The organism is Serratia sp. PGPR-27 (assembly GCF_022678525.1).
Lineage (GTDB): Bacteria > Pseudomonadota > Gammaproteobacteria > Enterobacterales > Enterobacteriaceae > Serratia > Serratia nematodiphila.
In genome coordinates this window covers 1-111,521 of record NZ_JALBYS010000008.1, presented here as the reverse complement: position 1 = coordinate 111,521, position 111,521 = coordinate 1, and the positions used below count along the sequence as shown (strand labels likewise).

At 57.9% G+C, this 111,521-nt stretch carries 115 protein-coding genes, 5 tRNA genes and 2 pseudogenes (1 of these 122 running past the window's edge); 58 read left to right on the top strand and 64 right to left on the bottom strand.

The annotated features are described in order from the left end of the window. The 12 genes from holB to yceD form a co-directional block, all read right to left on the bottom strand. Positions 1 to 575 carry the 5' portion of a DNA polymerase III subunit delta' gene (holB, locus tag MMS95_RS06910; protein ID WP_156865494.1) on the bottom strand. 433 nt of this gene lie to the left of the window's left edge, so the window shows 575 of its 1,008 coding nt (coding positions 1-575); its start codon is at positions 573 to 575; its stop codon lies off the left edge, out of view. Next, a complete protein-coding gene (tmk, locus tag MMS95_RS06905) occupies positions 575 to 1,213 on the bottom strand; it encodes a dTMP kinase (protein ID WP_033633352.1) in 639 nt (212 codons plus the stop codon). Before tmk ends, holB begins: the two co-directional genes overlap by 1 nt. Then, on the bottom strand, positions 1,203 to 2,228 hold the full coding sequence (mltG, locus tag MMS95_RS06900) for an endolytic transglycosylase MltG (RefSeq protein ID WP_103085690.1): 1,026 nt from the start codon (positions 2,226 to 2,228) through the stop codon (positions 1,203 to 1,205). Before mltG ends, tmk begins: the two co-directional genes overlap by 11 nt. A 13-nt stretch (positions 2,229 to 2,241) precedes the next feature. Continuing rightward, positions 2,242 to 3,039, bottom strand: a complete 798-nt coding sequence (pabC, locus tag MMS95_RS06895) for an aminodeoxychorismate lyase (RefSeq protein WP_033633354.1) — start codon at positions 3,037 to 3,039, stop codon at positions 2,242 to 2,244. A gap of 144 nt (positions 3,040 to 3,183) precedes the next feature. After that, a complete protein-coding gene (gene fabF / locus MMS95_RS06890) occupies positions 3,184 to 4,425 on the bottom strand; it encodes a beta-ketoacyl-ACP synthase II (protein WP_004928734.1) in 1,242 nt (413 codons plus the stop codon). 82 nt (positions 4,426 to 4,507) lie between these two features. After that, positions 4,508 to 4,744 (bottom strand): acyl carrier protein, encoded by a 237-nt coding sequence (gene acpP, locus MMS95_RS06885; RefSeq protein ID WP_004719003.1) that lies wholly within the window; start codon positions 4,742 to 4,744, stop codon positions 4,508 to 4,510. 154 nt (positions 4,745 to 4,898) lie between these two features. Then, complete coding sequence (fabG, locus tag MMS95_RS06880; RefSeq protein ID WP_004928729.1) at positions 4,899 to 5,633, bottom strand: 3-oxoacyl-ACP reductase FabG; 735 nt, start codon at positions 5,631 to 5,633, stop codon at positions 4,899 to 4,901. Positions 5,634 to 5,644: 11 nt separating this feature from the next. Then, on the bottom strand, positions 5,645 to 6,574 hold the full coding sequence (fabD, locus tag MMS95_RS06875) for an ACP S-malonyltransferase (protein ID WP_048322887.1): 930 nt from the start codon (positions 6,572 to 6,574) through the stop codon (positions 5,645 to 5,647). A gap of 18 nt (positions 6,575 to 6,592) precedes the next feature. Beyond that, positions 6,593 to 7,546: a beta-ketoacyl-ACP synthase III gene (locus MMS95_RS06870; RefSeq protein WP_028128023.1), complete on the bottom strand. Its 954-nt coding sequence runs from the start codon at positions 7,544 to 7,546 to the stop codon at positions 6,593 to 6,595. A 6-nt stretch (positions 7,547 to 7,552) separates the two neighbouring features. Beyond that, positions 7,553 to 8,587 carry a phosphate acyltransferase PlsX gene (gene plsX, locus MMS95_RS06865; protein ID WP_004928717.1) on the bottom strand — a complete coding sequence of 345 codons (1,035 nt, stop codon included), beginning with the start codon at positions 8,585 to 8,587 and terminating at the stop codon, positions 7,553 to 7,555. An 11-nt stretch (positions 8,588 to 8,598) separates the two neighbouring features. Then, a complete protein-coding gene (gene rpmF / locus MMS95_RS06860) occupies positions 8,599 to 8,766 on the bottom strand; it encodes a 50S ribosomal protein L32 (protein ID WP_004927778.1) in 168 nt (55 codons plus the stop codon). Between the two features lie 16 nt (positions 8,767 to 8,782). Continuing rightward, a complete protein-coding gene (gene yceD, locus MMS95_RS06855) occupies positions 8,783 to 9,304 on the bottom strand; it encodes a 23S rRNA accumulation protein YceD (RefSeq protein WP_004927780.1) in 522 nt (173 codons plus the stop codon). Between the two features lie 141 nt (positions 9,305 to 9,445). Here yceD and MMS95_RS06850 point away from each other — a divergent pair, with 141 nt between their 5' ends. Further along, positions 9,446 to 10,027: a nucleoside triphosphate pyrophosphatase gene (locus tag MMS95_RS06850; protein WP_004927784.1), complete on the top strand. Its 582-nt coding sequence runs from the start codon at positions 9,446 to 9,448 to the stop codon at positions 10,025 to 10,027. A 6-nt stretch (positions 10,028 to 10,033) separates the two neighbouring features. Here the strand turns inward: MMS95_RS06850 and rluC are convergent, their stop codons facing one another. Then, the gene (gene rluC / locus MMS95_RS06845) at positions 10,034 to 10,993 is read right to left on the bottom strand and encodes a 23S rRNA pseudouridine(955/2504/2580) synthase RluC (protein WP_156865493.1); all 960 of its coding nucleotides are present in this window, start codon (positions 10,991 to 10,993) and stop codon (positions 10,034 to 10,036) included. 552 nt (positions 10,994 to 11,545) lie between these two features. Between rluC and rne the strand changes: the two genes are divergently transcribed. Continuing rightward, the gene (gene rne / locus MMS95_RS06840) at positions 11,546 to 14,878 is read left to right on the top strand and encodes a ribonuclease E (RefSeq protein ID WP_156865492.1); all 3,333 of its coding nucleotides are present in this window, start codon (positions 11,546 to 11,548) and stop codon (positions 14,876 to 14,878) included. 60 nt (positions 14,879 to 14,938) lie between these two features. Here rne and MMS95_RS06835 read toward each other — a convergent pair whose 3' ends face one another. After that, positions 14,939 to 15,226, bottom strand: a complete 288-nt coding sequence (locus MMS95_RS06835) for a putative quinol monooxygenase (protein WP_015377446.1) — start codon at positions 15,224 to 15,226, stop codon at positions 14,939 to 14,941. Between the two features lie 213 nt (positions 15,227 to 15,439). On the opposite strand from MMS95_RS06835, the gene pyrC reads away from it, so the two are divergent. From pyrC to MMS95_RS06795, 8 genes are all read left to right on the top strand, one after another. Then, positions 15,440 to 16,486 carry a dihydroorotase gene (gene pyrC / locus MMS95_RS06830; RefSeq protein ID WP_004927803.1) on the top strand — a complete coding sequence of 349 codons (1,047 nt, stop codon included), beginning with the start codon at positions 15,440 to 15,442 and terminating at the stop codon, positions 16,484 to 16,486. Between the two features lie 75 nt (positions 16,487 to 16,561). Beyond that, positions 16,562 to 16,801: a DNA damage-inducible protein I gene (gene dinI, locus MMS95_RS06825; protein ID WP_015377444.1), complete on the top strand. Its 240-nt coding sequence runs from the start codon at positions 16,562 to 16,564 to the stop codon at positions 16,799 to 16,801. Between the two features lie 130 nt (positions 16,802 to 16,931). Then, a complete protein-coding gene (locus tag MMS95_RS06820) occupies positions 16,932 to 17,210 on the top strand; it encodes a hypothetical protein (protein WP_004927809.1) in 279 nt (92 codons plus the stop codon). 201 nt (positions 17,211 to 17,411) lie between these two features. Beyond that, entirely contained in the window at positions 17,412 to 17,666 is a 255-nt protein-coding gene (bssS, locus tag MMS95_RS06815) for a biofilm formation regulator BssS (protein ID WP_004927812.1), read from the top strand. 139 nt (positions 17,667 to 17,805) lie between these two features. Continuing rightward, a complete protein-coding gene (solA, locus tag MMS95_RS06810) occupies positions 17,806 to 18,921 on the top strand; it encodes an N-methyl-L-tryptophan oxidase (RefSeq protein ID WP_085058616.1) in 1,116 nt (371 codons plus the stop codon). A gap of 216 nt (positions 18,922 to 19,137) precedes the next feature. Then, entirely contained in the window at positions 19,138 to 19,764 is a 627-nt protein-coding gene (locus MMS95_RS06805) for a LuxR C-terminal-related transcriptional regulator (RefSeq protein WP_015377442.1), read from the top strand. 122 nt (positions 19,765 to 19,886) lie between these two features. Continuing rightward, positions 19,887 to 20,003: a DUF2770 family protein gene (locus tag MMS95_RS06800; protein ID WP_004927822.1), complete on the top strand. Its 117-nt coding sequence runs from the start codon at positions 19,887 to 19,889 to the stop codon at positions 20,001 to 20,003. Between the two features lie 3 nt (positions 20,004 to 20,006). Further along, the gene (locus MMS95_RS06795; protein ID WP_172574628.1) at positions 20,007 to 21,026 is read left to right on the top strand and encodes a zinc-dependent alcohol dehydrogenase family protein; all 1,020 of its coding nucleotides are present in this window, start codon (positions 20,007 to 20,009) and stop codon (positions 21,024 to 21,026) included. Between the two features lie 805 nt (positions 21,027 to 21,831). Here MMS95_RS06795 and MMS95_RS06790 read toward each other — a convergent pair. Together MMS95_RS06790 and MMS95_RS06785 are read right to left on the bottom strand one after the other, a co-directional pair. Beyond that, positions 21,832 to 22,095, bottom strand: coding sequence for a hypothetical protein (locus MMS95_RS06790; RefSeq protein WP_172574626.1), 264 nt, complete (start codon positions 22,093 to 22,095; stop codon positions 21,832 to 21,834). Then, the gene (locus tag MMS95_RS06785; RefSeq protein ID WP_172574625.1) at positions 22,079 to 22,606 is read right to left on the bottom strand and encodes a DUF2778 domain-containing protein; all 528 of its coding nucleotides are present in this window, start codon (positions 22,604 to 22,606) and stop codon (positions 22,079 to 22,081) included. Before MMS95_RS06785 ends, MMS95_RS06790 begins: the two co-directional genes overlap by 17 nt. Before the next feature lie 170 nt (positions 22,607 to 22,776). Here MMS95_RS06785 and MMS95_RS06780 point away from each other — a divergent pair, with 170 nt between their 5' ends. Then, positions 22,777 to 23,382 (top strand): hypothetical protein, encoded by a 606-nt coding sequence (locus MMS95_RS06780; RefSeq protein ID WP_172574624.1) that lies wholly within the window; start codon positions 22,777 to 22,779, stop codon positions 23,380 to 23,382. Between the two features lie 4 nt (positions 23,383 to 23,386). Next, a complete protein-coding gene (locus tag MMS95_RS06775) occupies positions 23,387 to 24,247 on the top strand; it encodes a hypothetical protein (RefSeq protein ID WP_242141507.1) in 861 nt (286 codons plus the stop codon). A 5-nt stretch (positions 24,248 to 24,252) separates the two neighbouring features. Here the strand turns inward: MMS95_RS06775 and MMS95_RS06770 are convergent, their stop codons facing one another. The 4 genes from MMS95_RS06770 to MMS95_RS06755 form a co-directional block, all read right to left on the bottom strand. Next, the gene (locus tag MMS95_RS06770) at positions 24,253 to 24,981 is read right to left on the bottom strand and encodes an HNH endonuclease (RefSeq protein WP_172574622.1); all 729 of its coding nucleotides are present in this window, start codon (positions 24,979 to 24,981) and stop codon (positions 24,253 to 24,255) included. Beyond that, the gene (locus MMS95_RS06765; protein WP_172574621.1) at positions 24,978 to 25,289 is read right to left on the bottom strand and encodes a hypothetical protein; all 312 of its coding nucleotides are present in this window, start codon (positions 25,287 to 25,289) and stop codon (positions 24,978 to 24,980) included. Before MMS95_RS06765 ends, MMS95_RS06770 begins: the two co-directional genes overlap by 4 nt. 25 nt (positions 25,290 to 25,314) lie before the next feature. After that, a complete protein-coding gene (locus MMS95_RS06760; protein ID WP_172574620.1) occupies positions 25,315 to 26,031 on the bottom strand; it encodes a hypothetical protein in 717 nt (238 codons plus the stop codon). A gap of 866 nt (positions 26,032 to 26,897) precedes the next feature. Continuing rightward, entirely contained in the window at positions 26,898 to 27,956 is a 1,059-nt protein-coding gene (locus MMS95_RS06755; protein WP_021504908.1) for an AI-2E family transporter, read from the bottom strand. A 442-nt stretch (positions 27,957 to 28,398) separates the two neighbouring features. Between MMS95_RS06755 and MMS95_RS06750 the strand changes: the two genes are divergently transcribed. Together MMS95_RS06750 and MMS95_RS06745 are read left to right on the top strand one after the other, a co-directional pair. Further along, on the top strand, positions 28,399 to 28,953 hold the full coding sequence (locus MMS95_RS06750) for a cytochrome b (protein ID WP_004927830.1): 555 nt from the start codon (positions 28,399 to 28,401) through the stop codon (positions 28,951 to 28,953). A 23-nt stretch (positions 28,954 to 28,976) separates the two neighbouring features. After that, the gene (locus tag MMS95_RS06745; protein ID WP_015377429.1) at positions 28,977 to 29,555 is read left to right on the top strand and encodes a YceI family protein; all 579 of its coding nucleotides are present in this window, start codon (positions 28,977 to 28,979) and stop codon (positions 29,553 to 29,555) included. A 43-nt stretch (positions 29,556 to 29,598) separates the two neighbouring features. On the opposite strand, the gene MMS95_RS06740 is transcribed toward MMS95_RS06745, so the two are convergent. Together MMS95_RS06740 and MMS95_RS06735 are read right to left on the bottom strand one after the other, a co-directional pair. Then, complete coding sequence (locus MMS95_RS06740; protein WP_015377428.1) at positions 29,599 to 30,666, bottom strand: rhodanese-related sulfurtransferase; 1,068 nt, start codon at positions 30,664 to 30,666, stop codon at positions 29,599 to 29,601. Positions 30,667 to 30,784: 118 nt separating this feature from the next. Next, on the bottom strand, positions 30,785 to 30,943 hold the full coding sequence (locus tag MMS95_RS06735) for a hypothetical protein (RefSeq protein WP_015377427.1): 159 nt from the start codon (positions 30,941 to 30,943) through the stop codon (positions 30,785 to 30,787). A gap of 261 nt (positions 30,944 to 31,204) precedes the next feature. On the opposite strand from MMS95_RS06735, the gene MMS95_RS06730 reads away from it, so the two are divergent. The 4 genes from MMS95_RS06730 (at position 31,205) to MMS95_RS06715 (ending at position 35,978) form a co-directional block, all read left to right on the top strand. Further along, positions 31,205 to 32,125, top strand: a complete 921-nt coding sequence (locus tag MMS95_RS06730; RefSeq protein ID WP_015377426.1) for a Kdo(2)-lipid IV(A) acyltransferase — start codon at positions 31,205 to 31,207, stop codon at positions 32,123 to 32,125. A 101-nt stretch (positions 32,126 to 32,226) separates the two neighbouring features. Then, positions 32,227 to 32,511, top strand: coding sequence for a YciI family protein (locus tag MMS95_RS06725; RefSeq protein ID WP_004927842.1), 285 nt, complete (start codon positions 32,227 to 32,229; stop codon positions 32,509 to 32,511). A 199-nt stretch (positions 32,512 to 32,710) separates the two neighbouring features. Next, positions 32,711 to 33,949, top strand: coding sequence for a multidrug efflux MFS transporter MdtG (gene mdtG / locus MMS95_RS06720; RefSeq protein ID WP_004927846.1), 1,239 nt, complete (start codon positions 32,711 to 32,713; stop codon positions 33,947 to 33,949). A gap of 475 nt (positions 33,950 to 34,424) precedes the next feature. Further along, positions 34,425 to 35,978, top strand: coding sequence for a peptide MFS transporter (locus tag MMS95_RS06715; protein ID WP_099982624.1), 1,554 nt, complete (start codon positions 34,425 to 34,427; stop codon positions 35,976 to 35,978). Between the two features lie 49 nt (positions 35,979 to 36,027). Here MMS95_RS06715 and MMS95_RS06710 read toward each other — a convergent pair whose 3' ends face one another. From MMS95_RS06710 to MMS95_RS06695, 4 genes are read right to left on the bottom strand one after another with little or no spacing between them, the layout of a single operon-like run. Continuing rightward, positions 36,028 to 36,426, bottom strand: a complete 399-nt coding sequence (locus MMS95_RS06710) for a VOC family protein (RefSeq protein WP_021504903.1) — start codon at positions 36,424 to 36,426, stop codon at positions 36,028 to 36,030. Then, positions 36,417 to 36,845 (bottom strand): YeeE/YedE family protein, encoded by a 429-nt coding sequence (locus tag MMS95_RS06705; RefSeq protein WP_242141506.1) that lies wholly within the window; start codon positions 36,843 to 36,845, stop codon positions 36,417 to 36,419. Before MMS95_RS06705 ends, MMS95_RS06710 begins: the two co-directional genes overlap by 10 nt. Before the next feature lie 2 nt (positions 36,846 to 36,847). Then, positions 36,848 to 37,282 (bottom strand): hypothetical protein, encoded by a 435-nt coding sequence (locus MMS95_RS06700; RefSeq protein WP_099982626.1) that lies wholly within the window; start codon positions 37,280 to 37,282, stop codon positions 36,848 to 36,850. Beyond that, positions 37,272 to 37,589, bottom strand: coding sequence for a metalloregulator ArsR/SmtB family transcription factor (locus MMS95_RS06695; protein WP_242141505.1), 318 nt, complete (start codon positions 37,587 to 37,589; stop codon positions 37,272 to 37,274). Before MMS95_RS06695 ends, MMS95_RS06700 begins: the two co-directional genes overlap by 11 nt. A 135-nt stretch (positions 37,590 to 37,724) precedes the next feature. Here MMS95_RS06695 and MMS95_RS06690 point away from each other — a divergent pair, with 135 nt between their 5' ends. Beyond that, the gene (locus MMS95_RS06690; RefSeq protein WP_048322861.1) at positions 37,725 to 38,525 is read left to right on the top strand and encodes a helix-turn-helix transcriptional regulator; all 801 of its coding nucleotides are present in this window, start codon (positions 37,725 to 37,727) and stop codon (positions 38,523 to 38,525) included. Here the strand turns inward: MMS95_RS06690 and leuA are convergent. Beyond that, complete coding sequence (gene leuA, locus MMS95_RS06685) at positions 38,476 to 40,164, bottom strand: 2-isopropylmalate synthase (protein WP_033633371.1); 1,689 nt, start codon at positions 40,162 to 40,164, stop codon at positions 38,476 to 38,478. The two genes, MMS95_RS06690 and leuA, sit on opposite strands and share 50 nt — an antisense overlap. A 210-nt stretch (positions 40,165 to 40,374) precedes the next feature. Between leuA and MMS95_RS06680 the strand changes: the two genes are divergently transcribed. Both MMS95_RS06680 and MMS95_RS06675 read left to right on the top strand, forming a co-directional pair. Then, positions 40,375 to 40,752: a MysB family protein gene (locus MMS95_RS06680; protein WP_004927872.1), complete on the top strand. Its 378-nt coding sequence runs from the start codon at positions 40,375 to 40,377 to the stop codon at positions 40,750 to 40,752. A 33-nt stretch (positions 40,753 to 40,785) separates the two neighbouring features. Then, the gene (locus MMS95_RS06675; RefSeq protein ID WP_048322853.1) at positions 40,786 to 41,331 is read left to right on the top strand and encodes a GNAT family N-acetyltransferase; all 546 of its coding nucleotides are present in this window, start codon (positions 40,786 to 40,788) and stop codon (positions 41,329 to 41,331) included. Between the two features lie 6 nt (positions 41,332 to 41,337). Here the strand turns inward: MMS95_RS06675 and MMS95_RS06670 are convergent, their stop codons facing one another. From MMS95_RS06670 to mdoG, 3 genes are all read right to left on the bottom strand, one after another. Further along, positions 41,338 to 41,583 (bottom strand): YceK/YidQ family lipoprotein, encoded by a 246-nt coding sequence (locus MMS95_RS06670; protein ID WP_033633374.1) that lies wholly within the window; start codon positions 41,581 to 41,583, stop codon positions 41,338 to 41,340. Between the two features lie 163 nt (positions 41,584 to 41,746). Beyond that, positions 41,747 to 44,305, bottom strand: coding sequence for a glucans biosynthesis glucosyltransferase MdoH (gene mdoH / locus MMS95_RS06665; protein WP_016928223.1), 2,559 nt, complete (start codon positions 44,303 to 44,305; stop codon positions 41,747 to 41,749). Beyond that, complete coding sequence (gene mdoG / locus MMS95_RS06660) at positions 44,298 to 45,866, bottom strand: glucans biosynthesis protein MdoG (protein ID WP_004927882.1); 1,569 nt, start codon at positions 45,864 to 45,866, stop codon at positions 44,298 to 44,300. The genes mdoH and mdoG overlap by 8 nt, the downstream gene beginning before the upstream one ends. 259 nt (positions 45,867 to 46,125) lie before the next feature. Here mdoG and mdoC point away from each other — a divergent pair, with 259 nt between their 5' ends. From mdoC to MMS95_RS24230, 4 genes are all read left to right on the top strand, one after another. Next, entirely contained in the window at positions 46,126 to 47,256 is a 1,131-nt protein-coding gene (gene mdoC / locus MMS95_RS06655; protein ID WP_242141504.1) for a glucans biosynthesis protein MdoC, read from the top strand. A gap of 292 nt (positions 47,257 to 47,548) precedes the next feature. Next, positions 47,549 to 47,773, top strand: coding sequence for a hypothetical protein (locus tag MMS95_RS06650; RefSeq protein WP_242141503.1), 225 nt, complete (start codon positions 47,549 to 47,551; stop codon positions 47,771 to 47,773). Between the two features lie 283 nt (positions 47,774 to 48,056). Beyond that, a complete protein-coding gene (locus tag MMS95_RS06645) occupies positions 48,057 to 49,778 on the top strand; it encodes a potassium/proton antiporter (RefSeq protein ID WP_015377414.1) in 1,722 nt (573 codons plus the stop codon). Between the two features lie 240 nt (positions 49,779 to 50,018). After that, the gene (locus MMS95_RS24230; protein ID WP_016928228.1) at positions 50,019 to 50,147 is read left to right on the top strand and encodes a hypothetical protein; all 129 of its coding nucleotides are present in this window, start codon (positions 50,019 to 50,021) and stop codon (positions 50,145 to 50,147) included. 62 nt (positions 50,148 to 50,209) lie between these two features. Here MMS95_RS24230 and MMS95_RS24225 read toward each other — a convergent pair whose 3' ends face one another. The 5 genes from MMS95_RS24225 to cho form a co-directional block, all read right to left on the bottom strand. Beyond that, on the bottom strand, positions 50,210 to 50,341 hold the full coding sequence (locus tag MMS95_RS24225) for a hypothetical protein (RefSeq protein ID WP_015377413.1): 132 nt from the start codon (positions 50,339 to 50,341) through the stop codon (positions 50,210 to 50,212). A 69-nt stretch (positions 50,342 to 50,410) separates the two neighbouring features. Next, the gene (locus MMS95_RS06640; RefSeq protein ID WP_016928229.1) at positions 50,411 to 50,914 is read right to left on the bottom strand and encodes a YlaC family protein; all 504 of its coding nucleotides are present in this window, start codon (positions 50,912 to 50,914) and stop codon (positions 50,411 to 50,413) included. Between the two features lie 123 nt (positions 50,915 to 51,037). After that, positions 51,038 to 51,337, bottom strand: coding sequence for a sigma-S stabilization anti-adapter protein IraP (locus MMS95_RS06635; protein WP_016928230.1), 300 nt, complete (start codon positions 51,335 to 51,337; stop codon positions 51,038 to 51,040). A 185-nt stretch (positions 51,338 to 51,522) separates the two neighbouring features. Next, positions 51,523 to 51,619, bottom strand: a tRNA-OTHER gene (locus tag MMS95_RS06630). Between the two features lie 112 nt (positions 51,620 to 51,731). After that, a complete protein-coding gene (gene cho, locus MMS95_RS06625; RefSeq protein ID WP_033633378.1) occupies positions 51,732 to 52,580 on the bottom strand; it encodes an excinuclease Cho in 849 nt (282 codons plus the stop codon). Positions 52,581 to 52,796: 216 nt separating this feature from the next. On the opposite strand from cho, the gene MMS95_RS06620 reads away from it, so the two are divergent. From MMS95_RS06620 to MMS95_RS06595, 6 genes and pseudogenes are all read left to right on the top strand, one after another. Continuing rightward, entirely contained in the window at positions 52,797 to 54,002 is a 1,206-nt protein-coding gene (locus MMS95_RS06620) for an efflux RND transporter periplasmic adaptor subunit (protein ID WP_156865486.1), read from the top strand. After that, positions 53,999 to 55,936 (top strand): annotated as a pseudogene (locus tag MMS95_RS06615) (MacB family efflux pump subunit). The gene MMS95_RS06620 and the pseudogene MMS95_RS06615 overlap by 4 nt, the downstream one beginning before the upstream one ends. Positions 55,937 to 55,939: 3 nt before the next feature. Continuing rightward, positions 55,940 to 57,307 carry a TolC family protein gene (locus tag MMS95_RS06610; protein ID WP_242141502.1) on the top strand — a complete coding sequence of 456 codons (1,368 nt, stop codon included), beginning with the start codon at positions 55,940 to 55,942 and terminating at the stop codon, positions 57,305 to 57,307. Between the two features lie 414 nt (positions 57,308 to 57,721). After that, complete coding sequence (gene proP / locus MMS95_RS06605) at positions 57,722 to 59,224, top strand: glycine betaine/L-proline transporter ProP (RefSeq protein ID WP_015377406.1); 1,503 nt, start codon at positions 57,722 to 57,724, stop codon at positions 59,222 to 59,224. Between the two features lie 135 nt (positions 59,225 to 59,359). Beyond that, positions 59,360 to 59,497 (top strand): hypothetical protein, encoded by a 138-nt coding sequence (locus tag MMS95_RS06600; RefSeq protein ID WP_162138956.1) that lies wholly within the window; start codon positions 59,360 to 59,362, stop codon positions 59,495 to 59,497. Between the two features lie 96 nt (positions 59,498 to 59,593). Then, positions 59,594 to 59,863 (top strand): hypothetical protein, encoded by a 270-nt coding sequence (locus MMS95_RS06595; protein WP_004927920.1) that lies wholly within the window; start codon positions 59,594 to 59,596, stop codon positions 59,861 to 59,863. A gap of 57 nt (positions 59,864 to 59,920) precedes the next feature. Here MMS95_RS06595 and MMS95_RS06590 read toward each other — a convergent pair whose 3' ends face one another. The 3 genes from MMS95_RS06590 to MMS95_RS06580 all read right to left on the bottom strand — a co-directional run bounded on the left by MMS95_RS06590 (position 59,921) and on the right by MMS95_RS06580 (position 61,313). Beyond that, the gene (locus MMS95_RS06590) at positions 59,921 to 60,472 is read right to left on the bottom strand and encodes a hypothetical protein (RefSeq protein ID WP_004927924.1); all 552 of its coding nucleotides are present in this window, start codon (positions 60,470 to 60,472) and stop codon (positions 59,921 to 59,923) included. After that, positions 60,438 to 60,719, bottom strand: a complete 282-nt coding sequence (locus tag MMS95_RS06585) for a hypothetical protein (protein WP_033633385.1) — start codon at positions 60,717 to 60,719, stop codon at positions 60,438 to 60,440. The genes MMS95_RS06590 and MMS95_RS06585 overlap by 35 nt, the downstream gene beginning before the upstream one ends. Before the next feature lie 141 nt (positions 60,720 to 60,860). Then, complete coding sequence (locus MMS95_RS06580; protein ID WP_004927931.1) at positions 60,861 to 61,313, bottom strand: PaaI family thioesterase; 453 nt, start codon at positions 61,311 to 61,313, stop codon at positions 60,861 to 60,863. A gap of 237 nt (positions 61,314 to 61,550) precedes the next feature. Here MMS95_RS06580 and MMS95_RS06575 point away from each other — a divergent pair, with 237 nt between their 5' ends. Continuing rightward, on the top strand, positions 61,551 to 62,891 hold the full coding sequence (locus tag MMS95_RS06575; protein ID WP_004927934.1) for an anaerobic C4-dicarboxylate transporter: 1,341 nt from the start codon (positions 61,551 to 61,553) through the stop codon (positions 62,889 to 62,891). A 178-nt stretch (positions 62,892 to 63,069) separates the two neighbouring features. Here MMS95_RS06575 and MMS95_RS06570 read toward each other — a convergent pair. From MMS95_RS06570 to uvrY, 6 genes are all read right to left on the bottom strand, one after another. Beyond that, positions 63,070 to 63,155: transfer RNA gene (locus MMS95_RS06570), tRNA-Leu, on the bottom strand. Positions 63,156 to 63,165: 10 nt separating this feature from the next. Further along, positions 63,166 to 63,239: transfer RNA gene (locus tag MMS95_RS06565), tRNA-Cys, on the bottom strand. Positions 63,240 to 63,952: 713 nt separating this feature from the next. Continuing rightward, positions 63,953 to 64,028, bottom strand: a tRNA-Gly gene (locus tag MMS95_RS06560). 144 nt (positions 64,029 to 64,172) lie between these two features. Next, positions 64,173 to 64,721 (bottom strand): CDP-diacylglycerol--glycerol-3-phosphate 3-phosphatidyltransferase, encoded by a 549-nt coding sequence (gene pgsA, locus MMS95_RS06555; protein WP_004927937.1) that lies wholly within the window; start codon positions 64,719 to 64,721, stop codon positions 64,173 to 64,175. Positions 64,722 to 64,779: 58 nt separating this feature from the next. Then, positions 64,780 to 66,612: an excinuclease ABC subunit UvrC gene (gene uvrC / locus MMS95_RS06550; protein WP_015377403.1), complete on the bottom strand. Its 1,833-nt coding sequence runs from the start codon at positions 66,610 to 66,612 to the stop codon at positions 64,780 to 64,782. Beyond that, positions 66,605 to 67,261 carry a UvrY/SirA/GacA family response regulator transcription factor gene (gene uvrY, locus MMS95_RS06545; protein WP_004927947.1) on the bottom strand — a complete coding sequence of 219 codons (657 nt, stop codon included), beginning with the start codon at positions 67,259 to 67,261 and terminating at the stop codon, positions 66,605 to 66,607. The genes uvrC and uvrY overlap by 8 nt, the downstream gene beginning before the upstream one ends. 704 nt (positions 67,262 to 67,965) lie before the next feature. Here uvrY and MMS95_RS06540 point away from each other — a divergent pair. After that, positions 67,966 to 68,190, top strand: a complete 225-nt coding sequence (locus tag MMS95_RS06540) for a DUF2594 family protein (protein WP_004927950.1) — start codon at positions 67,966 to 67,968, stop codon at positions 68,188 to 68,190. Between the two features lie 123 nt (positions 68,191 to 68,313). Beyond that, the gene (locus MMS95_RS06535; protein ID WP_004927953.1) at positions 68,314 to 68,655 is read left to right on the top strand and encodes a GlpM family protein; all 342 of its coding nucleotides are present in this window, start codon (positions 68,314 to 68,316) and stop codon (positions 68,653 to 68,655) included. Between the two features lie 17 nt (positions 68,656 to 68,672). Here the strand turns inward: MMS95_RS06535 and MMS95_RS06530 are convergent, their stop codons facing one another. Continuing rightward, complete coding sequence (locus tag MMS95_RS06530; protein WP_028128013.1) at positions 68,673 to 69,104, bottom strand: hypothetical protein; 432 nt, start codon at positions 69,102 to 69,104, stop codon at positions 68,673 to 68,675. Positions 69,105 to 69,275: 171 nt separating this feature from the next. Continuing rightward, positions 69,276 to 69,590, bottom strand: coding sequence for a hypothetical protein (locus tag MMS95_RS06525; RefSeq protein WP_033633390.1), 315 nt, complete (start codon positions 69,588 to 69,590; stop codon positions 69,276 to 69,278). A 544-nt stretch (positions 69,591 to 70,134) separates the two neighbouring features. On the opposite strand from MMS95_RS06525, the gene MMS95_RS06520 reads away from it, so the two are divergent. Then, positions 70,135 to 70,494, top strand: coding sequence for a hypothetical protein (locus MMS95_RS06520; protein WP_004927961.1), 360 nt, complete (start codon positions 70,135 to 70,137; stop codon positions 70,492 to 70,494). A gap of 40 nt (positions 70,495 to 70,534) precedes the next feature. On the opposite strand, the gene MMS95_RS06515 is transcribed toward MMS95_RS06520, so the two are convergent. From MMS95_RS06515 to MMS95_RS06500, 4 genes are read right to left on the bottom strand one after another with little or no spacing between them, the layout of a single operon-like run. After that, the gene (locus MMS95_RS06515; RefSeq protein WP_242141501.1) at positions 70,535 to 71,803 is read right to left on the bottom strand and encodes an FAD-dependent oxidoreductase; all 1,269 of its coding nucleotides are present in this window, start codon (positions 71,801 to 71,803) and stop codon (positions 70,535 to 70,537) included. Continuing rightward, a complete protein-coding gene (locus tag MMS95_RS06510; RefSeq protein WP_075684801.1) occupies positions 71,796 to 72,056 on the bottom strand; it encodes a (2Fe-2S)-binding protein in 261 nt (86 codons plus the stop codon). The genes MMS95_RS06515 and MMS95_RS06510 overlap by 8 nt, the downstream gene beginning before the upstream one ends. Further along, the gene (locus tag MMS95_RS06505) at positions 72,053 to 73,177 is read right to left on the bottom strand and encodes an FAD-dependent oxidoreductase (RefSeq protein ID WP_085336364.1); all 1,125 of its coding nucleotides are present in this window, start codon (positions 73,175 to 73,177) and stop codon (positions 72,053 to 72,055) included. Before MMS95_RS06505 ends, MMS95_RS06510 begins: the two co-directional genes overlap by 4 nt. Then, positions 73,177 to 74,124, bottom strand: coding sequence for a 4-hydroxyproline epimerase (locus MMS95_RS06500; protein ID WP_015377398.1), 948 nt, complete (start codon positions 74,122 to 74,124; stop codon positions 73,177 to 73,179). The genes MMS95_RS06505 and MMS95_RS06500 overlap by 1 nt, the downstream gene beginning before the upstream one ends. A 389-nt stretch (positions 74,125 to 74,513) precedes the next feature. Here MMS95_RS06500 and MMS95_RS06495 point away from each other — a divergent pair, with 389 nt between their 5' ends. Then, the gene (locus tag MMS95_RS06495) at positions 74,514 to 75,368 is read left to right on the top strand and encodes an AraC family transcriptional regulator (RefSeq protein WP_031300114.1); all 855 of its coding nucleotides are present in this window, start codon (positions 74,514 to 74,516) and stop codon (positions 75,366 to 75,368) included. Positions 75,369 to 75,399: 31 nt separating this feature from the next. Here the strand turns inward: MMS95_RS06495 and MMS95_RS06490 are convergent, their stop codons facing one another. After that, the gene (locus tag MMS95_RS06490) at positions 75,400 to 75,546 is read right to left on the bottom strand and encodes a hypothetical protein (protein ID WP_154612852.1); all 147 of its coding nucleotides are present in this window, start codon (positions 75,544 to 75,546) and stop codon (positions 75,400 to 75,402) included. Between the two features lie 29 nt (positions 75,547 to 75,575). Here MMS95_RS06490 and MMS95_RS06485 point away from each other — a divergent pair, with 29 nt between their 5' ends. From MMS95_RS06485 to MMS95_RS06470, 4 genes are read left to right on the top strand one after another with little or no spacing between them, the layout of a single operon-like run. Then, the gene (locus MMS95_RS06485) at positions 75,576 to 76,496 is read left to right on the top strand and encodes a dihydrodipicolinate synthase family protein (RefSeq protein ID WP_015377396.1); all 921 of its coding nucleotides are present in this window, start codon (positions 75,576 to 75,578) and stop codon (positions 76,494 to 76,496) included. A gap of 54 nt (positions 76,497 to 76,550) precedes the next feature. Next, on the top strand, positions 76,551 to 78,167 hold the full coding sequence (locus MMS95_RS06480; protein ID WP_242141512.1) for an aldehyde dehydrogenase (NADP(+)): 1,617 nt from the start codon (positions 76,551 to 76,553) through the stop codon (positions 78,165 to 78,167). Between the two features lie 44 nt (positions 78,168 to 78,211). Next, a complete protein-coding gene (locus tag MMS95_RS06475) occupies positions 78,212 to 79,777 on the top strand; it encodes an APC family permease (RefSeq protein WP_015377394.1) in 1,566 nt (521 codons plus the stop codon). A gap of 19 nt (positions 79,778 to 79,796) precedes the next feature. Beyond that, a complete protein-coding gene (locus tag MMS95_RS06470; protein WP_242141500.1) occupies positions 79,797 to 80,810 on the top strand; it encodes an Ldh family oxidoreductase in 1,014 nt (337 codons plus the stop codon). Positions 80,811 to 80,855: 45 nt separating this feature from the next. Here the strand turns inward: MMS95_RS06470 and MMS95_RS06465 are convergent, their stop codons facing one another. The 3 genes from MMS95_RS06465 to MMS95_RS06455 all read right to left on the bottom strand — a co-directional run bounded on the left by MMS95_RS06465 (position 80,856) and on the right by MMS95_RS06455 (position 83,039). After that, the gene (locus MMS95_RS06465) at positions 80,856 to 81,536 is read right to left on the bottom strand and encodes a hypothetical protein (protein WP_004927990.1); all 681 of its coding nucleotides are present in this window, start codon (positions 81,534 to 81,536) and stop codon (positions 80,856 to 80,858) included. Positions 81,537 to 81,713: 177 nt separating this feature from the next. After that, positions 81,714 to 82,142, bottom strand: a complete 429-nt coding sequence (locus MMS95_RS06460; protein ID WP_004927993.1) for a universal stress protein — start codon at positions 82,140 to 82,142, stop codon at positions 81,714 to 81,716. A gap of 180 nt (positions 82,143 to 82,322) precedes the next feature. Beyond that, positions 82,323 to 83,039 carry a LuxR family transcriptional regulator gene (locus MMS95_RS06455; RefSeq protein ID WP_347340947.1) on the bottom strand — a complete coding sequence of 239 codons (717 nt, stop codon included), beginning with the start codon at positions 83,037 to 83,039 and terminating at the stop codon, positions 82,323 to 82,325. A gap of 335 nt (positions 83,040 to 83,374) precedes the next feature. Here MMS95_RS06455 and MMS95_RS06450 point away from each other — a divergent pair, with 335 nt between their 5' ends. From MMS95_RS06450 to MMS95_RS06420, 7 genes are all read left to right on the top strand, one after another. After that, positions 83,375 to 84,904 (top strand): 3-hydroxyacyl-CoA dehydrogenase NAD-binding domain-containing protein, encoded by a 1,530-nt coding sequence (locus tag MMS95_RS06450; protein ID WP_099982006.1) that lies wholly within the window; start codon positions 83,375 to 83,377, stop codon positions 84,902 to 84,904. A gap of 9 nt (positions 84,905 to 84,913) precedes the next feature. After that, complete coding sequence (locus tag MMS95_RS06445) at positions 84,914 to 86,125, top strand: acetyl-CoA C-acyltransferase (RefSeq protein WP_021504868.1); 1,212 nt, start codon at positions 84,914 to 84,916, stop codon at positions 86,123 to 86,125. 15 nt (positions 86,126 to 86,140) lie between these two features. Continuing rightward, complete coding sequence (gene hemA, locus MMS95_RS06440) at positions 86,141 to 87,352, top strand: 5-aminolevulinate synthase (protein ID WP_015377390.1); 1,212 nt, start codon at positions 86,141 to 86,143, stop codon at positions 87,350 to 87,352. Then, positions 87,349 to 88,521: an MFS transporter gene (locus MMS95_RS06435; protein WP_242141499.1), complete on the top strand. Its 1,173-nt coding sequence runs from the start codon at positions 87,349 to 87,351 to the stop codon at positions 88,519 to 88,521. The genes hemA and MMS95_RS06435 overlap by 4 nt, the downstream gene beginning before the upstream one ends. Beyond that, on the top strand, positions 88,514 to 89,233 hold the full coding sequence (locus MMS95_RS06430; RefSeq protein WP_004928009.1) for an enoyl-CoA hydratase-related protein: 720 nt from the start codon (positions 88,514 to 88,516) through the stop codon (positions 89,231 to 89,233). Before MMS95_RS06435 ends, MMS95_RS06430 begins: the two co-directional genes overlap by 8 nt. 123 nt (positions 89,234 to 89,356) lie before the next feature. Beyond that, complete coding sequence (locus MMS95_RS06425; RefSeq protein ID WP_242141498.1) at positions 89,357 to 89,923, top strand: GNAT family protein; 567 nt, start codon at positions 89,357 to 89,359, stop codon at positions 89,921 to 89,923. Next, entirely contained in the window at positions 89,907 to 90,467 is a 561-nt protein-coding gene (locus tag MMS95_RS06420; protein WP_156865456.1) for a hypothetical protein, read from the top strand. Before MMS95_RS06425 ends, MMS95_RS06420 begins: the two co-directional genes overlap by 17 nt. 111 nt (positions 90,468 to 90,578) lie before the next feature. Here MMS95_RS06420 and MMS95_RS06415 read toward each other — a convergent pair whose 3' ends face one another. Next, positions 90,579 to 90,881: a putative quinol monooxygenase gene (locus tag MMS95_RS06415; RefSeq protein WP_033633403.1), complete on the bottom strand. Its 303-nt coding sequence runs from the start codon at positions 90,879 to 90,881 to the stop codon at positions 90,579 to 90,581. A 377-nt stretch (positions 90,882 to 91,258) separates the two neighbouring features. On the opposite strand from MMS95_RS06415, the gene MMS95_RS06410 reads away from it, so the two are divergent. Further along, positions 91,259 to 92,572, top strand: a complete 1,314-nt coding sequence (locus MMS95_RS06410; RefSeq protein WP_242141497.1) for an MFS transporter — start codon at positions 91,259 to 91,261, stop codon at positions 92,570 to 92,572. A 74-nt stretch (positions 92,573 to 92,646) separates the two neighbouring features. Beyond that, positions 92,647 to 93,150: a VTT domain-containing protein gene (locus MMS95_RS06405; protein WP_156865454.1), complete on the top strand. Its 504-nt coding sequence runs from the start codon at positions 92,647 to 92,649 to the stop codon at positions 93,148 to 93,150. Positions 93,151 to 93,370: 220 nt separating this feature from the next. Here MMS95_RS06405 and MMS95_RS06400 read toward each other — a convergent pair. Then, positions 93,371 to 93,446, bottom strand: a tRNA-Lys gene (locus MMS95_RS06400). Positions 93,447 to 93,795: 349 nt separating this feature from the next. On the opposite strand from MMS95_RS06400, the gene cycA reads away from it, so the two are divergent. Then, positions 93,796 to 95,196 (top strand): D-serine/D-alanine/glycine transporter, encoded by a 1,401-nt coding sequence (gene cycA, locus MMS95_RS06395; RefSeq protein WP_028128006.1) that lies wholly within the window; start codon positions 93,796 to 93,798, stop codon positions 95,194 to 95,196. A 48-nt stretch (positions 95,197 to 95,244) separates the two neighbouring features. Here cycA and MMS95_RS06390 read toward each other — a convergent pair. Further along, positions 95,245 to 96,167 (bottom strand): annotated as a pseudogene (locus MMS95_RS06390) (DMT family transporter). A gap of 67 nt (positions 96,168 to 96,234) precedes the next feature. Between MMS95_RS06390 and MMS95_RS06385 the strand changes: the two are divergent. Then, a complete protein-coding gene (locus tag MMS95_RS06385; RefSeq protein WP_015377381.1) occupies positions 96,235 to 96,810 on the top strand; it encodes an XRE family transcriptional regulator in 576 nt (191 codons plus the stop codon). Positions 96,811 to 96,927: 117 nt separating this feature from the next. Next, positions 96,928 to 97,398: a helix-turn-helix domain-containing protein gene (locus MMS95_RS06380; protein WP_033633407.1), complete on the top strand. Its 471-nt coding sequence runs from the start codon at positions 96,928 to 96,930 to the stop codon at positions 97,396 to 97,398. Here MMS95_RS06380 and MMS95_RS06375 read toward each other — a convergent pair. After that, complete coding sequence (locus MMS95_RS06375; protein ID WP_015377379.1) at positions 97,382 to 98,305, bottom strand: LysR family transcriptional regulator; 924 nt, start codon at positions 98,303 to 98,305, stop codon at positions 97,382 to 97,384. The two genes, MMS95_RS06380 and MMS95_RS06375, sit on opposite strands and share 17 nt — an antisense overlap. 68 nt (positions 98,306 to 98,373) lie before the next feature. Between MMS95_RS06375 and MMS95_RS06370 the strand changes: the two genes are divergently transcribed. The 4 genes from MMS95_RS06370 to MMS95_RS06355 all read left to right on the top strand — a co-directional run bounded on the left by MMS95_RS06370 (position 98,374) and on the right by MMS95_RS06355 (position 101,200). Further along, a complete protein-coding gene (locus tag MMS95_RS06370; protein WP_166729785.1) occupies positions 98,374 to 98,991 on the top strand; it encodes a LysE family transporter in 618 nt (205 codons plus the stop codon). 78 nt (positions 98,992 to 99,069) lie between these two features. Then, positions 99,070 to 99,669 (top strand): NAD(P)H:quinone oxidoreductase, encoded by a 600-nt coding sequence (gene wrbA, locus MMS95_RS06365; RefSeq protein ID WP_242141496.1) that lies wholly within the window; start codon positions 99,070 to 99,072, stop codon positions 99,667 to 99,669. 235 nt (positions 99,670 to 99,904) lie between these two features. Further along, positions 99,905 to 100,213 carry a hypothetical protein gene (locus MMS95_RS06360; RefSeq protein WP_176326067.1) on the top strand — a complete coding sequence of 103 codons (309 nt, stop codon included), beginning with the start codon at positions 99,905 to 99,907 and terminating at the stop codon, positions 100,211 to 100,213. Between the two features lie 186 nt (positions 100,214 to 100,399). Beyond that, positions 100,400 to 101,200: a DNA/RNA non-specific endonuclease gene (locus MMS95_RS06355; RefSeq protein WP_015377376.1), complete on the top strand. Its 801-nt coding sequence runs from the start codon at positions 100,400 to 100,402 to the stop codon at positions 101,198 to 101,200. Positions 101,201 to 101,249: 49 nt separating this feature from the next. On the opposite strand, the gene MMS95_RS06350 is transcribed toward MMS95_RS06355, so the two are convergent. From MMS95_RS06350 to MMS95_RS06340, 3 genes are read right to left on the bottom strand one after another with little or no spacing between them, the layout of a single operon-like run. Further along, a complete protein-coding gene (locus tag MMS95_RS06350; protein ID WP_099981999.1) occupies positions 101,250 to 104,330 on the bottom strand; it encodes a MexW/MexI family multidrug efflux RND transporter permease subunit in 3,081 nt (1,026 codons plus the stop codon). A 10-nt stretch (positions 104,331 to 104,340) separates the two neighbouring features. Further along, a complete protein-coding gene (locus MMS95_RS06345) occupies positions 104,341 to 105,426 on the bottom strand; it encodes an efflux RND transporter periplasmic adaptor subunit (RefSeq protein WP_176326062.1) in 1,086 nt (361 codons plus the stop codon). After that, positions 105,423 to 105,851, bottom strand: coding sequence for a DoxX family protein (locus tag MMS95_RS06340; protein WP_033633411.1), 429 nt, complete (start codon positions 105,849 to 105,851; stop codon positions 105,423 to 105,425). Before MMS95_RS06340 ends, MMS95_RS06345 begins: the two co-directional genes overlap by 4 nt. A 144-nt stretch (positions 105,852 to 105,995) precedes the next feature. Between MMS95_RS06340 and soxR the strand changes: the two genes are divergently transcribed. Beyond that, entirely contained in the window at positions 105,996 to 106,466 is a 471-nt protein-coding gene (soxR, locus tag MMS95_RS06335) for a redox-sensitive transcriptional activator SoxR (protein ID WP_033633412.1), read from the top strand. A 7-nt stretch (positions 106,467 to 106,473) separates the two neighbouring features. On the opposite strand, the gene MMS95_RS06330 is transcribed toward soxR, so the two are convergent. Beyond that, positions 106,474 to 107,403 (bottom strand): LysR substrate-binding domain-containing protein, encoded by a 930-nt coding sequence (locus tag MMS95_RS06330; RefSeq protein WP_033633413.1) that lies wholly within the window; start codon positions 107,401 to 107,403, stop codon positions 106,474 to 106,476. 150 nt (positions 107,404 to 107,553) lie between these two features. Here MMS95_RS06330 and MMS95_RS06325 point away from each other — a divergent pair, with 150 nt between their 5' ends. Then, on the top strand, positions 107,554 to 107,814 hold the full coding sequence (locus tag MMS95_RS06325; protein WP_033633414.1) for a DUF1471 domain-containing protein: 261 nt from the start codon (positions 107,554 to 107,556) through the stop codon (positions 107,812 to 107,814). 46 nt (positions 107,815 to 107,860) lie between these two features. Here MMS95_RS06325 and MMS95_RS06320 read toward each other — a convergent pair whose 3' ends face one another. Then, complete coding sequence (locus MMS95_RS06320) at positions 107,861 to 108,931, bottom strand: fimbrial protein (protein WP_242141495.1); 1,071 nt, start codon at positions 108,929 to 108,931, stop codon at positions 107,861 to 107,863. 18 nt (positions 108,932 to 108,949) lie between these two features. Next, complete coding sequence (locus tag MMS95_RS06315; RefSeq protein ID WP_242141494.1) at positions 108,950 to 111,442, bottom strand: fimbria/pilus outer membrane usher protein; 2,493 nt, start codon at positions 111,440 to 111,442, stop codon at positions 108,950 to 108,952. Positions 111,443 to 111,521 lie beyond the last annotated feature (79 nt).

Sequence of the window (111,521 nt, the reverse complement as noted above, 5' to 3'; positions counted from 1 at the left end):
CGCAGCGCCGTGAGGCGGTCCGTCTGAGAGCCGGCCGCCTGTCGGCCCAGCCACTGCAGGCTGAGCTGCTCCTCCGGGCTGGCCAAATGCCAGTACAGGCAGCGGCTGCGCAGCGTCGCCATCAGCCGCGACGGCTCACGGCAACCCAGCAGGAAATAGGTTTTCTCCGGCGGCTCTTCCAGCGTTTTAAGCAGCGCGTTGGCCGCCGCCTCGGTCAGCTGTTCCGCCTGCGGCAGCCAAATCACCTTGGCGCCGCCCTGCTGCGCGTGGGCATACAACGTTTCAATCACCTGGCGGATCGGTTCGATGCCCAGGCTGCTCTTGCCCTTTTCCGGCGCCAGCACGTGATAATCCGGGTGGTTGCCCGCCAGCATCAGCCGACAGCTGTGACACTCGCCGCAGCTTTTTTCGCCGTTGCGCTGCTGACAGATCAACCAACGGCTCAGGCCATAGGTCAGCGCATCGTCACCGTTGCCCGGCGCCGCGTGCAGCAGCAGCGCATGATGGCCGCGCCCCTCGGCGTACTGCCCAATCAGCTGGCGATAAGGGCCATTCAGCCACGGATACCAGTTCATTATGCGCCTTCCTGCTGCCGCAACCAGTGGCCGACGCAGTCGCGGATCGCCGCCGTCACCTGCTCCAGCGGCTGGGCAGCGTTAACGGTGACGATGGTTTCATCCTGCGCCGCCAGCTCGAGATAGCGCGCGCGGGTGCGTTCGAAGAACGGCAGCGCCTCCTGTTCAATGCGATCCAGCTGGCCGCGCGCCTGTGCGCGTTGCAGGCCGACCAGCGGCGGCAGATCGAGATAAACCGTCAGATCCGGGCGGAAATCCCCCAGCACGGTGTCGCGCAGCGAGGCCATCAGCTGCGGATCTACGCCACGGCCACCGCCCTGGTAAGCCTGTGAAGAGAGATCGTGGCGATCGCCCACCACCCAGGCGCCGCGCGCCAGAGCCGGTTTAATCACTGTTTCCACCAGCTGCACGCGCGCGGCGTACAGCATCAATACTTCGGCCTTGATGGTCGGCAATTCGCCGTCGATGCCGCGCTTGAACAGATCGCGCAGTTTCTCCGCCAGCGGCGTGCCGCCGGGTTCACGGGTGAAGACGATGTCGCTGACGCCGTGTTCGCGCAACACATTGACCACCGTATCGCGCGCGGTGGTCTTGCCCGCGCCTTCCAGCCCTTCGATAACAACGAATTTACTTTTCATTCTTTTCCTTTAACGCCTGACGGTACACGCGCACCGCCTGGTTATGGCTCGCCAGATTGGTGGTGAAGGTATGCCCACCCTTGCCGTCAGCGACAAAATAGAGATAAGGCGTTTTGGCCGGATTGGCAGCCGCCTGCAACGAGGCCTCACCCGGCATGGCGATCGGCGTTGGCGGCAGGCCGGCGATCACATAGGTGTTATAAGGCGTCGGCGTCTCCAGATCCTTGCGCGTGATGTTGCCATTATAGCTTTCGCCCATGCCGTAGATCACCGTCGGATCGGTCTGCAGACGCATGCCGATACGCAAGCGGTTGACGAACACCGACGCCACCTTGCTGCGCTCTTCCGGGACCGCGGTCTCTTTCTCGACGATCGAAGCCATGGTCAGCAGCTCCTCCGGCGTTTTGTACGGCAGGCTGGTGTCGCGGCCGGCCCAGGCGGCCTGCAGCGCTTTGTTCATGCGCACGTGCGCGCGTTTGAGCAACGCGATGTCGCTCATGCCGGCGGTATACTGATAGGTATCCGGGTACAAATGCCCTTCCGGGGTTTCTCCCGCAGGGATGCCGAGCGCAGCGGCGATCTCCGCTTCGCTCTTGCCCGCCAGGGTGTGTTTCAGGTATTTGGACTGCTGCAACACCTGCTGCCAGTCACGCAGGCGTGAGCCTTCGATAAAGCGTGCGGTGAACTGTGCCTCTTTGCCGCTGGCCAACAGTTTCAGCATCTGACGCACCGTCATGCCCGGCGTGAACCGGTAGGTACCGGCTTTAAATTCCGCCAGCTCCGGCTCCAGCTTCAGCAGCCACTGGAACCAGCGGCCATTGTGCACCAATTTGTCGCGCACCAGTAACCCTTCGAGCGCTACCCGGCCAGTGCCGGCCGGCAGTTTGAAGATGGTCTCTTGCTGGATGGCCAGCGGCGTATCGGCAAAGCGTTCGATCTTCTGATAGCCCCAAAACAGCAGCGCCAATGCCAGAACAACAATAACAGACAGGACCTTCAGCTTTCTTTTCTTCATCAATTAGCCATGGTTAACAGTGTGGACGCAAAAAATCATACAGCTGACGCGAAGCATAACGCCATGATTGTGCAGCGTTTACCGGCAGCAACGGCATCAGTGCATTGCTCACCAGGACTTCGTCGGCATCGGCCAGCGTCTCCAGCGGTTCACTGACGCAATGCAGACGGTATTCCGAGCCCGCCAGCAGCGCGATCACTCGCCGCCGCATCAGGCCCGCGACGCCCGCCTGGCTCAGATCCGGGGTAAATACCGCTTTTCCCTTACGCCAGAACAAATTAGCCGCACAGCATTCCACCAGCATGCCGGCAGTGTCAAGCACCAGCGCCTCGTCGGCGCCCGTCTGGTCAAGATGCGCGCGGATCAGCACCTGCTCCAGGCGGTTCAAATGCTTCAACCCCGCCAGCAGCGGATTGCGCGCCAGCGCCACCGGGCTGAGCGCAAGCGTAATGCCCTGCTCGCGCCACTGCAAATAGTGCGCAGGGTAGCTGCTGCGGGCAACAATGCGCGTCGGGTTCTCGCACCCGGTCGGGCTGTAACCCCGCCCACCGCTGCCGCGCGTCAGTATCGCTTTGACCACGCCGAGCGGAATTGATTCGGCCGCCAGCGCCATCTCGCGCTCGAAAGCCGCCCAATCGGTGGCGGGCAGCATCAGCCTCTGCGCCGCTTGCTTCAGCCGCTCCAGATGCCAGGGCAAAAGCTCGATTTTACCGTCGATAACCCGGGCAGTCGTAAAACAGCCATCGCCGAACTGCAGGCCGCGATCGCTCGGCGCCAGCGCGTCGTGGCGTTGTCCGTTAATCCAGTACATGCTTCCTCCTGTTGCCGGGTTATTTCATTACGCTCGCAGAATAGCAGGCGGCGAGGCAATACGCAGCCCTGCTGACGGCCGGACGCCAGGCGTAAAAAAGCCCGGTTAAAAAACCGGGCTTTCATCAGCGTTCGACAGCGCGAGTTACACTCGGCGGAAGATCAGCGAGCCGTTGGTGCCGCCGAAGCCGAAGGAGTTACACAGGGTGTACTCCATATCGCTGACCTGGCGCGCTTCGTGAGGCACGAAGTCCAGATCGCAACCTTCATCCGGGTTATCCAGGTTGATGGTTGGCGGTACCGCCTGATCGCGCAGCGCCAGCACGGTGAAGATGGACTCGATCGCGCCTGCCGCCCCCAACAGGTGGCCGGTCATCGATTTGGTCGAGCTCACCAGCACACGCTCTGCATCGGCGCCGAACACGGATTTCACCGCCTGCGCTTCCGCCTGGTCGCCCGCCGGCGTAGAGGTGCCGTGCGCATTGATGTAACCGATTTGTGACGGGGTCACACCGGCGTCAAGCAGGGCATTTTCCATCGCCAGCGCAGCGCCTGCGCCGTTTTCCGGTGGCGACGTCATGTGATAAGCATCGCTGCTCATCCCAAAGCCAACCACTTCGGCGTAGATTTTCGCGCCGCGTTTTTTCGCGTGTTCGTACTCTTCGAGCACCATCATGCCGGCGCCGTCGCCCAGCACGAAGCCGTCGCGGTCTTTATCCCACGGACGGCTCGCCGCCTGCGGATTGTCATTACGGGTGGACAGGGCGCGCGCTGCGCCAAAGCCGCCGACGCCCAATGGGGTGCTGGCTTTCTCTGCCCCACCGGCCAACATCACGTCCGCATCATTGTAGGCAATGATGCGCGCCGCATGGCCGATATTGTGCACACCTGAAGTACAGGCGGTGGCGATGGAAATGCTTGGGCCACGCATGCCGTACATGATTGTCAGGTGGCCTGCAATCATATTCACGATGGTGGATGGCACGAAGAACGGACTGATTTTCCGTGGGCCACCGTTAACCAGTGAACTGTGGTTTTCTTCAATCAAACCCAGGCCGCCGATGCCGGAACCGATCGCGGCTCCAATGCGGGTGGCGTTAGCCTCGGTGATGTCCAGACCTGCATCCTGCATGGCTTGCATGCCGGCAGCGATACCGTACTGGATAAAGGCGTCCATCTTGCGCGCATCTTTGCGAGAGATGAAATCCTCAGAATTAAAATTCTTTACCAGGCCAGCAAACTTGGTCGCATAGGCAGTGGTATCGAAATGGTCGATCAGGCTGATGCCACTCTGACCGGCAAGAAGAGCGTTCCACGTGGACTCTACCGTATTGCCGACAGGAGACAACATGCCCAGTCCGGTCACAACTACTCGACGCTTAGACACGTTTGTCCTCCAGGGAGGGAAAAATATGACACTAGGGATAGAAAAAACTTAGGCGGTCGAACGACCGCCTAGATATGTTCTCTTACTGCTGGCTAGCGTTGATGAAATCAATAGCTGCCTGAACAGTAGTGATCTTCTCAGCTTCTTCGTCTGGAATCTCGGTGTCGAATTCTTCTTCCAGTGCCATTACCAGCTCAACGGTGTCAAGAGAATCAGCGCCCAGATCTTCAACGAAAGAAGCGTTGTTCAAAACTTCTTCCTGTTTAACACCCAGTTGCTCAACAATGATTTTCTTAACGCGTTCTTCGATAGTGCTCATACTCTTAAATTTCCTATCAAAACTCGCTTTCGCGATGGTTTTCGTAGTGTATAAAATGCTGAAAAAGATGCAACTAAATCCCGGCTGGTCAAACCACGATTTTACGCTATTTTGCGGTTTTTGCCTCAAATAACGCAAATGGTTTTCACATTTTTTAAATCATGTACATGCCGCCATTGACATGTAACGTTTCACCGGTGATATAGCCGGCCTCATCAGAGGCCAAAAATGCAACAGCGCTGGCGATTTCTTTAGCATCGCCCAGCCGGTTGGCTGGAACTGATGACAAAATGCCTGCGCGTTGATCATCTGTCAACGCCCGTGTCATGTCCGTCTCAATAAAGCCAGGTGCCACGACGTTGACCGTAATGCCACGCGAAGCAACTTCACGTGCCAAAGATTTGCTAAAACCAATCAGACCGGCTTTAGCCGCCGCGTAGTTCGCCTGCCCTGCGTTCCCCATGGTGCCGACAACGGAACCGATGGTGATGATACGGCCAAACCGCTTTTTCATCATAGCGCGCATTACCGCTTTTGACAGGCGGAATACGGAAGTCAGGTTGGTGTCGAGGATATCCTCCCACTCATCATCCTTCATACGCATCAGCAGGTTATCACGCGTGATGCCGGCATTATTCACTAAAATGTCGATTTCGCCAAATTCGGCGCGAATAGATGCCAGCACGCTGTCGATAGATTGCGCATCAACAACGTTCAACATAAACCCTTTGCCGTTTGCGCCCAGGTAGCCGCTGATCGCTTCAGCGCCGCTCTCGCTGGTCGCGGTGCCGATCACTTTGGCGCCGCGTGCTACAAACGTTTCTGCAATGGCTCGGCCAATACCGCGGCTCGCGCCGGTGACCAGAACGATTTTACCTTCGAAGCTCATCATTTTCCTCTTTATTGTTCAAGCGCCGCCGACAGGCTGGCGGTGTCGTTCACCGCCGCAGCCGTCAGGGTGTCAACAATACGTTTAGTCAGACCGGTCAGCACTTTGCCCGGCCCCACTTCCAGCAGCGACGTCACTCCCTGTGCTGCGATAAATTCTACGCTCTCGGTCCAACGCACCGGGCTGTACAGCTGACGCACCAGCGCGCTGCGGATCGCTTCAGGATCGTTTTCGGTGCGCACGTCGACGTTGTTCACCACCGCCACCTGAGGCGCGTTGAAGGTGATGTCCTGCAGCGCCACGGCCAGCTTGTCGGCGGCCGGCTTCATCAGCGCGCAGTGCGAAGGCACGCTCACCGGCAGCGGCAGCGCACGTTTGGCGCCGGCCGCTTTACAGGCGGCGCCTGCACGTTCAACCGCTTCTTTGTTGCCGGCGATAACCACCTGGCCCGGCGAGTTGAAGTTGACCGGAGAAACCACCTGCCCCTGCGCGGACTCTTCACACGCCTTGGCGATCGCGTCGTTGTCCAGACCGATGATGGCGTACATCGCGCCGGTGCCTTCCGGCACCGCTTCCTGCATCAGCTTGCCGCGCAGCTCGACCAGACGGATCGCCGCCTTGAAGTCCAGCACGCCGGCGCAGACCAGCGCCGAGTACTCGCCCAGGCTGTGGCCCGCCATCAGCGCAGGCGCTTTACCGCCCTGCTGCTGCCAAACGCGGAAAATCGCCACCGAGGCGGCCAACAGAGCCGGTTGGGTCTGCCAGGTTTTGTTCAGTTCTTCCGCCGGACCTTGCTGCACCAGCTGCCACAGGTCGTAACCCAGGGCGGAAGAAGCCTCGCCGAAGGTTTCTTCGACGATCGGGAACTGTGCGGCCAACTCGGCCAGCATGCCAACGGTCTGCGACCCCTGGCCCGGGAAAACAAAAGCAAATTGCGTCATTTTTTCTTCCTGTCCAAATCAGAAACGAACCAGCGCCGAGCCCCAGGTAAAGCCGCCGCCGAAAGCTTCCAACAGCACCAGTTGACCACGCTGAATTCGCCCGTCGCGCACGGCTTCGTCCAGTGCGGAAGGCACCGAGGCGGCAGAGGTGTTGCCATGACGATCGAGCGTCACCACCACTTTGTCCATCCCCATGCCCAGTTTTTTCGCCGTTGCGCTGATGATGCGCAGGTTGGCCTGGTGCGGCACCAGCCAATCCAGCTCGCTGCGATCCATGTTGTTGGCCTGCAGCGTCTCGTCGACGATGCGCGCCAGCTCGGTGACCGCAACCTTGAAGACTTCGTTGCCCGCCATGGTGACATAGGCCGGCTTGTCTTGATTCTGACGATCCTTGTAAGGCAGCGTCAGCAGGTTGCCGTAGCTGCCGTCGGCATGCAGATGGGTAGACAGAATGCCCGGCTCTTCAGACGCCCCCAGCACCACCGCCCCTGCGCCATCACCAAACAGAATGATGGTGCCGCGATCTTCAGGATCCAGCGTGCGCGACAAGACGTCCGCGCCAATAACCAGCGCATGTTTGACCGCGCCGTTTTTCACGTACTGATCGGCCACGCTGAGCGCATAAGTAAAGCCGGCGCAGGCCGCAGCCAGATCGAACGCCGCGCAGTCTTTGATGCCCAGCATTTGCTGCACCAGGCACGCCGCGCTCGGGAACGCGTGAGTGGTCGTGGTGGTCGCCACGATGATAAGCCCAATGTCTTCTTTAGCCACACCTGCCATTTCCAGCGCGTTCTCAGCGGCCTGGAAGCTCATCGTCGCAACGGTTTCATCCGCGGCGGCGATGCGACGTTCGCGGATACCGGTACGCGTGACGATCCACTCGTCAGAGGTATCCACCATTTTTTCCAAATCAGCATTGGTGCGCACTTGTACGGGCAAATAACTCCCCGTACCGAGAATCTTTGTATACATGTACGATCAGTCACTCTTAGGTAATACAGCCTCAAGGCGCGCAGCAATCCTTTCCGGGACTTGCCGCTGCACCGCCTGCACAGCCTGTTCGATTGCGACTGCAAACGCGTGAGGGTTCGCAGCGCCGTGGCTCTTGACTACGGTGCTGCGCAATCCTAACAGACATGCGCCATTATACTGGTCGGGGTTCAGGTGGCCGAACCGCTTAACCACCCGTTTTTGCAACCAACGGCCCAACAATTTCAGCCACCACGCTCGCTTGTTTCCGTCGCCGGACGATTTCAGCAGCGATAAGAACACCCTGACCACCCCTTCCATGGTTTTCAGGGTGACGTTGCCCACGAAGCCATCACAAACCAACACGTCGGTCTTGCCGGTGAGCAGTTCGTTTCCTTCCAGGTAACCAATATAGTTGATTGCCGGAGTATTTTTTAGCACAGCGGCCGCTTCGCGGATATTATCCAGGCCTTTGGTCTCTTCTTCGCCAATATTCAGCAGCGCCACCCGCGGTTGCGCAATGCCGATCACCTCTTCCGCCATCACCGCACCCATCACGGCAAACTGCACCAGCATGGTGCTGTCGCACTCAACGTTGGCGCCCAGATCCAGCACCACGGTTTTGCTGCGTTGCTGGTTCGGGATCGCCGTCATCAGCGCCGGGCGCTCGATGCCTTCCAGCGGCTTGACCAACAGCTTCGCCAATCCCATCAGCGCACCGGTATTGCCGGCGCTGACGCACCCCTGCGCGTTTCCGCTGCTGAGTTGCTCGAGCGCAATGCGCATCGACGTGCCGCGGCTGGCGCGTATCGCTTGTGAAGGTTTGGCGTCGCCGGCGATCACGGACTCGGCGGGCACGACTTGCAGACGCTCCAGAAGAACCGGATCGGCGTGGGCAAGCAAGGGAGAGATGACGTCGGGATTGCCGACCAGCAGGAGATGAAGCTGTAAATTAGAGGCCAGTGCCTGCAACGAAGCAGGCACTGTGACGCAGGGACCGAAGTCCCCGCCCATTGCATCTAACGCCAGGGTTAGACGAGTCAAGGTATCGCTACTTAGCCGATAACCTTGCGACCGCGGTAGAAACCGTCGGCAGTGATGTGGTGACGACGGTGAGTTTCACCGGATACTTTGTCTACAGACAGAGTAGTCGTGGTCAGAGCATCGTGAGAACGACGCATGCCACGCTTGGAACGGGTTGGTTTATTTTGTTGTACGGCCATGGACCTTACTCCTCAATTACTTACGCTTTAAACTGGCTAATACGGCAAACGGATTCGGTTTCTCCGCCTCAGGAGGCAGTTGACCAAATACCATGTCCGCTTCGGACACTTCACAGTGTTCAGATTCATGTACCGGAACGACAGGCAGTGAAAGAATAATTTCGTCTTCAATCATTGCCAACAGATCGACTTCGCCAAACTCGTCAACTTCGATCGGTTCGTACGCTTCCGGTAATGCCTCAGCCTGCTCATCATTGACGACCGGGCTAAAACAATATGTTGTGTGAACCTGATGTTCGAACGGGACTCCACAGCGTTGGCACATCAACGTTACCGTGACGTCCGCATGCCCTGTTATCACCGCGAGGCGTTGATTGTCGATATTGAACGACAACGACACCTCGACATCACTGTCCACACTGACCACGGAGTCGGCAACACGAGTAACCTGCTCAGGCGCATAGACACCAGCATAGTCCAGGCGTTTCTGAGCGGTACGTACCGCATCAATGGTCAAGGGTAATTTTACCTTTTGCATAGGGCGCGCATATTAACTTTGTAACGACATAGAGTCAAAGAAAAAGGCCGTAAAACGGCTCCTTTCACCAATATTCGCTTCCACAGCGGCCGACAGTTTAAAATGCCGTACCCATTTACGCTACGGTTTGCGAAAAAAATTATGCAGAGATTGCTTTTAGCCTCCACCTCCCCCTATCGAAAAATGCTGCTGGAGAAGCTGCAGCTGCCGTTCGACTGCGCCGCGCCGGAGGTGGATGAAACCCCCTTACCCGGCGAAAGCGCCGAAGCGCTGGTGCTGCGCCTGGCGGCGGCGAAGGCTCAGGCGTTGGCCCTCGCCTATCCCGAGCATCTGATCATCGGCTCCGATCAGGTCTGCGTGATCGATGGCAACATCACCGGCAAGCCCCATACCGAGGAAAACGCCCGCGCGCAGCTGCGGCAGGCCAGCGGCCAGGCCGTGACTTTCTATACCGGCCTGGCGCTGTACAACGGCCGCAGCAAGCAGCTGCAAGCCTTGTGCGAGCCGTTTCACGTGCATTTTCGCGCGCTAAGCGAAGCGGAGATAGCCGCCTATGTGCGTCTGGAGCAACCGCTGAACTGCGCAGGCAGTTTCAAGAGCGAGGGATTGGGGATCGCGCTGTTCGACAGGCTGGAAGGCCGGGATCCGAACGCCCTGATCGGCCTGCCGTTGATCGCGCTGTTGGACATGTTGCGGGCTGAAGGCATCAACCCGCTGGTGTGACGTGGATTACTTGGCCGCCTGCCGGCGCAGCACCTGCAGGCAGTGGCGCAGTTCTTTGTCCATCGGCGCTTCGATGCGCATCATTTCGCCGGTGGCCGGATGCTCAAAGCGCAGCGCCGCAGCGTGCAGGAACAGGCGCTTCAGGCCGGTGCCCGCCAGTTGACGATCGAACTCGCGGTCGCCGTAGCGATCGTCAAAGGCGATCGGGTGCCCGGCATGCAGAGTGTGCACGCGGATCTGGTGAGTACGCCCGGTGATCGGGCTGGCCTTCACCAGGGTGGCGAATTCGTAACGCTCCTCCACCTTGAAGCGGGTTTCCGAAGGCTTGCCTTCGCTGTTGACGCGCACGATACGTTCGCCGCTTTGCAGAATGTTTTTCAGCAGCGGCGCCTGTACGGCCTTGCAGTGCGATTGCCACTGGCCGCGCACCAGCGCCAGATAATCCTTCTGCATGCCCTTCAGCCGCAGTTGCTCATGCAGCGAACGCAGCGCGGAACGCTTCTTGGCCACCAACAGCACGCCGGAGGTATCGCGATCCAAACGGTGCACCAGCTCGAGGAAGCGGGCTTCCGGGCGCAGCGCGCGCAGCCCTTCAATCACGCCGAAGCTCAGGCCGCTGCCGCCGTGCACCGCGGTGCCGGAAGGCTTGTTGAGGATCAGCAGGTGGTCATCTTCATACAGAATGCAGTCGGCCAGCGCCGCCACCTTATCCAGCTTCGCCGACACCGGCGCCTCTTCGCGCTCGGCCACGCGCACCGGCGGCACGCGCACCACGTCGCCGGCCGCCAATTTGTATTCGACCTTGATGCGCCCTTTATTAACCCGCACCTCGCCTTTGCGCACGATGCGATAAATCATGCTCTTCGGCACGCCTTTCAGGCGAGCGAGCAGAAAGTTGTCGATTCTCTGACCGGCTTCGTCGTCGGAAATCGTGATGAATTGTACTGCTGGATTGTTCGTTTTCATGGTGCGGGATTCTAAATAGAGCGCGTGAATAGCGCCACATCTTTTTCTGTGCTTAACTGTCTCTCTGACGGCGGGCGAAACCCCAGCGGACAATAAGGCAGCAAGCCGATTTGAACGTTTGCGATTTCTTCCGCAGTTAAGGAAAAGTCACCTTGCTATAACGGCATCAGCAGTGGAATAATGCAGTCACTTTCCGCGTTGATTCTCGTTAAACAGGGAAAACGGTGGAATTATAAAATTTGTCTGATCGCGCAAAAACGCAGCAATGGCGTAAGACGTAATGCGAAATCAAACAATTAGCGGGCTGCGGGTTGCAGCTTGGCCGGCAAATGGAATCAGATCTGTCGACGTAAATCAGAGGCTATTCCCCTAGTAAAAGTGCTGTCTTTCACAAAGAAAAGCAGGCTTACCGAGATAATGCGCCCCTATGCAGGCGACAACCGTGAGGTTGACGACTTTGCGAGAAGACACGGGGCTTTCGGTTTAACTCCGGCCATGAGGTTATTTTGCCCGCAGCTTTGTCGATAATGTAAAAATAACGAGTAAGTTAAGATGAAAAGAATGTTGATTAACGCAACTCAGCAGGAAGAGTTGCGTGTTGCCCTCGTAGATGGACAGCGGCTGTATGATTTGGATATCGAAAGTCCGGGTCATGAGCAGAAAAAAGCGAATATTTACAAAGGCAAAATCACCCGCATTGAACCAAGTCTTGAAGCAGCGTTCGTGGATTACGGCGCAGAACGACATGGTTTCCTCCCCCTTAAAGAAATCGCCCGCGAATACTTCCCTAGCAATTACTCTTCCCATGGTCGCCCGAACATCAAAGATGTGCTGCGCGAAGGCCAGGAAGTCATTGTTCAGGTAGACAAAGAAGAACGTGGCAACAAAGGCGCCGCCTTGACCACCTTCATCAGCCTGGCGGGCAGCTATCTGGTGTTGATGCCGAACAACCCGCGCGCCGGCGGTATTTCTCGCCGCATTGAGGGTGACGATCGCACCGAGCTGAAAGAAGCGCTCTCTTCGCTGCAGCTACCGGACGGCATGGGTCTGATCGTTCGCACCGCGGGCGTAGGCAAATCCGCCGACGCGCTGCAGTGGGATCTTTCCTTCCGTCTGAAGCACTGGGAAGCGATTAAAAAAGCCGCCGAAGGCCGCCCTGCGCCGTTCCTGATCCACCAGGAAAGCAACGTTATCGTGCGCGCCTTCCGCGACTACCTGCGCCCGGACATCGGCGAAATCCTGATCGACAACCCGAAAATTCTCGATCTGGCCAAAGAGCACATCGCTGCGCTGGGTCGCCCGGATTTCAGCAGCAAAATCAAACTGTACAGCGGTGAAATTCCCCTGTTCAGCCACTACCAGATCGAATCGCAGATCGAATCCGCCTTCCAGCGCGAAGTGCGCCTGCCGTCCGGCGGCTCGATCGTCATCGACAGCACCGAAGCGCTGACCGCCATCGATATCAACTCCGCGCGCGCAACCCGCGGCGGCGACATCGAAGAGACGGCGTTCAACACCAACCTGGAAGCGGCGGACGAGATCGCTCGCCAGCTGCGCCTGCGCGACCTCGGCGGCCTGATCGTCATCGACTTCATCGACATGACGCCGGTACGCCACCAACGCGAAGTGGAAAACCGCCTGCGTGACGCCGTGCGCCAAGACCGCGCGCGCATCCAAATCGGCCGCATCTCCCGCTTCGGCCTGCTGGAAATGTCACGTCAGCGCCTCAGCCCGTCGCTGGGCGAGTCCAGCCACCACGTGTGCCCACGCTGTAACGGCACCGGCACCATTCGCGACAACGAATCGCTGGCGCTGTCCATTCTGCGCCTGATCGAAGAAGAAGCGCTGAAGGAAAACACCAAAGAAGTTCACGCTATCGTGCCGGTTCAGGTCGCTTCGTACCTGCTGAACGAAAAGCGCGAATCCGTCAGCGCGATCGAAAAACGCCAGGGCGGCGTGAAAGCCGTCATCGTGCCGAACGATCAGATGCAAACTCCACACTACTCTGTGCTGCGCGTGCGCAAGGGCGAAGAGACTTCCACCCTCAGCTACCTGCTGCCGAAGCTGCACGAAGAAGACATGGAGCGCCCGCTGGAAGATGCGCCGATGGAACGCAAGCGTCCGGAGCAACCGGCCCTGGCTTCCTTCTCGCTGTCCGCCGATGCGCCGCCGCCGGCTGAAGAGCCCGTCGCCGTGGCCAAACCTGTCGCTGCCGCCGCCAAGGCGAAAGCCGCAGCGCCGGTCGCCGCCAAGCCGGGCTTCCTGGGCCGCCTGTTCGGTGGTCTGAAGAGCCTGTTCGCCGGTGAAGAACAACCTGCCGTCGAAGAAGCCAAACCGGCCGAAACGCCGAAAGCGGAAGGCAACGGTGAAAACCGTCGTCAGGATCGTCGCGGTCAGCGCCGCCAAGGTACCGGCCGTAAAGAGCGCGGTGAGCGTGGCGAACGTCCGGAACGCGGCGAGCGTAAAGAGCGCGGTGAAGGCCGTGACAATCGCGAGCGCGACAACCGTGAACCGCGTGAGAACCGTGAAGGCCGTGAATCGCGTGAGTCCCGCGATGAGCAGCGCCGTAACCGCCGCAACCAGCAGCAGAACGCGCCGGTAGCGGAGGAAACCGCTTCGGAAGAAAGCGCTAAAGCGCCGCGCGAAGATCAGCAGCAACGCCGTGAGCAGCGCGCTGAACGCCAGCGTCGCCGTCAGGAAGAGAAACGTCAGGCTCAGCAGGAAGTGAAAGCGCTGGAAAGCGTTGAAGCGGTCGAGAGCACCGACGAAGAGCAGGAAGAACGCCAGCAGCAGAACATGCAGCGCCGTCAGCGCCGCACGCTGACGCAGAAAGTGCGTATCCTGTCTGCCGAAGAAGAGCTGCAGCGCGCAGCGGAAGAGCTGTTGGCGCCGAAAGCGCCGGTAGCGAAAGCCGAAGACGCGCAGCCGACCGCCGACGACAGCGTCAAGCTGCTGCCGGAAACCGTTGCCGCACAGCCGGAAGACGATGCCCAGGGCGAAAGCCGCGGCAACGGCGAAGGCATGCCGCGCCGTTCCCGCCGTTCACCGCGCCACCTGCGCGTCAGCGGCCAGCGCCGCCGTCGTTACCGCGATGAGCGTTACCCGCTGCAATCTCCAATGCCGCTGGCGGGTGCCTTCGCTTCGCCGGAAATGGCATCGGGCAAAGTCTGGGTAAGCTACCCGGTCGCTCAGGTTGAAGAAGCCGAAGTGCAGACCGAAGCCGTAGAGCAGGCACCGGTTGTCGCCGCAGCGGTTGAACAACACAACGTTGCCGTGGAAGAAACCCAGGCCGCGGCCAGCGTCAACGAACCGGCACCAGAAGCCGCCGTTGAAACTGCCGCCGTCACCGTCACGGAAGAAGCTGCAGCCGTAGCGCCTGCCGTTGCTATCCCGGCCGAGGAAACCCCGGCGCCGGCGGAAGCCGCGGTTGAAGAGCCGAAAGTGGAAGAGACTGCCCCGGCAGTGGAAGCCGAGCCGGTAGTTGAAACCGTTGCTGCAGAGCCTGTAGTTGAAGCTAAGTCGGTCGAGGACGAGCCTGTGGTCGAAACTGCGCCGGTAGAAGCCACGCCAGCGAAAGAAACGCCAGTGGTAGAAGCTGCACCTACGGCGGCAGCCGTGGAAGCCGCTCCGGTGGAAACAGCCCCTGCGCCAGTGGTTGCTCAGCAGCCGGCGCCGGTGAAAGCCGTGCAGAACGTGCTGTACAAACACATCGCCACTGCACCGATGACCAAAGCGCCGGCACCAGCCTATGTACCGGAAGAACGCAAGCACAGCGACTGGCAGCGCCCTTCCTTCAACTTCGAAGGCAAAGGCTCCGCAGGCGGCCATTCGGCGGTGAGCCAGGCAACCGCGCCGGCCACCAAACCGCAGCCGGTTAACGAATAAGTTAATCTGCACCCCTAAAAAAACCCGCCATCGGCGGGTTTTTTCTTGCCTGTAAAATACTCAGGCGATCTTCTTCAGTTTTTTGATGTCCAGAACATCCAGCTTGCCGTCAAGCCGGCTGACGAACTGCTGAAAATGCGCCGTCTCATTATGCTTATCCAGCGCTTCGCTGCTGGCCCAACGCTCAAAGAACACGAAAACACCCGGCTTTTCCAGATCGCGATGCAAGTCATATTGCAGGTTGCCCAACTCCTGGCGGCTCGGCTCGATAATGTCGTGCACCGCTTCGCTGACGGCGGCTTCAAATCCCGCTTTCGCTTGCAGGGTGGCGATAACGCGTACTTCCATTGCTTTCTCCCTTTCCACTTGATGAAGGTCGACGGTATTGGCGTCGGCATCGTTGAAATCCCGGTTACTATGCGCCCGCCGCGCTATTGATTTCAACTTGTCGGCAACAAACAGATGCATCTGCGGCACTTTCCGCTTATCCTTACACCCCGGCGTGAATAAACCCATTATTCGCTTTTCATTAGACGTATTTGACCGCCGGAGCCTAGCTAGATGACCGCACAACCTCAAGTTCTGAAAATCCGCCGCCCAGACGACTGGCATATCCACCTGCGTGACGATGAAATGCTGAAAACGGTGGTGCCCTATACCAGTCAGGTATTTGGCCGGGCGATCGTGATGCCGAACCTGGTTCCGCCCGTAACGACCGTAGCCGCCGCGCGCGCCTACCGCGATCGCATTCTGGCGGCGGTCCCGCAGGGGCACAACTTCACTCCGCTGATGACCTGCTACCTGACCAACTCCCTGGCGGCCAGTGAACTGGTCAACGGCTTCGAGCAAGGGGTGTTTACTGCCGCCAAGCTGTATCCGGCCAACGCCACCACCAACTCCAGCCACGGCGTCAGCGACGTGACCGGCATTTACCCGTTGTTCGAGCAGATGCAAAAAATCGGCATGCCTTTGCTGATCCACGGCGAAGTGACCGATCCCGCCGTCGATATCTTCGACCGCGAGGCGCGCTTTATCGAACAGGTGATGGAACCGATTCGCCAGCATTTCCCTGAGCTGAAGATCGTCTTCGAGCACATCACCACCAAGGAAGCGGCGCAATATGTGCAGGCAGGCAATCGTTTCCTCGGCGCCACCATCACGCCGCAGCACCTGATGTTCAACCGTAACCACATGCTGGTCGGTGGCATTCGCCCACACTTGTTCTGCTTGCCGATCCTCAAGCGCAATGTCCACCAGGAGGCGCTGCGTCAGGCGGTGGCCAGCGGCTCGGACCGCTTCTTCCTTGGCACCGACTCCGCGCCGCACCTCAAGCACCGTAAAGAGTCCAGCTGTGGCTGCGCCGGTTGCTTCAACGCGCCGAATGCCATCCCGGCTTACGCCGCCGTGTTCGAACAACTCGGCGCGTTGGAGCACTTTGAAGCCTTCTGCTCGCTCAACGGCCCGCGCTTCTATGGCCTGCCGCTCAACGAAGACTTCATCGAACTGCAGCGCGTGCCAACCACCCAGCCGGAAGAGATCGCCCTCGGCAATGAATCCGTGATCCCCTTCCTGGCGGGTGAAACCCTGAACTGGTCGCTGAAAGACTGATATTTTTGCTTCGCCCTCTTGCCCCCGCACTTGGTTAACTGTATAAATAAACAGTGAATCGCTTCGGGGGCAATTATGCGTGTTGAAGTCACTATAGATAAAACCCGGCCGCTGCCGGCGGGCGCCATTGAGGCGCTGACCGGAGAACTGGGCAAGCGGGTCAACCGCCAGTTTCCAGACGCCGTCGTGCACGTACGTTATGCCGGCGCCAACGGGCTCTCCGTGCTGGGGGGCGCCAAAACCGACCGGGATCTGATCGAGGAAATCCTTCAGGAAACCTGGGAAAGCGCAGACGAATGGTTTAGCGCAGAATAACACTGCAATGCTGTTTTTGCCGGGGGTCGCTCTCCGGCTTTTTTGTTTCTGGCGCCCTGTCCATTCATCGCTTACCCTTACTCTGGAACAAAATCCGCCTCAGCGCTGTATTTAACGCAAAGGAGTAAGCATGGCCCCGGACAAGGTGAAATCCGAAGACGCAATGACGTTTGGCGAACTGCTGGCGCTGATAGCCGATCAGAAAAGGCGCTTGAACGTACTGGAAGTGGCTTTTTCTTATCTGGCCTTCAGCCTGGATGACAAAGCCAACCAACGGCTGATCCACAGCCTGAAGCTGGAATCGCACAGCCAGAATCGCGATGCCGAAACGCAAAAGCATTTCGCCCATTTGGCCGAAGAGCTGGAAAAATGTCTGCATGGCGCATCGCCGCCTGCCGACGCGGAATAACGCGCTGCGCTCTGCTCATCCGCTGCTGCACATACAAATTTGTAGAATAATTGTTCAAATAAATATTTATTTTGCAAATTTCGGTGACAACCCTCTCCACCGATGAAAGCGGATGCGTATACTGTAATTGCTCTCATGATGATGAGCCGCATTGATCCTCGTTAGTCACTCACGGTAGTTACTACTCAATAAGGGGTCTTTATGGACAGAAATGATGAAGTAATTCAGACGCACCCGCTTGTCGGTTGGGATATCAGTACTGTCGACGTTTACGACGCCATGATGATACGCCTTCATTACCTGTCTTCACTAGACCAAACGCCCGAAGAAGCCCAAGTAGACCGAACGCTTTGGCTGACTACAGATGTCGCCCGTCAATTAATCAATATTTTAGAGGCCGGCATCGCCAAGATTGAAGCTACGGATTACCAGGATCTTGATCGCAGAAAACATTGATTCATCGTCCCCTAACCCTAAGGCGCCGTGACCGTTCCCGGCGCCTTTTTCTTTGCCTTTCACCGTTCAATCAGTGCATTGCGCTCGCCAACCTTTTATCATGGGGCGATAAGCAATTGCTATCAGAGAGGGTGGGCACGTGGAATATGATTTGATCGTGGTGGGCAGCGGTTCAGTCGGCGCGGCGGCAGGGTATTACGCTACCCGGGCCGGCTTGAAAGCGCTGATGATCGACAGCGCCATTCCTCCACATCGCAACGGCAGCCATCACGGCGATACCCGCATCATTCGTCACGCTTACGGCGAAGGTGAAAAGTACGTGCCGCTGGTGCTGCGCGCACAGGCGCTGTGGAATGCGCTGATTCAACAATCCGGTGAAGAACTGTTCCAGTCGTGCGGCGTGCTCAACCTGGGGCCGCAGCACTCCGAATTCATTCGCAATGCTCAGCAGAGCGCGCAAAAGTTTCGCCTGAATGCGCAAACCCTCAGCGCCGAACAGATCGCTCAACGCTGGCCGGAATTCCGCGCGCCGGAAGGTTACGTCGGCGTCTTCGAGCCGGACGCCGGCTTCCTGCGCTCCGAACTGGCGGTTGCCAGCCTGATCAAACTGGCGAAAGAGGCCGGCTGCAGCCAGCTGTTCAACTGCCCGGTCAGCGCGGTGAACCCCATTGATGGCGGTGTTGAGATCGTCACCGGCGAAGGGCGTTTCACGGCGCGAAAAGCGGTGGTCACCGCAGGCACCTGGGTGAAAGCGCTGTTGCCGCAGCTGCCTATCGCGCCATTGCGCAAGGTATTCTCCTGGCATCAGGCGGACGGCCGCTACAGCGTGAACAATCGCTTCCCGGCCTTTACCGTCGAAGCGCAGGACGGCACGCACTATTACGGCTTCCCGGCGGATAACGATGGCCTGAAAGTGGGCAAACACGACGGCGGCCAGCCGATGGATGCTCCCGAACAGCGCAAACCCTTCGGTAGCTACGCCAGCGACGGCACGGAAGTTTTCTCCTTCCTGCGGCAATTTTTGCCGGGTGTAGGCGTATGTTTACACGGCGAAGCCTGCAGTTATGATATGAGCCCCGACGAAGATTTTATTATCGATACCCTGCCGGATTGCGATCGCCTGATGGTCATCAGCGGCTTGAGCGGCCACGGCTTCAAGTTCGCCAGCGCACTGGGCGAGATCGCCGCGCTGTTCGCGCAGGACAAAGCGCCGCCGGTTGACCTCTCCAGCTTTGGTCTGAAGCGATTCAGCTAAGCGAAGGATTTCGCTGTCCACGTTCCCGTCGCGCCCTGGACAGCGAAATCTGCCGGTTACAATTTATTAACCTGCTAACTCTTTTAAATACCAAGTAAAAATTCTGATAACGGAAATTTCTTGCATTCAGCATTTGAATTTCCGAATTGAACACTTGCAGTGTAAGTCCTATTTTACAGAAGATATGCTCCATCGGCTTTCAACAAGGACGTCACCATGAAACTACTTGTCGTGGACGAATGCTGCTTCACCCGGGTCGGTATAGCCAGCTACTTTGCTGATAGTGGGATTACGACGATCAAGTGCTGCCACAGCATTGAATACGCTACGCCGCTGTTGGCCAGCTTTCAGCCGAGCCACATTCTGGTGAACCTCAGCAACCAATGCCGCTATAACGAAGCGGACGCACAGCTGCAGGCATTTATGGAAGCCAGCCAGTCCGCCTTGCTGTTTATCTATCTCGATACACCTTATCCTTACAGCGAAGCGCCAATGCGCATTGCCGATAATGCCTTTCTGTTCAATAAAAGCATTCTGCCGCTCACCTTACGCACGCTGCGCGAAAATCCGCTGGCGCTGGCCGATGACGGCGAAGAGCGTTCCCTGTTCAGCCCGCAAGAACTGACGGTAATGAAATATTGGATGGCGGAGATGCCGAACTACCGCATCGCGAAAAAGCTGCAGATCAGCTCGCATACGGTGTACGTGCACAAGCGTCACATCACGGAGAAGATCAACGCGCGCAACCGGCTGGAGTTCTACTCGCTGTATAACGTGCTGCGCTATTTCTATCCACCGAGCACGCCAACCAATTCGACGCCGCTGGCGCTGCTGGCGGTATAACATCAAGCCTGCGATAACGCAGGCTTTTTTATCGCCGCTCTTCCAGCACTCACGCGCGGCGCGCTGTAAAAGACGCCGAGAAAAGGACTATAATCAAGGGTCCTTCTCTTCAGGCGGCTGAAATGTTAAACCGAATACTGGCGGCTATCGTCAACAATGTGCGGGAGCACCTGGTGCTTTACCTTTGTCTGTGGCTGGTGCTGCTGGCGTTGGATGTCTATTTCTTCTTCGTCATGTAAGCCATGCCGCCGTTATTTCCCCGATTGAGCTTCAGCCGCTTCGGCGATCCCACCCAGGTGCTGGAATTGCAGCAGATGAGCAGACCGCTGCTGCGCCCCGGGCAGCGGTTATTGCAGATGCGCTATGCCCCGATCAACCCTTCCGATCTGATCCCGATCCACGGCCAATACGCGCACCGCACCGCCCTGCCGCAGGTGCCGGGATATGAAGGCGTAGGCATCATCGTCAATCCGCAGAATGGGCATTCAACGGGCCGACGCGCGCTGGCGGTAGCGGGTAACGGCAGTTGGCAAACCTTCGTCACGCTGCCTGAGGATCGGGTGATCTGGGTGCCGGACGACATCGACGACGCTGGCGCAGCGCAAATCTATATCAACCCGCTCACCTGCTGGGTGCTGTTGACGCAATGGCTGCCGCTCAACGCCGGCGACGTACTGCTGCTCAACGGCGGCGGCTCCGCTGTCAGCCTGCTGCTGGCGCAGCTGACGGCGCTGCGCGGCATTCGTCTGGCGGTCGTGGTGCGCAACGCCGCTCATCGCCAGGCTTTACTGGCCGCCGGCGCCTGGCGCGTTATCGAAGCGCCGCAGCTGGTGGAAATGACGAATTTTGGCGCCCGTGCGGCCATCGACTGCATCGGTGGAGAAGACGGATTGCAATTGGCGCGGGCGGTGCGCTCCGGCGGCGATTTTGTGGCGCTGGGCCTGCTGAGCGGCCGCCAGGTAGACTGGCGGCGCGTGGTGGACGAGTTAAAGCTGCGCGCTTCGCTGTTCCACCTGCGCAAATGGAACGCACAGGCGGCGCCGGCGCAATGGCAGATGGCGTTTTATCAGTTGTTCCAGCTGCTGCGGCGCGGCCAGCTGGCGCTGCGCCCACCCGCCGCGATTTATCCTTTGCATCAGTACGCAGCGGCGCTGCAGCATGCCGCACAACCCGGCGTGAGCGGAAAAATCTTCCTCACTCCGGCAGCATCGGAGACGATTGCGATGGATGAACCATTATTCAATGGGGCTTCCAATAAATAAAATCTAATGGAGGAAAAGGTAATTTTTCCGGTAATACTAATTTATTAGTCCTGAGATACCCTTTTATTAGGGCACCGGACATTATTAAGCTATCAATCTCTACGCTTTGAGATAAGACGCATCGTTACCCAAGAAATAACGATCGACAATAAAATGAGCATGACAATTAGAGAGTCAAACGATGAACTCATTAAACCTAGTGGGTTTGAGATCTTCGCCACCTTTAAGTACGTATCCTCTGATAGACGCCTGAAAACCACTTCAGCCAGTACGACAAAGTAGATCAGAGTCAATACGATATATGCAATTGCTCTCTTCATTGGTCATCCTTGCATTATTTTCTGTTCAATATATGAACGCCTAATGTATTCCACATCAAAGGAAATGATAACGCATGTCCTATCTCAAGTTAAAGATGCAGGCAGACCGAGCCATTGCTCTAAGCATTGAGAGAACCTTTGTACAGTATTGACGGTGTGAATTAAATCGCGTGGTGAGACGTGCAGGTGGTTGGCTTGTCCGGGAGTACTAATACATTACTTTGGGTGACGCCCTTTATTAGTACACCGGACCTTATTATGCTATCAGAAAGGCTCTTACTTTTGCAATTCGTTGTTCAATGTCATCATAAACATCACCGGGGGCTAAAATATTTTTTACTACCGTTGGGTAGTTCTCCCCTCTAACAACTACGCCCTCAAATGAAAATATAACGTTGCATTCACTTAGTTCATTTTTAATTGCGTTCACAAACTCATCTGTTTTTGTTTAGTACGACTTGGGTGTATTGATAAACGAATAGTAGTCATAGTCTTAATACCTTCTTGATGATATTTACCAGTACTGAAAGAATCCAAGCAATGATCAGAACAGCAAAGATACTTACGGCAAGTGAAACGTTGTCTGTTCCCCATTCGGTTACATTATCTACCCATCCAAACCCTTCCGATGACATGAGATGATATGACCAATCGGCAAGAGTTCCCACTATGTACCCTACTGGATGTACAAAGCGAATGATCAGTACTGCCAGTACAACATATACAATGATTTTAATTGCATTTTTCAAAACGGGATATCCCTCTTACGTCTACACGTCCGTATGCAAGTAGCCCATTTCTAGACCCAGGCACACGCGATTGCTTTGTGTTTATTAAACGGCTGCGGACTGTTTGAAAGTCTGGCACACTGAAGAAAGTGATACACCCCCACGATTCACCTGAACCATTTGGCCGTAGTGGATGCAAACGAAAGCCACCACGTTGTACGCCATTAACGAACACGTGATCACTCATAGTCTCTGAGTTGAACAATCCAAGCCATTCATTGTGATTTGTGCCGTTGATCAGATCGCCGCCAAAGTTCTTGATCGTGTTTCCAATACTCGACGGTGGCCTATCAACAATGTAGTACTGCCCTACGGGAATAGCCCCATAATCGGGGATAGCTGTACAGTTCGGGTTGTTGATGTAGCGTTCTCGCCCACTGAACACCTTGAAGGTTCCTAGACCATATACATGTAGAGTTGCCTTACCACTCATCAAGGCTAAGTCATCGTACTCCATTCGCATGATCTGCATTACATATCCTTATGATTAGTACAGTTTATGCACTCTAGCATCTTTTCATGAAGTGGTGTAACAGTTATCATGATTCTGTACATCATGTACCAGTGATTGCCGACACTGACAGAAAGCCCCCTAACTGTTTCTTCTCCTTGGTTATGGGGCTTTTCTTTGAGGATATAAAGGTGAAATGGACAAATAGAATTATTATCGGGCTAGTTATATCACTACTACTTGCAGTACTGTTACTACTAATTTCTATACTCTGTGGGTTTGATACGAAAATGATTACTGATTGGATAAGCTCTTTAAGTACTGCCGGTACTTTATTCGTAGCCTATATGGCTTATAAGAAAGCTCCTGATTGGTTTGAGTCAAAGCATAATGAAGTACGTTTTGAGTATGCAATGAAGGTAATAGAACAATTTGAGAATACCTACCTTCAGTTAGATAGAGTTTTTTCACTTTCTGAGGCTGCGGAATCAAATGATTCTATGATTGAGAAATATGAAACCTCCTATCATCAAATTCTTTCTGATATACTGAAATCACGAAAATTATTGGCTTGCTGTTCAAGATACAAAATTGAACCTAATCAAGTATTATCCAATCAGACATTATCAATGTTAAACTTTATTTCGACTTTACGTAGTCCTTATAACGTCAACCTAACAGAACCAAAACCAATCAAAGATAAACTTGATGATTTTTCCCACTTAAAAAATAAGTGTGAAGATGTTTCAAATCTTCAAATTGAAGTACTTTTCAAGTTTCTTGATAAAAAGAAGTAGTATCATGAAAATGAAATTAGCAAATAGAATTATTATTGGACTAGTTATAGTACTACTCACTCTTGTAGTACTGCTGTTGATCAGTACTCTCTACTACAGCACGGATAAGAAAATGGAACTAGGTTCATTAACAGATTGGATTAGTGCGGGTGCCAATATACTCATGGCTTTGGTTGCTTTTGGTGGTTATAGAATCGCCAAAGATTATTTTTCTGATATGGTTAAAAAGGATGGATACGAAATAACAAAGAAAATCAATCTTGAATTACTACCGCAATTAGAGAAAACCTTAAACCTCTCTGTCATAAACATATTAGACACTGATATCAAAAATTATATTTCCGGAAAAAATGGTGTATTCCAAAATGAAGACGAAGAAAGCAATCTAAAAGAAACCTTGAGTCAAGATCTAGACAATTTAAAACACAAACTAAAAGAAAATAGAAAAATAACTCGTGAAGTCGAAGGATTAATTGACAGTCTTGAGGCATATGGCTGGAGTATGCTCCCGGGAAAAAAACAGGAATATGATAACTTTGCATCTATCAACAAGGTTTTATTCTCTAAAATATCTAATATAGCAAATGTTTTATCAGAAATTTTATCTAGAACCCCCCCAGAATTTTATCCAAACGATAACGACCCGTTATTTAAAGATTTCAACCCATTATCAAAAAACAGCCCCTTTGCTGCGATGGATATTCACCTTCTATGTGAAATTCTAATAAGAGATAAAAACTATCTATATGGGAGTTCAGATGTACCAGAAGAAACACCTTATGATAAATCTATTTCTACGTTTAAGAAGTACTTCCGAAATGGGAAGTACTTAAAAAATTATTTCGAGTACAGCCCAAAGAAATAGCTGTATCAGGACTTGATTAGTAATCTTAGTGCTTCAATACTAAGTACTTCATCACCTCTATGCACCATAGCATGACAGTTGGGACATAGGGGTATTAGATGTTCTTCTGGATCCAGTTCATAATTCGCACCAAGAGTATGTATCGGTTTTATATGGTGTACGTGGATGAAGCCCTTTCCGTGTTCACCATAGACCTTCTCAAAATTGAAACCACAACCTTTGCACGTAGTACCATGACGAACAATGCAAGCCTGTCGTGCTCTTGGATCACGTTCATAGGCATTCACGGTTATACGCTTCTTCGCACCTTCAATGTAGTTATCTTGTGTGTTCAAATCATCAGGATATGGGTTTGCGTCATAATATGCGTACCACGTTTCTCCCTCTTTCCGCAGATATCTCTTTTTCAGCTCAGGAGTAAAACCTTCGATTACTGATACATTCGGGTTGTCTTCTCTTTCTGAATGTACCATATCAAAAGTATAAAGTTGATAACCCTGTTCTATTAGTTTTATATGATCTAGTGCTTGAGTATAACCGGGTTGCCGTCTATATTTTCCATTTGTCAGTACTGTTTCCCATCTCTCACGTAGTATTACTGATCTTTCCTGTTCACTCTCTACATCCCAAGCACCAAAGATTACTATTTTTTTATCGTGATTAACGAATGACCAACTCCATGTCCAGTTATTACATGTTGCACCATTACTGATTATGAATTGTTTTCTGTTCATTTAGTCTTCTCACATTTCAAATCAAAACTATCTAACCCATCTGGACTAGAGTACAAATTCCCGTAATAATAACCATCTTTTTCAGGATGGTTAACTACATTGATTTCTGAGTAGTACTTATGTTTTTCATCAGTTGCATACTTGAAAATTTCATAAGAAGTAGGTACTTGTTCAATACTCATACGGGTATAGTACGATTCATCCGTTCGCCACTTACCACCACGTATATCAGTGCAGACGAAGTTAGGTATGGTTGCTGCGTGAAGTACTGGAGAGATCATCACCAGTCCAAAAAGTATTCTTCTCACTCTCACTCTCTGACAAAAAAGAACATTACTCAGCTTTTATATCGCTCGTGGTTGATTGTACTTTACATTTCGCTTTCAAAACGTCTCGAACAAAATAATTTTCCGGTACTGGAGTTAACATACCATCTGGAATATCAACTATATATGTTGCCATAACCCCATTGCTTTGACACTTTTTCATTATGTACTTGTCATTGTATTGAGCTATGATTACACGTCCATCCTTATCCTGATATAACCCATTAGGGGCGAAACCATAGTAGTAATTTCCTAATGAGAAACATATAAGCCACGAATAAAAAACAGCTTTTAAAAGCCATTGTCCTTGCACGCTTCCCTCATCAGCTTTATTGAGTTCTCTTATTGAATCGGCAATGGAAAACAATGAATAGTAAATTATAACACAAAAAACAAAGACAGAAGAAACCTCATGTAGGTTTCTATTCTTAAGATACATCAATACGGAAAGTATCACCAGACTAACAAGTACAAGAAAAGTATTCCAAATAGCACCTTGTGATGATTTAATTGCTGCCTTTATAATAAAGAAAGCAACCAGCAAAGCCATTAATGACTTTATCAGTACTGAAAACAAACTCGATGAATCCACACTTATATAACTAAATGGGTAGCCATAAAAAACTGCCTCCCCCATCCTAAAGAAGAAATAGCATGAGTACGCAAAAATGGTTATTTTAGTAATATCTGCTATATTTTTTATTCCATTCCAATTTAATCCCATAGCTAACTCACCCTTCTTTTATTAATCTTTATACTAGTTTTTTGGAGTTCTTAATTTTGTACTCTTTTTATTATTGTAACTTCAATTTTATAGACCTTATTGTAGATCGGTTCGACGACAGTACGTGCTGTTATTCGCAACTTCTCTTTATCGCGGATGTTTGTTCTTACCGAAAAGAATAGAGCAATACATGCACAATAAATGATAGCGCACTAAAACTAATAGTAAGTAAATCCTTATACTCCGCTGCGAAGCCCGCCATTTTTTAGTCCTTTGTTTCTATTTTACAGTACTCTATCATATCTCAATTATACCCTTCCACCATCAAGGACTAACTCGGCCATTGGACTTCCCGACTCACTAACGAGGGCGACGACTTACCTTTCTACTAACTGGCTTTTCAGTAGTTACTTTGAGTAGTTTTATTTAAGGGTTTTAACAGCCCGATCCCTAAACAAACGAAGTGCGTTAGCTACTAACGAGGCAGTTATTTTGAGGTGGTTATTATTTTTTGTCGACGAAGCAAGACTCAAAAACTCGGCGTTCTTTTCGACTGAAAGGAGGAAAAACGCAAGTTTAATCCCTATTAATTTTTTCTTAGTTAAGCGAGGTACGAGCTTGACTACGACAAGTTTACTTGGCGATTATTTATTATAAAAACTCGAGTGAAGAATAATATCAATATAAGGTCGCAAGATGTAAATCAACACTACATATAGTGCATAACCCCTTGATGTACCTGCTATACATTATTGAGCCAGCCTGACCTCAGATACAACCATCAGATAAAAGCATTAAGTCACCATTGGGTGGCCTATTCAGAACGCCTTAACAACACGCGCCCCAACGTGGCAATAAAACTCGCCTCACTCCGGCGCCGCCGGAGGCTGGCGCGGCGGGCGGCCGTCCCCCAGGATAACCGCCAGCCGATAGCCGCCCTCGGTGGTCTCCAGCGCGATGCGCGCCACGATCGTCAGCGGCACCGACAGCAACATGCCCACCGGGCCGAGCAGCCAGCCCCAGAAGATCAGCGACAGGAACACCACCAGCGTCGACAGCCCCAGCCCGCGCCCCATCACCCGCGGTTCGAGGATATTGCCGATCACCATGTTGACAGCGATAAAGCCGCCCGCCACCACCAGCGCATCACCCAGCCCGTTGAACAACAGCGCCTGAATCAGCGGCGGAATGGCGGCCAACACCGAGCCGATATTGGGAATATAGTTGAGCAGAAACGCCAGCAGCCCCCAGATAAAGGCAAAACGCACGCCGACCGCCGCCAGGAAGATCCAGACGATCACCCCGGTGGCCAGGCTGATGATGGTTTTAATCACCAGATAGCGCGTCACGCCGTCCAGCGCCCGCCGCATCGCGGCGAGCCCCTCGTTCGGCTTATCCAGCGCCTGCTGCAGCTTGTAAGGCAGCAGCTGCACTTCGAACAGCATAAACACCACGGTCATCAGCAGCAGGAAGACGTTGGTCATGGCGCCAGACAGGTGCCCCAGCATGCGGGTGACCAGATTCATCGCCGCGCTGGGATCGACATACTGCAGCATCGCTTCGCTGGAGAGGCTGATATTGAAGCGATCGGCGTAATGCTGCAGCTCGCGCAGCTTCTCGATCATCATGCCGCGGTACTGCGGCAGCGAGCGGGCGAATTCGTTCAGCGAAGCACCCAGCATGCCGATAAACAGCATCACGACCACGATCACCGCCGTCAGCAGCAGCGTCACCCCGACGATACGCGGCACCCGCTTGCGTTCCAGCATCGCCACCAGCGGGTTCAACACCATAGCGAGAAATACCGCCAGCAAAAACGGCACCACGATGTCGGCGGCGGCTTTCACCCCGGCCAAAATGATCACCAACATCGCCAGCAGGACGGCCAGACGCAGGCTGCTGTCGGTCACGCGGGTTCGGCCCATGACGTTTCCTTGTTATTTCACTGGGTTAACCGGCCTCATGGGGCCGTCTCTTGGCGCTAATGGTAGCAAAATCCGCCGCTGCACCGCAGGGGATTTAGCGAAACCGTTCGACAACGTTAATCTTTCCGCCCTGCTCTGCGCCGCAAAAAATAGGCATAACCTTTGCCAACAAATAATCTCACCGGGCAACTCACGCGAGGTTTACGTAAAATGACAAAAGCTGACATTAATAGATAATAAGCCTAATTTTCAACAACTAGCACAATCACCGGGCGAGAGAAACAATATCATCTTCAACGATTTATCTGAAGGTTCACGAACATCTCAAACAAATTCACTGACTAATATTTCTAAGAAGTAACATAGTTAAATTTATTATTGATTTTATGTTTCCTAAAGTTTAATTATTGCAGCCAGCCAATCGGTAATCGAAGGAAACAGGATGCTCTGGAAAAATACCGCCGATCGTTTCGGCCATGTGTCAGTGTTGATCCACTGGCTGGTGGCGCTGACGGTGTACGGCATGTTCGCGCTCGGCCTGTGGATGGTCACGCTGGGCTATTACGACGTCTGGTACCACCAGGCGCCGGAGATCCACAAAAGCATCGGCACGCTGCTGTTCATCGTGATGGTGATCCGCGTGATCTGGCGCTTTGTCTCGCCGCCACCCAAGCCGCTGGCCAGCTATGGCCGCCTCACTCGCGTCAGCGCCATCCTCGCGCATCTGGCGCTGTACGCCGTGCTGTTCGGCATTCTGATCAGCGGCTATCTGATCTCCACCGCCGACGGCCAACCGATCAGCGTATTCGGCTGGTTCGACGTGCCCGCCACCGTGACCGGCATGGCGGAACAGGCCGACACCGCCGGCGCCATACACCTTTACCTGGCCTGGGCCGTGGTAGTGCTCTCGGTACTGCACGGGCTGGCCGCGCTTAAACATCACTTTATCGATCGTGATGTCACTTTGAAACGGATGCTGGGTAGCAGCGCCGATTAACCTTTGGATTTATGGAGATTGCTATGTTGAAAAAGACCGTATTGGGCCTGACCGCAGGCGCCCTGCTGCTGAGCGCCGGTTCCGCACTGGCGGCGGACTACAAGATCGACAAACAGGGCCAGCACGCCTTTATCGAGTTCCGCATCCAGCATCTGGGCTACAGCTGGCTGTACGGCAGCTTTAAAGACTTCGACGGTGGCTTCACCTTCGACGAAAAAGATCCTTCGAAGGACAAGGTCAACGTGACCATCAATACCGCCAGCGTCGACACCAACCATGCCGAGCGCGACAAGCACCTGCGCAGCGCCGAATTCCTCAACGTGGAGAAGAACAAGCAGGCCAAGTTTGAATCCACCGAAGTGAAGAAAAACGGCGACGGTTATGCGGTGGTCGGCAACCTGACGCTGAACGGCGTCACCAAACCGGTTACGCTGGACGCCAAACTGATTGGCCAGGGCAACGATCCGTGGGGCGGCTACCGCGCCGGCTTTGAAGCCAACGGCAAGATCAAGCTGAAAGATTTCGGCATCACCACCGATCTGGGCCCGGCGTCGCAAGACGTTGAGCTGATCATCTCCGTAGAAGGCGTGCGCGAGAAATAAAAAAAAGCCCGGCTTGGCGGCCGGGCTTCTCATTTCCTCAGGCTCAGCGGGCTGGGCCTTCTTCTTCCGGTGCCGGAATGTGCATCGTGGTCTGCAGCAAGCCTTTCGACTTATTGAAGATCTTGACGCCATTTTCACGGCCGGCACGGCGCGCGCGCTGCTCTTCGCGCGGCAGCTTCAGCTCTTCGCGGCAAATCTCGCTGCAGCATCCTTCAAACTTGGCGGCGCAGCTCGGGCACTGAATGAACAGCAGATGGCAGCCGTCGTTCTTGCAGTTGGTATGAGTGTCGCACGGCGCTCCGCACTGGTGGCAGTTGGCGATCACATCGTCGGAGATGCGCTCGCCCATGCGCTCATCGAACACGAAGTTTTTGCCGATAAACTTCAGCGGCAACCCCTGTTCTTTCGCTTTGCGGGTGTATTCGATGATCCCGCCTTCCACGTGGTAGATGTTTTTAAAACCGTTGTGCAGCATATAGGCGCTGGCTTTTTCACAGCGAATGCCGCCGGTACAGTACATGACGATATTCTTGTCTTTGCTGTCCTGCAGCATCTCCACCGCCATCGGCAACTGATCGCGGAAGGTATCCGACGGCACCTCGATGGCGTTTTCGAAGTGGCCGACTTCGTACTCATAGTGGTTGCGCATATCGACAAATACCGTATTCGGATCGTCGATCATCTGATTGACGCGCTCGGCCTGCAGATACTCGCCGACGTTGCTCGGATCGAAACTTTCGTCATCGATGCCGTCGGCCACGATACGCTCACGCACCTTGAGGCGCAGCACCCAGAAGGATTTGCCGTCGTCTTCGAGCGCGATATTCAGGCGTACCTGATCCAGCGCCGGGTGCGAGGCGAACAGCGCGGCTTTGAACGCGTCGAAGTTATGCTGAGGCACGCTGATCTGCGCGTTGATGCCCTCTTTCGCCACGTAGATGCGGCCAAACACCTTCAGTTTTTCAAACTGAACGTACAGGCTGTCGCGAAACGCCTTGGGATCGTCGATGGAGAAGTATTTGTAAAAAGAAACTGTGGTGCGCGGCTCGGTTTCCGCCAGCATGCGCGCCTTCAGTTCCTCATTAGAAATTCGGTTATGTAACACTGGCATGGTGTACTTTCCTGTCTTTCGGGAGGTGACTGATTACCGCGCGCAGCCAGCAGGCCCACGCGCGGCGCACATCATACCCGAAAAACCACCGCCGCGCAGCCCTGGCGCAGCGCCCCGTTCAGCGCCCGCCGCCTTCGGTAAACGCGGAGGCCACCATACCGAGCGCCATCATTACGCCGGCAAGCGCCAATATCGCGTTCATCTGCAGATGTGCGCCGACGCTGCCGACCGCCGCACCCAACACCAGCAGCCCCGCACTGATCCATGATGCCAACATATTTACCCTCTAAATAATTACCGACAATAATATCTCCATTATCTTTGGCAGGAAAGATTGTGGAAAAATTCGGCGTTCGATGCATATTTAACGCCCCAAAAGGGATTTTAATGCGTTGTGTTTTCCCGGATCGCCAGAAAAATGCCACAATAGTCGCAAACAAACGGCAGAAACGAACCTTGCCGCCGAGTTCACCCGGCTGCCAGACCGTGCGATGACGCTGTCATTACACTTAAACAACCGTATTCAAACAGAGAACCCATGACTCAAGTTCCTACTTTCAATCGCTCCTTATTGCACCCGCGCTACTGGCTGACCTGGGTCGGCATCGGCTTGCTGTATCTGCTGGTGTTGCTGCCTTACCCCGTCATCTACTGGCTCGGCACCTCGATTGGGCGATTTTCCATGCGCTTTCTCAAGCGGCGCGTCGCTATCGCCCAACGCAACCTCGAGCTCTGTTTTCCCGACATGCCGCAGGCCGAACGCGATGCGCTGGTGGTAAAGAATTTCGAATCGGTCGGCATGGGGCTGTTTGAAACCGGCATGGCGTGGTTCTGGCCCAACTGGCGCATCGAGCGCTGGTTCAAGGTCAGCGGCCTGGAGCATATCCAAAAAGCGCGCGACAACCAGCAGGGCGTGCTGCTGATTGGCCTGCACTTTTTGACGCTGGAGCTGGGCGCGCGCATCTTCGGCATTCACAACCCGGGCATCGGCGTTTACCGCCCGCACGACAACAAGCTGATGGACTGGCTGCAAACCTGGGGACGCATGCGTTCCAACAAGTCGATGCTGGATCGCAAGGACGTCAAAGGCATGATCCGTGCCCTGAAACAGGGCGATATCATCTGGTATGCGCCGGATCACGACTACGGCCCGCGCAGCAGCGTTTTCGTGCCGCTGTTCGCCGTGGACAAAGCCGCCACCACCACCGGCAGCTATGTGCTGGTGCGAATGGGTAAACCGGCGATCATTCCGTTCACCCCGCGTCGCCTGCCGGACGGCAAAGGGTATGAGCTGATCATGCAGCCGGCGGTGGAAAACTTCCCGCTGGATAATGAACTCGACGCCGCCGCCTTCATGAATAAAGTGGTGGAAAAAGAGATCCTGATGGCGCCGGACCAATACATGTGGCTGCATCGCCGCTTCAAGACCCGTCCGGAAGGCGAGCCTTCGCTTTACTGATAAAACCAACCCGCCGCCGGCGGGTTTTTTATTGCGTGCCTCTTGAGAATCGCCGGCGAGGGTGGGATGGTAATGCCTTTGCCGACACCCCAGGAGCCGCTATGTACATTGTCAGCCTGACCTACCATCGCCCGATCGCCGACGTCGACAGCCACCTTGACGGGCACATCGCCTGGCTTAAGAAATATTTTCAGGACGGCACCTTCGTCGCTTCCGGCCGCAAGAATCCCCGCACCGGCGGCGTGATCCTGGCCAAGGGCATTGAGCGTGCGCAGCTGGACGCCATCCTGGCCGAAGATCCGTTCAACGCCGTGGCCCACTACGAGGTCATCGACTTTAGCGCGACCACCACCGCCGCCGGTTTCGAGGCGCTGGCCGGCTTATAAAACGCTGTAAATTCCGCGCGCTAAGCGCGGAATAAGGTTTAAACGCCATTTTTAAAACTTTATTTCATTTTTCACCCTATTTCCGTCCTCTGGTTTGCCGTTGCCACGCAGGCGGCGCATACTTATCAGGCTAACTTTCACGTTTTGCCCCTTCATCATGCCGCCGGCAAAGCGCGTCACCCTTCGACAGTGGACATTTATGGCTTCGGCAGCAGAACCCGTTAACTGGAAACGCAACCTTTTCGTCGCCTGGGTCGGGTGTTTTCTCACCGGCGCCGCCTTCAGCCTGGTGATGCCGTTTCTTCCGCTGTACGTAGAGACGCTGGGCGTAACCGGCCATCAGGCGCTCAACATGTGGTCCGGCCTGCTGTTCAGCATCACCTTCCTGTTTTCCGCTATCGCCGCGCCGTTTTGGGGCGCCCTGGCCGACCGACGCGGCCGTAAACTGATGCTGCTGCGCTCCGCCCTGGGCATGGCGATCGTCATGGTGCTGATGGGCATGGCGCAAACGGTCTGGCAATTTCTCGCGCTGCGCGCGGTGCTGGGGCTGCTCGGCGGGTTCATCCCCAACGCCAACGCGCTGATCGCCACCCAGGTGCCGCGCAACCGCAGCGGCTGGGCGCTCGGCACCCTGTCAACCGGCGGCGTCGGCGGCGCGCTGGTCGGCCCGCTGATCGGCGGTTTGCTGGCCGACCTTTATGGTCTGCGCCCGGTGTTTTATATTACCGCCGCGGTGCTGTTCGTCTGTTTCGTGCTGACGCTGCTGTATGTCAAAGAGCAATTCACCCCGGTGCAAAAGCGCGACATGTTGCACGCAAAACAGGTGTTCGCCTCGCTGAAGAACCCGAAGCTGGTGCTCAGCCTGTTCGTGACCACCATGATCATCCAGATCGCCACCGGCTCGATCGCGCCGATCCTGACGCTGTATGTGCGCGATCTGGCCGGCGCCACCCATAACCTGGCGTTTATCAGCGGGCTGATTGCCTCGGTGCCCGGCGTCGCGGCCTTGATGAGCGCCCCACGGTTGGGCAAGCTGGGCGATCGCATCGGCCCGGAGCGCATTCTGGTGTTTATGCTGATCGTCTCGGTGCTGCTGCTGATCCCGATGGCGTTCGTGCAAACGCCGTGGCAGCTTGGGGTGCTGCGTTTTCTGCTGGGGGCGGCCGACGGCGCGCTGCTGCCGGCGGTACAGACGCTGTTGATTTACAACTGCACCAATCAGGTAGCCGGCCGAATCTTCAGCTACAACCAGTCGTTCCGCGACGTCGGCAACGTCAGCGGTCCGCTGCTCGGCGCTGCGGTCTCCGCCGGCTACGGTTTTCGCGCGGTCTTCGCCGTCACCGCTTTAGTGGTGCTGTTCAACGCCGGTTATTCCTGGTGGTGTCTGCGGCGGCGGCCGGGCTATTTGCGGGAAGACACGCTGCAGGAAGAACAATAGCTGCATTTATCGCCAGCTTCCTCCGTTGGCCGGATCAACGGCGCATTTCCCCCACTTTTAATAATGCCTCCTTCGGGCCGGCGAATTTTCGTCCCACCCAGAACTTTCTTATCTCAACATTTTGTTTATCAACAAAAAAATAACTTTCAGTACATAAAACCCGCTGTCAATCATATTCCTGTCACAACCAACAGAAAAACCAGAAAAGTAGATGCTTGTCGACTTTTCGTCTAAAAAATGGGATACAGGTACTAGACAAAACCAACGACCAGTTATCAAATGGTTAAATAATATCACGCCAGATGTGAAACATCGGCCAAGTGAAGAAAAGGTCAGCACGCTTTCCACGGTTTATCAGCGTTGCAGCCACGGTGTTTGTCGGGTAATCCGCATTGGGCGGATCGCCTTTATTAAATACACATACATACCACAGTACGGGCTGCAGCCTTGCAGCGCCTTTTATTGGGAAATCGTTATGCAATCCTCTGTCAATAAGTCAGAAAGCCGGACCTTCTTCGGCCATCCCTATCCGCTGGGTTCTCTGTTCTTCACCGAAATGTGGGAGCGTTTCTCGTTCTACGGCATCCGTCCGCTGCTGATCCTGTTTATGGCCGCCACCGTGTACGACGGCGGTCTGGGTCTCGCGCGCGAGAACGCGTCGGCGATCGTCGGCATCTTCGCCGGCAGCATGTACCTGGCGGCACTGCCGGGCGGCTGGCTGGCGGACAACTGGCTCGGCCAACGCAAGGCCGTCTGGTACGGTTCGATCCTGATCGCGCTCGGCCACCTGTCGATCGCCCTGTCCGCGGTGATGGGCACCAACCTGTTCTTCATCGGCCTGATGTTCATCGTGCTCGGTTCCGGCCTGTTCAAGACCTGTATCTCGGTGATGGTCGGCACGCTGTACAAAAAAGGCGATGCGCGCCGCGATGGCGGTTTCTCGCTGTTCTACATGGGCATCAACATCGGCTCGTTCATCGCTCCGCTGATCTCCGGTTGGCTGATCAAGTCACACGGTTGGCACTGGGGCTTCGGCATCGGCGGTATCGGGATGCTGGTGGCGCTGGTGATCTTCCGGGTGTTCGCCGTCCCGGCGATGAAACGCTATGACCGCGAAGTGGGCCTGGACTCCACCTGGAACAGCCCGGTAGCGAAGAAAAAAGGCGTCGGCGCCTGGTTGCTGGCGCTGGCGGTCATCCTGGTGGCCGTCATCGTGCTGATCGCTCAGGGCACCATCGTCATCAATCCGGTCGAAGTGGCCAGCATGCTGGTGTACGTGATCGCTGCGTCGGTCACCCTGTACTTCATCTATCTGTTCGCCTTTGCCGGCCTGAGCCGCAAAGAGCGCGCACGCCTGCTGGTGTGCTTCATCCTGCTGATCTCCGCTGCGTTCTTCTGGTCGGCGTTTGAGCAAAAACCGACCTCGTTCAACCTGTTCGCCAACGATTACACCAATCGCATGATTGGCGGCTTCGAGATCCCGGCGGTGTGGTTCCAGTCGATCAACGCCCTGTTCATCATCCTGCTGGCGCCGGTGTTCAGCTGGGCCTGGCCTGCGCTGGCACGCAATAACGTGCGTCCGAGCAGCATCACCAAGTTCGTGATCGGCATCCTGTGCGCCGCCGGCGGTTTCGGCCTGATGATGTTGGCCGCGCAGAATGTGCTGAGCAACGGCGGCGCCGGCGTATCGCCGATGTGGCTGGTGGGCAGTATCCTGATGCTGACGCTGGGTGAGCTGTGCCTGAGCCCGATCGGGCTGGCCACCATGACGCTGCTGGCGCCGGAGAGAATGCGCGGTCAGATGATGGGGCTGTGGTTCTGCGCCAGTGCGCTGGGCAACCTGGCGGCCGGTCTGATCGGCGGTCACGTCAAGGCCGACCAACTGGATATGCTGCCGGATCTGTTCGCCCGCTGCTCAGTCGCGTTGCTGATCTGCGCCGCCGTGCTTATCGTGCTGATCGTGCCGATTCGCCGCATGCTGGAAAATACCCAGTCCAAGAGCGCACAAAAGCCGGCGACCAGCGCCTGACGGATAAACCGTTTTATCTCGCAAACCGGCGCTCGATGCGCCGGTTTTTTTATGCCTGCCAGGCCTGGTGTTGCAATACCACCCGGTAGCCATCAGGATCTTCAAAGGTTTGCCCCGCCCGATCCCAATAGGGGTTATAGGCGGCGACCGCCAAGAACCCCGCCGCCCGCATCCGCTCACACGCGGCTCGCCATTCGTTCTCATCCGGCAGATAAAACACCAGCAGGTGATCCTGCGTCGGCGCCTGCCCGACCCGCACCCCGCGATGCTGCGTAAACTCCAGATGGTAAGCATGCTGCGGATGCCCGATCATCATGCCGTCAAAGCCCAGATGATCGACAAACTCGCCCAGCCTTTCGAACCCCAGCCCACGGCAATACAGCGCGGCAATCTCTTGCAACCGATCTGTCGGGCGCGCGATGCGCAACACCGCTTTGGCTATCGACATGAACGCCTCCGCCTCATGATAATTTCATACAGCGCCATACCCGCCAGCATCGCCAACAGGAACGGCCATACCCGACTTATCTCCGCCCCGGCCAACACCCAGGCTGGGCCAGGGCAAATCCCCGCGATGCCCCAGCCGATGCCGAACAGCGCGCTGCCCGCCAGTAAACGGCGATCCACACGCCCGGCGGCCGGGATCTGCAGCGGCTCGCCCAACAGGCTCCGTTCGCGTCGCCGCGCCCACAGGAAGGCCGGCGCCGCCACCGCGATCGCCCCAGCCATCACCAGCGCCAACGAGGGATCCCACTGGCCGGTAACGTCGAGAAACGCCAACACCTTGGCCGGATTGGCCATGCCGGCGACGATCAGCCCCAGACCGAAAATGACGCCGCTCAGCAGCGCTAACAACGATTTAAGCATTTTCACCCTCCCAACAGGTGGCGCATCAGCCACACGGTCATAAACCCCAGCAGCATGAACACCGCCGTGGCGGCCAGCGAACGCGGCGCCAACCGCGCGACGCCGCACACGCCGTGCCCGCTGGTGCAACCGCTGCCCAATCGAGTACCCAAGCCCACCAACAGCCCTGCGGCCGCCAGCCAGCCGTTGCCAACCGAGATCTCACCGGATGGCAACGTCGCAGCGGCAGCATATAGCCACGGGGAGAGCAGCAACCCGCCAATAAATGCGGCGCGCCAGCCCCGCACCCGGCCACCCGCGCTCAATAAACCGCCGGTAATGCCACTGATACCGGCGATCCGGCCATTGAACAACAGCAGCAGCGCTACCGCTGCGCCGATAATGGCCCCGCCCGCCAACGCGGAATACGGCGTGAAGTGCTGCCAGTCAATGGTCATCGCGGTTCTCCGGTTGTGGGCAATACAGTTGATACAGGGTCGCGAGCAGCACCAGCGCTTTGGCATCGGCCACCGCATAGTAAATCTGCTTGCCGGCTCGCCGGGTGGAGACCAACCCCTCCTCGCGCAGCACGCCAAGCTGTTGGGACAGCGTCGGCTGGCGGATATCCAGCGCCTGCGCCAGTTCGCTCACCGCCATCTCGCCCTGACTGAGCCGGCACAGCAGCAGCAGCCGATCTTCGTTGCCCAGGGTACGCAGCATCGCACCGGCCTGGGCCGCCGCCTTGCGCATCGCATCAATATCCATTGCCCCTCCTTCAGTTTATAAAATTATATAATATAATTTTATAAACCATTTTACCGTGCCGCGCCACAGACTGGTGTGAAACAGCGACGCATGGCATGCTGTCCTCCCCCTTTTGCCGCGCGGAGCCTGCTTACGATGCTGCTTTTTCACGACGTTCTGCCGCCCGATCGGCCTGTCCGGCCATTAGCCAGAGATTATCGCCACGGCGACAGCGAGCCGGACCACTACCATAACTGCGCGCAGCTGATCCATAGCCTGAGCGGCGTGGTGCAGGTCACGACCCGGCTCGGCAGCTGGGTGGTGCCGCCCGGCCGCGGCGTCTGGGTGCCGGCGAAAGTGGTGCACAGCCTGCGTATCACCGGCCAGGTGGCGGCCAGGACGTTGTTCGTCGATCCGTTGGCGCGCGCCGATTTGCCGGCCCAATGCCAGGTAGTGCAGGTTTCCCCGCTGCTGCGCGAGTTGATTATCTGTGCGATGGAGATTGCGCCCGGCTACCCCAGCGGCGGGCGCGATGAGCGCGTGATGGAACTGATTCTGGATGAGTTGCGAATGCTGCCGATCCTGCCGCTGCACCTGCCGGAACCTCGCGAAGCCTCGTTGCTCGCCCTGTGCCGCCATATCCAGGCCACGCTGGCGCAGCCCTGGACGCTGGAACAGGCTGCCGCTCATCTCAGCGTCAGCGGACGCACCCTGTCGCGGCGCTTCCTGCGAGAAACCGGGCTACATTTTAGCGACTGGGTGCGACGCGCCCGTTTGCTGGCGGCATTAAATGCGCTGGCGACCGGTCGTTCGGTGTTGGAAGTGGCGCTGGATCTCGGCTATGACAGCCCCAGCGCGTTCAGCGCCATGTTCCGCCGGCTGCTGGGAGTAGCACCCAGCGACTATTTCAGCCGGACTGCGCCGACGTTGGCGCCAGATAGCGCCCGGCGACGTTGAACAGCGCCTGCAGCGAGGCGCTGGCGGAGTCGACGTCGATGCCAACGCCATAAGTCGCCTCACCTTGCGGCAGCGTACAGCGAATATAGGCCACCGCTCGGCTATCGCTCTGATGCCCCAACGTATGCTCGTGGTAATCCTCGATCGCCAGCGGCAAGCCGAAGCGCTGACGCAGCGCATCCACCGCGCTGGACAGCAGACCGTTGCCGGCCCCCTGCAGGCGCAGCGGCTCTCCCTCGCAGGCAACTCGCGCGTTGAAGCTGTATGCCTCTGCGCCATGGCTTTCCGTCTGGTAGCTTAACAGCTGCAAACGCGGCTGCTCCACCAGCCCGTAAGTATCGCGGAATAAGCGCCACAGCTGCGCGCCGCTCATTTCTTTGCCGCTGCCGTCGGTCGCGCGCTGCACCACCTGGCTGAAATCAATCTGCAAACCGCGCGGCAACGCCAGCCCATGATTCTGCTCCAACAACCAGGCGGCGCCACTTTTGCCGGACTGGCTGTTGACCCGGATCACCGCCTCATAGCTGCAACCGACATCGGCGGGATCGAGCGGCAGGTATGGCACCTGCCAGCGGCCATCTTGCCGCTGCCGCTGTGCGGCGAAACCTTTCTTGATCGCATCCTGATGCGAACCGGAGAAGGCGGTAAACACCAACTCGCCGGCATAAGGATGGCGAGGATGCACCGGCAGCTGATTGCACTGTTCCACCACCTCCACCACCTGCTTCAGGCGGCTGAAGTCGAGACCCGGCGCCACGCCCTGGGTATAGAGATTCAACGCCAGCGTGACCAGATCGACGTTGCCGGTGCGCTCTCCGTTGCCGAACAGGCAGCCTTCGACCCGATCGGCGCCGGCCAGCAAGGCCAGCTCCGCGCAGGCCACGCCGGTGCCGCGATCGTTATGCGGATGCACGCTGATCGCCACATCGGCGCGACGGCTGAAGTGACGGCAGAACCATTCGATCTGATCGGCATACACGTTGGGCGTGCTCACTTCCACCGTCGCCGGCAGGTTGATGATCATCGGCCGCTGCGGCCCCGGCTGCCAAACCTCCGCCACCGCTTCGCAGATCTCCAGCGCAAACTCTAACTCAGTAAAACAGAAGGTTTCCGGCGAATATTCGAAGCACCAGGCGGTATCGGGCTGCGCCTCGCACTGCCGACGAATGCGCCGCGCGCCGTTCACCGCCAGCGCCACGGTCGCCGCCTTATCCTGGCGGAACACGATGTCGCGAAACATCGGCGCCGTGGCGTTATACAGATGCACGATAGCCCGCGGCGCCCCCTGCAGCGCCTCGAAGGTGCGATCGATCAGATCGTCGCGCGACTGCGTCAGCACCTGGATCGTGACGTCGTCCGGGATCAGCCGCTCGTCGATCAGCGTGCGTACAAAGTCGAAATCCGTTTGCGACGCCGAAGGGAACGCCACCTCGATCTCTTTGAAACCACACTGCAACAACAATTGATAGAATTCGCGCTTGCGCGCGTTATCCATCGGCTCCGCCAGCGCCTGGTTGCCGTCGCGCAGATCGCTGGAGCACCAGCGCGGCGCCTGCCGCAGCGTACGCGCAGGCCATTGGCGGTCCGGCAACGCCACCGGCGGGAACGGTCGGTATTTGCTTGAAGGGTCGATTAACATGGGCTTCTCCTGACGCCAGAGTGAACGATAGCGTCATTATTTCCCGCCATCGCCTCCTCTTCTCCCGCTTTGCGGACAACCATCGTCGCAAAGCGGACAACAAAAAAATTTGCATCCTGCGCCAGTGAGACAACAATTAGTTTTGACGTTTTCCCCCACCGCGCCGGCAATGCGCCGGACGCTTTACTCTCATTGTCAACGGAGGCGAACATGAGCCTGTATGCAACCCTGGAAGAAGCCATCGAGGCCGCACGCGAAGAGTTTATCGACACCGCCGAAGGCGGCAGCGGTGACGAACCGCCGGTGCCCCAGCAGTTCAATCTGCAAAAGTACGTGATGCAGGATGGCGACACGATGTGGCAGGCGGAGTTCTTCGAAGAAGAAGGAGAGGCGGTAGAATGTCTGACGCTGCGCAGCGGTGCGGCGGCGCAGGCGATCTTCGACGGTGACTACGACGAGGTGGAAATTACCGCCGAGTGGATAGATGAAAACACCCTGTACGAATGGGAGGAAGGCGACTTTCAGCTCGAACCGCCGCTGGATACCGAAGAAGGCCAGGCCGCAGCCGATGAGTGGGATGAACGTTAACCCGCACCACGCTTTCATCGCCAAGGAGGCCGCATGATTATTCGCCGGGCCCGCCCTACCGACTACCCCGCCATTTTGCAGCTACAGGGGGAAAACGTGCCGGAAGCGCTCGACGAGCGCCAAAAACGGCAGGGATTTATCGTATCGCGCATGAATGAGGCGCAGCTGGCGGCGATCAACCGCGGCATCGGCATATGGGTGGCGGAACAGGAAGGCCAACTGGCGGGGTTCGTTTGCCTGATGCCCGCCGACGTGCAACCGCGCCCGCCGGTGGTGGAGGCGATGCTGGTGACGCTCGCCACGCAATCCTTCGCCGGACGGCCGCTGAGTGAGCAGCGGGTGTTTCTCTACGGCCCCGTCTGCCTCGCCGCCGCCTGGCGCGGCAAAGGCGTGCTGAAGCGCCTCTACGCCGCGGTCAAAGCGCATACCTGCCATGACTATGACGTGGGCGCGTTGTTTATCGACGACGACAATCCGCATTCGTTGGCCGCTCACGTGCAAGGGTTGGGGATGACGGCGCTGGCGCCTTTCCATTGCGGGCAGCAAGGCTATCAGCTGGTGGTGTTCGCCACCCGCTGAACGAAATTACTCGTAGGGGCCATGCTGCGCATCAAACGGCAGCATAAAGGTGTCCACCACCATCGACAGCGGCACATCTATCACCGTGACGTAGCGCCAGGGCGTGTCACGCAGATCCCACTGCACGCCGGGATAGTACTGGTGGCCATGCCCCGCACCGGGCACGGTGCGGCTGATAATGCTGCCGCAGCCGGTGAGTGTCATCACGCCGGCCGTCACGCAGGCCAGCCGAAGATAGGGAGAGAGCTTCACGACATTGACTCTGAGCAAGGGGTTGTTTCGCGAGTGAACAACGCATCGGCCGCAGTCTATCACAGTTCCCTTTCTCCACCGGTACCGGCGCACGTAAGCAAAAGGTAAAAAAAACGGGGAATGCGCCATGCGCATTCCCCGTCTGAGCGTTGCCGATTAGCAATTAACGCCGGCCCGTAGGGTGCGCCAGCGGGTTGTGCGGCAACTGCTGATAATGCTCACGCCAGGCGGCGCCTTCCGGCAACAGCCAGACGCGCTGATGCAAACGAGCCAGCGTGACCGGATCGCTCAGCAGCTCCAGGCGTTTGCCCTTCACCAGCTTCTCAGGCCCCAACTGCAGCGCTTCGTTCACCCGCTCCTCACGATTGCGATCGAGCGTCGCGCGCAGATGGTGACGCGCCGTCGCCAACGCCGTCGCCAGCGCATTGAAGGATGGATTGACCACCGCATGCATAAAGCCGTTGGTCAGCGCGCGGTTGCGGTTGAGATGCAGATATTCTTCCGTCGCCAACAGCTCACGCGGCGGATTGTACTCTTCCGGGATCAGGAACAGCTTGGCGCGTTTGCTTTTCATGCCCAGCGTTGCGCGGCTCGACAACACCGACACAAACGGCGACAGGATCAGCGAGAACACGATCGGCGCCAACCACCACAGGAAGCGCAGATCCAGCCACGCCATGCCGCCGGCCCACACCAGGCCCAGCAACATCTGCGAGCCATGGCGGCGGAACGCTTCGCCCCACGGCGTATCATCATCGTCACGCTGCGGCGAATTCCACACCACTTCCCAACCGAGGAAGGCGCTCACCACGAACACGGTATGGAACAGCATGCGCACCGGCGCCAGCAGCACCGAGAACAGCATTTCCATCAGCATCGAAATGAACAGACGGAACGCCCCGCCGTATTCTTTCGCGCCCTTGGCCCAGATCAGCACAATACTGAGCAACTTCGGCAGGAACAGCAGCACCAGCGTGGTGGAGAACAGCGCTATCGCCAGCTCGGGCCGCCACTGCGGCCAGACCGGGAACAGCTGCCGTGGCTGCAGGAAGTATTGCGGCTCCATCAGCGTATGCACCACCTGCAATGCGGTGGAGAGCGCCAGGAACATAAACCACAGCGGCGCCGACAGGTAGGACATGACACCGGTAAGGAACACCGCGCGGTGCACCGGGTGCATGCCTTTCACCAGGAACAGGCGGAAGTTCATCAGGTTGCCGTGACACCAGCGACGGTCGCGCTTCAGCTCGTCCAGCAGGTTTGGCGGCAGCTCTTCATAACTGCCCGGCAGATCGTAAGCGATCCACACGCCCCAGCCGGCGCGGCGCATCAGCGCCGCTTCAACGAAGTCGTGCGACAGGATAGACCCGGCGAAAGAGCCCTCGCCCGGCAGCGGCGCCAGCGCACAGTGCTCGATAAACGGCTTCACGCGGATGATGGCGTTGTGCCCCCAGTAGTGCGACTCGCCCAGCTGCCAGAAATGCAGGCCGGCGGTGAACAACGGCCCGTAAACGCGGGTGGCGAACTGCTGCACGCGCGCATACAGGGTATCCATGCCGGACGCCTTCGGCGCCGACTGGATGATGCCGGCGTTCGGGTTGGCTTCCATCAGGCGCACCAGCCCGGTGAGGCATTCGCCGCTCATCACGCTGTCGGCATCCAGGATCACCATGTAGCTGTACTCACCGCCCCAGCGACGGCAGAAGTCGTCGATGTTGCCACTCTTGCGTTTGACGCGGCGGCGGCGGCGGCGATAGAAGATGCGGCCGTGGCCATCGACATCGCGGCACAGCTCCATCCACGCCTTTTGCTCGGCCACGCAGATGTCCGGATCGTAGCTGTCGCTCAGCACGTAGATATCGAAGTGTTCCAGCTGACCGGTCGCGGCGACGGACTCATAGGTCGCACGCAGGCCGGCGAACACGCGTTCGACGTCTTCGTTGCAGATCGGCATGATCAGCGCAGTGCGGTGCGCCGGGTTGATCGGCTCATCGCCCTTGATGGTGGAGGAAATGCTGTATTTGTCCTTGCCGATCAGCAGCTGCAGGAAGCCCATCAGCGCGGTCCAGAAACCGGCCGAGACCCAGCAGAACAGCACGGCGAACAGGATCAGAATGCCGGTTTGCAGCACATACGGCAGCAGCTGCAACACCGACTGCATCAGATCCTGATCCAGCATGGCGATAGGATCGATCAGCGCCCAGCCCTGGTAAGGCAAGATGGTTTTCATGTACCAGGTGGCGATGCCGGTTTGCACCAGCATCAGCACCAGCAGCACATAGCGGCGCATGGAGCCGACGGTACGCCAGCGGTTCTCGGCCTCGGCCTCCTCTTTGGTGGCGTGCCGATTGTGCGGCGACCGCCCCAGCAGAGAATCCCAGAAGCGCGCCACCGGGTTGGTGCGCCAGGCTTCCGGGAACATGGTGGTGCGTTTGATCGGCGGCGTCGCCTTCAGAATGGCGCGCCCTTCGGCGTCGGTATCGAAGTCGTCATCGCTGACCGCATCCGGCCAGGCGTTTTCGATACGCGGTTTGACCGAGGCCAGCGCCACGTCATCCGCCGACAGGCTATTGACGTTGGCGTCGGCGGCGCCCATCTGCCGATGGAGCGCCTCCAGTGCCTGAGCGTCATCCGCCGTTTGAGGGTTGAGCGCCTCCGACCGCTCGGCGGTCAGAGGCAGCGCCGCAAGATAATCCTGGGCGGGTTGAGTAGGCTTATTCATTGGCAGGTAGCTGATAGCTCCAGGTTTCCGACAGAGTCTTATCGCCATTGACCAGCGCCGCACGCATTTCTACCGGCTTCTTGTCGTCTTTCACTTTCAGACGCACCGTCAGGCGCCAGCCTTTGGTCACTGGGTTATAGCGGACGTTGTTTTCTACCATCTCACCGTTGTCGCCGATGCTGATCTGAGAGGCGACCGGGGTATTGGCGTCCAGCCCTTTCAGCACCGGGCCAACGAAGTCGACCAGGAAGGCCACGCTGCCGTCTGGCTCGCGGATCAGGTTGGACTGCTTCACGTCGCCGGTCGAACGCATGGTACGGGCCACATAGGCGATATCTTGCGAATGCAGTTTGTCTTCATCGCGGGTGAAGTTCAAACGGTAGCTCAGCGTCAGCGGCTTTTTGGCTTCCGGCAAGGTATCCGGCGTCCAGAACGCGACGATGTTGTCGTTGGTTTCATCCGCCGTCGGGATCTCCACCAGTTCGACCTTGCCTTTGCCCCAGTCGCCCTTCGGTTCGATCCAGGCGCTCGGACGCAGATCGTAGCGATCGTCCAGATCTTCGTAATCCTTGAAGTTGCGGCCGCGCTGCAGCAGACCGAAGCCTTTCGGATTCTCGACGGTATAGGTGCTGACGGACAGGTGTTTAGGATTGTTCAGCGGACGCCAGATCCACTCGCCGTTGCCGGCGTGGATAGACAGACCGTTGGAATCGTGCAACGCCGGGCGGTAGTTCAGCGTCGGCGACGGCTGGTTCGGCCCGAACAGGTACATGCTGGTCAGCGGCGCCAGGCCCAGTTTGCCCACCTTGTCGCGCAGGAACACTTTAGACTCGACGTCCACGGTGGTGTCGCGGCCCGGGATCACCGTGAAACGGTAAGCGCCGGTGGCGCGCGGGGAATCCAGCAGCGCATAGATCACCAGGTGCTTGTCGCCCTGCTTCGGACGCTCAACCCAGAATTCGCGGAAACGCGGGAACTCTTCGCCGGACGGCAAAGCGGTGTCGATAGCCAGGCCGCGAGCGGAAAGCCCGTAAACCTGTCCTTTACCCACCACGCGGAAATAGCTCGCGCCCAGCAGGCTCATGATCTCATCGTTTTTGTCGGCGCTGTTGATCGGATAAAGCACCTTAAAACCGGCAAAGCCGAGGTTTTTCACCGATTCAGGGTCGTGTTTGACCGAACCGAAGTTGAAGTAATCCGGGCTGTACTTGATCTGTTTTACGCTGGTGGAGGTGACTTCGTTGATTTTCACCGGCGTATCGAAGTACATCCCCTGATGATAAAACTCAAGCTTGAAAGGGGTTTTCAGCTTGCTCCAATAGGCTTTATCGTGATTGAACTGAATTTGCTGATAGTCTGCGAACTTCATCTCGCGGAACTGAGAAGGAAGGTTGCTCTTCGGGGCTTCGAAACCTTTCGCCGCCAGATCCTGCGCCTGCTTGGCGACATCATCAATAGAAAAGGCCCAAGCCGGCGAACTGAACAGCGTGAACAATACGGTCGCACCTAACCAACGAACGCTCGCGGCGCGTGGTTGTCCGGATAATATATTAACTAGCACATCCCCCCCTATTCGTGTGCTCAAAGCATTTAAATCCATATTAATGGATTACTCAGCTTTCCGACAACATGATAAATGGATGGTTCATGTTTACGGCTCATTGTTTAAGCAGCTGATGGAACACCAGCGTAGCAAGCCGCGCAACAAGACGCTATGGAAAAATGCGGGGGGCTATAGTAGGGTTCCGGATAACAATTTAACGTTTGACGACTTATTAAGCGTGTTAATGAGCACCCGATTAAATCACCAGCGGTAATCTATGACTAAAGGCAGCAAACAGCGCGAGTTTTTCCTCGACTCCATCAGAGCCTATTTGATGTTGCTCGGCATTCCGTTTCACCTCTCCCTGATTTATTCCAGCCACGCCTGGGCGGTGAACAGCGCGTCGCCCTCCTTCTCCCTCACGGTGCTGAACGACTTCATCCACGCCTTCCGCATGCAGGTGTTCTTCGTGATATCCGGCTACTTCTCCTACATGCTTTACGAGCGCTACGAGCGCCACCAGTGGCTGAAGGTCAGGCTGGAGCGGGTGGCGATCCCGCTGTTGAGCTCCATCCCGCTGATCACGGTGCCGCAGTTTTTCATGCTGAAATATTTCACCGACAAATTAAACGGCTGGGATGAATTTTCTCTCTATCAGAAAATAAATGTAACAGTTTGGGAATTGGTTTCTCATCTGTGGTTCTTATTGACGCTGTCATTGTTAACCTGCGCCTGTTTTTATCTGTTCCGTAAAATCAAGCGGCAAACCCGTGAACATATTCCAATACTAATAAACAGAATGCGTGGATTAGGAAACATCTCACTGTATTTCTTTATTTATGCGGTATGCTACTCGGCCGCGCACCGCATTATTTTAATTTTCGCCCCGCAGCTATTATCCAACGGCCTGTTCAATTTCGTGGTGATGGAGACGATGTTCTACCTGCCGTTCTTCCTCCTCGGCGCCTATGCGTTTAAGTATGTGTGGCTTAAGGAGATTTTTCTGCGCCGCTCGCCGCTGGCGCTGCTCGGTTCGCTGCTGCTGTTTATCGCATATATGCTGAACCAAAAGCTGTTGGCGCACAGCAGCTATATGTTCGAGCTGGAAGTGGTGATCAAAACCCTAATGGGGATCCTGATGACCAACGTCGTGTTCTCTTTCGGGCATAACCTGCTGAATTATCACTCTCCGCGCATCACCTATCTGGTCAACGCCTCGCTGTTTATATATCTGGTGCACCATCCGCTGACCCTGATATATGGCGCTTTCGTGACGCCGTATATCGGCAACAACCTGTTGGGATTCTTGCTGGGCCTGCTGTTTGTGTTCTCTCTGGCCTTCGCGCTATATGAACTGCACAAGCGCATTCCGGCGCTGCGCTTCCTGTTCTCCGGCAAACCGCAATAACCTTGCCCCCTGTTTGCAGGGGGGCTTCTGTCATATTGCCGCCGCGTAAAAAGCCTATACTGGTCGTTTGCATGCAGAGCACGCATTGCTCAGCCTGGCGTCGCCCGTTAGGGCAAAGTGATACGGCTGTATAGATAACCTAACCGTTATAACTGCAATGCATAAGTAGAAATCCGGATCCCTGCCTTACGGTAGTGATTGGGCTCAACACCCCCGAAGGGCTGCGCGATCGTTTAATTTATTCGATGGCGTTAGCTGCATCTCCCTTCCGTCACGACAGAGAGGATTTTGAATGACCGATAAGAACACCCCGGCTCAAGAAGCCGTAGCGGAAAACGCCACCCTGCTGAAGATCCTCGGCAGGGTGCTGTCCGCGCTGGACGCTTCGATCAGCGGCAAAGAACGCAGCGTTTTGGTCGCTGAGCTTTCCAACTTCAATCTCGACGGCATTTCTGAAGCGGAAAGCAAGCTGGCCACCGAGCTGATCAAACGGGCGCTGGAATCGCTCGATCATTAATCCTACCGCGCCTGCAAACCATTAAGCCTGCCTGCGCGGGCTTAATGGTTTTTCCCACCGTGCAAACCCGGCATTGTTGCCAAAACCGAAATACAGCAGCCTGATAATGTTGGATAAAAGGCAGAATTTCCCCTCTTCCCCTCACTTTCTTAGTTTAATCGCACCAACGGGCAATAATTGATCGATTGTTTTCGCAATCAGCCTTGGCGTTTTACCCACTAAACACGTTATCATCGAAACACGCGCAGTGCCCCCTATCCCCCAGCCTAAGGAGAGCAATATTTTGGATGCCAGCACCATTAACAGCTTGTTCGTCATCGGTGCCGTGCTGGTGGGGGCAAGCATTCTGCTCAGCTCATTTTCTTCCCGGCTCGGCATTCCGATCCTGGTGATCTTCCTGGCGATCGGCATGTTGGCCGGCGTCGATGGCCCCGGCGGCATCGTCTTCAGCAATTACCCGGTCGCTTATCTGGTCAGCAACCTCGCGTTGGCGGTGATCCTGCTCGACGGCGGCATGCGTACCCGGGTCAGCTCTTTCCGCGTCGCCCTGTGGCCGGCACTCTCTCTCGCCACCGTCGGCGTAGTGATCACCGCCGGCCTGACCGGCATGGCCGCCGCCTGGCTGTTCAATCTCGATCTGCTGCAGGGGCTGCTGATCGGCGCCATCATCGGTTCCACCGACGCCGCCGCGGTCTTCTCTCTTTTGGGGGGCAAAGGTTTGAACGAACGCGTCAGCGCCACGCTGGAGATCGAATCCGGCAGCAACGATCCGATGGCGGTGTTTCTCACCATCACGCTGATTGCGATGATCGCCGCCGGGGAAACCGCACTGAGCTGGACCTTCCCGCTGCATCTGATGCAGCAGTTCGGCATGGGCATCGTCTTCGGTCTGGGCGGCGGCTGGCTGCTGCTGACGCTGATCAACCACATCAAACTGGCGGACGGCCTCTATCCGCTGCTGGCGGTAAGCGGCGGTATTCTTATTTTCGCGCTGACCACCGCGCTGGACGGCAGCGGCATTCTGGCGGTGTATCTGTGCGGCCTGCTGCTGGGCAACCGGCCGATCCGCAACCGTCACGGCATCGTACAAACCTTCGATGGCCTCGCCTGGCTCAGCCAGATCGGCATGTTCCTGGTGCTCGGGCTGCTGCTCAACCCGCACGAGCTGCTGCCGATCGCCATCCCTGCCCTGCTGCTGTCGCTGTGGATGATCCTGTTCGCCCGCCCGCTGTCGGTGTTTATCGGCCTGCTGCCGTTCCGCAGCTTTACCCTGCGCGAGCGCGGCTTTATTTCCTGGGTCGGCCTGCGCGGCGCGGTGCCGGTGATCCTGGCGGTGTTCCCGATGATGGCCGGGCTGCCCAACGCCCAGCTGTTCTTCAACGTGGCGTTCTTCGTGGTGCTGGTCTCCCTGCTGCTGCAGGGCACCACACTGTCGTTCGCCGCCAAAAAAGCCAAGGTGATCGTGCCGCCGGCGCTGACGCCGATCTCCCGCGTTGGGCTGGACGTGCACCCGGAAAACCAGTGGGAACAGTTCGTGTATCAGCTTTCGGCGGAAAACTGGTGCGTCGGCGCGGCGCTGCGTGAGCTGAAAATGCCGCCCAATACCCGCATCGCCGCCCTGTTCCGTGGCAAAGAGTTGCTGCATCCTAGCGGCAGTACCCGGCTGCGGGAGAACGATATTCTGTGCGTCATCGGCCATGAGCACGATCTGCCGATCCTCGGCAAGCTGTTCAGCCAGGCGCCGGCTGTGACGCTCGACGAGCGCTTCTTCGGCGACTTTATACTGCAATCCGATGCCCGTTTGAGCGATATCTCGCAGGTCTATGGCCTCAATCTGCAAGACGACGTGGACGAGCAGCAGACGCTGGGGCAGTTCGTCATTCAGCTGATCGGCGGTGAACCGGTGATCGGCGACCAGGTGGAATGGGACGGTCTGACCTGGACCATCGCCGAAATGGACGGCAATCAAGTCAGCAAGATAGGCGTGCGGATCGTGACCGACTAACGCTGCCGCTCAGGCGCCGGCCTATCAGATGAGGGAACTTCTGGCCTTAAGAACGCTCTTAATCTCTATCACGATGTATGCAGTACGGCGCTGCCAAATTATATCCCTTTGATATAACGGCGCCGATAGGGATTAGGGAAGTGAACGGCAAGACTCGATTTCTTTCGGTGATAGTGATCATGGCGCTGGGCGTAGCGGCGCTCGATCTCGGCATCGCCGGTTTGGTCCATAGACTTTTAATTGGATAATTTCAACGTGACGCAGCAGGAACAAGAAAAAGACATTCTGGGGAAAATACTGGTGACGGTGTCCGCGCTTTGCCTGATTCTGGTGGCGGCGTTCCTGATCTGGGGATTCGTGCTGGATTGACGCCGCGCGACGCTCAGACATAAAAAAAACCGCCGCGGCGGTTTTTTTTATGGGTCAGGCGATCAGATCTTGCAACCTTCGCAGTCCGCTTCGTCTTCGAGGAACTCGGGGACCTCTTTTACCTTCTGCGCCGCTTTTTCTTCGGCTTTCGCCAGTTCGGCATCGATATCAAAATCGAAAATATCATCACTCATCGCTTGGTCCTCGTTCTGCTTCGCGTTCAAACGCTGAGTATAATCGACAAGCCGCCGGCCGGAAACCTTTCAGTTTGCCGCCGCCAACTGAGGTGTCTCATCCTGCGGCTTTTTTCCGTAGGCCATGTCGTACACGTCGTAGAAGTCGATTTCGCCCTTGTTACCGATGATAACCCGCATCTTCTGTTTCAGCGCGGCGCCGATAGAGGGCTCATCCAGCAGTTGCTGCACCGCATAAGGCGACAGCGCACGGGTGAAGTACCACTCGCCGTTGTAGCAAACTCGCAGATCCAGCACCCCGATGTCCTCGAAGCGGTACACCGGCCGGATCTCGATCAGCAGCATGGCGAACATGAACAGCACGAAAGCGGTGAAGCCCAGGAAGGCATATATCCCCATGTACGGCACCTGATACATCACGGCGATCACCGCGAAATAACCGGCAAACATGGCAAGGCACAGATAGCGGTGAGTGCGGGCGAATTCGCTGTTGAAGCGCGGCTTGCCGTCCCGCCCTTCACGCCGATTGATCTGTTCAATCTCTTTAACCAAGATGCTTTTAATCGCGTCCATCGTTACAACCTTATGCTGGAAACAGCATTGCCATCAAATCTCACCGCTAAAAGTAACACAAGTACAGTTTTGCCGGGTAGATCAGTTAGCCAACTTAATGGCGGCAACTGTTATAGTTCGGCTTCAGCGCGGCTGAGCGGCTTTGCCTTGCGCAAACATGAACATGCGCTGGGCCACATCGTCGGCCTGTTTGATTTTTTGCTTTTGCGGTTCGTTGCTGCGTTGAATGGCGCGGGCGTAAGCGATTTCATGGGCCTGATCGATCATCGCGATGATCCGGTCACGCTCGGTCTTCTCCATATTGCCCAACATGGTGGTGATAATCGCCTGGTAAGCGTTGGACGCGGCGCTCAGCGCTTTCTCTCTCGCCTCAAGGGCGGCGACGCGTTGCAAGAGCTCCTGCAGTTGCTCGGAGTGAGACATATCGACCTCCTGTTGCCGGGCAGCAAGCCTGCCTGATTACAGTTTAGCAAAGGATCGAAAGAGAAAGAGGAAGGAAAGCCAGCGGTTACGGTAAAGCACACCCGAAAATCCCAACGAGGAGCCGATAGTGCAAATCAACCCGGGTGCGCTTTACGATAAGCGCGGTGAGATGAAGGAAAGAAAGCTGGCGCGCTATGCAGGACTCGAACCCGCGTCTATCAATTTTCAAGCCAAAACAAGCCATTATAAAACCAATCACTCTGCCAACTGAGTTAATAGCGCGTTCCTTCGCTTCGGGGCGCCATTATCCATAACAACATTATGGACTCAAGCTTTTTCAGCATAATGCCCTGAATTTACAGATAAGTCTTAGGTTATCGATAGCGTTATGGCATTACGGCAGCTCAATAATCCGATAATCGCCGGCCATGAGCGGCTTGCACAAAATCTTGTAGCCATCGCTATCAAAATGGCTGGCCGCACTCTGGAGCCGCTGCGCCTGCGCCAGATTGCCGACCGAGCCCAGATAAAACCAATTGTGGATCACATGGTACTGACGCAGCGTCTCGCCCTGCTCCTCCAGCGCCACACGCCCGGCGAACGGCCAACAGGCGATGCGCAACTGCTCAAGCGCCGCGCTGAGCCGCAGAGCATGTTCCTGCGCCGACTCCAGGCCACAGCAGGCGCCGGCGCACTTGCGCAGGCTGTAACGGAAACAGGCTCGCCCGGCGGGCAGCTTGTCGATCCCCAGCTTGCCGTAACACAATCGATGCTCGTCGGCGATGGCGCGCAGCTTTTCCAGCGCGGCGTGGCGATTGGCAAACAGCCCGTAGAGATCGGGCGTGACGGCGAAGTCGATCTCTTTGGCGTGAGCAATCGTCACCGCATCAGCCTGTAAACGCAACGCGCACAGCTGCTTCGAGCGCCGCAGGCGTTTGTTGAACAGCGGCTGTTGTTGTTTGATCAACTGCGCCTCCAGCAGCAGTGCCCCCAACTCGCCGGCGGTCTCGACAAAGCTGATACGCCGGGTTTGGCGCAGCATTTTTGCCTCCTCCTGCGCGCGAAAATGCGCCATCACCCGGCTGCGTATATTGACGCTTTTACCGATGTAAAGCGGCAGGCTTTCGCTCTCGCCGTGGAACATATAGACGCCGGGGCCCTTGGGCAACGGTGCCAGGCAGGCGCGCAGGTGCTCCGGGTATTGATAAATGTCGAGTTCCGGCTCGAGGCGGTTTGGCATCATGGCGGTGGTATTATCCTGCTGATGAATGAGTACTGGTTTTTTATCCAGTATAACGCCCAACGCAGCCGGTTGCACACCCGGCGGATAATAACTCACCGTGATCTTTAGCGGGAAAGCCTTTACTATCCCCTTTCCAGCGGGAAAGCGCCTCACGTTTAGCGCCAGTTCAAGCTGGCGCTGCCATGATGGCAGACTGGAACCGCCGCTTTTATCGTTATGGAAAACCTGGGTATGTCATCACTGAAACTCCCCTCCCGCCGTCTGGCGTTGATCGCCGCCATCGTTTTCATCGCCGTCGCCGTCGCGCTGGCCATATTTTGGCAACGCCCGCCGCAGCAGGATTACGTTACCGCGCCGGCCCGCCTGGGCGATATCGAAAACGCCGTGCTGGCCACCGGGCGGCTGGATGCCATCGAACGCGTCAACGTCGGCGCCCGCGTCTCCGGCGAAGTCAAATCGCTGAAGGTCAAGCTGGGCGATCGCGTCACCAAAGGGCAACCGATCGCCGACATCGACGATCAGCAACAGCGCAACGATCTGCGCAACGCCGAGGCGGCGCTGAACGTAGTCAAAGCCAATATGTTAGCCAAACAGGCCTTGCTGAAACAGGCGGAGTCGCGTTTCAAACGCCAGCGCCGCATGCTGAACGACGAAGCCAGTTCGCGGGAAGACTTCGAGACCGCCGAGGCCACGCTGGCCACCACTCGCGCCGATCTGCAGGCGCTCAATGCGCAGTTGGTGCAATCGCAGATCGAAGTCGACAAGAAAAAAATCGATCTGGGCTATACCCGCGTGGTCGCGCCGATGGACGGCATCGTCATCGCCGTGGTGACGCAGCAGGGGCAAACGGTCAACTCCAGCCAAAGCGCGCCGACCATCGTCAAGCTGGCGCGGTTGGATATGATGACCATCAAGGCACAGATCTCCGAAGCCGACATCACCCGCATTTCACCGGGGCAAAAGGCGTACTTCACGATTTTCTCCGATCCGGATAAACGGTACGACGCCACGCTGCGCACCATCGAGCTGGCGCCGGAATCGGTGATGAAAGACGACTCGCTCGCCGGCACCAGCTCCGCGTCTGGTTCCGGCACCTCGAACGCCTCGGTTTATTACAACGCGCTGCTGGACGTACCCAACCCGGAGAACCGCCTGCGCATCGCCATGACCGCGCAGGTTTCCTTACTGCTCGGCGACGCGAAGAACACCCTGCTGGTGCCGATCCAGGCGGTGCATAAAACCGAAGGAAAAGTGCAGCAGGTGCAGGTGCTGACTCAGGATCAGCGGCTGGAAACGCGCGAAGTGACCACCGGCATCACCAACAACGTCGATATTCAGATCCTCAGCGGCCTGAAAGCCGGTGAAACCGTGGTGCTGTCGCAGCCCGCCGCCAAGTCGGCTGAGGATGGCATCTTCCTGTGAACGCGATCATCGAGCTAAAAGGCATCAGTCGAACCTACACCAACGGCGGTCAGGCGCTGACGGTGTTGAAAGACATCGATTTGACCATCGCCGCCGGCGAGCTGGTGGCGATCATCGGCACCTCGGGTTCCGGCAAATCGACGCTGATGAACATCATGGGCTGCCTCGACGTGCCGGATCGCGGCGACTACTACATCAGCGGCCAGAACGCCGCCCACCTGTCGCCGGACGAACTGGCCCGCCTGCGCCGCGAGCATATCGGCTTTATCTTCCAGCGTTACCACCTGATGCCCGATCTCAGCGCGCTGGGCAACGTCGAAATTCCGGCCATCTACGCCAACGCCCGGCGCGATCAGCGGCGGCTGCGGGCGGCGCAACTGCTGGCGCGGTTAGGCCTGGAGGGTCGCGAAGACCACAAGCCCGGCCAGCTTTCCGGCGGCCAGCAGCAGCGCGTCAGCATCGCCCGCTCGCTGATCAACGGCGGCGAAATTATCCTGGCGGACGAACCGACCGGCGCGCTGGACACCCAATCCGGCCAGGAAGTGCTGGCGATCCTGAGCGAGCTGAATCAGCGCGGCCACACCGTGGTTATCGTGACCCACGATATGAACGTGGCGCAGCATGCGCACCGCGTCATCGAGCTGCGAGACGGCGAGATCATCGCTGACAGCGGCCGCCAATCGGCGCCCGCCGCCGCGCTGCCGCCGCCGAACCGCAGTCGGCAAAGCGGCTGGCAAAGCCTGATTGACCGCACCCGCGAATCGCTGCACATGGCGCTAAAAGCGATGAACGCCCATCGCCTGCGCACCGCGCTGACCATGACCGGCATTATCTTCGGCATCGCCGCCGTGGTTACGGTGGTGGCGCTGGGCGAAGGCGCCAAGCAGCGCACGCTGGAGAATATCAAGGGGCTCGGCACCAACGTGGTGAGCATCTATCCGGGGCGCGACTTCTTCGACGACGCCATCGACAGCATCCGCACCCTGGTGCCGGCCGACGCCGACGCCCTGGCGCAACAAAGCTTCGTCGACAGCGTCAGCCCGGAGGTCAGCGCGTCCGACAGCATCCGTTTTCGCAGCAAATCCGCCACCGCCTCGATCACCGGCGTCGGGCGCGACTATTTCCGCGTCAACGGCATCACGCTGGTGCAAGGCGCCACCTTCCGCGACGATCGCAACGCGCTGCAGGAAGTGATCATCGACGACAACGCGCGCCAGGCGCTGTTCGGCGATTTTGGCGTCGAGCCGCTCGGCCAGATCGTGTTTCTCGGCTCGGTGCCGGCGCGGGTGGTCGGCGTCGCCAAAAGCGAACGCAACTATGCGCCTAACCGCATCAGCGTCTGGATGCCCTACAGCACGGTGATGTACCGTATGGTCGGCAAGACCACGCTCGGCGGCATCACCGTGCGCCTGAAGGACGACGTCGCCAGCGAAGCCGCCGTCAGCGCCATCACGCAGTTGCTGACCTAACGCCATGGCGTCAAGGATTTCATGACGTTCAACCGCGATCAGTTCCGTAAATCGATCGAGCGCACCTCGATGACGCTCAGCCTGCTGATCCTGATGGTGGCCTCGATCTCGCTGGTGATCGGCAGCCTGGGCGTGATGAACATCATGCTGGTCTCGGTAACCGAGCGCACCCACGAGATCGGCGTGCGCATGGCGGTCGGCGCGCGGCGCGGCGATATCATGCAACAGTTCATGATCGAGGCGGTGCTGGTCTGTCTGATCGGCGGCATTTTGGGCATCGCGCTGTCGTTCGCCGCCGGTTCGCTGTTCACCACGCTGGCGGGCGGCATGTTCACCGCCATCTATTCCTGGCAAGCCGCCGCGACGGCGTTTTTCTGTTCAACCTTAATCGGCATGATCTTCGGTTATCTCCCCGCCCGTAAAGCGGCAAGGATGGATCCGGTCGTTTCATTGGCCAGCGAGTAACCCATGAAAATTATCTCTCCCCTGGCGTTAAGCCTCGCCGCCCTGCTCACCACCGGCTGCGGCAACGCCCTGAAAAGCGACTACCGGGCGCCGCAGATCAACTATCCTGCAGGGTGGCAGCACACCGCTGAAAACGCCACGCCGACGCCGTTCGACTGGCGTGATTTCCACGATCCTGAACTCGAGCGCTGGCTGCAACAGGTGATGGCCAGCAACAACGATCTGGCCACCGCCGTGCTGCGCGTCTACCGCGCGCGGCTCGAGGCGGAACGCGTCGGCATCAGCACCGCGCCTGACGTCAGCGCCTCGTTGAACAGCGGCATCAATCGCCCGCTGTCGGCATCCTCCGCCTGGAATAAAACCAGCGGCGCGACGCTCTCTACGAGCTATGAAGTCGATCTGTGGGGTAAACTGGCGCGCCAGCGCGATGCCGCCGAGTGGGCCAGCCAGGCTTCCGAGCAGGATCTGCAAACGGCGCGCCTGACGCTGCTGGCCGACGCCGCCACGAATTACTGGCGCATCGGCTTCCTCAATCAGCAGATCGACGTCAGCCGGGCGAGCATCGCCTATGCCAAAACGACGCTACGGCTGGCCAACGCCCGTTATCAGGCCGGCAGCATCTCGGCGCTGGACGTGGTGAACGCGGAGCAAAGCTTGCTGACGCAGGAAAGCCGACTGCTGGCGTTGCAGCACGAACGCCAACAGGCGCAGAACGAACAGGCGGTGCTGCTGGGTGCGCCTTCGGGCCAGGCCACTATCGCGCCCGCACGCCTGCCGACGGCGGCGATGCCGCAGATCAACACCGGCATTCCCGCCAGCGTCTTGAGCCGCCGCCCGGATCTCAGCGCTAAAGAGCTGCGGTTGCGCGCCGCCCTGGCCAACGTCGACGAGAAACGGCTGCAATACTATCCCGCGTTCAGCCTGACCGGCTCGCTGGGCGCCAGCAGCAGCGCGCTGCTGGAATTCCTGCGCAACCCGACGGGCAGCCTCGGCGCCGGCCTGACGCTGCCGTTCCTGCAGTGGCGGCAAATGGGCGTGGAGATCAAGATCGCCCGCAACGACTATGAACAGCAGGTGCTGGCGTTCAAACAGGCGCTGTACAAGGCGATGGGCGATGTGAACAACGCCCTGTCATTGCGTACGCAGCTGCTGGCGCAGGAGACGCAGTTGCGCGCTTCATTGGCGCTGGCGCGCAAATCGGAGCGGCTGAACGAGGTGCGCTACCGGCAGGGCGCCGTCACCATTACCGACTGGCTAAACGCTCAGGAGCAACGCCGTCAGGCGGAACTGGCGGTAGACGAAAACCGCTTCGCGCAGTACCAGAACCTGGCGAAAATCTATCTGGAGTTCGGCGGTTCGTCGGCGCCCTAATCCAAACTGCCTGGCCAGTTGGTCAGGCGTTTTTTTAGCGGCGAACACATCAATTTTTCCTGTTTTATCTCCCGTACTCTCTATACTTGAAACATCGTCAATCAGACGAAAAACCGTCAAATAGCACAATTATTAGACTATTCTCGCACCAAATCGGTGCAAATACTTAAGTTAAACTGCTGGATTTGATCGCCGCAAGATATAACGTTAAGCTATAGATGCAAAATAATTAGTCACCTAAATGACATAACCTTGGCATAAACGACGATATTTTGTGATCCACATCCCAACTTAAATGTGGATAATGAATCGTTTTGAATCGCGATTCGATTAGCCGATTTGATAACTCGAAAACAACAGTGAACGGAGATGACGCTTTCACGAACAACGAATAATTCATTAAGGGATGATTATATGAAGTTAAGAAAAAAACGACATAAACCGATGCACATTAACGACATCACCATCATCGATGACAGCAAACTCAAGAAGGCGATCACCGCGGCGGCCCTGGGCAACGCGATGGAGTGGTTCGACTTCGGCGTATACGGCTTTGTCGCCTATGCGCTTGGCCAGGTCTTCTTCCCCGGCGCCTCTCCCGGCGTGCAAATGATCGCCGCGCTGGCGACCTTCTCCGTGCCCTTCCTGGTGCGTCCGCTCGGCGGCCTGTTCTTCGGCGCTATGGGCGACAAGTTCGGCCGGCAAAAAGTTCTCTCGGTCACCATTATCATCATGGCGGTCAGCACCTTCTGTATCGGCCTGATCCCATCCTATGCGTCGATCGGCATCTGGGCCCCGATCCTGCTGCTGCTGGCCAAACTGGCGCAGGGCTTCTCCGTCGGCGGTGAATATTCCGGCGCGGCGATCTTCGTCGCCGAGTACTCGCCGGACCGCAAACGCGGGTTTATGGGGAGCTGGCTGGATTTCGGCTCCATCGCCGGCTTTGTGATGGGCGCAGGCGTAGTGGTGCTGATCTCCAGCATCGTCGGCGAAGCCAACTTCCTCGACTGGGGCTGGCGCATTCCGTTCTTCATCGCCGCGCCGCTGGGCCTGATCGGTCTCTATCTGCGCCATGCGCTGGAAGAAACCCCGGCGTTCCAGCAGCACGTGGATAAGATGGAGAAAGAGGATCGCAACGCCATCGAAAATCCGCCGAAAACCTCGTTCAAAGAGATCGCGGCCAAACACTGGAAAAGTTTGCTGGTGTGCGTCGGTATCGTGATTTCCACCAACGTGACCTATTACATGCTGTTGACCTACATGCCGAGTTACCTGTCGCATAACCTGCACTACTCGGAGGATCACGGCGTTCTGATCATCATCGCCATCATGATCGGCATGCTGTTCGTGCAGCCGGTGATCGGCCTGACCAGCGACCGTATCGGTCGTAAGCCGTTCATCATCGGCGGCAGCATCGGCCTGTTGGCGCTGGCGATCCCGTGCTTCATTTTGATCAACAGCAACGTCATCGGCCTGATCTTCGTCGGTCTGCTGGTGCTGGCGGTCCTGCTCAACTCCTTCACCGGGGTGATGGCCTCGATTCTGCCGGCAATGTTCCCGACGCACATCCGCTACAGCGCGCTGGCGATTTCGTTCAACATTTCGGTACTGATCGCCGGTGCAACACCGACCGTCGCTGCCTGGCTGGTCGAAGCGACCGGCAACCTGTACATGCCGGCCTACTACCTGATGGTTGTGGCGGTGATCGGTCTTATCACCGGTCTGTACATGAAAGAGACCGCCAACAAGCCGCTGCGCGGCGCGACACCGGCCGCTTCTGACCGTACCGAAGCGAAAGAACTGCTGCAGGAGACCTACGACAACATCGAACAGAAAGTCGAGGACATCAACGCGCAGATCGCCGAGCTGGAAAAGAAAAAGCAGATCCTGATAGACCAGCACCCCAAGCTGGACTGATCACCGCTGAAAGCCACCCGTTTGGGTGGCTTTTTTACTTTGATTTCAAAAGAAATAATGCGCAGCGCATTTTTATGACAATCAGGATTGGTGGTACGCTTTGCCGCACACTCTTTATTGATGAAGAACATGATCATGAGCAAAATGGACCTTCCCATCATTATCGGCATCCTGGTGATGCTGACCCTGTGGCTCGGCGCGCTTTTCAACATTGGCGATATCACCTTCAGCATTTCACGTCTGTTTCACTGGATTGAAAGCCAACGCGGCTAACCCGACGACGCCGCAGGCGGTGGGAAACTTCGGCTATGATTGATAGACGTTACGCCATTTTCCGAGACTGTCGCTCGCGATAAAGAGGACCGCATCATGACCGACTATGAGTTCTACAATCAGATCCTGACCCACCTGGCCGCCAATCACCCCGGCACGCTGGATGAAAAAACCTACGAACTGTGGAAGCAGGACGCCACCAGCCCGCACGCCTTCGCCGATCCCTTCGCCTATCTTAAAACCAAGGGGCTGATACAAGCCTATGTGATGAGCGACATCGACGAGAACAACTATGATATCGATCCGCACCAAACGCGGATCACCACCGCCGGTCTCGAGTTCATACGCAACGGCGGGTTTAAGTAAGCAACAAAAAACCGCCGGGCGGCGGTCTTTTATCCTAAAAAGCCTGCGGCCGGTGGTTCAGGCGGGGAAAGGCCGATAAAAAATGCGCAGCACTTCGTTGTCGCCCTGGCGTAAAAAACCGCCTTCCGGCTGCCAGCGCAGATCGCGCGCCAGATTGAGATTTTCCCAACCGACCGCGCCGCCCACGCCGATGCAAAGATTTTTATTGCCCGCGGCAAATCCCGCACCGGTGCCGATCATGGCATGCAGCAATCGGGGCGCCGCCGCGTCGCGCATGGAAAATATACCGATAAAACATCCCTGCGGCGCGCGCAGCATATCCGCCATGGTGCGGATCTCGGTATCATCAGGGCTGACGAAATGTTTATATTGCTTATCGAACACCGTCAGCCACAGCTGCTTGTATTTCGCCTTGCTGAGCGCGCCTGAACGGTGGGCGCAAAGCACCACCGCATCCCAGCACATCTCCCCGCTCAACGAAAGGTACTCTTCCGTATCGGCTTGCGGCTTGTCGGCGTAATGCCGCGCAAACTCAGCCGCATTCAAATGCGGCGGCACGGCCTGTTTGGCAACGTCACTCTTGTAGCGCTTGAAATTCAACCAATGCATGGGGAGTATCCTCTTCACCCGCGAGATTAATGAATCTGAAACCGTGGATGAGACGAGCCATCACATCCAGGGCGTCGTCGGCGATGGCGGTTTCGTCGTCATCCAGCCCCTGCTCCACCGACCGCTCAATCGCGCTCATCACCGCCGGAGCGCTGGTTTCTTCCCCCTGCGCCACCACGTCTAATACGGCTTTGCCGATCGCCAGACAAAGCTCATGATCAAACTCAACCTCTTTATACGGCTGCATAATCACCCCGATAAATTTTCACCCAAGAATACTAGACCACAATGGCGTATCGCGCCTGCCATCGTAGCGCAGCAAGGCATGCAGCCGAAGATAAGTGCATCCGGCTCCGGGTTGATAGCCCGAAGCCCGATAAAAAGCAGGTTATTGCGGTGCTTGTTCGGTGGGGCGAATAATAAAACAAGTGGCGGTTGCCGAAGCCAGCAGCTTCCCTTCCGCCGTTTTTAGCGTGCCTTCAGCGAATGCGACGTTCTTCGCCGCATAGACCAGACGCCCCTCGGCGATCAGATCAGTTTCTTTCGGCACAGGGCGCAACATTTTAACCTGCAGATCGACGGTGCCATAGCCAATCCCCGCGCCCAGCGTACTGTGCACCGCGCAACCGGTCACCGAGTCCAAAACCGTGGCGGCGAAACCGCCATGTACGCCCCCCAGTGGATTCAGATGGCGCCCGTCGGCCCGCGCCGCGATGCGAATATACCCCTCTTCCACCGCGACCGGTTTCATGGGCACGGTTTCAGCGATCGAGGCCGGTGGGATCTTGCCAGCCATCGCAGCCTGTAATAACGCCAGCCCGGTCATTTTTGTCGGATCCATTGCTCTCTCCTCTGGTGGTAAACCGGTTATATAGGAGAGGTCTGACCTCTTAACTTGCTTTTTCGTGCTGATGTCGTCAGCCGCCTGCTCTTCAGATTCTCTGAACGTGACCGTCATCACTCTTTAGAGCTAATAACCACAATTTTTTAGCGCCTTTAGATTTAAAACAACTTTCTACTGTAAACACCGCCGGAAACTGAACGCAGTTAAGTTCAACATTATTAAGGCGTATCTATCATGGATTTCTTTCTGCAATTAGCGGTTATATTGGCATGCCTGCTGTATGGGGCGCGTAAGGGCGGCATTGCGCTGGGGTTACTGGGCGGTATCGGTTTGATGATCCTGGTGTTTGGCTTTCACCTGCAGCCCGGCAAACCGCCGGTAGACGTGATGCTGGTGATCATCGCGGTGGTGGCGGCCTCCGCCACCCTGCAGGCCTCAGGCGGGTTGGACGTCATGCTGCAGATCGCCGAGCGGATGCTGCGGCGCAACCCGCGTTATGTCTCGATCATCGCCCCCTTCGTCACCTGTATTCTCACTATCCTGTGCGGCACCGGCCATGTGGTGTACACCATCTTGCCGATCATCTATGACGTGGCGATCAAAAATAATATCCGCCCGGAACGGCCGATGGCGGCCAGTTCGATCGGCGCGCAGATGGGCATTATCGCCAGCCCGGTCTCGGTGGCGGTGGTGTCACTGGTGGCAATGCTCAGCAGCTACACCTTCAATGGCCGCCATCTGGAATTCCTCGATCTGCTGTCTATCACCATCCCTTCGACGCTGTGCGGCATTCTGGCGATCGGCATCTTCAGCTGGTTCCGCGGCAAAGACCTGGACAAAGACCCGGAGTTCCAGAAGTTCATCTCGGTGCCGGAGAACCATCGCTATGTCTACGGCGACGCCGCTACCCTGCTGGATCGGGTATTGCCGCGCAGCAACTGGATCGCCATGTGGATTTTCCTCGCCACCATCGCCCTGGTGGCGGTGCTGGGGGCCTTTTCCGGCCTGCGGCCCAGCTTCGGCGGCAAGCCGCTCTCCATGGTTCTGGTGATCCAGATGTGCATGCTGATGGCCGGGGCGTTGATCGTTATCATTACCCGCACCAACCCGGCGTCTATCTCTAAAAACGAGGTGTTCCGTTCCGGCATGATCGCCATCGTGGCGGTGTATGGCGTCGCCTGGATGGCGGAAACCATGTTCGGCGCGCACCTGGCGCAGATCGAGGCCACACTGGGTGTGTTGGTGAAAGAGTACCCTTGGGCCTATGCGCTGATCCTGCTGCTGGTGTCGAAATTCGTCAACTCGCAGGCCGCCGCACTGGCGGCGCTGGTGCCGGTGGCGCTGGCGATCGGGGTTAACCCCGCCTATATCGTCGCTTCGGCGCCGGCCTGTTACGGCTATTACATTCTGCCAACCTACCCCAGCGATCTGGCGGCAATCCAGTTCGATCGCTCCGGCACCACCCGCATCGGCCGCTTCGTGATCAACCACAGCTTTATTCTGCCAGGCCTGATCGGCGTCAGCGTCTCCTGCGTCTTCGGCTGGATCCTCGCTGCGGCGTTCGGTTTCTTATGAGTTGTACTTCGGAGCCCTGCGGGGCTCCCTGCAAACAGGATGACAATCCATGGGTATAAGGCATGCCAAGACAGGAAGGAATGCGGGGGGAATGCGAATTACAAAAACAAAAAAACCGCCTCTCGGCGGTCTACGACATTACTACTTATTGCTTTGATTATTCGGTATTTTTATTCCCTGGTACCCGGGGCGGGACTTGAACCCGCACAGCCATAAGCCGAGGGATTTTAAATCCCTTGTGTCTACCGATTTCACCACCCGGGCTCGGGAAAGTTGGAGGCGCGTTCCGGAGTCGAACCGGACTGGACGGATTTGCAATCCGCTACATAACCGCTTTGTTAACGCGCCTTTATTCTGTTTGCCTTTTCAGGCCAAAGCCGGTGACTCACCCACTTCGTTTTGTTCTTTTCAATCGCGATGTTGAAATCGCTTATCTTAATCATCTGATTCTTAAGTAATTTATTTCGTTACCGCCGAATCGATGGACTGCATTATGGACTAAACCCCCCACCTTGGCAACCCCCCGAAATAGCAAAAAGTTCTCTAACGCTTTCAACTGCTTATTTTGTGGGCGCACTGTTCACAATGCCAACGGAAAGGCAAGCGGAATGTTGATTTTATATGCATTGGCTCAGGGATTCACGGGCAAATCGGATCTTTTTTCTCGACAGGAATCGCTTACCCGTGCCCTCCCCGGCTTTTCATTTGCTTATGATGATGGGGTACCGGGCAAAGCATCATCATGGGGACATCGCGCAATCTTCGATGCCGCCGCCCTGAACGACCAACGCAACTGCAGAGCTGGAGACTCACATCGGGTTGTACGCCGCACTATGGGTCGGCATCAATACCCCACAGAGCATCGACACGATGTCCAATCAAATGTGCCTGTTTTCAGGAGGCATCCTGCGGTATGAAAATGGCAGGAGATATAGGGACAATAGTCGATGCAGGAAGATGAAGAAAAATTTCGCCGGACGGCAAAGGAATAGAAAACGAAAAAGGGGCCGAAGCCCCTTTTTCTTACCTGCCGAATCACGGGGATTCAACAGGCTAATGTTTGGAGCGGGAAACGAGGCTCGAACTCGCGACCTCAACCTTGGCAAGGTTGCGCTCTACCAACTGAGCTATTCCCGCATTACCAGAACTGACTGATTTCTTTGCTATCTTTCGGCAATTCATCGTTGTCGTCTGATGCGATGCATTCTACTTACCTGACGTGATGAGTCAATAAAATTGTTGGCACACCACGATCGTTTGCCGCTTTTTGCAGCGTATCGATCACGGTTCCAGCAAATCGTTGCGTGCCGCGTTCAAATATTGGAACATCGACCAGAAAGTCAGCACCGCCGCGATATACAACAAGCCAATCGCCACATACTCTACGGAACGATCCGGCCGCCACAGCAAGCCCACCAGCGACATCATCTGCGCCATGGTTTTCACTTTGCCGATCCAGGACACCGCCACGCTGCTGCGTTTGCCAATTTCCGCCATCCACTCGCGCAGCGACGAAATGATGATTTCACGGGCGATCATGGTGGCCGCCGGCAGCGTGATCCACCAGCTGTGGTAGTGCTCCGCCACCAGCACCAGCGCCACCGCCACCATCACTTTGTCCGCGACCGGATCCAAAAACGCCCCGAAGCGCGTCGTTTGTTTCCAGCGACGTGCCAGGAAGCCGTCAAACCAGTCGGTGACGGCGGCAAACACAAAGATAACGGCGCAAACCATCGGAGCCCAGTTGAACGGCAGATAAAACGCCAGCACAAAGAATGGGATCAGAACTACGCGAAACAGGGTAAGCCAAGTCGGTATATTCAATTGCATAATGCTACGGTAACTATCTGGCTAGAGTGGAAATTAAGAGTATGTTGCTACATTGCCCTCAGTGTTTCAATGCATTGTAGATCTTTTCTGCCAATGCTTGTGAAATACCCGGCACTTTTGCAATTTCCTCCACGCTGGCGTTCAACAAAGGTTGCAGTCCGCCCATATACTTCAACAGCACCTGGCGCCGTTTCGGCCCTACGCCTTCAATCAGCTCCAATGCGCTGGTATTCCTGACTTTCGCCCTTCTCTGCCGGTGACCGGTAATGGCATGATTGTGCGAATCGTCGCGGATGTGTTGGATCACATGCAGCGCCGGCGAATCCGGCGGCAGAGAAATCCCTTCACCTTCCGGCACGAAGAACAACGTTTCTAACCCTGCCTTGCGGTCGGCGCCTTTGGCGATGCCGATCAACAGCGGCTTATTCTTGTCCCAGGTAACATTCAGCGATTTGAATACGTCGATCGCCATGCCGAGCTGCCCTTTACCGCCGTCGATGAAGATGACATCCGGGATCTTTTTCTCTTCCAGCGCCTTGCCGTAACGGCGCTTCAGCACCTGCGTCATCGCCGCGTAGTCATCGCCAGGAGTAATGCCGCTGATATTGTAACGCCGATACTCCGCTCGCACGGGGCCGTTTCCGTCGAACACCACGCACGAAGCCACTGTCTGCTCACCCATGGTATGGCTGATATCGAAGCACTCCATACGGTTGATTTCCGTCAGGTTCAGCACTTTGGCCAATTCCGCCAGCCGCTGATGGATCGTCGACTGTTGCGACAGCCTGGTGGTCAACGCCGTTGCCGCGTTGGTGCGCGCCAGTTTCAGATAACGGGCGCGATCGCCGCGCGGTTTGCTTTGAATTTGGATCTTGCGCCCCGCCAACTCGGAGAGCGATTCCGCAAGCAGGTCTTTTTCCGGCAGGCTGAAATCCAGCAGGATCTCGCCGGGCAGCGTACGCGCCTGGCTGCCTTGCAGATAGAACTGGCCGACAAAGGTCTGCACCACCTCACCCATATCCGTGCCGCCCGGCACTTTAGGGAAATAGCTGCGGCTGCCCAGCACCTTGCCCTGACGGATGAACAGCACGTGCAGGCACGCCATACCGGCATCGAACGCCACGCCGATCACGTCCAGATCGTCGCTGTCGCCCGACACGAACTGCCGTTCGGTAACGCGGCGCACAGCCTGAATTTGATCGCGAATGCGCGCCGCTTCTTCGAAATTAAGCAGTTTGCTGGCTTCTTCCATACGCTCAATCAGCTGGTGCAATACCTGCTGATCTTTGCCAGAAAGAAACAGCCGCACGTAGTCCACCTGCTGCCGGTACTCTTCTTCGCTCACCAGCCCGGCAACACAAGGCCCCAGACAGCGGCCGATCTGATACTGCAGGCACGGACGCGAACGGTTGCGATACACGCTGTTTTCGCACTGGCGGATTGGGAACAGCTTCTGCAGCAGCGCCAGCGTCTCGCGCACGGCGTAAGAGTTGGGGAAAGGCCCGAAATATTCGCCTTTGGCGTGTTTGGCGCCGCGATGCACAGCCAAACGGGGATGGGTATCCGCACTGAGAAAAATCAGCGGGTAAGATTTATCGTCTCGCAAAAGAACATTATATCGCGGTTGGTACAATTTAATGTAGTTATGTTCCAACAGCAGCGCTTCTGTCTCGGTGTGGGTAACCGTTACGTCTATTTGCGCGATATTTTTAACCAGCGTCTCGGTTTTACGGCTGCTGACCTGCTGCCGAAAATAGCTGGCGAGACGCTTTTTCAGGTCTTTGGCTTTACCGACGTAGATCACCGTACCCGTGGCGTCATACATACGGTAGACGCCGGGCTGGCTGGTGACGGTACTCAGGAAGGCTTTGGCATCAAAACGGTCATTCACTGCTTAACAACGTCTCCGCATTGAACAATCCATGTCGGATGGCCAGGTGAGTCAATTCGACGTCGCCGCTGATATTCAGTTTGCTGAACATGCGGTAACGGTAGCTGTTCACCGTTTTCGGGCTGAGACTCAGTTGTTCCGAGATCTCATTCACTTTTTTGCCTTTGGTGATCATCAACATGATCTGTAACTCGCGTTCAGACAAGCAGCTGAACGGCGTTTCAGCCTGCGGTTCCAACTGACTCAGGGCCATCTGCTGTGCGATATCAGACGCGATATAGCGCTGCCCGGCATGCACGGAACGCAAGGCGTTAATCACTTCCTGCGGCGCGGCGCCCTTGCTCAGGTAACCGGCGGCACCCGCCTGCATCACCTTCGCGGGCAAAGGGTTTTCAGTATGGATGGTCAACATGATGACTTTGACGTCGGGTGCATAACGCACAATCTTGCGCGTGGCTTCCAGCCCGCCAATGCCCGGCATATTCATGTCCATCAGCACGATATCGACAGCGTTGCCGCGGCACCATTTTACGGCGTCTTCACCGCACTGAGCCTCACCGACAACTTTTATACCTTTGATATCTTCAAGAATGCGTCGTATCCCTGCGCGCACCAGTTCGTGGTCATCAACAAGAAGAACGCTAATCAAGGAAAAATCTCCAAAAAAAGGGAGTAACGCAATCGGCCTCTGTTTTCGCCAGAGATATTACTTGTTTTTCAGACAAGAATGAACACAGATTAATACATACTTCCGAATAACTTTGCGGAGCAGAGCTGATTTTTCAATTTTAGCCGTCTATGCCGCCGATAAATCGTCACGTCGGAAAAGATCGGGCGACGAAAATAATTTCGTCGCGCTGCGTCTGACACAGGATAGCGCGACAATCATGCCGCGAGGGAGAAATCTGTGTAAGCAATCACGACATGAATAATATTAACACGGCTGTTGGCTGTTTGTAATCATTTGATATTTAAAGGCGTAACAAAATCCGCGGCCAACGTGGGTCCGGCAACCCTCGGTCGAAACTATTATTCCCGGCAAACGCCGGTAAAATCGGCGCCTCCGCCCTCAGTAATTATAATAACCCCGATTGTTCAACAATAACGTACCGGAAAAATACTTGTTAACCACCTCGAAATAACTTGCCGAGAGTAGATGATTCAGACAGGCAACGAGCGAACGTTGCCCACCCGCGAGACCTGAGCAAGCCCGGTGCAGATGACAGACTCATGCTATGCTATACTCCGCGCCCAGTTAAATTCGCCGCCGCGCCCGGGGCTACTTTTTAGCCCGCGCGCGGTGCGCCAAAGCAGCTTGTATCAGGCTACGGCCTCAAAAAATCAGGAGAGAAAATGAGCAACGTTGATTTCACTACGTCTGCAAACCCGGAAATCTTGGCGACCGAGGTTGCCTGCCTCAAAGCTACGCTGACGCTGATCTTGAAGTCGATCGGCCAGGCCGACGCCGGGAAAGTCATCATCAACATGGAACGTTTCATCGCGCAGATTGAAGATCCGACTCAGGCAGAAATCTTCAAGAACAGCATTCAGCAAATCAAGCACGCTTACCGTCAGTAAGCGTTGCGCCCCAGACCCGCACTTCTTGTGGGTCTGCTTTTCACCACGCTGCGCCACACTCCATTGATCTTGCACGTGCTTTCGGGCAGTGTGTTGACTTTCTCCCCCACACCCGAGACCGTTATGGGCATCCTTGTCAAAGCGCTGATCGGCGCGCTGGTCGTGGTTCTAATCGGCCTGCTGGCCAAAACGCGCAACTATTATATCGCCGGTTTAGTCCCGCTCTTTCCCACTTTCGCCCTGATTGCGCATTACATTGTCGGCAGCGAACGTTCAATTGCGGCACTGAAAACGACGCTGATTTTCGGCATGTGGGCGGTATTGCCCTACCTGGTATATTTGATTTCGCTGTATTTCCTGATTAACAGTCTGCGGCTGTCGTTAGCGCTGGGTGCGGCGGTATTGTGCTGGATTGCGGCGGCGTGGCTATTAATTACGCTGTGGGGATGGTGGCAAGGGCGTTAACGCCCTTGCCTGGGCTGTTACGGCCGCCCTGCCTGCAACACGAAGCCTCGCTGCCGATCGCCGGCGATGCGCAGATAGCGGCTTTCACCGGCGCGCAGCGTCATCGGCACGCTGCCGCTGGTTTCACGCCAAATACATAGAGAGTTCTCGATCATATCTTGCCCGATACTGACCGAAATATTGCCTGGCGGCACGCGAAACTCTGCTTTTTCTTTTGCCTCGAGTGAAGCGGCAAACTCCCCATTCACATAGACGCCAGTGCGGCAGCTGCCCGCCAGCATTCCGCTGTCGCGCACCACGACCACCGTAGCGTAAGGCGTATCCGGGATATTCTGATAGAGCATCAGACGGCTTGGGGGGGGCAACTCAGCCTGTTGCGGCGGTACGGCTTGAGTCGCACACCCCGTCAGCAGTGCAGAGGCAAATAACAACGCGGCGTAATGCTTCATCCTTGGCTCCTGAAGAAAATAATGCTTATCGTAGCAAGAGAATAGCTGTCTCCAGTAGCCTTCATACCGCAGAGACGAAAAAATCGGATAACTTCCCACTCCTCTCACGAACCTGCAGGGATAAGAAGATTCTGCATTAAAGCCATTGAAATAAAGGCGATTCTTTCAGATTTAAAACTTGATCATGCCACGTTGGATATCTGCCGCAAAAGCACCACTGACGTAACTGAAACCATCCTGCGTGACATAAACCCGGGTATGACCGGTCTCTGATAACACCGCCACCATATATCCCAGGCTGATCATTTCATGGGACGGAACGTTCATCGGGGTTAGAAATCCGCGCCCACGGCACCACTGATAAAAGCGGGTTCGCCCATATCCCAACACGGCGCCAACATCGGAGAGGTGCTTAAAAGTATCATAATCCTCTGATGGTGAAGGTAAACCGTCATGACTTTCAGGCGTTTTCTTTATCCCAGACAAAATAAACTCCTTTTTTGACTCTGTCGCGTACGGTTATCCTTCCTCTAAAATGAATTTAAAAAATCCAAATTTAAAATGCAAATGAATTCCCTGTAACTAAAAAGTCTTCCCCAGAAAAAACCTGAAAATAAAACCCCAATAAAAAAACAGAAATAAAAAAATAAGGTATTAATACCGAGCATTAAATCCTTGGCATGGGTAAATATCCTAAATAAAAATAATAGTCATACCCGATAAGAAAATGCTTAGCTTGCATATTATTTCCCTCATTAAAACGATGCAATTGCGGTCAGATCATTGCGGCATAAAGAGAATGAATAAAATCAATGCCACATCGTCCAGCCCTCGCCGTGAGGTCGCGGATCCTTACAGACTGCCCTCAATGCGCCACATCCTCTCTCAACGCGACACTTCCTCAATCACACCTAAACAATAACCATTATCATTTCCAATTGTTCCGCCAGTTTATTACACTTTCCTACCTCGTCAGTTAGGAACATTCCTAGGCTGCGAGCCTCAGGATAGAGAAAGAGTTAGGGACACCATGAAGAATTGCCGTTGTTTGATTGTTTTGCCGTTATTGATGTTGACCGCCTGCACCCAATGGGAAAGGCCTGGCGCGGTTGAGAGTACCCGGAATGCCGAATATGCCGAATGCCGCAGCCGCGGATACGATCGCTTCCCCCCGGACGTGGTGCGGGACGTGGAGTTCAGCTACGAAAACAAATACATTCCTTGCGAGAAGAATAAGAAAGACTGTCCATCGGGATACCGCTACGACAAGGAGCCGTCGATTAAAACAGTGCAGACCGATCGCAATCAGTCCGCCCGAGACGCCACCATCGAAGCCTGTATGTACGGCAAAGGCTGGCGGGAGAAAACCTACTATTGGCCGCAATGGTAATGTGGCGGCGTTTGCCTGGGGCGAGATGCCGCTAACCCATTCAACCATCGTCATCACATCGGTTCAGCCCCAGCGCAACCAGCGTTTCTGTCCTGACCGGCGTTAAAGGCACACGCGGCGACGGCAAAGGCCAGCCCAAAAGCTGCCTCGCCGCCGTTGCGCAGACTTTACCCTGGCATGCCCCCATACCACAGCGGCTGTTCATCTTAGCCGTGTTCCAATCCGGCTGATGGCGTACCTGTTCCAACGTAACGTCTTCGCAGCGGCACAGTAACGTTTGCGGATTGGCCAGCGAATTCAAGCGCTCATCGAGTGCGAAGGCACTTGCCGCCGCCGTGGCGAAACGCCGCCACCGCCGCCGCTGCGCCGCCAGGCGCTCTGCCTTTTCCCGCTGCCCGGTGGCGGCATAACCTGCAATGGCGCCTTCAGTGAGCGCCAATTCACTGCCGCCGATGCCGGTACACTCCCCGGCAGCAAAAATTTGCACCTGACTGGTTTGCTGCCAATGATTCACCGCTACGGCGTCATGCTTTATCCGACACCCCAACAGCATCGCCAGCTCAATGTTCGCCACCAGACCAAAACCGCAGGCCAACCTGTCGCAGGCGATCGTTCTTTCCCTCCCGCCGTTATTGACACGCACCGAGGTTAAACGTGCTTGCCCCAACGCCGCCAGCACCCGGCTACCGGCACGGTAACGATGCGGCATCAAAGAAAACGCCTGACGCAGCTTGGCCGGCCAGCGCCACAGGCCGCCGGCGAAAGCCGCCAACCGCCACAGCGGCGCCTGCTCCGCCAACATGACCACCTCTCCGCCGGCCTGTTTCACGCTGTCGGCCACCGCCAACAGCAGCGGACCACTGCCGGCGATCACCACTCGCTCGCCACGGATCGCCAACCCCTGCTTGATTTGCGCCTGTAAACCACCGGCGCCGGTCACCCCCGGCAGCGTCCAGCCGGGAAACGGCAACAACAGTTCACGCGCGCCATTGCATAAAATCAGCTTTTGATAGCGAATCACGCCGCAGCCCTCGGCGTCTTCATATGCCAATCGGTTAGCGCCACACTGCGCCACCAGCTTGCAGCCAGACTGCAGCGCAATATTTTCCCGCGCCGCCACCGCCTGCCGATAGCGGTTCGCCGTTTCAGGTAAAGCCACCTGCATCCCGTCGCGCCAGATTTGCCCGCCGGGATGCGGATTATCATCAATCATTCGCACCTGGCCACCACTTTCCGCAGCGGCCAGCGCAGCCGCCATGCCGGCCGGCCCGGCACCGACGATCAGCACCTCACAATTGAAGTTACTCATCATCGTTCCTCTCTATGCGCATGCCGGCTTGGCACAGCGTTTGGCACGCCAGCCGACGCAGGCCGTTAATGGTCACCCGGCACTCCTGACAAACGCCCATGCCACAAAAGGGAGCCCGCGGTTGGTGTGAAACAGATAACCGACAACGATCGTCGCCGCACAGGCTGAGCGCCGCAGCAACGCTGAGACCAACCGGCACCCGCCGGTGTTCTCCATCGATGATCAACGCGATCGTATTTTGTCTTTCATTCATACAGGCAACTCCTCGGCGGCAAACGCCCGCGCAGCCAAATACGGGGAATCGTCAATCTCCGGCGTTTGCCGGCCAATCTGCGCAGTAATCAGCGCAGCGCTGCCGAGCGCAGTCGTGACGCCCAATCCCTCATGCCCCAGCGCCAGCCACAGCCAGGAATGCCGCGGATGCACGCCCAACAGCGGCAGCCCGTCGGCAGAGGCGGCGCGCAACCCGGTCCAGCAGCGAATGATGTTCATCTGCGCCAGTGCGGGCAAGAAATGCTGTGCACGCGTAAGCATTGCCGCCAACAGCGGCATGTCCAACGCCGAATCGACGGCGTCGAACTGGCGGGAAGAGCCGATCAGCCATTGTCCGGTGGGCCGCGCCTGCACATTGAAAGCCACCGACGTGCCGTTACTGGCATGCGCGCTGGCGCCATACCCCAGCTCCACCAGTTGATGCCGCACCCGCGGCGGGTAGCGATCGGTGATCGCCAGCTGGCCCTTCTTGGCGTGAAGCAAAGTCTGCGGTAATAGGCTATTGGCCCTAAGGCCGCAGGCCAGGACCACCACCGGCGCGGCCAGACGCCTGCCGTCCGCCAGCCGCACGGCTTCCTCTTCCAACGCTGTCGCTTCACCATGCACCACGTCAATTGCCGCACCACGGTCGGCCAACAGCCAGCGAGCCGCGAGCGGTGCATACAGAATGCCGTCGCCCGGCACCCGCAGTCCGCCGGCCAGGCCGTGCCGCAGCATCGGCTCCATGACGGCGAGCTGCTCTGCCGTCAGCAGTTCCGCGGCCACGCCCTGCTCCGCCAGCCGCGCCCGCTTTTGCTCGGCGATGGCCATTTCATCCGCTTGATCCGCCAACCACAGCGTACCGCAGCCACGCCAGGCGCAGGCTTCCGGCATGTGCCCCGTCACTTCGCGCCACAACCGCAGCGAATAAGCGCTCAACGCCAGCTCGGCAGGATTATCGTCCATGCAAACCAGATGCCCCATACCGGCGGCGGTGGCGCCGGCGCGGCGATCGTCCACTACCGAGACACGATACCCTTCCCGCGCCAGCCGCCAGGCGCAAGCGGCACCGATGATACCGGCACCGACCACGATGACATCGGCTCCCCGCTCGGCGCCCATCAGCGTATCCCCCAGACGAAGGGATCGCGTTCGTCGAGCAGCAGTTGGCTATCGGCGCACACATAGGCCTGCCCGCGAATAAAGGGGGCAATGCGATCGCCGTTCCAACGATAATAGGCCTGGAATTCGCTGCCGATCACGCTGGCCTGCCGCCACTGCGTGTCCGGCGGCAGTTTGCCGTCCGCCGCCAGACACGCCAGTTTGGCGCTGGTGCCGGTACCGCACGGAGAACGGTCATAGGCTTTGCCGGGGCACAGCACGAAGCTGCGGCTGTCGGCCTGCGGATCGTCACCGAACAGTTCGATATGGTCTATCGCACCGCCGTCTTCACCGCGGATGCCCGCCTGTTCCAACGTTTGCCGCACCGCCCAGGTGAACGCGGTCAAGGCCTCCAGATTGTGTTTATCGATGGGCAACGGTGACTCGCCGATCAGGAAGAACCAGTTGCCCCCCCAGGCGATGTCACCCGTCACCGGCCCGTGACCGGCAACCTCAAGCCGCACCTGGCGGCGGTAGCGATAAGCCGCCACGTTCTCCACCGTGACGCTGCCGTCATCATGCAGCGTGGCGCTTACCGGGCCGACCGGGGTCTCGATCAGATGGCGCCCGGCGTGGATGCGCCCCAGATGAGCCAGCGAAGCGATCAGCCCGATAGTGCCGTGCCCGCACATGCCCAGATAGCCGCTGTTGTTAAAGAAGATCACCCCGGCGGTGGCCTGTGGCGAGCAGGGGCGGCACAGCAACGCCCCCACCAGCACGTCATTGCCACGCGGTTCGAGCATCACCGCGCAGCGCCAATCGTCATAATGTTGTGCGAAACGCGCCCGCCGTTCCGCCATGCTACCCTCGCCGAGATCGGGAAAACCTTCCACGATCAGGCGGGTCGGCTCTCCGCCGGTATGAGAATCGATCGCCCGCAAAGCGGTGATATGCGCAGAAAGTGCCATCGGCGTCTCCTGGGTTAATGAGATGTTACCAATGGCATTAGCCTGAACGAATGTGAGCATGACGGCTTGATGCGTTTCGGCGCAGCGAATGAAGAAATCAGCACAGTGACAAACGTCAGGCCTGACGCGTCGCGGGTATGAGTTTAACGGTTGTCATAATAATGACTTATTTATCATGTCGTTATTTTTATGCTAAACCCTTGCGTAGCGAGAAACGCCGCAGTTTTCAAGCAATCACCAAACACCGTCCGGCAAAAGTATGCGGCAATCCGCATATTTGGCAGCCCGCCGGAAATAGCGCTTGCTTCGTTACAAAAAAGTTAATATTGATGCGAAAGCGCCAACCTGGCTCGCCTGTTTTTCCGGCTAACGACCGAAAAGGGACTGTTATGCGATCCACTTCAGACTACCCGCCTCCGGTTTCTCTCTCGCCGCCTTCGCTTGTGGGGCTGCCGGAGCAGGAGGACGTTTTTGCCGTCGAACATCTGTCGCGCCTGTGCGACGGGCTGGCGCAGCAGCGCCCGAACAACCTGCGCGATCTGCTGAATACGCTGGCGCTGATCGCGCCGTTGCTGAACGCGATCCCCAACGTGGTGTTCTTTATCAAAGACGCCCAGGCTCGCTACCTGCTGGCTAACCTGACGCTGGCCAGGCGCTGCGGTTTCAAAACCGTGACGCCGCTGCTGGGCAAAACCTCCGCCGACGTTTTTCCCGCTCAGCTCGGATCCGGCTATACCGAGCAGGATCTGCGGGTATTGCGCCACGGCGTGTTGATCCAGGATCAGCTGGAAATGCACCTGTACAACGGCCGAGAAACCGGCTGGTGCCTGACGCAAAAGCTGGCGCTGTATGACGCGCAGGGAAAAATCATCGGTATGGCGGGTATTTCTCACGATCTGCAGGAGGCCAGAGCCAATCATCCGGCCTACCAGCGGCTGGCGGCGATCGACGTGCATATCCGCCGCCACTACGCCAGACCGATCGCGCTTGAAGAGCTGACGGCGCTGACCGGGTTATCGGTGGCGCAGATCGAACGCTACTGCAAACGTATCTTCCACCTCACCCCGCGCCAGATGATCCACAAAGTGCGGCTGGAAAAGGCCACGGAACTCCTGGCCGGCGATCTGCCGATCACGGACATCGCGCTGCAGTGCGGCTATACCGATCACAGCGCCTTCAGCCGTCAGTTCAAAGCGATGACCGGCTCCACGCCGCGCGATTTTCGCCTGACGCTTTCCGCTTAACGCGCTGATTTACCCCGTTAACCCTCTCTTCTCACGGCGTACCGACGCCCGATTTTTCACGCCCGCTTTCCGCCGCGATTGTGCCAATTTCGTCGCGGCAATCGGCGAAAAGCGTCAAGCCTCCCTGCGCAATACCGGTCAATCTGTCGGTGAGCCTTACCAAAGATTCACTTTTCATTAACACTTTCGGACGACAGGACAAACACGATGAGCCATAAAACCCTAAGCTGGAGCGGCGTATTCCCGGCGGTGACGACCCAATTTCGCAACGATTTCTCTCTGGATCTCGACGCCACCCATACGGTGATCAAAAACCTGGTGCGCGACGGCGTCTCCGGCCTGGTGGTGTGCGGCACCGTCGGTGAAAATACCTCGATGACAGTGCAGGAAAAGCTGGCGGTGATCGAGGTGGCGAAAGACGCCGCCGACGGTAAAGTGCCGGTGATCGCCGGCATCGCCGAGTTCACCACCGCCTTCGCGCAGAACATGGCGCGTGAAGCGCAAAAGGCCGGCGTCGACGGAATTATGGTGATGCCGGCGCTGGTCTACTCCGCCAAACCGCACGAAACCGCCGCGCACTTCCGCAGCGTCGCTGGCGCGACCGATCTGCCGATAATGGTCTACAACAACCCTCCCATTTACAAAAATGACGTCACGCCCGACATTCTGACCTCGCTGGTCGACTGCGAGAACATCGTGTGCTTCAAAGACTCGTCGGGCGATACCCGCCGCTTTATCGACCTGCGCAATGAAGTCGGCGATCGCTTCGTGCTGTTCGCCGGATTGGACGATGTGGTGCTGGAAAGCATCGCCGTCGGCGCACAAGGCTGGATCTCCGGCATGTCCAATGCCTTCCCGCGCGAAGGGGAAACCCTGTTCCGGCTGGCGAAGGAAAAACGCTATGAGGAAGCGTTGGCGCTATACAGCTGGTTTATGCCGCTGCTGCACCTCGATGCCCGCCCCGATCTGGTGCAGTGCATCAAACTCTGCGAACAGCGGGTCGGCCGCGGCAGCGCTGTCACTCGCCCTCCGCGCCTGGCGCTGCAGGGAGAAACGCTCACCGAGATCAACGCCGTGATCGATAAAGCGCTGGCCACCCGCCCTGCGCTGCCGAACGTCGGCCTGTGACGCCTTCATCGCCCGGCCATGCCGGGCGTCATGCTTTATCCACCGGGGGAACCGATGCCCAACGATCGCTACGCCGCCATCAGCGGCCAACAATTTATCGGCGGCCAACGCCGCGCCGAAGGGGAAGCGTCGCTGTGTAGCCTGCGCGCCGACGACGGTCAGCCAACCGGCTACCGCTTCCACCAGGCCACGGCGGCAGAAACCGCCGCCGCCGCAGAAGCCGCCGCAGCAGCCTTTGCGCCCTATTCACAGCTCAGTGCAGAACAACGCGCGAACTTTCTCGACGCCATCGCCGAAGAGTTAGACGCATTGGATGATGTTTTCTTCACCTTCGCCATGCAGGAATCGGCCTTGCCGTCTGCGCGGTTGAGCGGCGAACGCGCCAGAACCAGTGGCCAGATGCGGCTGTTCGCCACGCTGCTGCGGCGCGGCGACGTCGAGGGCGTGCGCATCGACTGCGCGCTGCCGCTGCGTTCCCCCCTGCCGCGCCCCGATCTGCGTCAATACCGCACGGCGCTCGGCCCGGTGGCGGTCTTCGGCGCCAGCAACTTCCCGCTGGCGTTTTCCACCGCGGGCGGTGATACCGCCGCCGCGCTCGCCGCCGGCTGCCCGGTCGTGTTCAAGGCGCACAGCGGCCATATGATCACCGCCGAGCTGACCGCTCAGGCGATCGAGCGCGCTCGGGAACACACAAGGATGCCCGCCGGCGTCTTCAACATGATCTTCGGCAATCGCGTGGGGGCCGATTTGGTACAACATCCGGCGATTCAGGCAGTGGGATTCACCGGCTCGCTGCAAGGCGGCCGGGCGCTCTTCGATCTGGCGATGCAACGCCCTCAACCTATACCGGTCTTCGCAGAAATGTCGAGCATCAATCCGGTAGTGATCCTGCCCAAGGCGTTGGCGCGGCGCGGGCAGCGCATTGCGCAGGAACTGGTCTCTTCCTTCACACTCGGCTGCGGTCAGTTCTGCACCAAGCCCGGCGTGATCGTCGCGCTGCGCGGCGCCGCCTTCGATCGGTTAACCGAAACGATGAGCGCCCTGGTTAACGCCGCCGAGCCGCAGCCGATGCTGAATGCTGGCACGCTGGAGCACTACCGTCACGGGCTGGCAGCCCTCGATGCCCATCCAGGTATGCGGCGTCTCGCAGGCCGAAGCGAAACGCCCACGCTTCGGGCGGCGGCGCAGCTTTATCAGGCGGAAGAGGCGCTGTTGCTGCAGGCTGACCCGCTGCTGCAACAAGAGGTCTTCGGCCCGGTCAGCATCCTGGTGGCGGTGGATAACGAAGCGCAGCTGCATGCGACGCTGGCGGCATTGCAAGGTCAGTTGACCGCCACGCTGCTGGCGGACGACGACGATCTCGATGTGGCCGCCGGTCTGACGACACTGTTGGCGCGCAAAGCCGGTCGGGTGCTGTTCAACGGGTATCCGACCGGGGTGGAAGTGTGCGACGCCATGGTGCACGGCGGCCCTTACCCGGCCACCAGCGATGCACGCGGCACCTCGGTAGGCACGCTGGCCATCGAGCGTTTCCTGCGGCCGGTTTGTTTGCAAAACACCCCTGCGGCGCTGTTGCCGCCGGCGCTGCAGGACGCCAACCCGCTCAACCTGCTGCGGCTGGTTAACGGCGTTTACACCCGAGCCCCCCTGGTTTCACCTGCCCCAAATTAGCCCGGCCGCATCTGCCTGCCACTCAATAACAAAAGGGTAATACCATGACAACCCAAGGCAAATTCAAGAAGCAGCTTACGCTCACCGACCTGACGTTCATCGGTCTGGGCGCCATCTTCGGCTCCGGTTGGCTGTTCGCCGCCAGCCATGTCTCCTCCATCGCCGGCCCGGCCGGCATCTATTCCTGGCTGATCGGCGGCCTGGCGGTGCTGCTGCTCGGCATCGTTTACTGCGAGCTGGGCGCCGCCCTGCCGCGCGCCGGCGGCATCATTCGCTATCCGGTATTCTCGCACGGCGAACTGATGGGCTATCTGCTGGGGTTTATCACGCTGATCGCCTTCTCCAGCCTGATCGCCATCGAAGTCGTCGCCGCCCGGCAGTACGCCGCCGCCTGGTTCCCGTTCCTCAGTCAGCCGGGTTCCGGCGATCCAACCGCGATCGGCTGGCTGGTGCAGCTGGCGCTGCTGTGCTTTTTCTTCGCGCTCAACTATTACAGCGTCAAAACCTTCGCCAAATCCAATAACCTGATCAGCGTGCTGAAGTTTCTGGTGCCGCTGTTGGTGATCGTGGTGTTGTTCAGCTTTTTCAAACCGGAAAACCTGCACAGCCAGGGCTTTGCTCCCTTCGGTTCCGCCGGCGTTGAGGCCGCCATTTCCGCCGGCGGCATCATCTTCGCCTACCTCGGCCTGACGCCGATCATTTCGGTCGCCAGCGAGGTGCAACGGCCGCAGCGCACCATTCCCATCGCGCTGATCCTGTCGGTGGTGCTGTCCACCATCATCTATGTGCTGCTGCAGATAGCGTTTCTCGGCAGCATCCCCAGCGAGATGCTGAGCGGCGGCTGGGCCGGCATCAGCCAACAGTTCTCCCTGCCGTTCCGCGACATCGCCATCACGCTGGGCATGGGATGGCTGGCGTTTCTGGTGGTCAGCGACGCGATCGTTTCGCCGAGCGGCACCGGCAATATCTATATGAACGCCACGCCCCGCGTGATCTACGGTTGGGCGCGCGCCGGCACCTTCTTCAAACTGTTCACCCGGGTGGATGGCGAGTCAGGTATTCCTCGCCCGGCGCTGTGGCTGACCTTCGCTCTCTCGGTATTCTGGACGCTGCCGTTCCCATCCTGGGAAAAACTGATCGGTGTGGTGTCCGCCGCACTGGTGCTGAGCTACGCCATCGCCCCGGTCACCGCCGCCGGGCTGCGGCGCAATGCGCCCGATATGCCGCGTCCGTTCCGGGTCCGCGGTTTCTGCGTGCTCGGCCCGCTGTCGTTTATCATTTCGGCGCTGATCGTCTTCTGGTCCGGCTGGGACACCGTCTCCTGGCTGCTCGGCTTGCAGATCCTGATGTTCTTCATCTACATCCTGTTCAAGAATCAGGTGCCGACCCACGCCGTTAGCCTCAGGCAGCAAATTTGGTCCTCGCTGTGGCTGATCGTCTTCTATGCGCTGGTGATCGGGCTTTCCTACCTCAGCAGCTTCGGCGGCATCGGCGCTATTGCTCATCCATGGGACACCCTCACCATGGCGGTGATTGCACTGGCGATTTACTACTGGGGCGCCTATACCTGTTTACCCCAGGCCAATTTTATCGGCGATGAAGAAGAATGAACCCAGGGAGGAGATCGAAATGACATCCATGCATGTGCTGTCGCTGGAACAGGCTTATCAACTGGCGTTGCGTACGCTGCGCAGCAACGGTTTCAATCAGGCGCATGCCGAGGCGGTGGCGCAAAATGTCACCCAGGGCGAACGCGACGGCTGCGCTTCTCACGGGCTGTACCGGCTGTTGGGCTGCGTGCGATCGCTGCGGGCAGGCAAGGTTTCTGCCGATGCGATGCCCAGATTGCTCGACCAGGCGCCGGCCATCTTGCGCGCCGACGCCGGCGGTGCGTTTTCCCTGCTGGCCTACCGCACCGCTCTGCCGGCCTTTATCGAGAAAGTGCGCACCAACGGTGTCGGCGCGCTGGCGATCAACCGCTGCGTGCATTTCTCCGCGCTGTGGGCCGATATCGAACCGCTGACCGAGCAGGGGTTGGTGGCCTTGGCCTGCACGCCCAGCCACGCCTGGGTGACGCCGGCCGGCGGTTCGCGACCGCTCTTCGGCACCAACCCCATCGCCTTCGGCTGGCCGCGTCCGGATCGGCCGCCGTTTTTGTTCGACATGGCCACCAGCGCGGCAGCGCGCGGCGAAATCGAATTACACCGCCGCGCCGGCACCCCGCTGCCTGAAGGCTGGGGCATTGATAAGGCAGGCAACCCGTCCACCGATGCCGCCAGCGTGTTGGAGGGCGCGATGCTGACCTTCGGCGGGCATAAGGGCTCGGCGCTGGCGGCAATGGTTGAATTGCTGGCAGGGCCGCTGATCGGCGATATGACCAGCAAGGAATCGCTGGCCTATGACGATGGCACCGGTTCGTCGCCTTACGGTGGTGAGCTGGTCATCGCGTTGGATCCCGAGCGTTTTCTCGGTGCGGATAAGGCGAAATATTTCGCCGGAGCGGAGGCGATGTTTGCCGATATGCAGGCGCAAGGCGCCCGCATCCCCGGCGAACGCCGTTATCGGCAACGGCGCCAGAGCGAGCAATACGGCGTGGAAATCCCCAAGGCGTTGTACGACGAAATAGTGGCGCTGTGCGATTAACGCTGGATTTATGCCCCGCGCCGGCCACCCGGCGCGGGGAGAGGCTTATCCAGCCTGAGCCATGTCGCTGTGCAGGCGCTTGCGCCACACCGGTTTGGTGTCCCAGCGTGCAAAGTGTTTCGCCTCTTTACCCGGCTGCACCTGATGCCACATGTCTTCTTGCCACCGGATCGGTTCCTTTCCTCGCAACGTTGGGCGGGTCTGTTTAATCGTCCGTTGCAAGACGTCTGCTTCTTCCGCAGTAATGGGCGGCGCCTGTCTGGCGGCGTCCAGCGCACGGCTTCCCAGCGGCGCCATCACCTGATACAACACGTTGACCTGCTGCAGCGTCGCTTGCTGATTAGTGCTCATCCCCTTACCCGACCAACCGTCGAAGTTTTCACCGGGATCGTCCCCCTGCGCGCGATACTCATTACCTGGCCCCTCGACGATATTCCATCCTTGCCAGGTCACCAGAGTGTGTAATCCATCGCGATCCTGCAGGTTTTTATTCTGGATCTGTTTGAGCACCGCGGCGCGGTTTGGCACACCGATCAGGTTCATAAACTCGTCCAGCGCGTTCCAATGCTGCCCCGCCACCAAACCATTCCAGACATTACGCAAACAGTTCCAGGGAATGGTGTGATGCCAGGTCAGCGTGATAAGCGGTTTGGTTGACGCATGTTGCCAACGGCTCGGTTCACTGCCCCGATCGCCTCTGATAATCCCATCGACTTCTAATGGCATAGCTGCCCCTCTTCTGGCTGAAATGAAAAATATGCGCAAGGCCGGTGGCCCGGTTGGCATAAAAACGTCAGCTAAAATCGTAGCAGTTCAGACTGGGATGGCAATAAAACGCAAAGCACGCTCTGCAGCCGGTCGGTAACCGCAGAACGTGCCCGAAAACGGTGAGTTTAAGATGAATTATCTGACCACCATCACCGAAATATTGGCATGGCGAACGATAGCGGCGGCATTGGACCCCAGCAGATAGGTTTTCACGCTCGGGCGACGCGAACCGATGATGATCAGATCGGCGTCGATCTCTTCCGCCAGTTCCAACACCTGATCGCGTGCAGAACCGAAGCTGACGGTGTAATTGAGGCGATCCAACGGCAGATCGATTTCCGACATGATTTTCTTCAGTCTATCCACCGCCTTCACCTCCGCCTGATTCTCAAACTCCTTGAGGCCGAACGAATAGGCAGTAACAAAAGCCGAGGCATCCGGCAGCGCATGGAAGAAATGCACTTTAGCGCCGGACATCTTCGCCAAATATTCCACATGCTTCAGCGCATGCTCGGTCAACAGATCCTCTTCAATATCGATCGGCACTAAAATAGTCTTGTACATATCACGTCCTTTCTATGTAAACCGGGTGCCAACAGAATACTGCCGCGCACGGGCGCGGTGAATCGCTTTATCACGCTTTTGTGATCGAGGGGTAAATACTGACAAGGATAGTTTTTAATTTAACAAAATATAAACATTACACCGATAACGGATAGGCGATTAATTATTTATTACTCGAGATTAAATTAGCTGTAAATAAACCGCTTTGGCGGTAGCGGCGGTCTTATTGGCGACAGAAAGCTTTTTAATCGAGTTGCCGATGTGGAAATTGATCGTGCGCTCGCTCACCCCCATCAACAACGCGATCTCTTCCGCCGTTTTCCCTTCGCTGCTCCAGCGTAAAATGTCTTTTTCGCGCAGCGTCAACACATCTTTTATCGCGTCATCATTCACCGATATCAAGGCCTCCCGCAGCGTTTTATGGGCGGTTTGCGCCAGCCAAAGGAAAAAAGTTTCATTTGCCGCACGCGCTTGCGGCGTTTGCTCAGGTAGCGCTTTACCGGCAAACGTCAGGATCCCCAACCTGCCATAGCAATCCTTGACCGACTGCGACCAACCGGCGCACAAGCCGAATTGCGCCATACGCTGCCAAAGCGTCGGCCGCTCATGATAAAAGCTTTCGTCCCACTGAAACTGCAGCGTGGAATGGTGAGCACGCTCAATAACCGGATCCTGCAAATATACCCGCTGCCGCCGATAATCCTCGAGATAGTTCGTTGAAATATTCCCTTCGATCAGCATCTTGGGGCTGCTGGCCGGATAACAGGAAAACACGATGTAGGAGAAATAATCAAATCCCAACGCCTCGGCGCAGGGCCCCAGCTGCGTCAGAAAGCATTCGCGATCGGCCAGGCTGCCAATCACCTCCGCCATGAGCCGTTGAGTGCGGGTATCCATAACGCAGGTTCTCCAGATAGCGATGCCGATTTATCGATAGGTCAGATTCACTATAGAATATCGCCGCCCGGCGCCAGTAGCCGTTTCATATAATAAAAAATACCAACGCTATAACGAAAACAGCTATTCCCCTTAAAATAAGCCTTTTTATTGCGCCGAACAGGAAAACTACGCGAATAGCATACTCTCCTCGACACGTAAACCTGTCATTTCTACCGTTAGACAGCCAGGACACCACCAATTACTTTCCAGACAGGCACCCAGTGCCGCCGTAAATCCAAAGAGATAATAAGCATTTGCGAATTTCGCATGGCATACAGTGACGGGGATTTTCTATGGCAGAAAGTAATGCGGCAATTCAATCGGCTGCGATTATCGGCGCGGGAACGATGGGCAGAGGCATCGCTTATCTTTTCGCGCAAAAAGGCATTCCCACGATGCTTTATAATCGCAACGGCAATACCCTCAATCAAGCTCGCGAATATATCGCGCAAGACCTGAATAAGAAAGTCGAACAGGGCAAGATCGCGCTGCAGGATAAAGACGCGGTGCTGGCCAATCTGATGTTCACTTCCGTGTTTGAGGCCATCGCCGACAGCGAGCTGGTAATAGAAACCATCGCCGAGCAAGAACAAACCAAACTTGAGGTGCTGGCGGCCATCGCCGCGGTGGTCAAGCCCGACACGCTGATCGCCACCAATACCTCCTCACTGTCGCTCAACAAGCTGGCAACGGCGGTAACGCACAGCGAACGCTTTATCGGTTTACATTTTTTCAACCCCGCGCCGCTGATGAAGCTGATTGAAATCATTCCGGCCTACTTTACCGCGCACGCCACCACGGAACGCTGCCGCCAACTGGTGGCGGCGTTAGGGAAACGCGATGTCGTCTGCCAGGCCACGCCGGGGTTCATCGTCAATCGCATGGCCCGCCCCTACTACCTGGAAGGGTTCCGCCTGTTGGAAGAACATGTGGCGCGCTCGGCGCAGATCGACCGCGCCCTCAAGGCCGGCGGGCGCTTCCGCATGGGGCCGCTCGAGCTGACCGATTTTATCGGCCAAGACATTAACTATCAGGTCAGCCGGCAAATCTGGCAGGACATGCAATACGACCCGCGCTATACCCCTGGTCATCTGCAGCGTTCACTGGTCGATGCCGGTCTGTTGGGGAAAAAGAACGGCCGCTCCTATTTTGCCGCCGAAGAAACCGCCCCGCCGGTGACGGCCGCCAACAATGCAGACGTCGAGACGCTGCGCGTTTACGGCGAGCACCCTTTTTTTACCCTGTTGCAGCAGCGAGCCGCGCTTCAGTGGCCACAGCTGCGCGTGGAACAACGGCCGGCATTACCGGGGCTGGGAGCGGCCGTCCAGATCAATGACGCTTTCACCGTCAGCATCACCGATGGCCGCACGGCGAGCCAACTGGCCGAGCAGACGGCAGCGGATGCCTTTGTGGTCGATGTCGCCCTGAACTACGCCGACACCACGTATCTGGTGGCAGCGCACAGCCGCCACGCTTCTGCGGCCAATAAGGCGCTGTTTTTACGCCTGCTGCACACGGCAATCCCGCAGGTTGAATTTATCAAGGACTCTCCGGCGCTTATCGTCGCCCGCGTCCTCAGCAGCCTGATCAATGAGTCGGTGATCATGGTGGAAAGCGGCGTCTGCAGCCGGGAAGACATCGATGTCGCCGCCGTCGCGGGCGTTAACTACGCCGGCGGCATTTTCGACTGGCTCGGCAAACTGGGGGAGAGAAACGTCAGGACGACGCTGAGCAATCTGGCGCAGCTGCTGCACGCGGCGCGCTATGCGCCGCATTACACCCTTCTGCACGCCGCGCAACCGGCGCTGACGACCACGCCTTAAGGATCCATGATGAGCATTAAAGATGACGGCGTTTATCTGATCGACGGCACGCGCACGGCGATCGGCGCCTATGGCGGCAGCCTGGCGCATACCCGCCCCGACGACATGGCGGCGACGATCATTCGCGGCCTGCTGCAGCGCCATCCGGCGGCGGAAGCAGATCTGGACGAAGTGGTCCTGGGCTGCGCCAACCAGTCCGGCGAAGACAACCGCAACGTCGCCCGCATGGCGGCGCTGCTTTCCGGGTTGGATCCGTCGGTGCCTGCCATCACCCTCAACCGCCTTTGCGCCTCCGGGTTGGATGCAGTGATCTACGCCGCGGCGAAAATCCGCAGCGGCCTCAGCGAACTGATTCTGGCCGGCGGTGTGGAAAGCATGAGCCGCGCGCCCTATGTGCTGAGCAAAGGCGAAACGCCGTTCGACAAAGGCGTGAAGCTGTACGACACCACGCTGGGGTGGCGCTTTGTTAACCCGCGACTGGCGGAGCGCTACGGCAGCGATCCGCTGGGCATCACGGCGGAAAACGTAGCCCAACGGCAACATATCTCACGCGAGGAACAGGACCTGTTCGCGCTGGCCTCGCAACAGAAGGCCCGCCGGGCGATCGACAGCGGCCGGCTGGCGCGGGAAATCACGCCCGTGGACGTGCCGGCCGATCGTAAAACGACCCGCACATTCGCGCAGGATGAATTTCCCCGGCTCAGCACGCTGCAACAGCTACAGGCGCTGAAACCGGCGTTCTCCGCCGGCGGTTCGGTCACGGCAGGCAACGCTTCCGGCATCAACGACGGCGCCGCCGCGCTGCTATTGGCTTCCGGTCGCTACGTGAAGCGCCAGGGGTGGCAACCGCTGGCGGAGATCGGCGACAGCGCGGCCGCCGGCGTGGAACCGGCGCTGATGGGGCTGGGGCCGATCGCCTCCACCGAGCGCTTGCTGCAGCGCGGCGGCTTCACCTTGAACGACTTCGACATCATCGAGATTAACGAAGCGTTCGCCTCACAGGTTCTGGCGGCGCTGAAACACTGGCGTATCGGCGCCAACGACGCGCGGGTCAACCCAAACGGCGGCGCCATCGCACTCGGTCATCCGCTGGGGATGTCCGGCGCGCGTCTGGTGCTGTCGGCAGCGCTGGAATTACGCGACCAACAGGCGAACAACGCATTGGTGACGATGTGCGTTGGCGTCGGTCAGGGGCTGTCATTAAACCTTAAAGCCGTTTAACACAAGGAACATACGATGAGCGTACTGAACATTCTTGAAGAAAAGCTGGCGGAAACCAAAAAACAGGGGCGTTTTCGCGAGTTCCTCAACCTTGAACGCGGCGTGCAGGACAAACCCTGGGCCACCAGCCACGGCCATCACGGTGAGCGCCGTCTCAACGTCTGGTGCTCGAACGACTATCTGGCGATGAGCCACCACCCCAAAGTGCTGCTGGCCACCACCGATGCGGTTAATCGGGTCGGGCTGGGCACCTGCGGCGCCCGCAGCATTTCCGGCACCTCGGTCTACCATAGCGAGCTGGAAACGCTGCTGGCCAGCGCCTACGGCAAAGAGTCGGCGCTGCTGTTCACCACCGGTTTCGGCGCCAACGACGCCACCTTATCCACCCTGTGCGACGCCATTCCCGATCTGATCGTGTTCTCCGACGAGCTGAATCACGCCTCAATGATTTACGGTATCCGCTACAGCAAAGCGGAGAAAAAAATCTTCCGCCACAACGATGTGGCACACCTCGCCGAGCTGCTGCAGGCCGCCGATCCGGCGCGGCCAAAGCTGATCGCTTTCGAGTCGCTGTATTCCATGGACGGTGACTTCGCCCCCCTGGCGCAGATCGTGGCGCTGGCGGAGCAGTATCAGGCGCTGACCTATCTCGACGAGATCCACTCCGCCGGCGTCTATGGCGAACGGGGGCTGGGCTACGCCGAACAACTGGGCCTGCTGGATAAAATCACCATTATTCAGGGCGGGTTCGGCAAATCTTACGGTGCGGCGGGCGGCTATATCGCCGCGCCCCGTTCGGTGGTGGAGGCGGTGCGCAGTTGGGCCCCGGCATTCGTCTTCAGCACCTCGTCGCCGGCGCCGGTGGTGGCCGCCGCGCTGGCCAGTTTTAAATACAACCTCGAGCATGACACCCAACGCAAACACCTGCTGGCGATCGTCGATCACCTGAAAACCGGCCTGCGCGCCGCCGGTATCCCGCTGGTGTCGGCAGACAGCCATATCCTGCCGCTGCTGGTCGGCGATCCGCACCGCAACAAACACATCAGTAAAGTGCTGCTCGATGAGCACGATATTTACGTGCAACCGGTCAATGCACCGACGGTGCCCGCAGGCAGCGAGCGGCTGCGGGTGACGCCGACCTCGGCGCACTCCCATGCCGACGTGGAGACCTTCCTGGCGGCGCTGGGACGAGTCTGGGCGGCGAACGATCTGCGGAGGGCGGGATGAAGTTAGCGGATTATAACGGCCATCTGATCACGCTCTGTCTGATGGCGACCGGCACGTTCGCCATCGGCACCGACGCCTTTATCGTCGCCGGCGTGCTCAGCGACATTTCCGATACCTTTGCCGTCAGCCCCGCGCAAGCGGGGCAGTTGATATCGGTATTCGCGCTGGCTTATATGCTGTTCGCCCCTCTCACCGCCTGGCTGCTGGGCAATGTCAACCGCAAGCATATCCTGCAGTTGGCGCTGGTGCTGTTCATCGCCGGCAACCTGGCCTGCGCCTGGGCCACCAGCTACCTGCAGATCTCGTTCGGCAGAGTGCTGGCGGCATTGGGGGCAGCTTGTTACACGCCGCAGGCCGCCGCCGCCGCGGTGGGGCTGGTGGCGGAAAAACGCCGCGGCCTGGCCATTTCCATCGTCTATGGGGGCATGACGTTGGCTATTGCGCTCGGTATTCCGTTCGGCACCTTTCTCGCCAAACTGATCGGCTGGCGTGAAATTTTCCTGTTCATCGCCCTGCTGGGGGCAATTGCGCTGCTGGGCCTGTCGCTGGCGCTGCGGGCCATTGCGCCACCGGGCAAGCATTCGCTGAAAGAGCGGCTCGCCCCGCTGAAACAAAAGGCGGTGCTGACCACACTACTGATCACCTTTTTTGCCGTTTGCTCGGAACACATCGTCTATAGCTACGTCAGCGTGTTGCTGAAAAACACCCAGTTCGGCCCGCAGGCGATCCTGCCCCTCGCGCTGCTGGTATTCGGCATTGGCGCGGTGATCGGCAATTTTGCCTCCGGCGCGTTAACCGATGCCCTCGGCAGCAAGTTCGTGCTGCTGTTTTCCGTGGCGATCCAGACGCTGTCCCTGTTTCTGCTGGCCTTCTATGTCACTTCCCCCTGGTGGGTACTGGCCATCTTTCTGGTCTGGGGTATTACCGGCTGGATGTATCTGGTGCCGATCCAGCATCACCTGTTGTCGCTATCGAAACGCTTTGGCGCGCTGACCGTATCGCTCAACAGCTCGGTGCTGTACGCCGGCATCGCGGCGGGCGGCATGCTGGGCGGCCTGGCGCTCTACGCGCTGCCGGCCTATTACCTGCCGCTGTTTTCGCTGCCGCTCGGCGCCATCGCCCTGCTGCTGACGCTGATCTTTTTCCGCGGGGAGGCCAGCGATGAGTGAATCACCGCCGGTGCTTTACGAACGTTATGGCGCGCAGGTTGCGGTCATCACCCTCAATCGGCCGGAAAAAAAGAACGCCATCAACCTGCAGATGGCCGAGCTGATCCGCACCTACCTGCGGCAGGCAGATAACGATGACTCGGTGCGAGCGATCGTCCTGGCCGGTCAACCGGCGGTATTTTCCGCCGGCATGGATATCAACGCCTTTCATCAGGGTGAACTGCCCATCGTCACGCCGGAGGGGTTTGGCGGGCTGATCCATGCACAGATCGCCAAGGTGATCATCGCCGCCGTTGACGGCATCGCGTACGGGGGCGGATTTGAGCTGGCCCTGGCGTGCGATCTGATCGTCGCCGGCCAGAACGCACGCTTCAGCTTCCCCGAAACCGGGCTCGGGTTAGTCGCCGCACAAGGCGGGTGCGCGCGCTTGCCGGCGCGTATTTCCCCCTATGTCGCGCTCGACTGGCTGCTGACCGGCAGAACCGTCGGCGCACAGGAAGCGTTGTCACACGGCGCCATTTCCCGCATCAGCGCAAGTTCGGCCCGGGAAGAAGCGTTGCGCATCGCCGAGCAGATCGCCGGAAAAGATCTTGCCGCCAGCCAGGCGGTTAAGGCCATCGTGCGTCAGGGGCTGGCGCGGCAAGAAGCCCCCTCATTCGATTTTCAACAAGGCCCGGTCGAGCGCCTGCGTCAGGCTGCCGCCCGTCGATAATGCCCCAGCCGGTTCGCCTGAACCGGCATTTCCCGTTTGTCCTCCACCGCTCATTTTACACAGCCTGCCTGTCGGCGCTGGGCTACACTGCCGGTAGCCCTAATGCGCTGATAAGGAAAAACAATGCGCCATTCGCCTCTACAAACCCCCAGACTGATCCTGCGCCCGTTCACCGCCGACGATCTGCCCCACTTTACCGCCTACCGCAGCCACCCAGACGTGGCGCGCTATCAAAGCTGGAGCGACTACAGCGCCGCCGAGGCACAGGCCTTTTTCGCACAGCAACGGCAGCTCGAATTCAACCGTGACGACAGCTGGTTTCAACTGGCGGTCGAGCGCCGCGAAGACGGCGCGTTGCTGGGCGATGTCGCGGTCCATTTTTTCGATGAAGGGCGTCAGGCTGAACTGGGCGTGACCTTCGATCCGGTTCATCAACGGCAAGGACAAGCGCGCGAGGCGCTAAGCGCCGTCATCGCCCTGCTGTTCGGGCCGCTGGCGAAACACCGCATTACCGCCGTGGTGGACGCGCGTAATCTTCGCGCCGCCGCGTTGTTCAGTAAGCTGGGCTTTCGCCGTGAGGCCTGTTGGCGGCAAAACGTGTTTTTCAAAGGCGCATGGGGCGACGAATTCGGTTTCGCCCTGCTGCAAAGTGAATGGCGGGAGAATGCAAAGCATGACGCTACTGAATAAATACCTTGGGCAATACCAGTTCTCGGAACGGCATGCCATCGCCATCGCCGCACCGCAGGCGCGGATCCTGGAGGCCGTGGCCGCTTATGATCCCAGGCACGATCGCTTTTTCCGCAGCATGATAGCGCTACGCGAATTGCCCGCGCGCCTGATGCCACGCAATAAACCCAGCCCGCCGCCGTTTGGCCTGCATAACTTTTGCCTGCTTGAGCAGGATGAAAGCGCGTTGGTCTATGGCCTGATCGGCCGATTTTGGCAGGCTGAATACGGCCTGGAGCAGGTCGCCGACGGGGCGGGGTTTCTGGCCTTCGCGCAGCCCGGCGTCGCCAAACTGGCGCTGGGTTATGTCGTGAGCCCCTCCGAGGGTGGGCGCTGTCGTCTGGTGACGGAAACGCGCATCTTCTGCCCCGACGACGCCAGCCGGCGGCGGTTTACCCCCTATTGGTATGCGATTCGCCTGGTGAGCGGGTTGATACGGCGCCGCATGCTGCGCGCCATTAAAACCGCCAGCGAAAAGCAGACGGCGAATCATTCACCAGATTGATTAATTTAAGAGCATTCTTAGAGAATGAAAATCATTATCAGCCTACTTTTTAATCACAACAAGATAGTGTTGAGAAGCCATTGACCCCGCCCCCTGCGGGGATTTTTTCGCCTATTTATCGCCTGTTTCAGGGAACGCCTGCATAAACAGGAAGGTGCAAGGCTTGCGCTGATACTGATTGATCTGCGGCACCAGCCGGGTGAAATGCTCGGTCTGGCAATGCACTTCGAGAGCCGCGCGATCCGGCCAGCTTTCGATAAAAATAAAGTGCCCGGGATCCTGCTGGTCGATGCACAGTTCATAGCTGATGCACAGCGGCTCTTGACGGGTTTTCTCCACCAGCTCGCGATACCACGGCATAACGGTGTCAATGTGTTCCGGGTGGATAAAATCTTCAGCGATGACCTTCAGCATGTTGCGCTCCTGCGTTCTGTTGTGCCGTGCTTCACCTTATCGCCCTCCCTCGCGAGATGAAAGCGCCACTCTCCAGTGTCTGTCATCGGGTTGCCAATTCGGTGATAGCGCACACAGATCTCGATCAAAGCGCTTGAACGCCTCCTGGCCCTGTGTGAACTTTCAATTAACAAAAAGGCAACACACCATTCACCATGGTGATATCTGTACCGATATGCCGTCGCAATACGCGGCGTTTTTTTCGCCCCTAAAGGCCTGACCATTAGACCTTTGGGGTTTGCGAAAAAAGTCCGCTGTTACCGTCGTGTTGAGGGCAACGGCGCCAGGACGGTCCTTATGACCGACGCTTGTCATTCTCAGAAGAGAGGTTACCGCCAGTGAATCACGCCACCTATGCCGTTCCTGCGCTCAACGCCGCCATTCGCAAAACCTGGCGCAGACTGGTGCCCTTGATGTTCGCCATGTACTTCATCGCCTTTATCGACAGGGTTAACGTCGGCTTTGCCAAGGACGCGATGGCCATCGATATCGCGCTGTCGCAATCCGCCTTTGCCCTAGGCGCCGGAATATTTTTTGCCGCCTATGCGCTGTTCGGCATCCCGGCCAACCTGCTGATGAACCGCTGGGGCGCCAAACGCTGGCTCAGCGCCACCACCGCGCTGTGGGGGGCGCTGTCGGCCTGCACCGGGCTGGTGACCAATGAACAGCAATTTATCGTCCTGCGGTTTCTGCTGGGGATCGCCGAAGCCGGCTTTTACCCCGGCATCCTGCTGCTGGCGTCGATCTATTTTCCCAATAAGGTGCGCGCCTCGGTCATTGGCATTTTCGTGCTCGGCGTGCCGGCGGCGCTGACGCTCGGTTCACCGCTATCGGGGGCATTGCTGGAGATGCACGGCGTGTTGGGCAAGCCCGGCTGGTTCTGGATGTTCGTGCTGGAAGGGTTGCCGGCCGTCGCCCTCGGCGTCTTCGCCTTTTTCTATCTCGACGATAGCCCACGGCAGGCCCGCTTTCTGACCGAGGAAGAACGCACGGTGCTGGTGGCACAATTGGCCGATGAACAGCAGCAGACCGAAACCAGCAGCGTCAAAGCGGCGATGAGCAGCGGCACCGTTTGGCATCTGGCGTTGATCTACGGCACCCTGCAGATTGGCGTCTACGGCCTGATGTTTTTCCTGCCGTCGCAGGTCGCCTCGCTGATGGGCACCCATCTTGGCTTCAAGGCCTCGCTGGTGGCCGCCATTCCCTGGGCATTCTCCGCGCTGGGCGTCTATTTCCTGCCGCGCTATGCCGACAGAAACACCGCCAGAAGATTACCGATCGCCGCCGGGTGCATGGTCGCGGCGGCGCTGGGGTTGGTGGTGTCTTCCTATGCCGGCCCTCTGCTCGCCATCGTCGCCCTGAGCTGCTGCGCAGTCAGTTTCCTGGCGGTACAGCCGATTTTCTGGACGTTTCCCGCGCAGGTGCTCACCGGCCCGGCGCTGGCGGCCGGCATCGGTTTTTGCACTACGCTTGGCGCCGCATTCAGCTTTTTAGCCCCGCTGATCCGCACCGAGGCGGAACAGCGTTTTCACAGCCCGCATGCCGGGCCGTTGGTGCTGGCCGCCTTTTCGCTGCTGTGCGCCACGCTGTTGTGGGCGCTCAGAAACCGGCGCACCGACGTGAGCAAGCAAGACGCGGAGATCGCCGGATAGCGGCGCGTTATTTAACCCTTATTGAACCTGCGGATGGGACACTGGCACTCAGCCCTCTCGCTCGCAGGTGTTAAATGGATGAATTGACGCACATTATCGCCAAATACAGTCCGGAACCGGAGATGTTGCTGCTGCTGATTTTCCTGTTCGCGCTGGGAAAATCGATGATCGTGGTGTCTTCCGCCCTGCCGCCCGCCTCGGTGACGCTGCTGATGGGCATCGTTGCAGGCAAGCATGCGCTGCCCCTCAGCGCGGTTTGGGCGGCCATCGCCCTCGGCGCCGCGTTGGGATCAATCTTGTCGTTCCACTGCGGCGCACGGCTGCACCGCCGAGATCTTGGCCGCCGGCTGCCGGCACGCTTTCACGCTCCGCTACGCAAAGCGCAAAGCGCCTTGCAAAAGCGCGGGCTGCCGCTGCTGTTCGCCTCGCGTTTTCTGGCGGTGATGCGTTACACCGTGCCGCTGATGGCCGGCATGCTGCAACTGCCGGCGCGGCGCGTCTATGCCACCGCCGCGCTCTCGGCCGCCGTCTGGGCGCTGCTCTTGATGTCGGCGGCGCATTTATTCCCCGTTTCCTGACCTGAAAGATTCTTGGGCAAATGGCTTTCCCCTCCGCCGAGGTTGCGCCAGCGCACAGCCTCTCTTGCCGTATAAACTGCGGTGCGACACCGCAGTTTGCGCCAGATCACCTTTCTGAACATCAGTCGAAAAATGCGAATTTTTTTGCAAAAAGCGCGCTTAAAACGGCGCAATGAGGAAACAAGCAGAGAAAAGCCTGAGCGTAACACGCTGATTTGGTTGGTGGGTCGTACAGGGTTCGAACCTGTGACCCATTGATTAAGAGTCAACGGCTCTACCGACTGAGCTAACGACCCAACGCGGTAAATTGTCCTCCTCGTCGGCGGCGCTGTCAAACGCTTACACTCATTACTTTTTCTCATGTGAATTTTACAACCCTTTGTTTAATCAACGAGATAAGCCGCATAAGGTCTGTTAATCCCCTCTTTTGAAGAGTAATCTTCCGCTCCCTGAACGTCCGATTTGCCTCCTCCGTGTAAAGAGTGATCGACTTTTATCCCGCGTATAAATGTTGTAAACATGTTGCACAAAGGTGGCGTTATTGCACTACCTTACTAAAGCCGGATCAACCGGATAAATGTATAAAAAATAGCCACTTCAGAGCTCACGACTTCACTAATGACAGGTAAAACAGGACATCATCAGATGGTAGATCACTCTAAAATAGCGACTGACGCGACGCCCGCTTCAGAAGATCATCTACGGCGAAACCTCACTAACCGACATATTCAACTGATCGCCATCGGCGGCGCCATCGGCACCGGTCTGTTTATGGGCTCCGGTAAAACCATCAGCCTGGCCGGCCCCTCGATCATCTTCGTGTACATGATCATCGGCTTTATGCTGTTCTTCGTGATGCGCGCCATGGGCGAGCTGCTGCTGTCCAATCTGGAATACAAATCGTTCAGCGATTTCGCCGCGGATCTGCTCGGCCCGTGGGCCGGTTTCTTCACCGGCTGGACCTACTGGTTCTGCTGGGTGGTCACCGGCATCGCCGACGTCGTGGCGATCACCGCCTACGCTCAGTTCTGGTTCCCCGAGCTGTCGCAGTGGATCGCTTCACTGCTGTGCGTGCTGTTGCTGCTCGGCCTTAATCTGGCGACGGTGAAAATGTTCGGCGAAATGGAGTTTTGGTTTGCGATGATTAAAATCGTCGCCATCGTTGGGCTGATTGTCGCCGGGCTGGTGATGATCGCCATGCAGTTCCAGTCGCCGACCGGCACCGTGGCCTCATTCACCCATCTGTGGAATGACGGCGGCATGTTCCCGAAAGGCATCAGCGGCTTCTTCGCCGGCTTCCAGATCGCGGTATTCGCCTTCGTCGGCATTGAACTGGTGGGCACCACCGCCGCGGAAACCAAGGATCCGGAGAAGTCGTTGCCGCGCGCCATCAACTCGATTCCGATCCGCATCATCATGTTCTACGTGTTCGCCCTGATCGTTATCATGTCGGTGACGCCATGGAACTCCGTGGTGCCTGACAAGAGCCCGTTCGTTGAACTGTTCGTGCTGATCGGCCTGCCGGCCGCGGCCAGCGTAATCAACTTCGTGGTGCTGACCTCCGCCGCCTCCTCCGCCAACAGCGGCGTGTTCTCCACCAGCCGCATGCTGTTCGGGCTGGCGCAGGAAGGCGACGCGCCGAAATCGTTCGCCAACCTGTCCAAGCGCGCGGTACCGGCCAACGGCCTCACCTTCTCCTGTATCTGCCTGCTGGGCGGCGTGGTGCTGATTTACCTGATCCCGAACGTGATGACGGTCTTCACTCTGGTGACCACCGTATCGGCGATTCTGTTCATGTTCGTCTGGACCATCATTCTGTGCTCGTACCTGGTCTACCGTAAACGACGCCCGGCGCTGCACCAGAAATCGATCTACAAAATGCCTGCCGGCAAACTGATGTGCTGGGTGTGCATGGCGTTCTTCGTGTTCGTGCTGGTGCTGCTGTCGCTGCGCGAAGACACCCGCCAGGCGCTGATCGTCACCCCGCTGTGGTTCATCGTGCTCGGCCTGTCTTACGTGTTTCTGCGCAAGAAGAAAACCGCGTGATGCAAAAAGGGGCGGCTCTCTCCGCCCCTTTCTTTTTACGCCTCTGGGCTAATCCGCTTCCGTCGCCACCGCCGCTTTATCCTTGCGCCGCACGCGCAGCTCGCTGACCACCACCCCAATCACGATCAACGCGCCCCCCAATAGCGCCACGCCCGGTAAACGCTCACCGGCGAGCCGCCCGACGATGCCCGCCCAGACCGGTTCACCGGCGTAGATCACCGTAGCGCGCGTGGGTGAAACGCTGCGCTGCGCCCAGTTCATGGTCAGCTGAATCAACGCGCTGGCCAGCCCCAGCCCTATGGCGCTGTACAGCAGGTAATCCGAATACGGCGGCGGCGACTCGCCGGTCGGCGCCATCATCAAAAATGAGGCCAGCGAGGCGGTCGCCAGCTGCACGATGGTCACCCGGCGGATATTCACCTTGCCGGCGAAAGCGCCGATGAGGATGATCTCTGCCGCCATGCCCAGCGTGCCGGCCAGCGTCAGAATTTCGCCGAGGCTCAGCGTCATGTCGGTGCTGCTCGGCGCCGCCAGCAGCATCAGGCCGGTAAAGGCCAGCAGAATACCGATCCACGACATGATGCCGGGGAACCGCCCCAGCACCAGCCATTGCAACAGCGGCACGATCGGCACGTACATGGCGGTGATGAACGCCGATTGGCTGCTGGTGATGGTCTGCAGGCCGACAGTTTGCATGCTGTAGCCGAACATGATCGCCAGCCCGATCAGCAGCCCGCCTTCAGTTCATACAGGGTCAGGCCGCGCAGCACGCGCAGCGAAAACAGCGTCAACGCCAGCGTGGCGGTGGCGAAACGCAGGCCGACAAAAAAGAACGGCCCGCTGACTTGCATCGCGTGGTGCACCGCCAAAAAGGTGCCGCCCCAGATCATAGTGATGAAAATCAACACCGCTTCCGGCAGCCTGATCTGCGGAACCACGGCGGAAATAAAGGATTTTTTTGCTGCTGACACCGGCTTGCCCTTCCTGCTGAGTGCAATATAATGCACAGATCCTGCCAGTATGAGATAAAGTCCGGCGATGAGCAATACGGCGCATAACGCGAAAACCGATCCCCCCAAAGTGCTGCAGTACCTGAGCAGCAATCTGCGCGGCTACCGCCAACAGGCGGGCCTGAGCCAAATGGCGCTGGCCGAGCTTTCCGGCGTCAGCCGCCGCATGCTGGCGGGCATCGAGGCCGGCGATCGCAACGTCAGCCTGGCGGTGCTCGACAAGATTGCCGCCGCCCTGGCGATTTCCTTTACCGATCTGATTCAGGCGCCGGAAGCGCGCGGCAGCCACCTGGTGGGAGAGTTGGCCTGGCAAGGCGCACAGCCGGGCAGCCAGGCGCTGTTCGCCGCCAGCGTGCCGGCGCGCCAACGGGCCGAGCTGTGGGAATGGACGCTGATGCCGGGCGAGCGCTATGACTCGGCGCCGGACGCCGAAGGCTGGAGTGAAATGATCTACGTGATTGCCGGCACCCTGACGTTGGAACTGGAACAAGGCACGCTGACGCTCAGCGCCGGCGCTGCGCAAACCTTCAACAGCGATCAACGATACGCTTACGCCAACCACGGCGATCTCCCGCTGCGCTTTATTCGCAACGTCGCCTTCTGACTGCCCGCCAGCCCGCGCCGGCGGCGGATGTCGTGTCGCTGTCGTGCCGCTGTCGTGGCGCCGCCACCCCGCGCCTCCTACACTGGATGACAGTGACAGCGAACTCGGGAGTGCATCATGCAAAAGTACCGCATCAGGCCGTTACGTCTGGAAAAAGGCTGGTCGCAGGAGCAGCTGGCGACCATCGCCGGCCTCAGCACCCGCACCGTACAGCGGATTGAAAACGGCGAACAGGCCAGCCTGGAAACCTTGACCGCAATCGCCGCCGCGCTGGGCGTGCAGGTCCGCGATCTCAACGCACAGCCGCAACAGACAATGGAGGAGGAGGAGCCTGACGAACAGCGCCTTCGTAGCCAGGTCGCGGCAGAAGGCAAACTGCTGAGCATGGCGGTGCGTTTCGCCGTGATTGGCGTGATGTTGTTCGCCATTAATTGGTTTACCCACCCGCACTATCTCTGGTCGCTGTGGGCGATCGGCGGCATGAGCCTCGCGCTGGTCATGCGGGCGGTGCGCACTCTGCTGCTGCGCAACGTCTTCAGCCGCTGGCAGGAACAGCGGCTGGCGCAAAAACTCAGGCGTCTGCCGTGAGCGTTAGCCACTCGGCCAGCCGGGCCAACGCGCTGCCCGGCACGATCGCCTGCGGCGACAGCAGGTAATAGCCGCTGCCGTCGGGCGTAAAACCGAACGGCGCACTCAACAAACCGGCGGCCAGATCGTCTCGCACTTGCAACCACGGGCCGATCGCGATGCCAAGACCGGCGACCGCCGCCTGCAGGCTGAAATAGAAATGATCAAAGCGCTGCTCCGAATGTCCTGCCAACGTCATCCCCTGCTGCTGCGCCCAGTGCCGCCAGGCATCCGGCCGGGTGGCGGAATGCAGCAGTTTAGTGCCGGGCCGCAAACTCCGCAGGCTGCCCTCGGCGATCGTCATCCTTGCCAACGCCTCGGGTTGGCACACCGGCCCAACCTTTTCACTGAACAGCGCCAGGCTATGCACCTGCTTTCCCCAATCGAAGTCATTGCGCCTGATCGCCGCCGTAATGCCGTCATGGAACGAAAACGGCCCGCCACCGGCCACCAGCTGTAAGTTGATATCCGGGTGCGCCTGCTGAAAAGCCGGCAGGCGCGGGATCAGCCAACGCATCAACAAGGTCGGTTCACAGGACAAGACCAGCGGCGCGTCGAGCGCCTGCTGGCGCAGTTCCAGCGCGGTATGATCCAGAATGCCGAATGCCTGCTGCGTCGCCTGAAACAGCTTGCGCCCCGCCGCCGTGAGCAGAACCCGCCGATGGCGGCGCTCAAACAACGCCACGCCCAGTTCCTCTTCCAGCGCCCGCACCGCCCGGCTGACGGCGCCGTGCGTCAAATTCAGCCCCTGCGCCGCCTGCGTAAAACTTTCCAGCCGCGCGGCGGCCTCGAAGCAACGCAGCCCGCCCAACGGCAACGGCCTGCCGGTTTTGCGTGAGTTTTTCTCACCGATACTGTCACTATTCATCGTTTGTCACCGAGAAAAATTACTCTTATAAATCAGTCACTCTATTGATAAACACCGCAAGGATAACTATGACTGAACTCATCGCTGTCGTCACCATTACTTTACTCGCCGTGATAAGCCCGGGGCCGGACTTTGCCATGGTCTCGCGCAATAGCCTGTTGCTTTCGCGCCGCGCCGGCGTCTTGACCGCCTGCGGCATTGGCGCCGGGGTGCTGGTCCATGTCAGCTATACGCTGATTGGCGTCGGCGTGTTGATTCAACAGTCGCCCTGGTTGTTTAACCTGCTTAAAGCCATCGGTGCCGCCTACCTGATCTACCTCGGCATTACGCTGCTGCGCAACGCGGCGCATCATGACGCAGCCCCCACAACAGCGCCGGCGGCCATCAGCGATTTCGCCGCCTTGAAAACCGGTTTTTTCACCAACGCGTTAAACCCGAAAACCACCATCTTCATCGTCAGCCTGTTCATGCAGGTGGTTTCTCCGCACACCCCGCTCGGCGTGCAAATCGGCTATGGTCTTTTTATCGCCGCCGTCCATATCTTCTGGTTTGCCGCCGTCGCGCTGCTATTTTCCGCACCGGGCGTCAATGCGCGCTTTTTACGTTTGCGCCGCGGCATCGATCGTACCTTTGGCGGGCTGCTGATCGCCTTTGGCGCCCTGCTGGCGATCGCCGGCATCAGGTAACGTCGTAACGCCAAGTTCGTCATTCGCTTCTATGCTTATCAGGGGTTTTTGTTAATCATCTGAGCGGGAGTACGGAACATGACGAAACTGTTGGTGCTTTATTACTCAATGTACGGCCACATCGAACGCCTGGCGCAGGCGGTGGCCGAAGGGGCGAATCGGGTCGATAACGTGGACGTGACGGTCAAACGCGTGCCGGAAACCATGACGCCGGAAGCCTTCGCCAAGGCCGGGGGCAAGCAACACCAGCAGGCGCCGGTCGCCACCCCGCAAGAGCTGGCGGACTATGACGGCATTATTTTCGGCACGCCGACCCGCTTCGGCAACATGGCCGGGCAAATGCGCACCTTCCTCGATCAGACCGGCGGCCTGTGGGCTTCCGGCGCGCTGTACGGCAAGGTAGGCAGCGTCTTCTCCTCCACCGGCACCGGCGGTGGCCAGGAACAGACCATCAGTTCGACCTGGACCACGCTGGCACACCACGGTTTCATCATCGTGCCGATCGGCTATGCGACGCAGGAGCTGTTTGACGTTTCACAGGTGCGCGGCGGCACCCCGTATGGCGCCACCACCATCGCCGGCGCCGACGGTTCGCGGCAGCCGAGCAACGAAGAGCTGACCATTGCCTGTTATCAGGGCGAACACGTGGCCAAAATCACCGCCAAGCTGAAAAGTTAAGCGCCCTCCAGCCTCGTGATCCAAAGGGCCGCGCATTCGCACGGCCCCATCTTGTTGCCGACCCGCCGCAAGGTTAGAATGCCCCTCCCCCGGCCATTCAACGTCTGAAGGCCAGGCCCGAATTCGTTCTGCCCGTCGCTCATCCGCTTTCAGCCCGAGGACGGGCGTTCTGTTTTTTGCGCACAGCGAAGGGAATAAGTCAGTGTCTAAAGATTTTGATGAACTAATAAGAGACATGGATCTTATTATTGAAAATGTAGACAGCTTCAAGGCTCTGGCTCCGCGCGCGCCCGAGCCGGCCCCGCCGCCGCCGGTTCATCACTACGACTCGTTCTGCGAAAACATCGCGCTGAAAGTCGTCTTGAAGGTGCTGCTGTCTTCGGTGGACAAGATAGTCAAAGTGCAGATCGCCAACAAGGTCGAACAGGAAATCGCCCAGATCGAACAGCAAGTGGTACGCGCCGGCGGCGGCCCGGTGTCACCGGGCGATCTGGCGCAGATGACGCACTACGTTCGCCGCACGGTCAACGACCTGCTGGAATAACCCCCTTTGAAACGGCGTCTGTTGGACGCCGTTTTTATTTCCGCCGTATTTAACGTGTGGCCTGGCTGTACCATGACTGACACATTCACAACATGAATATGTTGCATTGTTGTATTCGTTTCACTGCGATAAGTTTAATTTACTGTAAATATATACAGTGTTTTTTAACTTATTGAGGATATGAATATGCGCTTTAACAACAAGATGTTGGCCTTGGCCGCCCTGCTGTTCGCCGCGCAGGCGTCGGCCGACACGCTCGAATCCATCGACAACTGCGCGGTCGGCTGCCCGACCGGCGGCAGTAGCAACGTGTCTATCGTGCGTCATGCTTATACGTTGAACAACAACAGCACCACCAAGTTCGCCAACTGGGTGGCCTATCACATCACCAAAGACACGCCGGCCAGCGGCAAGACGCGCAACTGGAAAACCGATCCGGCGCTCAACCCGGCGGACACGTTGGCGCCCGCCGATTACACCGGCGCCAACGCCGCGCTGAAGGTCGATCGCGGTCATCAGGCGCCGCTGGCCTCGCTGGCGGGCGTCTCCGACTGGGAATCGTTGAACTACCTGTCCAACATCACGCCGCAAAAGTCCGATCTGAACCAGGGCGCCTGGGCGCGGCTGGAAGATCAGGAACGCAAGCTGATCGATCGCGCCGATATCTCCTCGGTCTATACCGTGACCGGGCCGCTGTATGAGCGCGATATGGGCAAACTGCCGGGCACCCAGAAAGCGCACACCATCCCCAGCGCCTACTGGAAGGTGATTTTCATCAACAACAGCCCGGCGGTGAACCACTATGCCGCCTTCCTGTTCGACCAGAACACGCCGAAGGGCGCCGATTTCTGCCAATTCCGCGTGACGGTGGACGAGATCGAGAAACGCACCGGCCTGATCATCTGGGCCGGTCTGCCGGACGACGTGCAGGCTTCGCTGAAGAGCAAACCGGGCGTTCTGCCGGAGTTGATGGGCTGCAAAAACTGACGAAAAAACCCGCCGAAGCGGGTTTATTCTTCACGCGGGCGCCGGCGGATTATTCCGTCAGCGCCTTTTGCGCGGCGGCCAACTCACGCTGACGAGGTGAGGCTACCGCGTGATCACGCGCCAACAGCGTATACACCGTCGGCAACACAAACAGGGTAAACAGCGTGCCCACCAGCATGCCGGAGACGATCACCAGCCCCAGGCCGAAGCGACTGGCAGCCCCGGCGCCGCTGGCGAACAGCAGCGGGATCAAACCGAACACCATCGCCCCGGTGGTCATCAGAACCGGCCGCAGACGAATTTGCGCCGCCTGCAAAATCGCGGCGCGCCGCGTCAGCCCCTGATGCATCTGCAGCTCGTTGGCGAACTCCACCATCAGAATGCCGTGCTTGCTGATGAGCCCGATCAGGGTCACCAGACCGACCTGGGTATAGATATTCATCGTGGCGTAGCCCAGCGCCAGCGGCAGCAAGGCGCCGCAGATCGACAGCGGCACGGTGATGAGGATAATCAGCGGATCTTTCAGGCTCTCGTACTGCGCCGCCAGCACCAGGTAAATGATCACCAACGCCGCCAGGAACGCGAACGCCAGCGCGCTGCCCTCCTGGGTGTATTGGCGCGAATCCCCCTGCCAGTCGTGGCTAAATTCGGCCGGCAGCGCATTGGCCTGCCGTTCGAGGAAAGCCACCGCTTCGCCCATCGAAACGCCGGGCGCGGGAATCGCCTGCAGGGTGGCGGCGTTCTGCTGGTTGAACTGGGTCAGCTTGTTCGGTTCGACCTTAACGGCCACCGATACCACGGTGGAGAGCGGCACCAGCGTATTGTCTTGGGCGCGAACATATTGCCGCGCCAGCGCCTGCGGCGTCAGCCGTTGTTCGCGCAGGCTCTGCGGGATAACGTCATAAGCGCGCCCGTCCATCCCGAAGCGGTTGAGGTAGTTCTCTCCCACCAGCACCGCCAACGATTCACCGATGTCGCTCATGCGTATCCCCAGACTGTTGGCCTTGGCGCGATCGATGTGCACCTCCGCCAGCGGGTTGTTGTAGTCCAAATCGCTGTCCACCACCATAAACAGGCCGCTGTTTCTGGCGTTCTGTTTCACCTCCTCCAGGGTGCGGTACAGCTGCGGGTAGTCCTGCGGCGTACGCAGCACCATCTGCACCGGCAGCCCCCCGGTGGAGCCTGGCAAGGCGGGCAGCTGGAAGGCGAAAATGCTGGTGCCTTCAACATCGTTCACCGCCCGTTGCAGATCGGCCTGCACCGCCGACGCCGAGCGCTGGCGCGCCTGCCACAGCGTCAGGTTGATGCCGCCGATGCCGGACGCCGTGCCGTCGCTGCCGTTGATGATCCAGCGGCTTTCGGTTTCCGGCATGCGGTTGTAAACCTCGTCCAGCTTGTAGGCAAAGCGTTCGACATAGTTCAGGTTGGCCTGCTGCGGCGCCTTGATGGCGGTCAGTACGATGGCCTGATCCTCGGTCGGCGCCAGCTCGCGCTGCGGCATCAGGTACAATAGCGGCAGGCTGATCATCACCAGCAGCGCCAGCGTGCCGGTCAGCCAACGGTGATGCAGCGAGAAATCCAGCGCGCGCGCATAGCGCCGCGTCAGGCCGCCGAAGAACCACTCGGCGGCGTGCGCCACGCGCCCTTCGCTCTGTTTGGCCGGCAGCAGGAGCGAACTCATCACCGGCGACAGCGTCAGCGCCACCACGCCGGACACCACCACCGCCCCGGCCAGCGTCAGCGCGAATTCGCGAAACAGCGCGCCGGTCAGCCCGCCCATCAGGCCGATCGGCGCATAGACCGCGGCCAGCGTCAGGGTCATGGCGATCACCGGCCCGGCCACCTCGCGTGCGCCGATCATCGCCGCCGCCAGCGGCGTTTTCCCCTCTTCGATATGGCGATGCACGTTCTCCACCACCACGATGGCGTCGTCCACCACCAAACCGATCGCCAGGACCATCGCCAGCAGCGTCAGCAAATTGACGCTGAAGCCGAAGGCCAGCATCAGCCCGGCGGCGCCAAGTATCGACAGCGGAATGGTCACCACCGGGATCAACACGGTGCGCAGCGACCCCAGACACAGGTAGATCACCGCCACAACGATCACCAGCGCTTCGAGCAGGGTATGCACCACCTCATCGATCGAGGCCTGAATAAAGCGCGCGGTCTCGAACGCCAGCGCCATCTTCACGCCCGGCGGCTGCATCTTGTCGATCGCCGGCATCAGGTGGCGAATGCCGTCGACGATCACCAGCGGGTTGCCGGTCGGCGTAGGGAAGACGCCAAGGAACACCGCCGGTTCGCCATCCATCAAGGCGCTGGTTTCCGTGGCTGCGGCGCCCAGCTCCACGGTGCCGACGTCTTTCAAGCGCACCAGACCGTTGCCGTCGTTGCGCACCACCAGATTGCGAAACTCCTCTACGCTGGTGAGATCGGTATTCACCCGCACGTTGGCAACCACATACTGCCCTTTCACCTTGCCCGGCGCCGCCTGGTAGTTGTTGCGCCGCACCGCATCGGCCACGTCGGCAGCGGTCAGACCGCGGCCGGCCAGCCGATCGCTGTCCAGCCACAGGCGCATCGCCATTTTTTGCCCGCCGAACACTTCAACCTTGGCGACGCCGTCGATGGTGGTGAACATCGGTTCCACCACCCGCGTCAGGTATTCGCTCAGCGCCGGCGTGGACAGCGTTTTACTGGAAAAACCGACATAGGCCACGGCGGTGGCTTCACCGGCGGAACGCTCAATCACCGGATCGTAAGCCTGCTCCGGCAGCTTATAGCGCACCTGGTTGACCTTGGCCATCACTTCGGTCAGCGCCTGGGTGGAGTCGCGGTTCAGCGCCATGCGCACCGTCACCACGCTGCGCCCCTGCACCGAGGAGGAAGAAAGGTAGTCAACGCCCTCGACGGAGGACACCGCCTGGGCGATCGGCTGCGTAACAAAGCCCTGCATCAGCTCGGACGACGCGCCGGGATAGTCGGTGCTGATGGTGATGGTAGAGTTTTCCAGCAGCGGGTATTGGCGGATCGGCAGTTTGCTGAGCGCCAGCGCGCCGAACAGCAGAATCAGCGTGCTGACCACCAGCGCCAGCACCGGCCGGCGCACGAACAGATCGGTAAATGTCATCGGTCTCTCCTCAGGAACCGGTCTGGGCGGCGTTCAGAGCATCCTGCGCTACCAGCTCGGCCGCCATGCCGTCGCTCAGCTTGAGCTGGCCCGAAGTCACCACCCGGTCGCCTTCCTGCAGGCCGCTGACGATCTCGACGCGCCCGTCGTTGCGCTCACCCACGGTGACCGAGACGCGCTTGACCGTCATGCCCTTTTCACCCTGTTGCGCGACGAACACGGTATCGCCGTACGCCGTATAGGTCAGCGCCGTTTCCGGCACCGTCAGCACCGCCACGCGCTGTTGCTGCGTGACGCGAATGCCGGCGTACATGCCGGCCTTCAGCAATCCCTGGCGGTTAGTCAACGTCGCCTGCACCTGCACGGTGCGGGATTTGCCGATCATCGGGTCGATAGCGGTAATAACGGCGGGGAAAGCGCGCTCGGGATAGGCGCCGACCTGCACCGACACCGCCTGCCCCAACGCCAGTCCGGCGCTGCTTTGTTCGTCCAGCGAGAAATTGACGCGCAGCGTATCGGCATCCACCAGGTTGGCCACCGCCTCGGCGGCGTTGAGGTATTGCCCTTCATGCACGCGACGAATGCCGATGACGCCGGAGAACGGCGCGCGGATCGCCTTTTGCGCGATTTTGGCCTGCGTTTCCTGCACCGCACCGAGCGCCATATCCCGTTCAGCCAGCGCATCGTCCAACTGCTGCCGCGCGGTGGCGTTGAGGTTCATCAGCTTGCGCATGCGCGTCAGCAGCAGATCGGCATTGCGCAGCTGCGCCTGCAGGCGCACCAGCTCAGCCTGCTCGACCGCATCGTTGAGCTGCACCAGCAGTTGCCCCTGCCGTACCGTTTGGCCGGATTCGAACAGGATGCGCGTGATGCGGCCGCTGGTCTCTGCCGCCACTTCCACCTGGCTGGCCGCCTCCAGCTCGCCTACGCCGGCGTAACTGCGCGCCGCCTGTTCACGCAGTGCGGGCGCCAGCGCCACTTTCACCGGCGGATAGGCCGGCGCGCCTTCGCTTTGCCGCGCGGTGGATCGCATCGCTACCGCAGCGACGGCGAGCGCCGCCAGCAACGCGGCAATAATGAGATATCGTTTCATCATGCAGCCTCACGCGTGTTGGCCAGCCGTTGACGCAAACGGCTGGCGATGGCCGTCACCCACAGCCCGCCGATCACCGTGATGTGTTCCAGCGCGAAGTAGAGGGAGATCTGCATGTTGGGAGCGGACATATTCCAGAAGGTGTGTACGATCGCGATAGTCAGGATCAGGAACGCCGACAGCATGCCGGCGCCCAGCCACACCCAGCGGTTCAGCAAGATCAATACCGAACCTGTCAGCAGCACCGACGCCGACGCCAGGTTGAACAGCCAGGCCGGATGCAAACCGGCGGCGCGCATCTCCGCCAGGCTCCCTTCGATGTCGAACAGCTTGGCGAGCCCCGACGAGATGAAAATCACCATCAAGCACAGACGTGCGAGCAGCCAAAGCCAATAACTGTCCAGAGCGGTGTTGATAAAGCGTTGCATAACGGTTTCTTCCTGATTTTACAGCCGAGCCATCCTTCTCCCCGATAAGACGGGGGCAGGTCTTGAGAGATGCCGGTTGCCAAGCCCGGCAGGCTGAACTATAAAACCTCAGGTTAACTTGAGGTCAAGTTGAGGAAAGATAAAATGGCAAGAAATGAACCGATTGACGCCAATCGGCTATTGACCGTCGGGGAAGTGGTGAAACGCAGCGGCGTGGCGGTATCCGCACTGCACTTCTACGAGAGTAAAGGGTTGATTCAGGCGACGCGCAACGCCGGCAATCAGCGGCGTTATCCGTCGGTGGTATTACGCTATATCGCGGTGATCAAGATCGCGCAGCGCGCGGGCCTTCCGCTGGAAGAAATCCGCGCCGCACTAAGCCGCTTCCCCATCGGCAGCAAGCTGACCTCAGAACAATGGGGAGTGCTGTCCTCCGCCTGGCGCAAAACGCTGGATGAGCGTATTCAACGGCTAACGGTGCTGCGCGACCATCTCGACAGCTGCATCGGCTGCGGCTGCCTGTCGCTCACCGACTGCCCGCTGCGCAACCCGAACGATATATTGGGCCGGCAAGGGGCCGGCGCGCATATTTTCGAACACCCGGATGGGCAATGATAAGCGGCTAGGCAACCGGCATCATGGAAAGGCGGCGATTGGCTTCGGCGAATACCGCGACGCTGTGATCGATAAATGCCCGCACCGGCGGCAACAGGCCTTTGCCGCTGGTGAACACCAGGTGAACAATGCTGTTCGGCGCACGCCACTGCGGCAGCAGGCGCAGCAGTTGACCCGTCCGCAATTCGTTGGCACACAAATGGATCGGCAAAAACGCTACGCCGATCCCGGCAATCGCCGCACTATGCAACGTACTGTAATCCCCGCAACACATCCGGGGTACATGTACGAACGTACGTTGATTGCCTGCATTGTCCTCGAATTCCCAGCGATCGCGATCCAGCCATTCTCCCATCGACAACGTCGGCAAACTGGCCAGCTGTTCGAACGACTGCGGCAAGCCGCCGGCTTTCTCCACCAGCTGCGCGCCGGCGACCAAAATGCGTTGCCGCACGCCAAGATCGCGTTTAATCAATGATTGATCCTGGTCGAAATGGCTCGTAATGCGAAACGCCACATCGATCTTTTCATTGATCAGATCCACATGGCGCTCATGGATCAACAGTTGCACGCGCACGTCCGGATAACGCGCCATAAAATCCAACAGCAGATGGGAATTATAATACTGCATCAAACCGGGCGGTGAACTGATGCGCAGGCAGCCGCTCACTTCGGCACGCGCACGGGCGACAATGGCATCGGCCGCCTCCAATCGCTCGATAATCGCCTCACACTGCCGATACACATCGCGGCCAATATCCGTGACGCGGAAACTGCGCGTCGAACGTTCGATTAACCGCGCACCGTAACTCGCCTCCAGACGAGCCACGCGTTTGCTGAGTTTGGATTTGGCCTCGCCGCTCGCCCGCTCCGCGGCGGCGAAACCACCATGTCTCACCACCAAAGCAAACAGTTGAAGATCGTTCAAATCCTGCATGCCCCCTCCTTATCGTTTCCAGTTTGGAAACGATGCATTACGCTTTCAGGCACTACCGCGCCGGCACCCCGCTGCTTATCCTTTAGCATAACGAAACAAAAAGATTCAACCATAGCAAAGAACAAGCGTATTGCGATTGAGGAGAACATCATGAAGAACGTCATGTTTAAAACGATGCTGCTGGGCGCTTTTGTCTTTTCAGGCGCAACAATCGCGGCAACGCAAATCAATAGTCAACAGGCGGACGCCCTGACGCCGCGCCAAGTGATTACCGTTAGCGGTGCCGCGAATCTGAGCGATGCGGAAAAGATGTTGGCAGACAAAACCGACAAGACCGGTGCCCGTTACTACAAAATCATCGCGATCGTAGGCAATAACAAGCTGCACGCCAACGCAATGACTTATCAATAACCCTCTCCGGCAGCGGCAGCTGCCGGTTTTTTTGCCTCCCCATTCATCAGGGATAAATAATGTTCAACGTGGCCGAGGTGTTGAGTTCCCCCTGCGTGACGCCATCGCGCTGATAAGGGTAATAATAAGCGCCCATGCCGATGATGAAATGACTGTTCAGGCTGCCGCCGGCGGCGACATGAAACAGCGAGGTGGCGCTGCCGCGATCGACGTTGGAAGGCGACAATACCACCGGCGAGCTCGGCATGTCGCGCTTGACCAGGCGCAGCCCCACCCCTTGCGCACCGCCCGCATTGGCATTGATCAACACGCTGGCGTCGGAGGCCAGCAGGTTATTGCTGGACAGGAACATCTCAACGGCGCGATCGGCGATGCCTTCCTGCTGCATGTTCTGGCAGCTGATGTTCAGCGAGAACGGCGTGTAGCCGGGTTGATTGTTATTCAGCACCTGCGCCACGCCCATTTTGGGCAACCTGACCGTCAGGCCGGCATTGTCGAAACGACAGGTGGTGGTTTTAGGCGCGTATTTGATGTTCATCGGCTGGCCGTACATGTCGCGATCGTCATAAGGCCAGTTGCCGGTAAGCAACCAGGTGAGCAGTTTCCCCACTTGCTCCAACAACCAGAACGGCAATTCCAGAATGCCGATACCGGTCACATCGCTCACCAGTAAAACGTCATCGAGCATCAAGGTATCGCCCGGTACCACCCGCCCATCCTTGGTTTTTTGCACCAGCGAATAACGAATGGTCATCGGCGAGTTTAACTCTGACGCGGAGTGTTCCCCGCGCCCTCTCAACGTTCTGTCGCTTATCTTGTTGGTGATTTCCGCTCGGATCCACTGTTGACCGTTGTTAAAACCGAAAATCGCGGCCTGCGAATCTTTCGGCGAAAGCTTGATGGTGTAGGAAAAGTTGCTTTTGGACTTGCTGCAGTTAAATGTGCCGGTGTACTGGGTATTATATTGCGCCTCCCAGACCGGCATATTGGCGCTCAGCTTATCGGAGAGATCAACAAAAATCGGGGACGCAAACTCCGCTCCCTTGCCATAGCAGGAAGCATAGCTATAGCCGCTGAACAACCCGGACAGCAGCAGCAAAAAAATCAGCCTGATCATAGATTCGGTTATCCTGTATTAACGGCAAACGCCGGGCGACGCATCCAGCGCCAGATTCGGTCTGGCGATGTGGCAACTGCCGTTGCGCAATTGCACCGTCAACGCCGTTGGCGGCTGTTCGGCGCGCAGGTACAACACGCTGGCCTGGCCGACAAAACCTACCGACCGATCGTTTTCATCCATCACTTCGGCGCCGAACGGCAGCGGCGCACCATCAGCGCGCTGCGCCCGCAGCTGGAATGGCCGACGTTGATCGGTCTCGAATTTCAGGTAGCTGACCGCGCCGTAGTAAGGCACATGGTTGGCGACGTTGCCGCTGATTTCCGCCCCGCTGCTGTGGCCGGTATCCGATAGCGTGACCGAGTTTTGCCGGTACGGCGTGGCATAAGGCACCAGCGCCAAACCCTGCGCATTGGTCACGATGCTTTCGTCGCCGTTGACCATCAGCCCTTCGGCCTGCGGCGCCTCGACCACCGTCATGGTGTTGCCGATCTCGTTCGACGCCAGCAGATGCCAGGGGATCGCCACCAGGCTGCCGCGCGCACTGAGGCCGCTCTGACGATAATCGTTGCCTTCGCTGTAGGAGACGCCCAGCGTCGAGGCGCGGGCGCGATAGGCCGCATTGACGCTGGCCATATTGTCACCGCCGCTGCGATTGCTGCCGCTCAGTGAGTAGCTCAGGCGGTTGGACTCCAGCGCATTGCCGCTCAGGCTGACCGTGCTTTGCTGATAGTGGGAGTCTGTCGCAGACAGGCCGGTGCTGAGGTAGGCGTTGTTATCGAACACCGACAGCGGCAGGCTGAACGACAGGTAATAGCGCGTCTCTTCCTCACGCTGGCTATTGCGCACCCGGCTGGCTGAAACGGAGTAGCTGACGCGCCCCAGATTGTTGGAGTACCCCAGCTGGTATTCGCGGCTTTTCGCATTGGCCGTCCAGTAATCACGCTGGGAGCCGGAGAAGAACAGCGTGCCCCATCCTTCGTTAAGACGCTGGTTCAGGTTGAGCGTAAAGGTATTTTTCGGCCGAGCCGAACGCAGCGCATCCCAGGTGTTCATATCCAGTTCGGACACGCCCTCCTCGTCGCGCCAGCGATCAAACTGACGCTCCAGCTGGCGATAGCCGTCATTGGAGTAAATGGCGTCGGTAAAGCTGTAGTAACCGCGGGTGGAATAGCGATAGGCAGCCAGCGTGAAGTTGGTCGCGGTGACATCGAGAAATTTACTGTAGGCGATACGGAAGCTCTGCCCGCTTTCACGGCGGTTTTTCAGGCGAGTATCGGCATGCGTCAGATCAATGGACACCGCCCCTATCGGCAGGTTCCAGCCGCTGCCGAGCAGCCAGGCCTGATAGTCGTCGCTCAAAATGCTGCCGGCATAACCCGTTACCAGATTGTTGAAACCGTACTGCAGGGTGCCCTGTACAAAGCCGGGTCCGTAATCGGTATTGCTTTCGTTTACCTTGCCGGCCAGTACGCTGTATTGGCTGACACCCTGTTTCAACATGTTGGGTACGGCTGAAAACGGCACGCTGAACGACTGCTCGCGCCCGTCAGCCTCTTTGACCGTCACCCACAGATCGCCCGCCGAACCGGTCGGCTGAATGCTGTCGAGGGTAAAGGCGCCCGGCGGCACGTTTTCCTGGTAGATCACGTTGCCGTTCTGCACCACTTTCACCAGGGCGTTGGATTGCGCCACGCCACGCACAATCGGTGAAAAACCCTGCTGCGAGTTGGGCCGCATGCTGATATCCGACGCCAGCGCCACCCCGCGAATGCGTACCGAGTCGAACAGCTCCCCCGGCGAATAAAAATCACCGGCGGTCAGGTTGGATTTGATGTCGGCGAACCCGCGCTGCAGATAACGCGTGTTGTTCTGCCACTGGCTCCCCCGCCCGCTGCCGTGGCGAAAGCTGCTGCTGTCGCGAAATTGCCAGCCGGCCAGATTGATCCCGGACTCCAGCCCGGTATAAAAATCGTCATTGTTGCTGCGATTGCCTTCGCCGCGCGCCTCGGCGTGGTAGTAGGTCGCGTTGTAGGCCAGCGTCAACGCGGAGATGCCACGATTCCAGAAAGCCGGATCCACGTACCCTGCTTCCGATCGGTTGACCCGCGCCTGCGGCACCGTCAACCGCAGGCTCAGCGCGCCAACGTCCATATCGAACCGCCCGCCCTGTACCAGCGAGGCGATCGACAGCGTCGTCTGGGGCGCCTGAGGTGTCGGCAATTGACTCAGATCGATGCCCAACCGCTGCGCATCCTGGTAGGCAATTTGAATATCGTCGCGTTGCGTGCCAAACAGCAGCGTGTAGCGCCCTTTCCAGTCATGATTGACATACACATCGATCTCCTGCCGGCCGGCAGGCATGTCATTGTTGAGGTAAAAACGCGAAAGATCGGAATCGCGCGATTCGCCGGCCAACAGCGAAGTATCGAACGTCACCGCCCAGGCCGTATCCGGCAACAAGAATGAAGAGGCGGTCAGCAGCGAGAGGACTTTTTTATTCAGCTTCATTGTTGTTCTTTCAGGTTAGTGTGCGGTGATGGCTTTAGACTTGTAAGCCCCCAGATCGTCGATATACATCAGGTCATAA

Excerpts from the sequence above, each read along its gene's own strand:
- tmk (WP_033633352.1), bottom strand. The coding sequence starts at position 1,213 with ATGAAAAGTAAATTCGTTGTTATCGAAGGGCTGGAAGGCGCGGGCAAG.
- mltG (WP_103085690.1), bottom strand. The coding sequence starts at position 2,228 with ATGAAGAAAAGAAAGCTGAAGGTCCTGTCTGTTATTGTTGTTCTGGCA.
- pabC (WP_033633354.1), bottom strand. The coding sequence starts at position 3,039 with ATGTACTGGATTAACGGACAACGCCACGACGCGCTGGCGCCGAGCGAT.
- acpP (WP_004719003.1), bottom strand. The coding sequence starts at position 4,744 with ATGAGCACTATCGAAGAACGCGTTAAGAAAATCATTGTTGAGCAACTG.
- fabG (WP_004928729.1), bottom strand. The coding sequence starts at position 5,633 with ATGAGCTTCGAAGGTAAAATCGTTCTGGTCACCGGCGCGAGCCGCGGT.
- fabD (WP_048322887.1), bottom strand. The coding sequence starts at position 6,574 with ATGACGCAATTTGCTTTTGTTTTCCCGGGCCAGGGGTCGCAGACCGTT.
- MMS95_RS06870 (WP_028128023.1), bottom strand. The coding sequence starts at position 7,546 with ATGTATACAAAGATTCTCGGTACGGGGAGTTATTTGCCCGTACAAGTG.
- rpmF (WP_004927778.1), bottom strand. The coding sequence starts at position 8,766 with ATGGCCGTACAACAAAATAAACCAACCCGTTCCAAGCGTGGCATGCGT.
- yceD (WP_004927780.1), bottom strand. The coding sequence starts at position 9,304 with ATGCAAAAGGTAAAATTACCCTTGACCATTGATGCGGTACGTACCGCT.
- MMS95_RS06850 (WP_004927784.1), top strand. The coding sequence starts at position 9,446 with ATGCAGAGATTGCTTTTAGCCTCCACCTCCCCCTATCGAAAAATGCTG.
- rluC (WP_156865493.1), bottom strand. The coding sequence starts at position 10,993 with ATGAAAACGAACAATCCAGCAGTACAATTCATCACGATTTCCGACGAC.
- rne (WP_156865492.1), top strand. The coding sequence starts at position 11,546 with ATGAAAAGAATGTTGATTAACGCAACTCAGCAGGAAGAGTTGCGTGTT.
- MMS95_RS06835 (WP_015377446.1), bottom strand. The coding sequence starts at position 15,226 with ATGGAAGTACGCGTTATCGCCACCCTGCAAGCGAAAGCGGGATTTGAA.
- pyrC (WP_004927803.1), top strand. The coding sequence starts at position 15,440 with ATGACCGCACAACCTCAAGTTCTGAAAATCCGCCGCCCAGACGACTGG.
- dinI (WP_015377444.1), top strand. The coding sequence starts at position 16,562 with ATGCGTGTTGAAGTCACTATAGATAAAACCCGGCCGCTGCCGGCGGGC.
- MMS95_RS06820 (WP_004927809.1), top strand. The coding sequence starts at position 16,932 with ATGGCCCCGGACAAGGTGAAATCCGAAGACGCAATGACGTTTGGCGAA.
- bssS (WP_004927812.1), top strand. The coding sequence starts at position 17,412 with ATGGACAGAAATGATGAAGTAATTCAGACGCACCCGCTTGTCGGTTGG.
- MMS95_RS06805 (WP_015377442.1), top strand. The coding sequence starts at position 19,138 with ATGAAACTACTTGTCGTGGACGAATGCTGCTTCACCCGGGTCGGTATA.
- MMS95_RS06800 (WP_004927822.1), top strand. The coding sequence starts at position 19,887 with ATGTTAAACCGAATACTGGCGGCTATCGTCAACAATGTGCGGGAGCAC.
- MMS95_RS06795 (WP_172574628.1), top strand. The coding sequence starts at position 20,007 with ATGCCGCCGTTATTTCCCCGATTGAGCTTCAGCCGCTTCGGCGATCCC.
- MMS95_RS06785 (WP_172574625.1), bottom strand. The coding sequence starts at position 22,606 with ATGCAGATCATGCGAATGGAGTACGATGACTTAGCCTTGATGAGTGGT.
- MMS95_RS06775 (WP_242141507.1), top strand. The coding sequence starts at position 23,387 with ATGAAAATGAAATTAGCAAATAGAATTATTATTGGACTAGTTATAGTA.
- MMS95_RS06770 (WP_172574622.1), bottom strand. The coding sequence starts at position 24,981 with ATGAACAGAAAACAATTCATAATCAGTAATGGTGCAACATGTAATAAC.
- MMS95_RS06760 (WP_172574620.1), bottom strand. The coding sequence starts at position 26,031 with ATGGGATTAAATTGGAATGGAATAAAAAATATAGCAGATATTACTAAA.
- MMS95_RS06755 (WP_021504908.1), bottom strand. The coding sequence starts at position 27,956 with ATGGGCCGAACCCGCGTGACCGACAGCAGCCTGCGTCTGGCCGTCCTG.
- MMS95_RS06750 (WP_004927830.1), top strand. The coding sequence starts at position 28,399 with ATGCTCTGGAAAAATACCGCCGATCGTTTCGGCCATGTGTCAGTGTTG.
- MMS95_RS06745 (WP_015377429.1), top strand. The coding sequence starts at position 28,977 with ATGTTGAAAAAGACCGTATTGGGCCTGACCGCAGGCGCCCTGCTGCTG.
- MMS95_RS06740 (WP_015377428.1), bottom strand. The coding sequence starts at position 30,666 with ATGCCAGTGTTACATAACCGAATTTCTAATGAGGAACTGAAGGCGCGC.
- MMS95_RS06735 (WP_015377427.1), bottom strand. The coding sequence starts at position 30,943 with ATGTTGGCATCATGGATCAGTGCGGGGCTGCTGGTGTTGGGTGCGGCG.
- MMS95_RS06730 (WP_015377426.1), top strand. The coding sequence starts at position 31,205 with ATGACTCAAGTTCCTACTTTCAATCGCTCCTTATTGCACCCGCGCTAC.
- MMS95_RS06725 (WP_004927842.1), top strand. The coding sequence starts at position 32,227 with ATGTACATTGTCAGCCTGACCTACCATCGCCCGATCGCCGACGTCGAC.
- mdtG (WP_004927846.1), top strand. The coding sequence starts at position 32,711 with ATGGCTTCGGCAGCAGAACCCGTTAACTGGAAACGCAACCTTTTCGTC.
- MMS95_RS06715 (WP_099982624.1), top strand. The coding sequence starts at position 34,425 with ATGCAATCCTCTGTCAATAAGTCAGAAAGCCGGACCTTCTTCGGCCAT.
- MMS95_RS06710 (WP_021504903.1), bottom strand. The coding sequence starts at position 36,426 with ATGTCGATAGCCAAAGCGGTGTTGCGCATCGCGCGCCCGACAGATCGG.
- MMS95_RS06705 (WP_242141506.1), bottom strand. The coding sequence starts at position 36,845 with ATGCTTAAATCGTTGTTAGCGCTGCTGAGCGGCGTCATTTTCGGTCTG.
- MMS95_RS06700 (WP_099982626.1), bottom strand. The coding sequence starts at position 37,282 with ATGACCATTGACTGGCAGCACTTCACGCCGTATTCCGCGTTGGCGGGC.
- MMS95_RS06695 (WP_242141505.1), bottom strand. The coding sequence starts at position 37,589 with ATGGATATTGATGCGATGCGCAAGGCGGCGGCCCAGGCCGGTGCGATG.
- MMS95_RS06690 (WP_048322861.1), top strand. The coding sequence starts at position 37,725 with ATGCTGCTTTTTCACGACGTTCTGCCGCCCGATCGGCCTGTCCGGCCA.
- leuA (WP_033633371.1), bottom strand. The coding sequence starts at position 40,164 with ATGTTAATCGACCCTTCAAGCAAATACCGACCGTTCCCGCCGGTGGCG.
- MMS95_RS06680 (WP_004927872.1), top strand. The coding sequence starts at position 40,375 with ATGAGCCTGTATGCAACCCTGGAAGAAGCCATCGAGGCCGCACGCGAA.
- MMS95_RS06675 (WP_048322853.1), top strand. The coding sequence starts at position 40,786 with ATGATTATTCGCCGGGCCCGCCCTACCGACTACCCCGCCATTTTGCAG.
- mdoH (WP_016928223.1), bottom strand. The coding sequence starts at position 44,305 with ATGAATAAGCCTACTCAACCCGCCCAGGATTATCTTGCGGCGCTGCCT.
- mdoC (WP_242141504.1), top strand. The coding sequence starts at position 46,126 with ATGACTAAAGGCAGCAAACAGCGCGAGTTTTTCCTCGACTCCATCAGA.
- MMS95_RS06650 (WP_242141503.1), top strand. The coding sequence starts at position 47,549 with ATGACCGATAAGAACACCCCGGCTCAAGAAGCCGTAGCGGAAAACGCC.
- MMS95_RS24225 (WP_015377413.1), bottom strand. The coding sequence starts at position 50,341 with ATGAGTGATGATATTTTCGATTTTGATATCGATGCCGAACTGGCGAAA.
- MMS95_RS06640 (WP_016928229.1), bottom strand. The coding sequence starts at position 50,914 with ATGGACGCGATTAAAAGCATCTTGGTTAAAGAGATTGAACAGATCAAT.
- MMS95_RS06635 (WP_016928230.1), bottom strand. The coding sequence starts at position 51,337 with ATGTCTCACTCCGAGCAACTGCAGGAGCTCTTGCAACGCGTCGCCGCC.
- cho (WP_033633378.1), bottom strand. The coding sequence starts at position 52,580 with ATGATGCCAAACCGCCTCGAGCCGGAACTCGACATTTATCAATACCCG.
- MMS95_RS06620 (WP_156865486.1), top strand. The coding sequence starts at position 52,797 with ATGGAAAACCTGGGTATGTCATCACTGAAACTCCCCTCCCGCCGTCTG.
- MMS95_RS06610 (WP_242141502.1), top strand. The coding sequence starts at position 55,940 with ATGAAAATTATCTCTCCCCTGGCGTTAAGCCTCGCCGCCCTGCTCACC.
- proP (WP_015377406.1), top strand. The coding sequence starts at position 57,722 with ATGAAGTTAAGAAAAAAACGACATAAACCGATGCACATTAACGACATC.
- MMS95_RS06600 (WP_162138956.1), top strand. The coding sequence starts at position 59,360 with ATGAGCAAAATGGACCTTCCCATCATTATCGGCATCCTGGTGATGCTG.
- MMS95_RS06595 (WP_004927920.1), top strand. The coding sequence starts at position 59,594 with ATGACCGACTATGAGTTCTACAATCAGATCCTGACCCACCTGGCCGCC.
- MMS95_RS06590 (WP_004927924.1), bottom strand. The coding sequence starts at position 60,472 with ATGCATTGGTTGAATTTCAAGCGCTACAAGAGTGACGTTGCCAAACAG.
- MMS95_RS06585 (WP_033633385.1), bottom strand. The coding sequence starts at position 60,719 with ATGCAGCCGTATAAAGAGGTTGAGTTTGATCATGAGCTTTGTCTGGCG.
- MMS95_RS06580 (WP_004927931.1), bottom strand. The coding sequence starts at position 61,313 with ATGGATCCGACAAAAATGACCGGGCTGGCGTTATTACAGGCTGCGATG.
- MMS95_RS06575 (WP_004927934.1), top strand. The coding sequence starts at position 61,551 with ATGGATTTCTTTCTGCAATTAGCGGTTATATTGGCATGCCTGCTGTAT.
- pgsA (WP_004927937.1), bottom strand. The coding sequence starts at position 64,721 with ATGCAATTGAATATACCGACTTGGCTTACCCTGTTTCGCGTAGTTCTG.
- MMS95_RS06540 (WP_004927950.1), top strand. The coding sequence starts at position 67,966 with ATGAGCAACGTTGATTTCACTACGTCTGCAAACCCGGAAATCTTGGCG.
- MMS95_RS06535 (WP_004927953.1), top strand. The coding sequence starts at position 68,314 with ATGGGCATCCTTGTCAAAGCGCTGATCGGCGCGCTGGTCGTGGTTCTA.
- MMS95_RS06530 (WP_028128013.1), bottom strand. The coding sequence starts at position 69,104 with ATGAAGCATTACGCCGCGTTGTTATTTGCCTCTGCACTGCTGACGGGG.
- MMS95_RS06520 (WP_004927961.1), top strand. The coding sequence starts at position 70,135 with ATGAAGAATTGCCGTTGTTTGATTGTTTTGCCGTTATTGATGTTGACC.
- MMS95_RS06515 (WP_242141501.1), bottom strand. The coding sequence starts at position 71,803 with ATGAGTAACTTCAATTGTGAGGTGCTGATCGTCGGTGCCGGGCCGGCC.
- MMS95_RS06510 (WP_075684801.1), bottom strand. The coding sequence starts at position 72,056 with ATGAATGAAAGACAAAATACGATCGCGTTGATCATCGATGGAGAACAC.
- MMS95_RS06505 (WP_085336364.1), bottom strand. The coding sequence starts at position 73,177 with ATGGGCGCCGAGCGGGGAGCCGATGTCATCGTGGTCGGTGCCGGTATC.
- MMS95_RS06500 (WP_015377398.1), bottom strand. The coding sequence starts at position 74,124 with ATGGCACTTTCTGCGCATATCACCGCTTTGCGGGCGATCGATTCTCAT.
- MMS95_RS06495 (WP_031300114.1), top strand. The coding sequence starts at position 74,514 with ATGCGATCCACTTCAGACTACCCGCCTCCGGTTTCTCTCTCGCCGCCT.
- MMS95_RS06490 (WP_154612852.1), bottom strand. The coding sequence starts at position 75,546 with ATGAAAAGTGAATCTTTGGTAAGGCTCACCGACAGATTGACCGGTATT.
- MMS95_RS06485 (WP_015377396.1), top strand. The coding sequence starts at position 75,576 with ATGAGCCATAAAACCCTAAGCTGGAGCGGCGTATTCCCGGCGGTGACG.
- MMS95_RS06480 (WP_242141512.1), top strand. The coding sequence starts at position 76,551 with ATGCCCAACGATCGCTACGCCGCCATCAGCGGCCAACAATTTATCGGC.
- MMS95_RS06475 (WP_015377394.1), top strand. The coding sequence starts at position 78,212 with ATGACAACCCAAGGCAAATTCAAGAAGCAGCTTACGCTCACCGACCTG.
- MMS95_RS06470 (WP_242141500.1), top strand. The coding sequence starts at position 79,797 with ATGACATCCATGCATGTGCTGTCGCTGGAACAGGCTTATCAACTGGCG.
- MMS95_RS06465 (WP_004927990.1), bottom strand. The coding sequence starts at position 81,536 with ATGCCATTAGAAGTCGATGGGATTATCAGAGGCGATCGGGGCAGTGAA.
- MMS95_RS06460 (WP_004927993.1), bottom strand. The coding sequence starts at position 82,142 with ATGTACAAGACTATTTTAGTGCCGATCGATATTGAAGAGGATCTGTTG.
- MMS95_RS06455 (WP_347340947.1), bottom strand. The coding sequence starts at position 83,039 with ATGGATACCCGCACTCAACGGCTCATGGCGGAGGTGATTGGCAGCCTG.
- MMS95_RS06450 (WP_099982006.1), top strand. The coding sequence starts at position 83,375 with ATGGCAGAAAGTAATGCGGCAATTCAATCGGCTGCGATTATCGGCGCG.
- MMS95_RS06445 (WP_021504868.1), top strand. The coding sequence starts at position 84,914 with ATGAGCATTAAAGATGACGGCGTTTATCTGATCGACGGCACGCGCACG.
- hemA (WP_015377390.1), top strand. The coding sequence starts at position 86,141 with ATGAGCGTACTGAACATTCTTGAAGAAAAGCTGGCGGAAACCAAAAAA.
- MMS95_RS06435 (WP_242141499.1), top strand. The coding sequence starts at position 87,349 with ATGAAGTTAGCGGATTATAACGGCCATCTGATCACGCTCTGTCTGATG.
- MMS95_RS06430 (WP_004928009.1), top strand. The coding sequence starts at position 88,514 with ATGAGTGAATCACCGCCGGTGCTTTACGAACGTTATGGCGCGCAGGTT.
- MMS95_RS06425 (WP_242141498.1), top strand. The coding sequence starts at position 89,357 with ATGCGCCATTCGCCTCTACAAACCCCCAGACTGATCCTGCGCCCGTTC.
- MMS95_RS06420 (WP_156865456.1), top strand. The coding sequence starts at position 89,907 with ATGACGCTACTGAATAAATACCTTGGGCAATACCAGTTCTCGGAACGG.
- MMS95_RS06415 (WP_033633403.1), bottom strand. The coding sequence starts at position 90,881 with ATGCTGAAGGTCATCGCTGAAGATTTTATCCACCCGGAACACATTGAC.
- MMS95_RS06405 (WP_156865454.1), top strand. The coding sequence starts at position 92,647 with ATGGATGAATTGACGCACATTATCGCCAAATACAGTCCGGAACCGGAG.
- cycA (WP_028128006.1), top strand. The coding sequence starts at position 93,796 with ATGGTAGATCACTCTAAAATAGCGACTGACGCGACGCCCGCTTCAGAA.
- MMS95_RS06385 (WP_015377381.1), top strand. The coding sequence starts at position 96,235 with ATGAGCAATACGGCGCATAACGCGAAAACCGATCCCCCCAAAGTGCTG.
- MMS95_RS06380 (WP_033633407.1), top strand. The coding sequence starts at position 96,928 with ATGCAAAAGTACCGCATCAGGCCGTTACGTCTGGAAAAAGGCTGGTCG.
- MMS95_RS06375 (WP_015377379.1), bottom strand. The coding sequence starts at position 98,305 with ATGAATAGTGACAGTATCGGTGAGAAAAACTCACGCAAAACCGGCAGG.
- MMS95_RS06370 (WP_166729785.1), top strand. The coding sequence starts at position 98,374 with ATGACTGAACTCATCGCTGTCGTCACCATTACTTTACTCGCCGTGATA.
- wrbA (WP_242141496.1), top strand. The coding sequence starts at position 99,070 with ATGACGAAACTGTTGGTGCTTTATTACTCAATGTACGGCCACATCGAA.
- MMS95_RS06360 (WP_176326067.1), top strand. The coding sequence starts at position 99,905 with ATGGATCTTATTATTGAAAATGTAGACAGCTTCAAGGCTCTGGCTCCG.
- MMS95_RS06355 (WP_015377376.1), top strand. The coding sequence starts at position 100,400 with ATGCGCTTTAACAACAAGATGTTGGCCTTGGCCGCCCTGCTGTTCGCC.
- MMS95_RS06350 (WP_099981999.1), bottom strand. The coding sequence starts at position 104,330 with ATGACATTTACCGATCTGTTCGTGCGCCGGCCGGTGCTGGCGCTGGTG.
- MMS95_RS06345 (WP_176326062.1), bottom strand. The coding sequence starts at position 105,426 with ATGATGAAACGATATCTCATTATTGCCGCGTTGCTGGCGGCGCTCGCC.
- MMS95_RS06340 (WP_033633411.1), bottom strand. The coding sequence starts at position 105,851 with ATGCAACGCTTTATCAACACCGCTCTGGACAGTTATTGGCTTTGGCTG.
- soxR (WP_033633412.1), top strand. The coding sequence starts at position 105,996 with ATGGCAAGAAATGAACCGATTGACGCCAATCGGCTATTGACCGTCGGG.
- MMS95_RS06330 (WP_033633413.1), bottom strand. The coding sequence starts at position 107,403 with ATGCAGGATTTGAACGATCTTCAACTGTTTGCTTTGGTGGTGAGACAT.
- MMS95_RS06325 (WP_033633414.1), top strand. The coding sequence starts at position 107,554 with ATGAAGAACGTCATGTTTAAAACGATGCTGCTGGGCGCTTTTGTCTTT.
- MMS95_RS06320 (WP_242141495.1), bottom strand. The coding sequence starts at position 108,931 with ATGATCAGGCTGATTTTTTTGCTGCTGCTGTCCGGGTTGTTCAGCGGC.
- MMS95_RS06315 (WP_242141494.1), bottom strand. The coding sequence starts at position 111,442 with ATGAAGCTGAATAAAAAAGTCCTCTCGCTGCTGACCGCCTCTTCATTC.